Genomic DNA, 92,251 nt, shown 5'->3' with positions numbered 1-92,251 from the left:
CGCGACGGCCACACCGACACCGGCGGCGACCAGTCGGCCCGCCGCACCCGCTGGTTCCGCTGCGCCTGCTGCCCACCGAACGTCATGCGCCTGCTGGCCTCGCTGGAGCACTACCTCGCCTCCACCGACGCCACCGGCCTGCAGATCCACCAGTACGTCACCGGCCGCTACGCGGGCGTCCTGGACGGCGACCCGGTCGCGGTGACCGCCGAGACCGACTACCCCTGGCACGGCACGATCGGCCTGACCGTGGAGCAGTCGCCCCAGGACCGCCCCTGGACGCTCTCCCTGCGCGTTCCGCAGTGGTGCCACGAGTACCGTCTCCGGTGCGGCGACACGGTCTACGACCAGACCGACGCCCCCGTCAGCGACGGCTGGCTGCGCCTTGAGCGCACCTGGGTCCCCGGCGACCAGGTCGTCCTCGAACTCGTCCTCGCACCCCGCCTGACCGAGGCGGACCCGCGCGTGGACGCCGTACGCGGCTGTGTCGCGATCGAACGCGGACCGCTCGTGTACTGCCTGGAGCAGGTCGACCACCCCGGTGGTGGTCTGGACGACATGGTCATCGACACCACAGTGCCGCCGGCCGTGAAGGACCGCCCCGACCTGCTCGGCGGTGTCGTCACCGTCGTGGCCACCGGACACCGCCGGCACATCCCCGACCGGGGCTGGTGGCCGTACACCCCCGCCGAGCCCGACGCCTCCGCCGATGTGGCGTCGGCGGGGGACCCGGTCGAACTGACCGCCATCCCCTACTACGCGTGGGCCAACCGCCAGGACGGCAGCATGCGCGTCTGGCTGCCCACCTCCTGACGACCCGCTCCTCTCCCGCCGCTCCGCCCCGCCCCTCCTCCTCACCCTCTACGCACCACCCCAAAGACAACGAGGTCACCGTGAGAAACACCCGCCGCACCCTGATAGCCGCCCTCGCCGTCATCGGCACCCTGGCCTCCGCCACCGCCTGCGGCGGCGGCTCCAGCTCCTCGGGCTCCTCCTCCGGCGCGTCCGGGAAGACGTACACCTTCTGGGACCCGTACCCCCAGTTCGACGCCTCCTCGGCCTGGGGCAAGCTCGTCAGCAAGTGCGGCACCGACGCCGGTGTCACGATCAAGCGCACCGGTATGGACACCTCGGACCTGGGCAACAAGGCGCTGCTGGCCGCCCAGCAGGGCAACGCGCCCGACGTGATGCTGGTGGACAACCCGGTCGTCTCCACGCTGGTGGAGGCGGGGATCCTCAACAAGACCAGTGACCTCGGTCTGAACACGTCGTCGATCCAGAAGAACATCATCGGGGCCGGCACCATCGACGGCGCCTCCTACGGTGTTCCCATCGGCGCCAACACCCTCGCCCTCTACTACAACAAGAAGGTCCTGTCCGCGGCCAAGGTCGACCCCGCCTCCATCAAGGACTGGGCCTCGCTCACGGCCGCCCTGAAGAAGGTCAAGTCGGCCGGCAAGAAGGGCATCACCTTCTCGGCGATCAACACGGAGGAGGGCAGCTTCCAGTTCCTGCCCTGGTTCTGGGGCGCGGGCGGTGACCTCACCAAGCTCAACTCGTCGAAGGGTGTGGCCGCGCTGTCGCTGTGGAAGCAGTGGGTGGACGCCGGGTACGCACCGAAGGACGTCCTGCAGAACACCCAGACCACCAGCTGGCAGGAGTTCGCCACCGGCGACTACGCGTTCAGCGAGAACGGCACCTGGCAGCTGGGCAACGCGGAGAAGGCCGGCTTCGGTTACGGCGTGATCAGCATCCCGGGACAGAACGGCGGTTCGGCGCCGGTGCCGACCGGCGGCGAGTTCGCCACCGTCCCGGTACAGAAGGACACCGCGCGCTACGACGTCAGCAAGAAGATCGTCACCTGTCTGACCAGCGACGCGAACCTGCTGCCCACCGACACGACCCTCGCGTATGTCGCTCCCACCGCCGCGGTGCAGGCCGAGCAGGTCAAGCAGAACCCGAAGCTCAAGCCGTGGGTGGCCGCGGTGGCCGCGGCGCGCGGTCGTACCAGCGGCGGTCTGGGCACCAAGTACCCGACCATCTCGCAGCCGATGTGGACCGCTGTGCAGGACGCCCTGTCCGGCGGCAAGAGCCCGCAGTCCGCCCTCGACACGGCGCAGACGGCCGCCGCCAAGGGCAACGGCTGACACCGACAGCCGACGCTCGCGGGGCACGTCGCGCTGTAGCAGCCAAGGGGGATCGGGGAAGCGGCGGTCGGGGCACGACCGTGAGGGCACGTGCCCTGGTCCGCCGCCCCACCCCCGGCCCCGTCGCCTGAGCCGCGCCCGCCCCGGGCACCTCCATCCGCACCCAGGAGTTCGCATGACCCTCGCCCGCGTCGACCGCCGCTCTCGGCGGTCCCCGGCAAGTCCCGGGGCGCCCGGCCTCGACGACCGGAAGGGCATTTCGGCGCTCAGGCGCCGCCAGAGCCGCAGAAACCTGCTGACCGCGCTGGCTTTCGTCGCCCCGCTGATCGCCTACCTCGCCGCGTTCTACGTCTATCCGCTCTACCGCAACCTGGACCTGAGCCTGCGCGACTACACCGTCCGGTCCTTCGTCGCGGGCGACGCGCCGTTCTCCGGCCTGGACAACTTCCGCACGGTGCTTGACAACCCGAGCTTCGGTCCGGCGATGCGCCACACCATGGTCTTCACCCTCGTGTCGATCGTGTTCCAGTACGCGGCCGGACTCGCCCTGGCGGTCTTCTTCAACCGGCACTTCCGCCTCGCACCCACCCTGCGCGCGCTGTTCCTCATCCCGTGGCTGCTGCCGCTGATCGTGTCGGCGTCGACCTGGTCGTGGATGCTCAACAGCGAGTCCGGTGTCGTCAACTACGCCCTCCACCTGGTCGGGGTCACGCCGGTCGACTGGCTCACCTCGCCCAACTGGGCGCTCACCTCGGTGATCATCGCGAACATCTGGATCGGCATCCCGTTCAACCTCGTCATCCTCTACAGCGGCCTGCAGAACATCCCCGGCGAGCTGTACGAGGCGGCCTCGCTGGACGGCGCGAGCGCCTGGCAGCAGTTCCGGCGCATCACCTTCCCGCTGCTGCGCCCGGTGTCCGCGATCACGCTGCTGCTCGGGCTGGTCTACACGCTCAAGGTGTTCGACCTGATCTGGATCATGACCAAGGGCGGTCCCGGCGACGCCTCCTCTACCCTGGCGACCTGGTCCTACCAACTCGGCTTCGGCACCCTGCTGCCCAAGTTCGGCCCCGGGGCCGCGGTCGGCAACATCCTCATCCTCATCGCCCTCGTGTTCGGGCTGCTCTACATCCGCGTCCAGAGGAGGCAGGAAGCATGACCGCCGCCCGCGCCGGCATCTGGCGCTCACGCCGCAACACCACCATCGGTGTCCTGCTCACCGCGCTGATGCTGTTCCCGGTGTACTGGATGCTCAACGTGTCCCTCACCCCGCAGCAGGACATGCGCAAGACCCCGCCCGACCTGCTCCCGCTGCACCCCACCTTCGAGGGCTACCGGGCCGTCCTCGACGACCAGATGCCCTACCTCGGCACCAGCCTGCTCATCGGCCTCGGCACGGTCGCCCTCACCCTCCTCCTCGCCGCCCCGGCCGGCTTCGCCCTGGCCAAGCTGCGGCCCCGCGGCACCGGCCTGCTCGGCCTGCTCCTCCTGGTCGCCCAGATGGTCCCCGGCATCGTCATGGCGATGGGCTTCTACGGCATCTTCCTCGACGTCGGCCTGCTCAACTCCTGGTGGGGGCTGATCATCGCGGACTCCACCATCGCCGTGCCCTTCGGCGTCATGATCTTCACCGCGTTCATGTCGGGGATTCCCAGCGAGCTGATCTCTGCGGCCCGCATCGACGGGGCGGGCACCTTCCGCACCTTCTGGTCGATCGTCCTGCCGGTGAGCCGCAACGCCCTCGTCACGGTCTCGCTCTTCAGCTTCCTGTGGGCCTGGTCCGACTTCGTCTTCGCCAACACCCTCGACGGCGGCGGCGACCTGCGCCCGATCACCCTCGGCATCTACAAGTACATCGGCAACAACAACCAGGAATGGAACGCGATCATGGCCACCGCCGTCGTCGCTTCCATCCCCGCGGCCGTCCTGCTGGTCCTCGCCCAGCGCTACGTGGCCGCGGGCGTGACCGCGGGCGCGGTCAAGGACTGACACCCGATGCCCGCCGACCCCGGGCCACCGAACAGGCGGAGCCGAGCCCCACCCCGCGTCGCCGTGAACCCGTCACACGACACGACCGTCCGGACGCGACCGGCCGGGCCACCGGTCCCGCCCCCCACTGCGCTGCGCTTTCACCTTCTCGCCCCTCCTCAGGAGAGCCGCTGATGTCATACCTGAGCCACCGCTCCATTCCCCTCAGCCGTAGCAGAATGCCCGGCGGTCGTGCCACCGCCGCCGTCCTGGCCACCGCGCTGGCCGGCACCGCCGCGCTCCTCGCGGGCACACCCGCCCAGGCCACTCCCACCTCGTCCACGACCCTCGTCGTCAACGCCAACCAGACCCTGCGCTCCGTCACCCACGTCGCGACCGGCAGCCTCTACGGCCTCGCCGGCGACAGCACTCCCGCCGACAGCCTGGTCACTCCGCTGAGTCCCAACACCTTCGTCCAGATGGCCCCCGGCGGCTCCCAGCTCCCCAACGGCGAGCCCGCCCCGGCCGGCGACTCTCTGGTCGTCGCCGCGAAGGCCGCACGTGCGGGCGCCAAAGTGGTCGTACGCATGCCGGACTGGTATCCGAACTTCCCCTACAAGTGGGTGAGTTGGAGCGACTGGCTGTCCGCCGTGGACAAGCAGGTCGCGTCCGTGAAGTCCTCCGGCGCCACCAACATCGCCGCCTACGAGCTGTGGAACGAGCCCGACTGGACCTGGGACACCACCAACGCGGGCGCCTTCGACGCCGGTTGGGCCCGCACGTACAACGAGGTCCGCGCCAAGGACGCCGGCACGCCGATCCAGGGCCCGAGTTACTCGGCGTGGAACCTGAGCTGGATGACCACCTTCCTCACCGACGCCAAGGCCAGCGGCACCGTCCCCGACGTCATCGCCTGGCATGAACTCTCGGGCAGCCAGAACATCGCCGCCGACGTCGCCGCCTACCGGTCGCTGGAGTCGAGCCTCGGCATCAGCCCGCGCCCGATCTCCATCGAGGAGTACGGCACGCCCTCCGAGATGGGCAACTCCGGCGCCCTCATCGGCTACGCCGCCAAGTTCGAGCGGGCCGGCGTCCACGACGCCGAACTCGCCTTCTGGAACCACTACGGCACCCTCGGCGACACCCTCACCGACACCGGCGGCTCGCCCAACGGCTCGTACTGGACGTACAAGTGGTACGGCGAGATGTCCGGGAACATGCTGGTCACCACGCCTCCCGCACAGACCGGCATAGACGGGATCGCCTCCCTCAACGGCTCGGGCAACCAGATCAGGGTCGTCGCGGGCGGCTGCACCGGCTCCTGCGCGGTCAAGGTCAACGGCCTGTCCTCGCTGTCCGCCTTCGGCAGCACGGTCCACGTCAAGCTGGAGTACAGCCCGGGTACCGGGCGTACGACGGCCTCCTCCGGCCCGGTCACCATCTCCGACGCCGACTACGCGGTCTCGGGCGGCTCCATCACCGTGCCGGTGACGATGAACGCCTCCGACGGCTACCACCTGGTGATCACCCCCAGCGGTACCTCCACCTCGCTGGCCGGGCGCTACCAGATCACCAACAAGAACAGCGGCCTGGCCCTGGACACCAGCGGCGCGGGCACCGCGGCGGGCACCGCGGTCGTCCAGTCCACGTCCACCACCGGCACCGACCAGAACTGGACCCTGGTGTCCGCCGGCTCGGGCCTGTACAAGATCGTCAACCAGAAGAGCGGTCTGCTCCTCGGTATCCAGAACGCCGGTACCAGCGACGGCGGCACCGCGCTGATCTGGAGTGACAACGGCACCGCCGACCACCTCTGGCAGCTCATCCCGGCCGCAGGCGGCTACTACAAGATCGCCAACTACAACAGCGGTCTCCTGCTGGGCGTGAACAACATGAGCACCACCTCCGGTGCCCAGGTCCTCCAGTGGTCCGACAACGGCACCGCCGACCACCTCTGGACCCTCACCACAAGGTAATACCGGCCCTCCCCGGAAATGGCCCCGCGCCCGCCGACTGTGGCAGGCGCGGGGCCGACGCTGGGGCGAGTTGTCCTTGAGCGCCGTCCTCCTAGAGGGAGTAGAGCGCCGAGATCTCCGTCGTGGTCAGCGCGCGCTTGTAGAAGTGCACGTCGTCCACTTGGCCGTTGAGCTGGTCCACGGACTTCTGGTTCCACATGGCGCGGCCGATCTCCGTGAGGCCGGGAGCCGTCCAGGGGGTGGTGAAGGACGCCGTACCGGCGAGGGTGCCGTTCACATAGAGCGACATCGTCTGGGCGGTGGCGTCATAGCTCGCGACCACCTGGTACCAGGTGCCGGCGGTCACCGCGGGGCCGGTGATGGTCGTCGCGGCGGACGAGCCGGAGTCGGCGGCGCGGGTCGTGTACGCGAGTTTGCCGCCCGCGAGTTGCAGATAGAACCCGCTCACGTAGTGACCGTCCGCCGACAGCACCGTCTGTGTCGTGCTCGTCGAGGTGAACTTCACCCAGGCGGCGGCCGTGTAACTGGCGCCGGTGTCAACGGCGTTGGCGTTGACGTCGACCTCGGTGTTCCGGGTGCCGTCGAGGCTGACGGCCGAGGCGCCGACCTTTCCGGCCGCCCAGGTCGCGTTGCCGTACAGGATGCCCTGCCGGTCGCCCGAGACCGAGTCGTTGACGCTGGTGCCGCTCGCCTCGTCGAGCGCGTAGTAGGTGCTGGCGTCGGTGCCGAGGGCGAAGGCCCGGTTCTTGGAGATCGCAGAAGGGATGAACTGCACGTCGTCGACAGCCCCGTTGACGAAGTCGACCGCCGCGCTGTTCCACAGGGCGCGGCCGATGGCGGTGTGCCCGGTCGCCTTCCAGCCGGAGGAGAAGGACGCCGATCCCGCCAACAGCCCGTTCACGTAGAGGCTGATGGTGTGGGCGCTCGCGTCGTAGACGCCGACCATGTGGTACCAGGTCCCGGTGGTGGCCGTCGCGCCGGTCACCGACGTGGCGGTGGCACCGGTCGAGTCACTGGAGCGGGCGGTGAACGCCAGCTTCCCGCCCGCGAGTTGGAGGTAGAAGGGGCTGATCTTCGTGCCGTCGATACTGGCGAAGGTCTGGTTCCCGGTGAGCGAGTTGAGCTTCACCCAGGCGGACACCGAATACGACGCGCTCGTGTCGAGCACCGTGTTCGGTACGTCTACGTAGCTGTTCGACGCCCCGGAGAGCGCGACCGCGTACGGGCTGGTCTTGCCCGTAGTCCAGGAGGCGCCGGCCTGGAGGGTGCCGGTGTTCGCGTGGTTGGTGACGTCGGGCGCCCGGGTGCCGGAACCCTGGTAGAAGGCGTAGCGGGCGCCGTACTGCGCGGTCGGCAGGGTCGTGCCCGAGCCGTTGAAGGCGCCGATGCTCGGGGCCGCCGTGGCGGAGACCGTGTTGCCGAAGAAGTCGCTGCCGCCGTTGCCGGAGACCAGCACGCCGGCGCCGATGGCCGGTGAGCCGGTCAGCAGCTTGTACGCGCTCGCGGTGCCGCTGCCGGTCGAGGCCCCGCCGGGTGCCACCAGCAGCGGATCGGCCGTCACCTTCGCGGTGTCGGTCGGCTCGGAGCTGGGATGGTTGCCGTAGAAGAGGTTGTGGGTCCAGGTGCCGCTCGACGAGTAACCGCCCGTGCCCAGCTTGTAGATGAGGTTGTTCGAGAAGACGATGTTGTTCCCGGACGCGGTGCCCGAGGTGATCGGCGCGTTGTTGTCCGCGCTCTGGTAGACGGTGTTGTTGTAGACCTGCGTGGTGCCGGTGGTGGTGAGGCCGGTCAGCTTCGCGAAGACCGCGGTCTGGATGCCGTCGTTCTGGCTGATGTTGTAGCGCACGATCGACGAGGTCGCGCCGAAGGACGGCCGGCAGCAGAACTCCAGCGCGCCGCCCGCGTTGTCGTGCGTGTAGTTGTACTGCACGATCACGCCGGTGTTGTCGTGGTCGATGTCGAAGCCGGTGCCGTCCTCGGCGATCTTCCCGTAGCGGCCCACCTCGTTGTACTGCCAGACCCCGCCCGTGTTCAGCGCCATCCACATCGCGGCGCCGCCGTAGCGGTAGCCGGTGTCGGTGACGGTGTTGTACTGCACGGTCGGCGCGTCGCAGAACACGCAGACGATGCCGTTGCCGCCCACGTCGTTCAGGGTGTTGTTCTGCACGACGACGTTCGACGTCGAGGTGGAGTGCCCGTATCCGTTGTACGAGCCGATGTAGACCCCGCCGGCGTCGACCTTGTTCATGGTGTTGCCCTGGATGAGGATGCCGTCCCAGCCGTTGTTCGCGTACGAGTCGCTGAGGTTGAAGGAGATCCCCGCGTCCTTGCTCGGCTGGAGCATGGTGCCGTCCCAGTAGCCGAGGACGTCGTGCAGGTTCAGGTTGAGGATGCTGATCCCGCTCAGGATGCCGCTGGTGTCGTTCTCCACCAGGACGCCGGCGCGGGCCGCCGCCGTGGTGGTGGTGTTGGTGACTTCGAGGTTCTGCACGGTCCAGTACTGCTGGTTGACGAGGTAGATCGCCGCGTCGACGCCGCCGCCGTTGATGGCCGGCTTCGCGCCGGAGCCGTAGTCGGAGATCACGATCGGGCTGCCGGACGCGCCCGATCCCAGCGGGTGCAGTTGCCCCGTCCAGGAGCCGCCGTCCTGGAAGAGGATCTGGTTGCCCGCCGCGAAGGTGGTCGCGTTGACGTTGGTGAGGGTCTTCCAGGCGGTGGCGGCGGTGCAGCCGTCGTTGGAGTCGCTGCCGGAGGCGGAGGAGACGTAGTAGGTGGTGCAGCCGGCGGCTTGGGCCGATGGAGCGGCGAGGGTCATGGAGGCGGTGACAAGGCAGAACGCCAGGATCGATATGACCAGGCGGAGTGCCGAGCGGGTTCTTCGCACAGCGGTGTCCCTTCTCTGTCGAGCAGCACTGTTCGCAGGAGGCAGACCGGGGCGGCGGTGTGCCGCCCCGGTCGGAGGGGGGTGGGTCAGAGGAGGCCGTCAGTGAGGTCGGTCAGGGGGCGATGTCCCACTGCTGGCAGGTGTTGTCGAGCTGCTGCCACTGGCGGACGGCGACGCCGTTGGCGGTGCCGCAGTTCTTCACGTCGATGGCCATGCCGTTGCCGACGTTGGTGATGGTGTAGTGGCTGCCGACGTGGGTCACGTCCCACTCCTGGCAGAGGTTGCCCAGCGAGGCCCACAGGTCCAGGGCCGTGCCGTTGCTCTGTGCGCAGTTCACGGAGTCGAGGGTGGTGCCGCTGTTGACGTTGGTGATCGTGTAGTGGCCGTTGCCCGCGCTGGTGAACTTCCACTGCTGGCAGGTGTTGCCGAGCGAGGCCCACTGGTCGATCGCGGTGCCGTTCGCCGTACCGCAGTTCACCGCGTCGAGGACCTTGCCGCTGTTGACGTTGGTCAGCCGGTAGGCGGTGCCGGCGACCGGGAACGTGGCGGCCGGAGTGGTGTAGCCGACCGAGGTGACGTTGGCCTGCACGGCGTTGTCGGTCGCGTCGGTCGGATAGCCGGTCGTCATGACGCCCTCGAAGAAGGAGCCGTCGGAGCCGTTGCTGTTGTCACCGCCGGTGCCGAGGACGATGGCACCCTCCTTCTGCATCGGGGTGTAGCCGCCGAGGTTGGGCAGCGCCCCGTTGTAGAAGGTGGTCAGCGAGCCCGACTGCGCGTTACCGCCCTTGAGGGCGTAGGTCGTCGTGCCGTTGTTCTTCAGCATCGCGGTGACGTACTCGCTGGAGATTCCGGTGTTGCCCGAGTAGGAGCCGTTCGCTCCGAAGAACAGGCCGTTCTCCAGGTCGGCCTCGACCCAGGGACCGGAACCGGTTCCGCTGCACGAGAACCAGCACTCGGTGCCGAAGTTGAGCGCGTCCATGTGGCCGTTGCCGGTGTCGTTGCCGGACGTCTCGGCGTTGCCGTAGTCGAAGCAGCAGCGGTTGTTCACGTGATGGCCGGACGCGACCATGTAGGTGCCCTCGGGGGCGCTGCCGGTGGCGATGCCCGTGGTGCTGTTGTCGCGGTAGCCGACACCGGGGGACACGAAGACGCCGTACGCCGCGTGGCCGCCGACCGTGACCGGGAGGGCGTTGGCGATCGCGCCCACGTCCTGGCCTCCGTTGCCGCCCGGGCCCTCGATGGTCAGATCGTTGTGGTTCGAGGACTGGTCGTAGATCTTGGTGATGACGCAGGTCGTTCCCGAACAGAAGGAGTCCTGCGCGGCCGCGTTCGCATACCCCCCGGCGGCGAGCACGCCGATGTCCAACGTGGTGGAGTCCGAGGCGCGCTTCACCTGGTAGAGGGCGCCGTTGTACGTGGCATAGAGCGCCCGGGTCGTGCTGTGCGCCGCGGCGCAGGGCGTCCCCGCGGTGGCGTAGATGTCGCACGGCAGGGACGAGGCGGCCTGGGCCGTGCCGGCGGCGCCGAAGGCCCCGACCAGGATGCCGGCGAGCAGGGCGAGCACCGCGCCCACCCTCAGCGCGAACCCTTTGAGGTGTCTGCCTGTCACTGTGAACCTCTTCCGACTTGCGTTCATCGCCGGCCCGGCAATGGGAGCCCGGGAGGCGGGAGCGGGGGGAGCAGGAGGATTGTTAGCGCTAACAATTCAGGCACTCGGACACGCACTCGTCCGAGGTGCGAGGGGATGGGGATGGGGAGGGGTGGGGTGAGCGGGAGTGAGGGGGTGCGGCGGTCCGAAATCCGCTCTGGTCCGAGCGTTGTCTCCGACGGTCGGCCGGTCCTGCGACACCGAATTTTTACGCCGGGGTGAACGGCGGGTCAACACTGCCGCATGGTCAAAAGTGTGGAAACAAAGGGCACATGAGACACGGCGCGGAGATCCAGGACGAGGATGCGACCGCCTTGACCTCTCTCCATGTGTGCGCTAACAATCGTCCACGACGGGGAGGGGGCGGACCATGGACGGGGATCGTGCGCCGGTGATGGCGGATGTGGCCCGGATCGCGGGCGTCTCGCATCAGACCGTCTCGCGGGTCCTCAACAACCACCCGAACGTACGGCCCGTGACCCGGGACCGTGTGCTCGCCGCCGTCCGCGAACTCGGCTACCGCCCCAACGCCGCCGCCCGCACCCTGGCCACCCGCCGCACCCGCACCCTGGGCGTGGTCAGCTTCAACACCACGCTGTACGGCCCGGCTTGCATGCTCTACGGCATCGAGCAGGCGGCCCGGCAGCACGAGTACTTCGTCACCGTGGCCGCCGTCGGCGCGCTCGACCGGCGTTCGGTACTGGACGCCGTCGACCGGCTCCGGGACCAGGGAGTCGAAGGGATCGTCGTCATCGCGCCGCAGACGGCTGCGATCGGAGCGCTGGCGAACGTACCGTCGGACATTCCCCTGGTCGCGGTCGGTTGCGGCACCCACGTAACGCTCGCCTCGGTCGCCGTGGACAACGAGGCCGGTGCCGAGCTGGCCACCTCCTACCTCCTCGACCTCGGCCACCACACGGTCCACCACCTGGTCGGACCGCGCTCGTGGCTCGACGCACGGGAACGCGAGGCCGGCTGGCGCGGAACGCTGGAGAAGCGGGGCGCTCCCGTGCCGGCACCGCTGTCCGGCGGGGACTGGACGGCCCGCACCGGATACGAACTCGGTCGACGGATCGCGGCCGACCCCGAGGTCACCGCCGTTTTCTGCGCCAACGACCACATGGCCCTCGGCCTGCTCCGGGCCCTGGAGAAGGCCGGGCGCCGGGTGCCCGAGGACATCAGCGTCGTCGGTTTCGACGACATGCCGGAGACCGAGTACTTCGGCCCGTCCCTGACCACCGTCCACCAGGACTTCGACGAACTCGGCCGACGGGCCCTGCGGGCGCTGATCGAGATCGTCGGCGACCCCGACGCGGGCCTCCCGCCGACCGACGAGACACCTCACATCGTCATCCAGCCGAGTCTGGTGGTGCGGACGTCGGCGACCCGTCCCCGCGGGGCGGGAAGACCGTAGGAGGCGAGGCGTGTGGGCGGCTTCCGGGCGCCTCCCCTCCCAGGCCGGCGCGCAATGCATCGATCTGCTCGGCGAGCATCCTGCGGGTGACCGTGGCGTCGTTTCCCTGGTGCGAGCCGTGGAACGTGCCCGGGTGGAGGTGCAGTTCGGTGAGTACACCGGCCTGGGCGAGGCGCTGGGCGTAGACGATGCCCTCGTCGCGGAGCGGGTCGAACTGGCAGACCGTGATGTACGCGGGCGGCAGTCCGGACAGGTCCTCGGCGCGGGCAGGAGCCGCGTAGCAGGAGACGTCGTCGCCGCCGCGAACACCCTCTCCCAGATAGCGGTCCCAACTCAGCTCCGCGTCGGGCAGGTTCCAGCCGGGGGTGTCGGCGTAGGCCCGCATCGACGGGGTGGCGAGGCGGTCGTCCAACTCGGGTGTGCACAGGAACTGGAAGCGGAGAGGCGGACCGCCCCGGTCCCGGGCCAGGAGAGTGACGGCCGCCGCCAGGCCGCCGCCCGCGCTCTCCCCGAACACCCCCAACCTGTTGGAGTCCAGGCCGAGTTCGGCCGCGTTCTTCGCCACCCACACCAGGGCCGCGTAGCAGTCCTCGACCGCGGCCGGATACCGGTGCTCGGGGGCCAGGCGGTACTCCACGGATACGACCACCACACCCGTCTCGGCGGCCAGGCGCCGGGCGTCCGCGTCCGCCGCCGCGACACTGCCGAGGACGAACCCGCCGCCATGGAGGAAGAGCAGACCGGGCAGGTCGCCCTCCGGCTGGGCAGGGCGGTAGACACGCACCGGAATCTGCGAGTCCGACACGAGGACGTCGTCGTACACATCGAGCGCCACGGCGGACTCGTACGGCGGCAGATGCGCGAGCGCCCGGGCCATGTTCGCCCGGGCCTTCCGGTGGTCCGCGAACGAGAACCGCGAGACGATCTCCAGGCGGCCCGCCAACTCGGGGTCTATGGGGTACACGACTCAGCTGCCTTCCACGGTCAGCGGGCAGCGGAAGGTGTGCCGGCCGGGGCCGGTCTCCACGGGCTCGGTGCCCGGCAGTTCAACCGTGGCCGTCGTCGACTCCGGGACCAGGACCTCCACCCGCAGCTCACCGTCCACGATCCGCCATGACGTCTCCGCCCTGCCGTACGGCGTCTCGTGTGCCGCCTTGGCCCAGGTGAGGCCTGCGCCGGGGCGCGGGCGGATCACGAGGCGGCGGTAGCCGGGTTCGGCGGGGGCCAGCCCGGCGACCGTGCGGTGGAGCCAGTCGGCGACCGCGCCGGGGGCGTAGTGGTTGAAGGACGTCATGGGGCTGGGGTTGACGCTGCCGTCGGGGAGCAGGGCGTCCCAGCGCTCCCAGACGGTGGTGGCGCCCATCTCCACCTGGTACAGCCAGGAGGGGCAGGAGCGTTCGAGCAGCAGCCGGTAGGCGGTGTCGAGGTGCCCGGACTCGGCCAGCGCCTCGCACACGAGCGGGGTGCCGAGGAATCCGGTGCCGATGCGATGGCCGCGCTCCGCGACCAGGGCCGCCAACTCCGCACCGGCCACGGCTCGTTCGGTGCCTTCGTCGAGCAGCCGGAACATGAGGGCGAGGGCGTAGGCGGTCTGGGTCTGTTCGGTCAGACGGCCGCCACCCGCGTGGAAGCGGGCGCGGAAGGCCTCGCGTACCGCGTCGGCCAGTGCGTGGTAGCGGGTGGCGTCGTCCTTCTCCTCCAGTACGTCGGCGGTACGGGCCAGCAGGCGCGCGGAGAGGGCGAAGTAGGCGGTGGCGACCAGTTGGGAGGAGGTGGAAGCCCGTGGGGGCATCGCCGGAGGTGCGGTGGGGTCGAGCCAGTCGCCGAACTGGAAGCCCTCGCCCCAGACATGACCGGGCCCGGCGATCGTGTCGACGGCGTCGACCCAGGCACGCATGGACGGGTACTGGGCGCGCAGCACCTCGGTGTCGCCGTAGCGCTCGTACAGCACCCAGGGGACGATCACGGTCGCGTCGCCCCAGCCCGCCATCGGCCGGTTCTCGCCGGGCGGTGGGGAGTTGGGGATGAGCAGGGGCACCTGGGGGCTCATTACGGGCGGGATGCCACGGGCGTCGGCGGCCTGCTCGGCGGCCAGGTCGCGCAGCCAGGAGCGCAGGAAGTCCCGGACGTCGTAGAGGTAGGCGGCGGTGGGCGCGAACACCTGGACGTCGCCGGTCCAGCCGAGACGCTCGTCGCGTTGCGGGCAGTCGGTGGGCACGTCGAGGAAGTTGCCGCGCATGCCCCACACCACGTTCTCGTGCAGCCGGTTCAGCGCGGGGTCGGAACAGCTGAACCAGCCGGTGCGGCGCAGGTCGCTGTGCAGGACGACGGCGGTGACGTCACCCGGCTTCAACTCGCCGGGCCAGCCGTCGAGTTCGGCGTAGCGGAAGCCGTGGAAGGTGAAGCGCGGCTCCCACTCCTCGCCGGTGGAGTCGCCGCGCAGGGTGTAGCGGTCGGTGGCGGCGGCACGGCCGAGGGAGTGGGTGGAGAGCGTGCCGTTCTCCAGGAGTTCGGCGTGGCGCAGGGTGATCGTGTGCCCGGCCGGGCCACGGGTCCGGATGCTCAGCCGCCCGACCAGGTTCTGCCCGAAGTCGAGGAGCAGGCGCCCGGGTTCGGTCGTATCGACTGAGACCGGTTCGACGTACTCGATACGGCGGACCGGTGGGCTGTCCGCCGGGAACAGGACGGACGTGTCGAAGTCGGGGAGCAGGCGCGCCGGTTGCCAGGTGGAGTCGTCGAAGTCCGGTTCGCTCCAGCCGAGTTGCTCCCGGCGGGCGTCGTACTCCTCGCCCTCGTAGAGGCCGGCCGAGGTCACCGGGCCGTCGCTCGTGCGCCAGTCGGGGCCGGTGACGACGGTGTCGGTGGTGCCGTCGGTGTACTCGATGTGCAGTTCGGCGAGGAGGCCGGTGTGCGGGCCGTAGAGGTCGCGGGTGCCGCCGTTGAAACCGAGCAGGCCCCGGTACCAGCCGTCCGCCAGGTGGGCACCCCAGGCGTTGGCGCCCGGGCGGAGCAGGGGAGTCACGTCGTGGACCTGGTAGCGGTGGCGGTGGTGGTAACTGGTCCAGCCGGGGGTCAGGACGAGGTCGCCGACCGTCGTGCCGTTGAGTTCGAGTTCGTAGACGCCGAGCGCGGTGGCCAGGATACGGGCCGACCGCACCTCTCGCCGTACGGTGAAATCGGTCCGGAGAAGGGCCGCGGGTGGTGCCGGGGTGTGGTGCTCCTGGGGTCGGGGGCTGATGACCTGGGCGGTCCAACTGTGCTGTGGCATGGCGGAGTTCGCGGCCCTTCTCGGACGTAACGGGTTCAGTGCGCGGCGGGGACGGGCAGGGCGGCCGCGTCCCGTTCGGGTTCGCGCAGCGGCGGGATGAACAGGGCGATCCCCAGCGCGACCAGGCCGAGCAGGCCACCCAGTCGCAGCGCCGCGGTGTAGCCGCTGTCGCTGTAGAAGGCGGTGCCCTTCATGACCGTGCTGTGGGCGTCGAGGACCGCGAAGAACAGGGCGCCGAAGAGCGCGCTGAACAGGCCCAGCAGCATGATGAGCGTGCCGCTGGCCTGGCCGTGCTCGTCCGGGGTGACGGCGCCGACGACCATGACGGGGGCCGCGGCGACGACCGTGCCGCCGCCCAGGTTGGCGACGCACATCGTCCACATCAACTGCGTCTCGTCGGCGTGGAACGAGCCCATCAGCAGGAAGCCCAGCGCCATCAGGGCGAGCCCGCAGCGGGCGAGGAGCCGGGCGTCGACGCGGCGCATCAGACGGCTGGAGTAGACCCCGATGAGGAAGACGATCACGGAGGCGGGGGCGGTGATCACCGCGTTGTGGTGGACGCTCCAGCCGAGGCCGTCGGAGACGCCGGGGATGTGCGGGTAGAGGGCCAGCAGGATGCTGATCGTCGGTGCGGAGAAGGCGACCGCCTGGCCCCAGGACGCGGACAGTAGGACGGTCGCGACGCTTCTGCGCCGTAGCACCTTCAGATTCAGGATCGGATACGACGCGGAGCGCTCCACGAGGACGAAGGCGATCAGCGCCAGGGCGCCGCCGGTGATCCAGCTCAGCGTCTCGCCGCTGCCCCAGCCCCACTCGCCGCCCCGGCCCAGTACGTAGACGAGGGCGCTCAGGCCGCCACCGAGGGTGAGGCCGCCGAGCCAGTCGAAGCCGGAGTCGAAGGCGTGTCGCGGGGTCTCCGGGACGAGGAGGACGACCAGGACGAAGGCCACGGCGGAGACCGAGGCCAGGAACCACAGTCCGCCGCGGTACCCCCAGCCGTCGACCAGCCAGGCCGCGAGGAACGGCGAGGCCAGGGCGACCAGGCCGCCGGCGCTGGCCAGCAGGCCGGTGGCCGACTTCACCAGCCGGGCCGGGAAGATGTCGCGGATGGCGGGGTAGGCGAGCGCCGGGAACACGCCGTAGCCGGCGCCGAGGGCCCGGCCCACGAGGACCAGCCAGTAGTGGCCCGCCATCGCGGCGACGGAGTCGCCGACCACGGCCAGGCCGGTGACGGCCACCATGATCCGCTTCCTGCCGTACAGGTCGCCCAGCTTGAAGAGGAACGGCGTGAACAGGGTGTAGACGAGCGTGACGACGAGGGTGAACCACACGACCTGGGTGGTGTGGAAGACCTGGGCCACACTCGCGAGCGAGTTGGAGCCGAGGATCACCACCGCGGTCACCAACTGCGTGGGCCAGGTCAGCGCGAGCAGGACGCCGGCCAGGCGCGGGGTCCAGCGTCCGGAGGTCTCCGGGGTGCCGTTGCCGTCGGGCGATGCGTGGGCAGACGACGGTGTCATGCGACCACGTCCTTTCAGGGAGCGAGCCATTGAGCGAGCGGGCTTCCTGCGGAGCTTCGGGCCGGTGAAACGTATAAAACAAGGGATCGGGCGATGCGCCGGGAGCAGGTATTGCTTTCGTTTCCCGCGCCTTGACAAGGTAATGAAACGATTCAGAATGGGGAGGGTGTGCGGTCGCGCTGCCGGAGGTGGAGCGGTCCGGGATGGTAGAACGCTCGTGTGGTGCGGCCTGAGGGAGCAATCGAAGTCGAGCGGCACCGGCGTCTGTTCCGTTTCTTCGGCGCGACACAAGGGGCCGGCCGTTCGCCGGTGTACGAGACCCTCAGCGAAGGTGTCGCGGGTGACGACAGCCTTCTCGCGCTGCTTCTCGAAACACCGGAGGATCAGCGCCGCCCCAGTCTCCTGTTCGCGGCGGTGAACCTGCTTCTCACATCACGCCGGGACTCGGGGCTGGCCGCCTACTACCCGATCCACGGTGGGCGCAGAGCGGTCGACGACCAACTGGTGCCGACGTTTGCCGCCTTCTGCCGCCGGCATCGCGACGAGCTGGCCCTGCTGCTGTCGCGCCGATCCACCCAGACCAACGAGATCCGCCGCTGCGTCGCCCTGCGCCTCGGTGTCGATCACGTCCACCGCCGTTGGCCGGGTCCCGTTCGCCCTGGTCGAAGTGGGCGCCAGTGCGGGGGATCACCCGGCGACTCGGCATCGACCAACATCCGATCGACCCGGACGACCCCGATGCCCGAGCCTGGCTGGAAGCGTTCATCTGGCCCGAGCAGACCGGCGAACTCGCCACTCTGCGGGGCGCGTTCGGCCTCGCGGCCGTTGCGTCGGGTGTGAGTGTGGTGACCGGCGACGCGACCACGGACACCGCCCGGATTCTCGGCGAACTGCCGGGCCGCGAGCCGGTGGTCGTGTTCACCGCTTCGCTGCTCAGCTACCTCACCGCCCCGGCTCGCACCGCCTTCGTCGCCCAACTCGACGAAGCCGCCCGCCGGCGCCCGGTGGCATGGGTCTTCGCAGAGGCCCCCGGCCTGCTGGCGACCACCGCACTCGACATCGCCGCTCTGCGTGGCCCTCTCGCTCGACGCAACTCCCTGTACCTGGTCGGAGCCGGCCTGCGCGACAACGGTCACCGTCATGACCAGTTGCTCGGCCTCGCCGACCCCTATCTACGCTGGATCTCCCTGGCCCGAAGTCCCGCGGACGACTTCCAGTGGGTCCCGGTCGGCTGAAGCGGGGACCACGTGCAGGTGGTCTCGCATCACTGGGGGCGGAAGATCCGGTTCAGGTGGTGGTTCAGGACTGCGGTCGCGGACTCCGGGCTGCGCTGGCCGACGAGGATGCTGGTGCCGAGTCCCGCGGACATGGCAAGCAGGCCGACGGCCTCCGAGTGTGCGTCAACACCGGGTTCGAGCAGTGCCGCTTCCCGTGCCTGTCCGAGGAGTTCGGCGAGGGCGACTTCGGCGGCGTCAGGGTTCGTGATGAAGGGCTGGGCCGCGAGCGCCGGGTCGTTCACGGCCAGCACCGCGTAGGAGGTGTAGAGGTGGTGGAAGGTTCGGCTCTCGTCGTCCGTCGGTAGCGCGGCCATCAGCAGCGCCTCGACCATCGCGCGTGGACCAGGACTCTCCCCGGTGGCCCGGACCCGGGCCGAGACCCGCTCGCCGAATCTCTTCGCCAGCAGGTCGAGCCCGGACAGCAGCAGCTTCTCCTTGGTCTCGAAGTAGTACTGCACCAGTCGCAGTGACACGCCCGCCTCCGCCGCCACCTCGCGCATCCCGACGGCATGCAGTCCGCGTCGGTCGGCGACCCGGACGAGGGCCTCCGTGATCTCGGTGCGCCGAACTGCGTGGTCCACGCGCTTGGGCATCGGCCGGTTCTCCGCTCGTCGTTTTCACAATGCCCCTGCGGGCCTTTTTGATGATACAGATGTACCAACGTCGTGGTACGTTCGTATCACGAAAGTCGATGCGCCGGAGGTGGCCATGCCCGAGACCGCTGCCCGAACCCAGGCCGACGTCGGCCGTTATGCGACTGATGCCTTGCGGGAGCGCTACTTCACGGCCTGCGACGCGGTCTACGCGCTGGGGGCGCCCGTGCTCGCGGAAGTGGACGTGGAAACCTCCTTCGGCACCACGCACGTCTACCGCTACGGCCCCGCGGACGACGATGCCCGACCCCGTACCCCCGTCGTCCTCGTGCACGGGGCGGGTTCGTGCTCCGCCATGTGGTACCCGAACACCCCCGCCCTCAGCGCGGACCGCGCGGTCTACGCGATCGACACCCTGGGCGATCCCGGCCGCAGTGTGCAGCGCGAACCCATTCATCAGCCCGAACACGCGGCGCAGTGGCTGGACGAGACACTCGCCGGGCTCGGACTCGACCGCGTCCACCTCGTCGGTTCCTCCTACGGTGGCTGGCTTGCCCTGAACCAGGCACACCGCAGGCCCGGTCGCCTCGCCTCGGTCACCTTGCTCGACCCCGGGGGCCTGGAGAAGGTGGGGCTGCGCTTCTTCGTCTGGATCTTCGCAAGCCTCTTCGCGACCTTCGCGCCCAAGGCGCTCCGCCCGCGACTGGCGGCCTGGCTCGAACAGCCGGTCCTCGTCGTGCCGGAACTGCGCACAATGATCAGAACGGCGGTTCGCGCCTACCGCATACGCCGCCCGGCTCCGCTTCCGCTGTCCGAGGAGGAGTTGTCCACCATCAGGACGCCGCTCTATCTGGTGCTCGGTAGGCGAAGCCTCCTCGTCCACCCGCAGCGGCAGGTGGAACGCGTACCGCGCGTGGTCCCCGGCGCCCGAGCCGAGATCATCGCCGGCACGGGCCACGGACCGCAGATCGACCACGCGGAGGAGATCAACCGCAGGATGCTGCGCTTCATGGCTTCCGCCGACGGACGACCGGCAACGCCGACGGGCCAGGGAAGGGCCGAGGGGACGGCCCGGCCGGAACCGAGCCGGTAGCGCTTAGCAGACTGCGCTGCGCGGGTCGAGGGGGGGTGGACTTCGCGCCCGGCAGTCATCGCCGCGCGGGCGGAGGCGGTGCCGGGGGAGAGGGCCAGAGGGACGGCGGCGGCCATCCCGAGGAAGAGCCGGCGGGAGGGTCGGGACTCCTGAGGGGGATGTGGATGGCGTATGTCAGCTCACGGGAACGGCGTCGTAGACGGCACGCGCGAGGTGCGTGCTGGCCTGGCCGGTGAGCTTGGTCGTGAGTGACTGGTAGTGGGTGTGGACGTAGACCTGGCGGGCCTGCGCGTCGAGCCCGTCGGGGACCGCGATGGTGCCGTTCGCGGCCAACTCTGTCTCCAACTGGGCGTCGAGGTCGTGCAGGACGTAGGAGAGGTAGTTGGCCTCGGTGTACCGCGCGGGGCCGTAGACGACCTGGTGGGCGGCCACGGCCTTGTCGCGGCGGGTGTTCTCGGCGGTCCAGTCGGCGAGGAAGGCGTCGTAGCCGGGGTCGGCGAGCAGCCCCTCGCGGTGGGCGAGGCCGAGGACGACGGTGGCGTGGGTGACGTCGGCGAGGGCGAGTTCGCGGGCGTAGGCGGCCGGGGTGGTGCCGCCGTGGGGTGTGGTCCAGAAGCCGGGGCCGTCGCTGACGCCGTAGGCCTGCCGGAAGTGGGCGAAGGTCGCGGCCCGTTCCTGCGTGAGGTAGAGGGCGAACTCCCGTACGGGGACGGCCTGGTCGTTGATCTCGGCGACCACGGCGGTGGGCGGCGGGGTGAGCGGGGCCGGTGTCGCGGCCGCCGTATCCCGGTGTCCACCTGTCAGCAGGACGACGGCCGTGATCGCCACGGCGCCGAGGACACCCGCGACGGTGACCGCCCAGCCGGGAATCGCGCGGCGGGGCGCCGTACGGCGCCGGGAAGCCGTGTTGGGGCGGCGGGTCTGGCGCACCGACGTGGTCATCGTTGACCCCCATACGTGAGTGGTGGAAGGGTGCCCGGCCCGCCGAGCCGCATCTCTCCGGGCCGGGCACCCGCTTGTGGCGTCGCCGGCTCAGCCGGCGGCGAGGGCCGAGATCTCCGAGGCGGTGAGCACCCGGTTGTAGAAGTGGACGTCGTCGATCTGGCCGTTGGTGAAGTCGACCGGCCCCTGGTTGTAGGTGCCGGCCCCGATCAGGGTGGCGCCGCCGACCGTCCAGGGGGTGGTGAAGGACGTCGTGCCCTGGAGGGTGCCGTTGACGTACAGCGAGATCGTCTGGGCGCTGCTGTCGAAGACGCCCAGCACGTGGTACCAGGTGCCGGTCGCCGCCGACGCGCTCGCCGTGACGCTGGTGGCCGTCGAGGCGTTGGCGTCGGAGGCACGGGTGACGAAGACGAACTTGCCGCCGGACAACTGGAGATAGAACGGGCTGACCTTGGAGCCGACCAGACTGGCGAAGGTCTGGTTCCCGGAGACGCTGTTCAGCTTGACCCAGGCGCCGACCGAGTAGCTCTGCCCGGTGTCGATCACCGAGGACGGGACGACACCCATCGTCGCGTTACTGCCGTCCAGGCTCAGGGCGTTGCTGCCCACCTTCCCGCTGCCCGCCCAGCCGGCATTGCCCTCGGTGTAGCCGTTGGCGGTGTTGCCGAGGAGGTTGGTGAAGGACTTCCCGCTGCCCTCGTCGAGTTGGTAGTAGCCGGCCGCGCCGGTGCCCAGCGCGTACGCCTCCCGTGCGGTGAGCGCTCGGGGGACCATGCGGACGTCGTCGATCGCGCCGTTGGCGAAGTCGACGTTGGCGCCGTTCCACTTGGCGCGGCCGATCACCGTGTGCCCGGTCGCCTTCCACGGGGAGGCGAAGGTGGTGCTGCCCTGGAGGGTGCCGTTGACATACAGGGCGATGGTGTGGGCGCTGTTGTCGTACACGCCGGTCAGGTGGTACCAGGCGCCGGTCGTCGGGGAGCCGCCGGTGACCTGCTTGTAGCTCGCGCCGGTGGAGTCGGCGCTGCGGACCGTGAACGCGAAGGTGCCGCCCGACAGTTGGAGGTAGAACGGGCTGATGCTGCTGCCGTCGATGCTCGCGTAGGTCTGGCTGCCGCTGACACTGCTGGGCTTCACCCAGGCGGAGACCGAGTAACTGCCGCTGGTGTCCACGGCGGTGGTGGGCACGTCGACCCAAGAAGTGCTGGTGCCGGTCAGGTTGACGGCGCCCGCGCCGAACTTGCCGGTGATCCAGGAGGCTCCGGCCTGGAGCGTGCCGTTGTTGGAGCCGCCGCTGATGTCGGCGGTCGCGGTGCCGGTGGCCTCGTCGAGCGGCCAGTAGGCACCGGCGGTGGCGGTGGGGTCGGCCACGGAAGTGCCGTTGTAGGCGCCGATGTTGGGGGCCGCGGTGGAGGAGACCGCGTTGCCGAAGTAATCCAGGCCACCGTTGCCGGAGACGACCGCGCCCGCGCCGAACGCCGGGGAACCGCTGCGGAGTTTGTAGGCCGCCGCGGTCGAGCGGCCCGCGCTGCCGCCGCCCGGTTTCACGAACAGCGGGTCGGTGGTGATCTTCGCCGAGTCGGACGGCTCCGTCGACGGGTGGTTGCCGTAGAAGAGGTTGTGGTTCCAGGTGGTCCTGGTCGTGGAGTAACCGCCCGTGCCCAGCTTGTAGATGATGTTGTTGGAGAAGGTGACCGTGCTGTTCGGGGTGCCGTCGGTGACCTTGCCGTTGTTGCCCTCGGGCTGGTAGATCGTGTTGTTGTACACGGCGGCGCTGCTGGAGCTGTCCACACCGGACATCAGCGGGAAGACCGCGTTGGAGGCGCCGTCGTTCTGGCTGATGTTGTAGCGGACGACCGAGGTCTTCGCGCCGAAGCCGCTGTAGCAGCACCACTCGGTGAAGCCGAACGGGTTGTCGTGGCTCCAGTTGTACTGGACGACCGTCCCGGTGGTGTGGTTGTCGATGTCGAAGGCCTGGCCGTCGTAGAGCTGGCGGTACTGGCGGGAGACCTCGTTGTACTGCCACAGGCCGTTGGTCGACCACGCCGTCCACAGACCGGCGCCGGAGAAGCGGTAGCCGTTGTCGGTGGCCACGTTGTTCTGCACGACCGGCGAGGCGCAGAACACGCAGACGATGTCGTTGCCGCCCATGTCGGTGAGGGTGTTGCCGTCGATCACGACGTTGGTGGCGTTGATGTCGTGGTTCAGCCCGAGCAGCGAACCGATGTAGATGCCGCCGGCGTCGTCGTGCGTGAGCGTGTTGCCGGTGATCTGGACGTCGTCCCAGCCGCTGGTGGTGTTGTCGTCGGTGACGTTGAACGCGATGCCCGAGGACTTGCTGGGCTGGACCCCGCCGCTGTTGGTCCAATACCCCTTCACGTCATGGATGTTGTTGTTCAGGAGGTGGATGCCCGCGAGGATCCCGCTGGTGTCGTTCTGCAACTGGATGCCGCTGCGGACCGCCGCGCTGGACGCGGTATTGGTGATCTCCAGGTTCTGGATCGTCCAGTACTGCTGGTTGTGCAGATAGACGGTGGCGTCCGCGCCCCCGCCGTCGAGGATGGGGGCGGCGCCGGAACCGTAGCTGGAGATCACGATCTGGCTGCCGCTCGCTCCCGAGCCCTGCGGCTGGAGTTCGCCGGTCCAGGAGCCGCCGTCCTGGAAGAGGATCTGGTTGCCGGCGGCGAAGGTGGTGGCGTTGACGTTGGTGAGGGTCTTCCAGGCGGTGGCGGCGGTGCAGCCGTTGTTCGAGTCGCTGCCGGAGGCGGAGGAGACGTAGTAGGTGGTGCAGCCGGCGGCCTCGGCTCGCGGGGCCGCGAGGGTCATGGAGGCGGTGACGAGGCAGAACGCCAGGATCGATATGACCAGGCGGAGTGCCGAGCGGGTTCTTCGCACAGCGGTGTCCCCTTCTCTGTTGAACAGCACTGTTCGCAGGACGCGGCCCGGGACGGCGGTGCCGCCCCGGCCGAGGGGGTGGGATTGGTTCGGACGGGGCCCGCGGGCCCCGCTCGGGCTCAACTATGGTGCGGGGCAGGCCAGTTGGCGGTCAGCAGGTGGTCGGCCTCGTCGCTGGTGATGGGGAGCAGCGAACCGTGGCGTGCGCCGGCCGGCAGGCGTGCGTCCGGGACCAGGCGCCAACTGCCGCCGGGCGGCCCGTCGGTGGTGAACAGGTGGTAGCCGCGCAGTCCGAACTCGTCGACGAGGAGATAGCTGGTGCCGTCCGCCGAGCGCGTCACGGCCGGGCCTTCGCCCCGCTGGAGGTCGCCCCGGCCCACGTCCACGGCGACCGGGACGTACGCGGGGTCGTCGAAGGAGGTGCCCCGCTCGACGAGGATGTGTGTGCCCGCCTTGGGGTCCTCCGGGACCGGACGGGTGTTCACGGAGAAGCGGTACCAGTCCGGGCCGTCGCGCAGGAAGGCCGCGTCGATCACGTCATGGCCCAGGTCGAGGTAGACCTCGGCCGGTCCGAAGGTGACGAAGTCCTGGGTCGGCGCTGCCATGATCCGCTGGTACGTCCCCGCCGACCGGTCCGCCCCGGCGAAGAGGGCGGAGGCCCAGACCAGCATCCAGCACCCCCGCTCCTCGGACCAGATCGCCTTGGGCGCCCAGGTGTTGCCCGCCTCGGGCGGGGCGACCCGCACCAGGTAGGGCGCGGTCCAGGACACCAGGTCGTGCGAGGTCCATACGAGGATGCCCCGGCTGCCGTGCCGCACCGCCCGGTCCCAGTCCTGGGTGGGCCACACCCGCAGGTCCGTCGCGAGCAGGACGAACACTCCCGTGCGGTGGTCCCGCAGCAGGAAGGGGTCGCGGGCACCGTGCTCGCCGACGTCGGACCTGAGGACCGGCTCGCCCGCGTTGAGCGCGGTCCAGGAGACGGGGGCGGGGCCGTCGCTGACCGCGAAGCGGACCTGTTCACCGTGTTCGTCGTGCTCGTCCAGGAAGTACGCGAGCAGGAACCGGTCGTACGCGGCCGAGTCGTGTGCGGTGCTCACCCCTTCACGCTCCCGGCGACCAGGCCCTCGACGATGTACTTCTGCATGGTCAGGAAGAAGATCACCATCGGGATCAGGACGATGACGGTGATCGTCATGAACGCCGGCCAGTCCGTGGTGAACTGGGCCACCGCCTGGGAGGCCAGCAGCACGAGAGTCGATTTCTCGGGGGTGCTCAGCAGGATGGTGGGGGAGATGTAGTCGTTCCAGACCCACATCGTCTGGAACACCCCCACCGTGATCAATACCGGGCGCACCAGCGGCAGCACGATGGCCCAGTAGATCCGGAAGGCCCCGGCCCCGTCGATCCGCGCCGCCTCCAGGATCTCCAACGGCACCGATCGCATGTAGCCGATGATGATGAAGTAGCAGAAGACCGCGCCGGCCAGGTAGATGACCACCAGACCGTTGAGCGAGTCGACCAACTCGGCGTCCACCAACATCTGGTAGAGCGGGATGATCGTGCTCTGGTACGGCACCAGGAACGCGGCCAGCAGGATCGCGCCGAACACGGTGTGCAGCCGGGACCTGCGGTAGATCATCGCGAACGCCGCCATAGAGCCGACCAGCAGCATCAGCACCACCGACGCGGCGGTGACGTACAGCGTGTTGAAGAAGGCACGCACCACGGGCAGGGTGTCGAAGGCGTGCCGGTAGTTCTGCAGACTCCACGAGTGCGGAAGTCCGAACGGCGAGGCCGCCATCTCGCCCTGCGACTTGAAGGTGTTGACGGCCACGTAATAGAACGGCACCGCCATCAGACAGGACAGCAGGAGCATCACCGCACTGGTGAGGATCGAGGCACCGCGGCGGGTCATGACCCACTCCCTTCCAGGCGCCGGGTCAGCCGGAACTGGACGAGGATGACCAGCCCGACGGCGAGCATGAACACGACCCCGAGCGCCGAGGCCTGGCCGTACTGGGCCTGCGAGATACCGCTGACGACGATCGTCTGGGTGATCGTGTACGTCGCGTATCCGGGCCCGCCTCCGGTCAGCGAGACCGGCAGCGCGAAGACGTTGAGGCCCTGGACCATCAGCAGCATGGTGCTGATGGTGAGCGCGGGCGTCAGCAGCGGCAGCGTGATGTGGAAGAACCGCTGGCGGGGCGAGGCGCCGTCGAGGGTGGCGGCCTCGTAGTAGTCACTGGGAATCGACTGGAGATACGCCAGGTACAGGATCGCGTGCCATCCGGTCGCGGCCCATACGCCGACCACGATGACGGAGACCTTCGCGAGGGTGTTGTCCGCCAGCCACGGCGTCGCACCCAGGTGGAACAGCGAGTGCAGCAGCCGGTTGAGGGCGCCGGACGCCAGTGGGTTCAGGATGAAGTTCCACACCATGCCCAGCACCGCGATGCTCGGGATGGCCGGGAAGAAGAACACCGCGCGGGCCAGGCCCTGGCCGAAGAACTTCCTGTTGAGTACGACGGCCAGCGGTATCGCCAGCACGGTGATGATCACGGTGGTGCTGACCGCGAACAGCAGGGTGAACGAGAGCCCCGACAGCAGAGAGCTGTCGGTGAAGACGCGGTGGTAGTTCTGCCAGCCGACGAACTTGGTGTCGGGTGACATGCCCGAGAAGTCGGTGAAGCTGTAGTACACGGAGCGGGCGAACGGGATGGCGACGAGGATCAGCACCACCAGTGCGATCGGGATCAGGAAGGCCTCTCCGGCCGCCCGCTCCCGCCAGCGGGCCGCGACGGCTCTCGGCGACGGGGGTCGCGTCTGCGTGATCTCGGGTTCTGTCCGCGGGGACGTGTCAATGGTCATGTCATCCTCCTTTCCTGGGTGTTCACGGGTGAGCGGGGTCGCGGCCCGCCCGCCGTAGCGGGCCGCGACCCGGTGGTCGTGTTGAGGTCGGTACGGCTGAGGTCGACCTAATGCGGGGCGGTCTACTTGAGGGTGGCCCACTTGGAGTCCAGTGCCTTGGTGACGTCCGCGGGCTTGGCCTCGCCCAGGACCGTCTGCTGGACCTCGGCGAGCATCGCGGCGTCCAGCGGGCTGGTGTTCGCGCCGGGCCAGGCCTGCCAGGTGCACCAGATCTTTCCGGCGACGACGGCCGGGTACATCTTGGCGAGCGCCGGGTCCAGGGTGGGCTTGTACGTCGACGTGGTGGTGATGGAGCCGGTGGTGTCGTGGTAGATCTTCGAACCCTTGGCCCCGGCAAGGAAGTTGATCCACTTCTCGGCCGCCACCGGGTTCTTGGCCCGCGAGTTGATCGCGTAGGCGGGAGCCGCGGCACCGGCCCAGTAGTCCTGACCGGCCTGCTCACCCGGCACCGGCCAGAAGTCGATCTTCATCTTCTTGGCGCCCTGCCGGACCGGGGCCACGCCCCAGGAACCCGTGGCGATCATCGCGACACGGCCGGAGATGAACTCGCTCTGGACCTGGTCGCCCTTCAGTCCGGCCACGTCCTTGGACACGAGGCCCTTCTGGTAGAGCTGCGCCCACGAGTCCAGCGAGGGCGTCCACGCCTTGCTGAACGTGGTCTTGCCGTCGTAGATCTGGGTGTCCAGGTCACCGCCGGCCTGCTGGTCGGCCTGCCCTATCTTGGCCATCACGGTCGTCGAGATGCCGTCCGACGGTTCGAGCAGCGGGCTGATGCCCTTCGCCTTGAGCTTCGCGCACATCGCGAGGAACTCGGCCCAGGTGGCCGGCGGCTTGGTGACGCCGACCTTGGCCAGCAGATCCAGGTTGACCAGGTAGCCGCCGCCCCAGGAGACCGTCGACACGCCGTAGACCTTGCCCTTGTAGGTCTCGGCGGCCTTGTTGAACGGCGAGACCTCGCTCACCGCCTTGAGGTTGGTCAGGTCCTTCACATAACCGCCGCCGACCTGCTCGGTCTTGTTGCCGAGGATGAACACGTCGGCGGCCTGGTGGGCGAGCAGCCGCTTCTGCAGGGTGTTGATGTAGTCGTCCACCGGGGGCGCGTAGGACATCTTGATCTTGATGCCCGGATTCTCCTTCTGGAACTCGTTGACCAGCGGCTGCATGGTGGCTTCCGCGTCCCAGGTGAAGAACGTCAGCGTGCCCTTGCCGTCCGCGGAGGCGGTGCTCGATCCGCTCCCGCCACCGCATGCCGCCAGCGTGGCGAGCAGACCGCTCAGGGCGACCGCGGTCGCGATTCTCCGACGTCTCATGACTTGCTCCTGTTGTGATGAGGGTTCTTCTCGAGCGGATTTCTCACTGCGTTCGGCACCCGTGTCTTCACCCGTCCTGAAGTGGGATGCACAGGGGTGCGGAGGCCGGAACGACCCTGGTGATCGACCCGTCCGCCTGGTGGTGCAGAAGGTCGAAGGCGAGCTCGCGGTGGAAGCCGTCGCCGCCGGGGATCGCGAAACGGTGGTAGGCGATGACCCACTCGTCCGTGCCGGGGATGTTGAGGACCGAGTGGTGGCCGGTCGCCAGGATGCCGCGGTCGGCGGCCTTCTCCAGCAGCACACCGCGATCGGTCCAGGGGCCGAGCGGTCCGGGGCCGGTGGCGTAGAGGACCCGGTAGTTCTCGTCGCGGGTGTCGTCCACGGACCAGGACAAGTAGTACACGTCACCGCGTCTGTGTACATGCGCGGCTTCACGGAAATCCGTGGGCGTCCAACTGGCGACCCGGGACGCGTCGAAGGACGTCATGTCCTCGTTGAGCGGCACCCCGTGGGCCGTGCCGTTTCCCCAGTAGAGGTAGGCCGTGCCGTCGTCGTCGGTGAACACCGACGGGTCGATCGCCCGGCCCTCGAAACGGTCGGCCTCGATCAACGGCCTGCCCAGGTCGCGGAAGGGACCGAGCGGCGAGTCCGCCACGGCCACGCCGATGCTGTCGGTGCGTGCCGTGAAGTACAGGTAGTAGCGCCCGGCGCGGTGGGCGGCGGCCGGCGCCCAGGCGTGCCGCTGTGCCCAGGTCACGTCACGGCCCAGTTCGAGGACGACTCCGTGGTCCTCCCAGTCGAGCAGGTCGCCCGAGGAGAACGCCCGGAACGCGGTGGCCGCCCACTGGTCACTGCCGTCGGTCGTGGGATAGACGTAGTACCGCCCGTCGAACGCCACGAGTGCGGGGTCCGCGAAATATCCGGGGACGGGGGAGCCGACGGGCATTGCGACGGCGGGTTGATCCGCTGCGAGATCATCCATGTCAGACTGAAATCCTGTCGTTCCGAGGAGGAAGAGAAAAAATTGGTAACGATACAAGACGTCGCCAAAGAGGCCGGCGTCTCGCCGATGACGGTGTCCAACGTCATCAATGACCACCCGAACGTCAGATCCACGACCCGGGCCAAGGTGCTGGAGGCCATAGCCCGGCTCGGCTACACCGTCAACGTGGCCGCCCGCAACCTGCGCCGCGGCCGTACCGGGACGATCGGTCTGGCGGTGCCCGAGGTCGACCGGCCCTACAACGGCCAACTGGCCGCGGAGATCATCAAGGCAGCCGCCGACCAGCAACTGCGGGTGGTCCTCGAGCAGACCGGGGCGTCCCGGGAGAACGAGCTGGACGCGCTCGCGATGTCCAGGAACCGGCTCTACGACGGCCTCATCCTCAGCACCGTCGGCATGGGCCAGGCCGACACCGACCTGTTCCGCCTGGACTACCCGGTCGTCCTGCTCGGTGAGCGCATCTTCGAGGGCCCGGTCGACCATGTCGCCATGCCCAACGTGGACGGCGCCCGGGCCGCCACGGCCCACCTGATCGAGAACGGCTGCCGCAGGGTGGCCATCCTCTACGGCCCGCCCTCCGACGAGATCGACATGTCCAGCCTGCGCTTCACCGGCTACCAGCAGGCACTGGCCGAGGCCGGACTCGACGTCCACCCCGAACTGGTCGTCCATCTCGACGAGTTCACCATGCGCAGCGGGGCGCGGGCCGTCCGCTCCCTGGTCCGCGGCGGGGCCCACTTCGACGGCATCTTCTGTGTGACCGACACCGTCGCGATCGGCGTGCTGCGCGGTCTGGCCGACCTCGACATCGCCGTGCCCGACCAGGTGAAGGTCATCGGGTTCGACGGCATCGACGAAGGCTCGTACACCGTTCCCTCGCTCTCCACCGTCGACCCCGACCACCGGGCCATGGCCCGGGTCGCCGTGGACCGGCTGGTCGCCCGTATCGCGGGGCAGACGCCGGAGGGCGGGGTGAAGGAACACGTGAGTCCTTTCACCGTCGTGGCCCGGGAATCCACGGTGGGCCGGACACCCGGCCACTGAGCCGTGGCCCGTCCCTCGGCGGGCCGATCCCGACGCGACATCGACGCTCACAGGCACCTCCCCACCCATGGACCGGATCTTGTACCGGGGCATTGCCCCGGCGCGGTGTGTATCGTTACAGTCTGGATCGCCGCTGGCAATGCCCCGGAAATAACGAATTTGACGGCACGTGCCGGCCGGAGCCTCACTCCACCCGGATCGGGTCCGCGCCAACTCCCCCAGAGAAGGGGTCACTTATGGGCATCGAAACAGGATCGGCGACCGAGGGCGACAGCAGCCTGACGCCGACGAGCATCGTGGTGGACGCCGGTGCGCCGGGCAGGCCCATCTCGCGCGACCTGTGGGGAATCTTCTTCGAGGACATCAACTACTCGGCGGACGGCGGCCTTTACGGCGAGCTGGTGCAGAACCGGTCCTTCGACTACAGCGCACGCGACCGCCCCGAGTGGCACGCCCTGACCGGTTGGAGCGTGCGCGCCGAGCCCGCCGACTCCGGGGAGGTGACTCTTCGGACCGAGGATCCGGTCGCCCCGCAGTCACCGCACTACGCCGTCCTGCGCACCTCCGTGCCGGCCGGAAGCGTCGCCCTGGTGAACGAGGGATTCGACGGAATCAACGTCGCCGAGGGGGGCTCGTACCGCTTCAGCGTGTACGCGCGCTCGTTCTCCGACGCCCCCGCCGCACTCCGGGTCGAACTGGCCGACGAGGACGGGGAGTTGATCGCTGACCTTGGCTTCCCTTCAGTATCCGGCCAATGGGAGTCCTATGAAGGCGTCCTGACCGTCGACCGGTCCTGCGGCGCCGCACGGCTTGTGCTCACGGTCGACGCCTCCGCAGAGGTCGGCGTCGAGGTTGGTGTCGACTTCGTGTCCCTGTTCCCGACGGACACGTTCGCGGGCGAGCGCAACGGACTGCGCCGCGATCTCGCCGAGGCCATCGCGGAGTTGAAGCCCCGTTTCGTCCGCTTCCCCGGGGGCTGCGTCGCCCACGGCCTCGGCCTGCAGAACATGTACCGCTGGAAAGACACCATCGGTGAACTCCCCTCGCGGCGGCAGAACTTCAACATCTGGGGCTACCACCAGTCCATGGGCATCGGCTACTTCGAGTACTTCCGGTTCTGCGAGCGGATCGGCGCCAAACCGCTGCCGGTCCTCGCCGCCGGGGTGTGCTGCCAGAACACCGAGGGCGGTCCGCAGGCGATTCCCGACGACGAGATGGACGACTACGTCCAAGAGGTGCTCGACCTCGTCGAGTTCGCCAACGGACCGGTCGACTCCCTGTGGGGCGCGCGTCGCGCGGAGCTGGGCCACCCGGAGCCCTTCGGCCTGGAGTACCTGGCCATCGGCAACGAGGACAAGGTGAACGCCGTCTTCCGGAACCGGTTCGAGCGCATCTACCAGGCGGTCCGCGGCAAGCACCCCGAACTCACCCTCATCGGCACCGCCGGCCCGAGCCCCTTCGGCGACGACTACGAACAGGGCTGGAGCTTCGCCCGCGACCTCGCCGTGGACCTCGTGGACGAGCACTCGTACAAATCGCCCAAGTGGTTCTTCGAGAACCTCGACCGCTTCGACGCCTACGACCGCGGCGGTCCCGGCGTCTATCTCGGCGAGTACGGCTCCAAGGGCAACACCATGCTCAACGCCCTTGCGGAGGCTGCCTACATGATGGGCATGGAACGCAACGGCGACATCGTCCGCCTCGCTTCCTACGCCCCGCTGCTGGCAAAGGTCGACCGCACCCAGTGGGTCCCGGACCTCATCTACTTCGACAACGAGCGCGTGCTGCCGTCGCTGAACTACTACGTCCAGCAGATGCACGCCACGGCGGTCGGCGACCACTCCCTGCCGGTCACCGTCACCGGCGGCCCGCAGTTCACCCGCCCACCGCAGCGCGAGGCATCGGTGTCGGTACGGGCCGCCGACGCCGACGTGGCCTTCACCGGGCTGCGCCTCAACGGCTCCGAACCCCTGTCGGCCGCCGTCGACGCCGAGACCACCTCCTTCCGCTTCCCCGTCGGCACGGAGGACGAGGACTACACGATCACCCTCCAGGCCTGCCAGACCCGAGGGGACGAGGGCTTCGCGGTGGCGTTCGGCGACGTCGACGGCCCCGACCACTTCGAGTGGAGCTTCGGCACCTGGAAGAACCGCTTCCTCAGCCTGTACTACCGGGCCGACGGCGACCTCGACGAGGCCGTCGAGCCGATCCCGTTCTCCGTCGAGACGGATCGCCTGTACGACCTGGAGATCCGGGTACTGGGCCGGGGCCGACGCATCACCTGTCTGTTGGACGGCGTCGTCGTGCACGACGTCACCAGTCCCGACCCTATCGAGGAGCGCTTCTCCGCCACGGCGGTCCGCGACAGCGACACCGGCACGGTCCACGTCAAGATCGTCAACGCGACGGATCGGGCTGTCCGGACGTCCCTTGCTATCACCGGCGTGACGGGTGCGACGGGCGCCTCCCGGACCACGCTGACGGCCCCGCCGGGCGCGGGCGCCGCGTTCGAGCCGGCCCCGGCCGTGCCGGTCGGCTCGCGGTGCGATCTGTCGGAGCCGGTCAGCGTCGAACCGTACTCGTTCACGATCCTGTCGCTCCCCGCGTGATGTGTCCGCGTGCCCTGCGGATGCGGGGCACGCGGACATGCCACATCTCTTGTGCCGTATGTCGAATGTGGTCCAGGGTGTCGAACTGGCTCGTTGTATCGATAAAGAGAAGATCTTGCGTGGAGGAAGCCGATGGTGACCGAGCGATGTTCTGGACTGTGGGTATAGTCTCTGGACTTACAGTCTGACTTCGCGAGGTGGGAATGGCGGACGGCAATCCGGCCCTGGACGCCGAACGGGACGCGATCATCGGCGCGTTGAGGCCCGTCGCCGATGGGATCGCGACGACGTTCGGCCCCGTCTGCGAGGTGGTCCTGCACGACTACCGCACCCCGGAGAAGTCGGTGGTCGCCGTCGCCGGAGCCCTGACCGGGCGCTCGGTGGGCGGCGCGATGAGCGAGATCGGGCTGCGGGTGCTGGCGCGCGGGGACGAGGCCGCCGACGAGCTGAACTACCTCACCCGGACCAAGGGCGGGCACCAGCTCAAGTCGTCCACGATGGTGCTGCGGGACTCCACCGGCGCGGTGTTCGGCGCGCTGTGCGTCAACGTCGACGTCACCGCCGTACAGCAGGCGCAGGCCCTGCTGGCCGGGGTCGGCGCGGGGATCGTGGCGGAGACGTCGACCACCACCACCTTCGGCAACGACATCGACTCCGTCGTCGGGGCCATCGTCGACACCCACCAGCTACGGCAGAGCAGGACCTGGGCCCAACTCGACCGCGGGCAGCGGCTGGAGCTGTTCCGCAGCCTCGACGAGCACGGGGTCTTCGCCGTACGCCGGGCCATCGAGCAGGTCGCCGTCCGGCTGGGCATCTCCCGGGCCTCCGCCTACAGCTACCTCGCGCAGACCCGGGCGGCGACGGCCACGCCTGCCGATCCCGGTTCCGCTTCCACTGGAGGAGACGCGTGACGACCAGCACCCCGCCCATCACCCTCGACGACGTCCGCGACGCCGCCGCGCAGATCAAGGGCGCCGCCCACCGCACACCGGTGCTGCGCTCGCGCACCCTGGACCGACTCGTCGGCGCCGAGGTGTTCCTGAAGTGCGAGAACTTCCAGCGGATCGGCGCCTTCAAGTTCCGTGGCGCCTACAACGCGGCCTCCCGGCTGACACCGGAGCAACTGGCCCGGGGCATCGCCGCCTACTCCTCCGGCAACCACGCCCAGGCCGTCGCCCTCGCCGCCCGCGAACTCGGGACCACCGCGGTGATCCTCATGCCCGAGGACGTCCCGGCCTCCAAGCGGGCCGCCACCGAGGGGTACGGCGCCGAGATCGTCACCTACGACCGCTACACCGGCGACCGGGAATCCATCGGTCAGGCCCTCGCGGCCGAGCGCGGGCTCTGCCTCATCCCGCCCTACGAGCATCCGCACGTCATGGCGGGGCAGGGCACGGCGGCACTCGAACTCGTCGAAGAAGTGGGGGAGTTGGACGCCGTGCTGACGCCCGTGGGTGGTGGCGGGCTGATCGCCGGGACGGCCACCGCCGTCAAGGGACTGCACCCGGGCACCCGCGTGATCGGCGTCGAGCCGGAGGCCGGGGACGACACCAAGCGATCCCTGGAGGCGGGCCGGCGCGTGACCATTCCGGTGCCGCGCACCATCGCCGACGGGCAGGCGGCCGAGACGCCCGGCGAGCTGACCTTCTCCGTGAACCGCCGGCTGGTCGACGAGATCGCGCTGGTGAGCGACGAGGAGATCAAGGCCGCGATGCGGTTCGCCTTCGAGCGGCTGAAGATCGTCGTCGAACCGAGCGGCGCCACCCCGCTGGCCGCGCTCCTCGCCGGACGCGCGGGCCGGGTCACCGGCCGGATCGGGATGATCGTCTCGGGCGGCAACATCGACAGCGAGCGTTTCGCGCGGTTGTGCACCGGCGGCGCGTTGTGACGGTGTTCCCTTAGGTGTTCCCCCGAATGGCGCTCCCGGGTGGACAGGAAGACGATGGAGTGGTGGGGCGCGGCCCCCGCCGGAGCGCCGGCGCCGTTCGGGGCCGCCGGGAGACGGAGACCGGCCCCGGCCGTGCTGTGCACGGCCGGAATGGAGGCAGCCGTCATGCTGGAAGTGAAGACGGTCGAGAAGCCGGACGAGCGACGTGACTTCCCGCGCGGCCACCTCGAAGCCGTCCACCTCAGCGGACTCGACTTCGCGGTGGGCACCTTCGAGCCGGGCTGGCGCTGGTCCGAGTCCGTGGGCCCGATCGCGGGCACCAAGAGTTGCGAGATCCACCACAACGGCTATGTGGTCCAGGGGCGGATGCACCTCGTCATGGACGAAGGCGGCGAGGGCGAAGTGGGCCCCGGCGACGTCTTCGTCTGTCCGCCCGGACACGACGCATGGGTCGTCGGCGACGAACAGGTGATCGTGTACGACTTCGCCGGCGCCATGGCCACGGACTACGCGAAGGCCCCGTAGTCCCTCCGGATATACGCGCCCCGCGGCACCGCACCCGCCGGGCGCGTATGTCATGCCCGGTACTCGACGACCCTCTCCTCGGCGTACGCGACGGCCTCCGCGTGCCCGAACAGGCCGGGCAGTCCGCCCGTGTGCACGAACGCGGTCCGCTCGCCCGGCCTGATGTCGCCGTCCCGGACGGCCGCGATCAGTCCGGCCATCGCCCGTCCCGTGTACGTCGGGTCGAGCACGAGCCCGGCGGTGCGCGCGGCGAGGGCGAGGGCTTCGGCGGTCGGTGCGGTGAGTGTGGCGTAGCCGGCGCCGATCTGGTCCCGACGTACCCGCAGTCCGCTTGGTGAATTCAGTCCGGCGAACTCGCTTACGGCCAGGGCCGGTTCGGGCAGCGCGCCGACGTCGACCCCGAGGACCGCCTCCGCTCCGAGCGCGACCACCAGCCCGGCCATCGTGCCGCCCGAACCCAACGCCACGACAGCGGTGCGGAGATCGGGGAGCTGATGGCGCAACTCCTCGCCGCAGCGCGCGTATCCGCGTGCGCCGAGCGCGCTGGAACCGCCGAACGGGATCAGCGCGGGCCTGGCACCAGTGCTCCGCACTTGTTCGCTGACCTCGGTCGCCGCCCGGTCCAGTCCGGCCTGGTCCACCTCGCCCGCCCAGGAGATCCGGGCGCCGAACAGCCCGTCGAGGGCGAGGTTCCCCGAGCGCGACATACCTGGCGATCCGCGCAGCACCAGCACCACGTCCAGACCCAGCCGGGCTCCGGCGGCCGCGGTCAGACGGGCGTGGTTGCTCTGCGGGGCGCCGGTGGTGACCAGGGTGTCCGCGCCCTCGGCGAGCGCCGCGCCCACGGTCCACTCCAGTTTGCGGATCTTGTTGCCGCCACCTCCGAGGCCGGTCAGGTCGTCACGCTTGATCCACAGGTCGTCCGGGCCGAGCCCGATCGCGGTGGCCAGTCGGGGCGCCGGTTCGACGGGAGTGGGGAAGGCGGCCAGTTCCACGTGGGGGTCGCTCATGCCGTACATCATCGCGCGCTGGGGTGATCTGCCCGCTTGCTTGCAGAAACCGATCGGTTTACTGTGGGTCGAGCTGAGAAAACCGATCGGTTTCCAAGCCGCCTTCCATGCGGCTGCCACGGCTGACCCCAGCTCCGGGAGATCTCCATGACCAGCATCGAAGGTTCCGTCGTCCTCGTCACCGGCGGCAGCCGCGGTATCGGCCGCGCACTGGTGACGGCGCTGTACGAGAGGGGCGCCAAGAAGGTGTACGCCACCGCCCGCGACCCGAAGACCGTCACCCACCCGGACGCCGTGCCGCTGGCACTGGAGGTCAGCGACCCCGCGTCCGTCGCGGCTGCGGCCGAACAGGCGCAGGACGTCACCATCCTGATCAACAACGCCGGTGCCTCGGTGAACGCGAACTTCCTGGATTCGCCCGTCGAGGACATCCGCCGCGAGTTCGAGACCAACTTCTACGGCCCCCTGCTGGTGACGCGCGCCTTCGTGCCGATCATCGAGCGCAACGGCGGCGGCCACCTCCTCAACTTCCACTCGGTGCTGTCCTGGGTCGGCATCGCCGGCTCCTACAGCGCCTCCAAGGCCGCCTTCTGGTCGCAGACCAACTCCCTGCGCCTGGACCTGAAGCCGCGCGGCATCGAGGTCACCGGACTGCATGTCGGCTACGTCGACACGGACATGGCCGCGCATGTCGACGGGCCCAAGTCCACGCCCGAGAGCGTGGCGGCGCAGGCCCTCGACGGCATCGAGTCCGGCGCCTTCGAGGTACTGGCCGACGACCTGACCCGGCAGGTCAAGGCCGGACTGTCCGCCGAAGGCGGCGCGCTCTACCCGCAGTTGGCGGCGGTCTAGTCAGACCGGCAGCAACCTCCCGATCAGCGCGCTGAGTTGCTGGGTGTTGCGGCACTCGTGCATCTCGACCAGCTCCGCGTAGTGGGGCGCGGCCGAGTCGCCGGTGCCCCACCGGGAGCGCTGCTCGGGGTTCAACCAGTAGACGCGGCGGGCCCGTTCGGCGATGTGCCGGACGGCCGGGAGATTCGGGTCGCTCATGTTGGTGCGGGCGTCACCGAGGACGAACACGGTCGTGCGCGGGCCGACCGCGTCGCCGTAGCGCTCCGCGAACTCGCCCAGGGCGACGCCGTAGTCGCTGCTGCCGTGCCAGCCGGTGAGGGTGGCCTCGTCGCGAATGCGGGTGCCGAGGCCCTCGGGGTCCGCCGTGCCGTGCACGAGGAGCGGGGTCACCTCGTCGAGCCGGTTGACGAAGGCGAACACGCGCACCTTGCTGAACTGGTCGTGCAGCGCCTGCACCAGCAGCATCGTGAAGTCGGAGAAGCCCGACACCGAGCCCGACACATCGCAGAGCAGCACCAGTTCGGGCCGGACCGGCCGGCGGCGGCGCAACACCGGCCGCATCGGCACCCCGCCCGTGGAGAGCGAACCGCGCAGCGTGCGCCGGAGGTCGATCGTGCCCCGCGAGGCGCGGCGGCGGCGCGCCGCGAGCCGGGTGGCCAGCTTCCGGGCCAGCGGCTGAACGGCCCTGCGCAGCTCGGCCAGTTGGGCCCGTCCGGCGAACAGGAAGTCGACGCGGTCGGCCGTCGGCGCCACCGCCCGCCGGGCGATCTCGTCCCGCCCGCGCCGCTCGGCGACCCGGCGCCGCGCCTCGGCGGCGACCTGCCGCCGGAAGCCCTCGATGCGCTGCCGGATCTCGTCGTCGAGCAGCCGGTCGGTGAACCCGGCGTCCCCGCCCTGCGCCTGGATGCTCGTCCGCACCCGGGCCAGCAGCGTCTGCGGTCGCAGCCACTCCAGGGTCTGGTGCGACGACCAGCCGTCCGACGCGGGGGAGTTGCCGTAGCCGCCGAAACCGTCGACGGCCTCCGCCGCCAACTGCCCCATCAGAGCACGGTCGTTGGCGGTGAGTGCCGCCGCGAGCCGGTCGCGAAGGTCGTCGCGGCTGGTGGGCTCGCCCCGCGGTGCTCCGATGCCGCGCGGGAAGTAGAGGTCGAAGACGGGGTCGAACACCGGGCGCCCGGCCGTCCCGTGCAGCAGCGTCGCGGCCAGTCCCTCGCGGAGCAGCTCGCGGTCCGTGAACCCGAGCGCTTCCATCGCCAGCGCCGCGTCCACGGTCTCGCCGGTCCCTATGCGCAGACCGTGCGCGCGCAGCGCACCGACGAGGCCCGTCAACCGCTCGGCGACATCGGCGGCGGTCACACGGCGTCCAGGTCGAGCTTGGCCGCCGCCCTGAGGATGTCGTCCTGGTGCTTGAGGAGCACGCCGAGGGTGTCCCGTACGAGGGTCTCGTCGAGTGTGTCGGCGCCGAGCGCCAGGAGGGTGCGGGCCCAGTCGATGGTCTCGGCCACCGACGGCACCTTCCGCAGCTCCATCTCCCGCAGCGCCCCGACCACCCGGACCACCGACCCGGCCAGCGCCTCGCCGAGCCCCGGCACCTTCAGCCGTACGATCCGACGCTCCAACTCCTCGTCGGGGAAGCCGATATGGAGGAACAGGCAGCGGCGGCGCAGGGCCTCGGAGAGTTCACGACTCGCGTTCGAGGTGAGGACCACGAAGGGGCGGCGGGTCGCGGTGATGGTGCCCAACTCCGGGACGGTGACCTGGAAGTCGCTCAGCACCTCCAGCAGCAGGCCCTCCACCTCGACGTCCGCCTTGTCGGTCTCGTCGATCAGCAGGACCTTCGGGTCGTCGCCGCGGATCGCCGTGAGCAGCGGGCGGGGGAGCAGGAACTCCTCGCTGAAGATGTCGGTGCGCGTCTCGTCCCAGCTCTCGTCGCGGCCCGCGCTGATCCGCAGCAACTGCTTGGCGTGGTTCCACTCGTACAGTGCCCGGGACTCGTCGACGCCCTCGTAACACTGGAGCCGGACCAGTTCCGCTCCCGCGACCTCGGCGACGGCCTTGGCGAGCTCCGTCTTGCCGACACCGGCCGGGCCCTCGACGAGGAGCGGCTTGCCGAGACGGTCGGCGAGAAAGACGGTCGTGGCGACCGCGGGCGAGGCCAGATAGCCGGTCTCGGCGAGGCGCGCGGCGACTTCGTCGACGGAACGGAACAACGGGGCCTCCGGCGGATCACGGATGGTGCATCGGCAGCGGGCAACATGTCCAAGCGCTTGTTCACCCCTACTGTCACCCTCGACCGGGCCGCCGCGCAAGCGTGTACACCGATCGGTTTCCTCTCGGCCTCCGGCGCGGTAACCTCGCACTATGGCCACCACGACAGACAAGGCGTCCCCCCGAGACCGGCTGCTCGACGCGGCGGCCGAGCTGTTCTACCGCGACGGCGTCTCCATCGGAGTGGAGGCGCTGTGCCGGTCCGCCGGCGTCTCGAAGCGGTCGATGTACCAGCTCTTCGACAGCAAGGACGAGGTCCTGGCCGCGAGCCTTGAGCGGCGCGCCCCCGGGTACGCGGCGCGGCTCACCCCCGGCCCGGACGACGCCGGTACGCCCCGCGAGCGCATCCTCTACGTCTTCGAGCAGGCGGAACAGGCCTCGACCGAGCCCGACTACCAGGGCTGCGCCTTCCTCGCCACGCTGGTGGAGCTGAAGGACCCGGCGCACCCGGCGAGCGTGGTCGCCCGCACCGCCAAGGAGGCGTTGCGGGACGCCTTCCGCGCGCAGGCCGAGCTGGGCGGCGCGCGCGATCCCGAGCTGCTGGCACGACAGTTGATGCTGATCTTCGACGGTGCGAGCGCCCGTGCCGGTGCCAAGGTGGAGACGCTGGACGACGGGCTGACGACGGAGACCGTGCGGGTGCTGCTGGACGCGGCGGGCGTGAAGTAGAAGCAAGCACGCGGCGGGGGCGGCCGCCGTAGCGACCGCCCCGGTCCGACCGGCTCTGCTCACGCGGCCAGGGCCACCGACTCCACCGCAGGCGTGCGCAGCACCCGCCGTGCCGTCAGCAGGCTGGTCCCCAGCGTCACCGTGGCCGCCACCGCGACGACCGCCAGCCAGATCCCGAGCCCCTGGTGCGGCAGTACCGATTCCGTGCGGACCACGGTGAAGGGGACGATCCCGGCGAGCGCGGCCACCGTGCCGGACACCACCCCGGTCACCGTGAGGATCGCCGTCTCGGTGCCCACCGTGCGCAGCACCTGCCCCGGAGTCGCGCCCGCCAGACGCTGCCCGCCGAACTCCCGGGCGCGGTAAGTCGTCTCCGCGTACAGCGAGTTGACCAGCATCACGCAGACGAAGACCACGATGATCCCGACGACCGTGAGGTTGAGCGTCTCCAGGTTCTTCGCGTCCACCGACTTCGCCAGGCCCGAGTCCCGCACGGCGTCGCTCTCCACCGCCTGCATGTACAGGGTCGCCGTGGCCACCGCCGTGAACAGGATCAGCGACATCAGGATCCCGGCGAGCCGATCGGCCCGCTCGCGCAGATTCCGGACGGCCAACCAGCCGCTAGCGCCTGCCAGTTGGAGCCGGTCGAGCAGTCCCTTCAGCAGCCGTGGCGCCAGCAGGGCCAGCCCCACCGACAGCAGGATCGCCCCGTACGCCGGTGCCGCCATCAGCGCCGCGTCCGTCGAGGAGAAGGCGAACGTCGCCGTGATCGATCCAACTCCCGCGACGAGCGCGGCGTAGGCGAGGAACGTCCGCGCCCGGCCCCGCTGCCGCTGCCCGCGCGTCGCCCGCCGTACGGCCAGGAACGCTGCGCCCGCCGCGGCGAGCAGCGTGATGCCGAGGCCCGATTGCAACGCGAAGGGACCGAAGGAGTAGTCGACGGACCGCGCGACCTGACCGCTGTCCTGGAACACCCCGAGCAGCGCCCGTCCCCCCAGCATCGCCGGACCGACGGCGAGCACCGCGCCCACCAGGGCGACGGCCACCGCCTCACCCACGACCATCCGCTTGAGCTGCGCCGGAGTCGCCCCCGAACAGCGCAGGGTCTCCAACTCCCTTGTGCGCTGCCGGACGTTGACCGTGAGGGTGGAGGCGACGGCGAAGAACACCAGCAGGGTGCCGTAGCCGCCGACCACGCTCGCCGACGTCGACAGCGTCTCGGCGCTGACCGAATCGATGCCCGACTGCGCAGCCGTGTCGTGCAGCGAGTTGAACGTCATGATGATCGCCGCGCCCAGGAACGCGGCCAGCAGGGTCGCCAGGAACCGCCCCGGACGCTGCCGGATCGAACGCATCGCCAGTACGAACATCGCTCACACCCCCACCGTCACGTCGTCACCCAGGTGCGCCAGCCGCTCGGCGACCGCGTCGACCGTCGGCGCGTGCATCCGGCCGGCGATCCGGCCGTCCGCGAGGAACAGCACCGAGTCGGCGTACGAGGCCGCGACCGGGTCGTGCGTCACCATCACCACGGTCCGCCAGTGCACCCGCACCGCCTCCCGCAACAGCAGCAGCACATCCCGTGCGCTGCGCGTGTCCAGGGCGCCGGTCGGCTCGTCCGCGAAGATCAGCCGGGGTTCGGCGACCAGCGCGCGGGCGATCGCGACCCGCTGCCGCTGACCGCCGGAGAGCTGGTCGGGCCGGTGGCCGAGCCGGTCGCCGAGACCGACCGACGTCAGGACCTCCCGGACCCGCGCGCGATCGACCCGCCGCCCGGCCAGCTTCAGCGGCAGCACGGTGTTCTGCGCGACGGTGAGCGTGTCGAGAAGGTTGTACTGCTGGAACACGAACCCGATCCGCCGGCGCCGGAACCTGGTCAGCTCCGCCTCGCTGCCGCCCGTCAGCTCCGCGCCGTCGACCATCACGATCCCGGCGTCCGGCCGGTCCAGCCCCGCCGCGCACTGGAGCAGCGTCGACTTCCCGGACTCCGAGGGCCCCATCACCGCGGTGAAGGAACCGCGCTCCAGGCTCAGCGTGACCCCGTCCAGGGCGGTCACCGCGCTGTCGTCATGGCCGTAGGTCCGACTCACCTTGACCAGCCGCAGCGCCTCGGCGGCGGGTCCCTTGTCATGCGTCCGTCGTGCGGTGCGAAACATCGCCATCACCCTCTGTGCGGCACGCCCTGTGCCTCGCCGAAGACGCTACGGAGCGGGCGGGTGGCGCACATTGGGCGCAGAACCCGTATCGAGGGGTGTACTCAGCGACACCCCGGTGGTCGGGCACCCACCGGAACCCCTGACCGACGCCCGTACGGGTCACCAGAACGGGCCGCGCCCCGGCCCACCCGATGCAATGGGGACGTGACCGCGCCCCCGGACGACTGCCTCGCCCGCAACGAGTGGATCTGCGGCGAGTATCTGAGCACCCGCCGCCACATCCTTCTCGACGCGGTCGTCCAGCACCTCCAACTGACCGCGATCTCCGTGCTGATCGGTCTGGCCGTCGCGCTGCCGCTCGCGGTGCTGGCCCGCCGCTGGGGGTGGGCCGCGGGACCGGTGCTCGCGGTCACCACGATCCTCTACACAATCCCGTCACTGGCGATGTTCTCGTTGCTCCTGCCCGTCTAAGGACTGTCGGCCACCCTCGTCGTCGCCGGACTCGTCCTCTACTCGCTCACCCTGCTCGTCCGCAACATCCTCGCGGGCCTGCGCGCCGTACCCGAGGAGACCCGACAGGCCGCACGCGGCATGGGCTACGGCCCGATCCGCCTCCTCCTCACCGTGGAACTGCCCCTCGCGCTGCCCGCCGCGATGGCCGGTCTGCGCATCGCCACCGTCTCGGCGGTCTCGCTGGTGACGGTCGGGGCGATCGTCGGCTTCGGGGGACTCGGCAACCTCATCTACGCGGGCATGAACACCTACTTCAAGGCACAGGTGCTCACCGCGTCCGTGCTCTGTGTGGTGATCGCCATCGCGGCCGACCTGCTCCTGCTGCTCGTGCAACGGCTGATCACCCCATGGACCAGGGCGGTCCGCGGATGAGCACCCTCACCGACGCCTGGCACTGGCTCACCGACTCCGCCCACTGGTCCGGCGACGACGGCATCTGGCACCGGCTCGCGCAGCACCTCGTCCTCACCGTCGTCTGCCTGGTCATCAGTTGCCTGATCGCGCTCCCGGTCGCGCTCGTCCTCGGCCACCTCGGCAAGGGCGGCGCGCTCGCCGTCAACATCTCCAACATCGGCCGCGCGGTGCCCACCTTCGCCGTGCTGGTGCTGCTGCTCCTGACCCCGGTCGGCAAGTGGGGCGAGGGGCCCACGGTCGTCGCCCTCGTCCTGTTCGCCGTACCGCCCCTGCTCACCAACGCCTACGTCGGCATGCGCGAGGTCGACCGCAGCATCGTGCGGGCCGCGCGCGGCATGGGGATGACCGGGCGGCAGATGCTGTTCCGCGTCGAACTGCCGCTCTCCCTCCCGCTGTTGATGAACGGCGTCCGGATCGCCGCCGTCCAGCTCGTCGCGACCGCCACCATCGCCGCGCTCGCGGGCGGCGGCGGACTCGGCCGCATCATCACCGCCGGCTTCAACCTCGCCAACACCGCACAGGTGGTGGCCGGAGCCCTGCTCGTCGCCGTGTTCGCGCTGCTCGTCGAGGGCGTCTTCGAGGCCGCCGAACGGCTCGTGCCCCGGTGGGTGAGGGGAGCGCGATGAGGCGACAACTCGCCGCGGGAGTACTGCTCCTGGCGATCACCGGCTGCTCGACCGGCCCCTCCCTGGAGAACCAGGGCGCCGTCACCGCACCGCCCGGCGACAGCCACCACCTCACCATCGGCTCCGCCGGATTCACCGAGAGCGACCTGCTCGCCCAGATGTACGCACTGCTGCTGAACCACGCCGGATACAAGACGTCCCTGCTCACCGTCGCCAACCGCGAACTCTACGAACCCGCCCTGGAATCAGGGCAGATCGACGTCGTGCCCGAGTACGCGGCCACCTTCGCCGACTGGCTCAACGCCAAAACCAACGGCCCCGACGCACCGGCCGCCGGCTCACCCGACCTCACCGCCACGATGAAGGCGCTGCGCCAACTGGCCACGCCACGCGGGCTGACCGCGCTGGCCCCCGGGAAAGCCGTCGACCAGAACGCCTTCGCGGTCGCCCGGTCGTACGCCCGCGAACACCACCTCAAGACCCTCAGCGACCTCGGCGCCTCGGGACTGAAGGTGCGGCTCGCGGCAGGCGACGAGTGTGTGCAACGGCCTTACTGCGCACCGGGGTTGAAGAAGACCTACGGCATCGGCATCACCGCCGTCGACCCGAAGGGCGTCGGCACCACACAGGCCAAGAGCGCCGTCCAGAACGGCCAGGACCAGATGGTGCTGACCACCACGACCGACGCCACCCTCGACCAGTTCGGGCTGGTCCTCCTAGCCGACGACAAGCATCTCCAGAACGCCGACTACGTCGTCCCGGTCGTCAACCGCTCCCGCGCGGGCAGCACCGGCGTGACCCGGGCACTGGGCCGACTCAACGACGTGCTGACCACGGCCGACCTGGCGTCGATGAACCAGCAGGTCGACAATTGGCGGCGGTTGGCGCAGGACGTGGCGCGGACCTATCTGAAGGACAAGGGCCTCCTGAAGTGAGGTTCGGGGGATTGTCAGTGGTGGCTTGTACCGTGCGGGCATGGGTGTCTATCTGATCGATGTCGGTGGGGAAGAGTGGCTGAGCGAGGACGCTGGGGAAGGGGGGATGGGCGCGATCGCCAAGGGCCTCGACGCGGAGCTGACCCGGCGCGGACTGCCGCCGTACGGGTCGGTCCCGGAGCGGGACTTCGGTTCGGCGTTCGAGGAGAAGCTGAGCCCGTCCATGCGGGGGTTCGACGCACTGTGTCGTGCCCAACTCACTCCTGCGGAGCGGGAGTTGATCGTCGGCTGGACGGTGCTGGTGCCGGTCTCGCTCGATGAGGAGATACGTCTGCCGATCGGCTCCGCGTACACGGACGAGACGGTGATCGCGGGCGCACCCCAGGTCCTGGCCCTTGCCGAACGGCTGGCGGCGGCACTCGAACTGCCCGCCGAGATACCGGAGTCGGCCGGGAACCTCGCCCTCACCTTCTGGTTCCTGGAGGGCGAGGCGGAGGAGCTGGCCGCCGCCCGCCCCGGCCGCTGGAGCGAGGACCTGGACACGACCTTCTACGTGGCCCTGTACCTGCGCGCGGCCCAGCACTCCCTGCGACTCGGCTGCCCCATCACCTTCAGCTGAGCCGCGACTCGGTCCTCAGGCGTCCGCCACCGAGTCGAAGTCGACCTGTCCACGGGACACTCCGAGCGCGTCCGCGTCCACGGACCGTCGTAGTGCCTCGTGCAGTTTCGCCGGGGTCAGCACACCGAGGAAGCGTGCCCCGTCCAGCACGGCGACCCAGCCGGCGTCGTGCTGGAGCATCACTCCGAAGGCCTGCTTCAAGGGGGCACCGACCGGCACCCAGGCGTTCATCCGGTGGGCGAGGCGACCGACCGTGCCGCCCGCCGCGAGTTCGTCGGCCTTGACCCACCCCTGGAGTTCACCCTGCCCGTCAAGGACCACCGCCCACCTGGCGCCCTCGACCCGCAGCCGCTCGGCGGCCCGCTCCGCCGGTTCCTCCAGCCGGACGACCGGCGGCTGCTCCAGGTCGTCGGGCTCGATCTCCGTGACCGACAGCCGCTTCAGACCCCGGTCCGCGCCCACGAACTCGGCGACATACGGCGTGGCCGGCATGCCGAGCACCGCGCCGGGGGTGTCGAACTGCTCGATCCGACCCTGCCCGTACACGGCGATACGGTCGCCGAGCCGTACCGCCTCCTCGATGTCGTGCGTGACCAGCAGCACCGTCTTGCGCACGGCGGCCTGCATCCGCAGGAACTCGTCCTGCAACTGCTCCCGCACCACGGGGTCGACCGCGCCGAACGGCTCGTCCATCAGCAGCACCGGCGGATCGGCGGCCAGCGCCCGGGCCACCCCGACGCGCTGCCGCTGCCCGCCCGAGAGTTGGTCCGGATAGCGCGGCCCGTACGTCTTCGGGTCCAGGCCCACCAGATCCAGCAGCTCGGCGGCCCGGGCCCGCGCCTTCGCCCGCTTCCAGCCGACCAGGGACGGCACGGTCGCCGTGTTGTCGAGGATCGTGCGGTGCGGGAAGAGGCCCACCTGCTGGATGACGTAGCCGATACGGCGACGCAGCCGCACCGGGTCGACACCGGCGATGTCCTCGCCGTTCACGAAGATCCGGCCCGAGGTGGGTTCGATGAGCCGGTTGACCATCATCATGGTGGTCGTCTTGCCGCAGCCGGACGGGCCCACGAGCGTGACGAGTTCGCCCTCGGACACCTCGAAGGACAGCCCGTCCACGGCCGTCGTACCATCCGGATACCGCTTGCCGACCTGCTCGAACCGGATCATGCCCTCACGCTAGTGGCACCGCTCCCGCACCGCCCTTCAACGGCGTCCCACCGGCTGGTGACGTGGACCTGCCGCCCCTGAAATGATGCGAGACCATCGCACCTCAGCGGCACCACTCCACCTCCCGGCGGGCCGAAGGGACAGCGGCATGAACGACGGAGACGACGGAACGGCCCGCGACGGCAAGCTGCGCCGCCGCACGCTGCTCACCACGACGGCCCTGAGCGTCGTACCGGCGGCGATGGCGGGCGGGAACGGCGCCGGGGGAGGCGCCCCGGCCGGCACCACCGTGTCGGACCTGACCGTCGAACACCGCACCGACCCGCTCGGCGTGGACGTGGCACACCCAAGATTCGGCTGGCGCACGGTGTCCGCCGCGCGGGGCCGGCGCCAGACGGCGTACCGCATCCGGATGGCCTCCTCGGCCCAGCACCTGGTGGACGGCCGGCCCGACGTCTGGGACAGCGGTCGCGTCGACTCGGCGGACTCGGTCGCCGTCCGCTACGAGGGAGCCGACCTGCGCGCCTCGACCCGCTACCACTGGACGGTGACGGTCTGGGACGAACACGGCCGCGCCGTGCACGCCACGCCCTCCGCCTGCTTCGAGACCGGCCTGCTCAGCACCGACGGAGTCACCGGGTGGGACGGCGCACGGTGGATCGCCATGACCGGCAAGCGGCCGAACACCGCGGGCGCACCCCTCCTGCGCCACCAGACGGCACTGACGGGCGGCCAGGTCCGCGAGGCCCGCCTGTACATGTCCGCGCTCGGCGTCTACGAGGCCCACATCAACGGCCGCAGGGTCCCAGTGCCCCAAGACGGCGGCACCACCCACGAGTTGCTGACACCCGGCTGGACCAACTACGACACCACCGTCAACTACTTCACCTACGACGTCACGGACCTGCTGACGGACCCCTCACAGGTGACCCTCGCCGCCGTGCTCGGCAACGGCTGGCACAACGGCCGCGTCTCCGAGAACAGCACCTATTACTCAACTGAGGGCAACTCCCTTGCCCTCAAGGCGAAACTCCTCATCCGGTACGCCGACGGCTCCACCCAGACCATCGTCACCACCCCCGACGACGATTGGCGCGCCACCGACACCGGCCCCTACCGCACCGACGACATCTACGACGGCCAGTCCTACGACGCCCGCAAGGAACTCCCCGGCTGGACGGCGAACGGCTTCGACAACTCCGCCTGGACCACCGCCGAGGAACACCAACACCCCTTCCCTGATGCCCAGTTGGTCGCCTACCCCGGTGAGAGCGCCCGCCTGATGCCCGAGTGGGACCGCAAGCCGCAGTCCGTCACCGTCTACACGGGAGTCACGGACCGGGAGAGCAGCGCCAACGGCCGGGGCCGGATCGTCGTCGACCCCGCCCGCACGGTCACCGATCCGGTGCGGGCGGCCACCGTCTCCGTCACCCTGCACCCCGGCGACACCGCCGTCATCGACCTCGGCCAGATCCTCGTCGGCGTGCCCCGCTACACCCTGCGCGGCACGGCGGGCGCCCAAGTCGCCTTCAAACCGGGGGAGATGCTCAACGACGACAGTGCCGGCGCCGACGGACCCGTCGGCTCGGTCTACCGCGCGAACCTGCGCACCGCCGAGGCCACCAGCACGTACATCCTCAAGGGCGACCCGGCCGGCGAGACCCATGAGGACTCGCTGACCTTCTACGGCTTCCGGTACGTCTCCGTCACCACGACCGCGCCCGTGACCCTCGTCGCACTCACGGGCCGGGTGGCCACCTCCGCCCTCCGCGACATCGGCAGCGTCACCACCGACGACAACGACGTCAACCAGTTGATCAGCAACGTCCGTTGGGGCCAGCGCGGCAACTACCTGTGGGTGCCCACCGACTGCCCCCAGCGCGACGAACGTCTCGGCTGGACCGGCGACACCCAACTCTTCTGCGCCACAGGCCTGTTCAACACCGACGCGGTGCCCTTCCTCAGCCACTTCCAGGACACACTGATCGACTCGCAGCACACCTATGGTGCGGACAGGGCCCAGTTCCCTTGGGTCGCCCCGGGCCACCGCTACGGCCAGGCGTTGCCGGCCAGTGGTTGGGCGGACTGCGGGGTGGTCGTGCCGTGGACGGTGTGGCAGATGTCAGGCGACACCGCGATCATCGACCGCAGTTGGACGGCGATGAGCAGGTACCTGGACTGGATCCGGGACCGCACCGGCGACACCTACGCGGGCCAGGGCGCGATCTTCGGTGACTGGCTCGCCTTCCAGATCACCAGCACCCAGCTCATCAGCGACGTCTACTACGGCTACAGCGCCCGCCTGATGGCGGACATGGCCCGAGCCACCGGCCGCACCGAGGAGGCGGCCACCTACGGGCGCCTCTTCACTCACATCAAACGGGCCTTCATCACCAAGTACTTCGCCACCGACGCCCTCACCGGACAGCTCACCGTCCGGTCCGGCCTCGGCGCCCCACCGCCCCACACCCCCGGCAACAGCGCGGGCAAGACCGAGGACGACACCCAGACCGCCCTGCTCTGGATCCTCAAACTCGGTTTCTACGACACGGAGTCGCAGCACCGCCAACTGGTCACCCTGCTCGCCGACAACATCGGCAACAGCCCGGCCCACAAGGCGGCACACCCCGACAGCACCCGTGTCGAGTACGCGGAGAACACCCTCTCCGTGGGCTTCCTCGGCGTGAACGTCATCGCGCCCGTCCTCACCGACGAGGGGCGCGTCGACCTGGCGTACCGGCTCCTCCACCAGAACGCGATGCCGTCCTGGCTGTACTCGGTCGCCAACGGCGCCACCACGGTGTGGGAGCGCTGGAACTCGTACTCCACGGAGGACGGCTTCGGACCCATCGACATGAACTCCTTCAACCACTACTCCTACGGCGCGATCACGGAGTGGATGTACGAGAGCATGGCCGGCATCGCCAGGGACCCCGAACACCCGGGCTTCAAGCACTTCTTCCTCCGCCCGCACGTCGACCCGACCGGGAGGATCACCCGGGTCAGCGGCTCGCACCTCTCGCCCTACGGCGAGATCGTCAGCGAATGGGCCGTGCGGGACGGGAAGTTGATGTACCGGGCGGCCGTCCCCGCGAACAGCACCGCGACCCTGCGCCTCCCCGCCACCGATCCGTCGACCGTGCGCGAGGACGGGACACCGCTGTCCGAGGCGCCGGGCGTCGAGTTCCTCGGCTTTGTCGACGGCACCGCGTCCTTCGAACTCCCCTCGGGACGCTACGAGTTGACGTCCACGCTCGCCTGACCGCCCACGACCACCACCTCCAGGGTGCGCGGCCCGTGCACCCCCTCGACCCGGTCCAGCTCGATGTCACTGGTCGCGGACGGACCGGAGATCCAGGTCAACGGGCGGGCCGGATCGAGGCGTTCGAGTGCCTGTGGCACGGAGGACACAACCTGGTCCGGCACGCGCACGACACAGATGTGGTGGTCGGGGACGAGCGTGATCCGGCGCCGACCTTGATCCGGGCCACCGTCCAGGACGATGGTCCCGGTCTCGGCGGCGGCCACCGCGCAGGCCGTGACCACACTGTCGACCCCGTCCAGTTCGTGCGGGGTGTTCTCCGCCCGGTCCGCGATCTGCTCGACCTCGGCCGCCGCGAGCCAGGACGGCTCCAGGCCCGGCGGTACGACGACCGTCCGCGAACCTCGTCCGGCGAGCAACTCGGCGATCGTGGCGGGCAGTTCGGCCTCCGTGCACCGGTGCACGATCGCCCGGTAGTCGGCCAGGTTCTCCGCGAGCAGGTCCACCGTCTCGGTGACGCTCCGGTTGCCGTGCTCGCGCAGATAGGCGCGGTCGACGGCCTGGTCGTAGGGCGTGTCGTCCCGTGGCACGTCCGCGAGGGCCCGCTCCACACGGCCCAGAATCCGTTCCCTGCTGCTCACTTGGCACCGTCCTTTCCGCCGTGCGTGCGCTGCCACCAGTCGCGGAACGGCTCCGCGGGTACGGGAGGCAGATCGCGGGTGCCGCTCCACGCCCGGCCGGGTCCTGGCAGGGTCCGGGGATGGAAGCGGCGGGTGCGCGAGGCGAGCCGCTGGCCGGTGCGCAGGGCGCCCGGGTGGGCGAAGGTCCAGCGCGCCGCCCGCATGGCAGCCCGCTCGGCGGCATGCCCCTTCGCCGGCCGCAGCACCACCTTGTTGCCCTCGCGGGTCACCGGGCCGCCCTCCACGACCCGTTCCCGCAGATGCACCAGCACCTCGGGGATGTCGATGGCGACCGGGCACACCTCGTAGCAGGCACCGCACAGCGACGAGGCGTACGGCAGCGAGGCATCGATCTCGCTTGCCGTACCCCGGAGTTGGGGGCTGAGGATCGCGCCGATCGGGCCCGGGTAGACCGAGCCGTAGGCGTGGCCGCCGGCCCGCTCGTACACCGGGCAGACGTTCAGACAGGCCGAGCAGCGGATGCAGCGCAGGGCCTGGCGGCCGACCTCGTCGGCGAGGGTGTCGCTGCGGCCGTTGTCGAGCAGGACCAGGTGGAAGGCGCGCGGGCCGTCGCCGTCGGTGGTGCCGGTCCAGGTGGAGGTGTACGGGTTCATCCGCTCGGCGGTCGAGGAGCGGGGGAGGGTCTGCAGGAACACCTCCAGGTCCCGCCAGGTGGGCACGATCTTCTCGATGCCGACCACCGAGATCAGTGTCTCGGGGAGGGTCAGGCACATCCGGCCGTTGCCCTCGGACTCGACGACGACGAGGGTGCCGGTGTCGGCGACCATGAAGTTGGCGCCGGAGATGCCGACCTTGGCGCGCAGGAACTTCTCACGGAGGTGCAGACGGGCCGCCTCGGCGAGTTCGGCGGGCGTGTCGGTCAGCCCGTCCGGGGCCGGGCGGCCCCACTCGCTCATCTCGCGGGCGAAGATCTCCCGGATCTCCCCGCGGTTGCGGTGGATCGCGGGGACCAGGATGTGCGAGGGCCGGTCCTTGCCCAACTGCACGATCAGCTCGGCGAGATCGGTCTCGTAGGCGCGGATGCCCTCCGCCTCCAGGGCCTCGTTGAGCCCGATCTCCTGCGTGGCCATCGACTTGACCTTCACGACCTCCGACTCGCCCGTCTCCTTCACGAGTTCGGTGACGATCCGGTTGGCCTCGTCCGCGTCGGCGGCCCAGTGGACGATGCCGCCGGCCGCCGTCACCGACTCCTCCAACTGGACCAGATAGCGGTCGAGATGGCGCAGCGTGTGGTCCTTGATCTGCTTGCCGGCCTCGCGCAGCGCGGCCCAGTCGGACACCTCCGCCACGGCCTTGGCGCGTTTCGCGCGGATCGTGTGGGTGGCGTGCCGCAGATTGCCGCGCAGGGTCTCGTTGTTGACGGCCTCGTGCGCGGCCACGGGGAAGGCCGGGAACGCGGGCATACCGACGAACGTGCCACTCATGCGCTCGGCACCTCTTCCGCTTCCGCTTCCGTGTCCGTCTCCGTCGCGGCCAGGATCTCCGCGATGTGCACCGGCCGCATCTCCGTGTGGAGCCGGGCCATCGTGCCGCCGATGTGCATCAGACAGGAGTTGTCCGCAGCGCACAGCACCTCGGCACCCGTCGACTCGGCGTTGCGCACCTTGTCGGCACCCATCGCCGCCGAGACGTCGGCGTTCTTCACGGCGAACGTCCCGCCGAAGCCACAGCACTCGTCGGCACCGGGCAGCTCGACCAACTCCAACCCCTTGACGGCCTGGAGCAGTTGGCGCGGCCGGTCGCCGAGACCCAGGCTGCGCAGCCCGTGGCAGGTGGGGTGATAGGTCACCTTGTGCGGGTAGTAGGCGCCGACGTCCGTCACCTTGAGCACGTCGACGAGGAACTCGGTCAGCTCATACGTCTTCGGCACCACCGGCGCCAGAGTGGCCGCGAGGCTGTCACCGCGCCCCTCCGCCCGGGCCCTCTCGCCCATCCGCGGATACAGCTCCCGCACCATCGCCCCGCACGACCCGGACGGCGTGACGATCGCCTCGTACTCCCCGAAGACATCGGAGAAATGCCGGGCCAGTGGCTCGGCCTCATGGCGGTAGCCGGTGTTGTAGTGCGCCTGCCCGCAGCAGGTCTGTGCCATCGGGAAGTCGACCTCGACGCCCAGCCTGGTCAGGAGTTTCACCACGGCGCGCCCGGTGTCCGGATAGAGCGTGTCGTTGACGCAAGTCAGGAACAGGGCGACACGCATCGCGGCTCCTTAGTGGTCGATCATCGGATGGGTGCAGCGTAGTCGGAGGTCACCGTCTGGGGGAGTCCCCGGCTCACCGCGCGGCGAGCCGGGCCTCCGCGGCCCGCCAGCGGGCGGTGTCGCCCCGCGGTTCGTAGCGGGTCGACGGCTGGGTCCGGGCGAGGAGTTCCCGCATGCCGGCCAGATCTGCGACGAGCCCGTGGGCCCGCGCCTGCACCAGCACATTGCCCAGTGCGGCGGCCTCCGTCGGGCCTGCCACCACCGGCAACCCGCAGGCGTCGGCGGTCAGTTGGCACAGCAGCGCGTTGCGGGTACCGCCCCCGACGATGTGCACGACGTCCACCGGATGGTCGGCGAGGGCCTGGGCGTCGTCGATCGCCCGCCGATGGGCGAGCGCGAGCGAGTCGAGAATGCAGCGCGTGATCTCCGCCCGGGACTCGGGCACCGGCTGCCCGGAGTGGCGGCAGGCATCCGCGATCCGCTCCGGCATCCGGCCCGGCGCCAGAAACCCCGCGTCCCCCGCGTCCACGACCGACCGCAGCGCCGGCACCCGCGCCGCCCCGCGCAGCAACTCGCCCAACTCCGGCTCCCCCCAGGCCCGTACACACTCCTGAAGCAGCCACAGCCCCATGATGTTGCGCAGATAGCGGACCGTGCCGTCGAGCCCCAACTCGTTGGTGAAGTTCGCGGCACGACTCGCCTCGGTGAGTACGGGCGCGTCCAGCTCCAGACCGGCCAGGGACCAGGTGCCGGTGCAGATATAGGCGAAGCGCTCCGCCACGGCCGGAACGGCGGCGACAGCGGACGCGGTGTCGTGCGACCCGACCGCCGTCACCGGCACAGGCCCCCGCAGCCCCGTCTCCTCCAGCACCTCGGCCCGCAGCGCCCCCGCCGGATCCCCCGGCCGCCGAAGCGGCGCGAACAGCCCGAGGTCGATGCTGAGCCGGGATGCGATGTCGTACGACCAGTCGCGCGTCCGGGGATCGATGAGCTGGGTGGTCGAGGCGTTCGTCAGCTCGGTGCCCTGCTCGCCCGTGAGCCAGTAGGACAGGAGATCGGGGACGAGCAACAACCGCTCCGCGCAGCCGAGTTGAGCGGAGTCACGGGCCGCCGCGAGCTGGTACAGCGTGTTGAAGGGCGCGTACTGGAGCCCGGTCGCCGCATACAGCTCGGTCGCGGGCACGGTCGCCCACACCTTCTCGGCGACCCCCTCGGTGCGGGCGTCCCGGTAGTGCACGGGATTGCCCAGCAAGGCCCCGTCCGCGTCCAACAGGCCGTAGTCCACGGCCCAACTGTCGATACCGACGGAGTCGACCCGCCCACCGGTGGCCGCGCCCACCGCCCGTAGCCCGTCGAGGACACCCGCGTACAGCGCGAGAATGTCCCACCGCAGCCCCTCGGGGGTGTGGACGGGCCGGTTGGGAAAGCGGTGGGCCTCCGTCAACTCCAGGGAATCGAGCCCGACATGGCCGACCATGACCCGCCCACTGGACGCGCCGAGGTCGACCGCGGCGTACGCCTTCACGTCGGCGCTCATCGAAGGAAGGCGGCCGCAACGCCGGCGTCGACCGGGACGTGCAGCCCGGTGGTGTGCGTCAAGTCCCCACCGGTGAGGGCGAAGACGGCGTTCGCGACATGCTCCGGCAGCACCTCCCGCTTGAGGATGGTGCGCTGGGCGTAGAACTCGCCGAGCTTCTCCTCCTCGATCCCGTACGTCGCCGCCCGCTGCGCACCCCAGCCGCCCGCGAAGATGCCCGAGCCGCGCACGACACCGTCCGGGTTGATCCCGTTGACGCGGATGCCGTGCTCGCCCAACTCGGCGGCCAGCAGCCGTACTTGATGGGCCTGGTCGGCCTTGGTCGCGGAGTAGGCGATGTTGTTGGGTCCCGCGAACACGGCGTTCTTGGACGCGATGTAGAGGATGTCGCCGCCGAGTCCTTGCGCGATCATCGCCCGGGCCGCCTCACGCGAGACGAGGAACGAGCCGCGGGCCATGATGTCGTGCTGGAGATCCCAGTCCTTGGCCGAAGTTTCCAGCAGGGGCTTGGAGATGGAGATCCCCGCGTTGTTGACGACGAGATCGACCCCGCCGAAGGCGAGCAGAGCGGCCTTGAAAGCCTCGGCGATCTGGCCCTCGTCCGTCACGTCGACCGTGACGGCGACGGCCTTGTCGGGCCCGCCCAACTCCTCCGAAACGGCCTGCGCGCTCTCGGAGTTGAGATCCGCGACCACGACGCACGCACCTTCGTCGACCAGCCGTCGGGCAATGGCCTTCCCGATCCCACTCCCCGCACCGGTCACGAGCGCGACCCTGGTGGCGAGCGGCTTGGGCTTCGGCATCCGCCGCAGCTTGGCCTCCTCCAGGGCCCAGTACTCGATGCGGAACTTCTCCGACTCCTCGATCGGCGCGTACGCCGACACGGCCTCCGCGCCGTGCATCACGTTGATGGCGTTGACGTAGAACTCTCCGGCCACCCGCGCGGTCTGCTTGTCCTTGCCGAAGGAGAACATGCCCACACCCGGGATCAGCACGATCGCCGGGTCGGCGCCGCGCATGGCGGGGGAGTCGGGCAGCGCATGCCGCTCGTAGTAGGCGGCGTACTCCTCACGGTAGGCGGCGTGCAGCTCCTTCAGCCGCGCGATCACCTCGTCCAGCGGAGCGGTGGGCGGCAGATCGAGAACGAGCGGCCTTACCTTGGTCCGCAGGAAGTGGTCGGGGCAGGAGGTACCGAGCGCGGCGAGCCGGGGATGCTCGGCCCGCGCGAGGAAATCAAGAACGACCTCGGAGTCGGTGAAGTGCCCCACCTGCGGCCGGTCCTGAGAAGCGACGGCACGGACATACGGCGCGAGAGCGGCGGCCCGCTCCCGTCGCTCGCCGTCGGCCAGCGCACCGTATCCCTCGACGACGGGCCCGAAGGGCTCAGCCTTCCCACGCTCGGCGAGGAACGCCTCGGCGGTACGGATGATGTGCAGCGAGTTGCGCTCACACTCCTCGGAGCTGTCCCCCCAAGCCGTGATCCCATGCCCCCCGAGCACACACCCCACGGCCTGCGGATTGGCCTTCTTGACGGCAGCGATGTCCAGCCCCAACTGGAACCCGGGCCGCCGCCACGGCACCCACACCACCGTGTCACCGAAACACTCGGCGGTCAGCTTCTCCCCGTCGGCGGCACAGGCCAACGCGATCCCCGAGTCGGGATGCAGGTGATCGACATGCGCCGCGTCCACGAGCCCATGCATCGCGGTGTCGATGGAGGGCGCCGCACCCCCCTTCCCATGCAGGCAGTAGTCGAACGCCCCCACCATCTCGTCCTCGCGCTCAACCCCCGGATACACATCGACCAACGCCCGCATCCGATCCAACCGCAACACAGCCAGCCCACCCTCGGTGAGCGTCCCCAGGTCCCCTCCGGACCCCTTCACCCACATCAACTCGACATCACCCCCAGTCACCGGATCGATGTCAATTCCCTTGGCGGACGCATTCCCGCCGGCGTAGTTGGTGTTCCGGGGATCAGCGCCGAGCCGATGTGAGCGAGCGAGGAGAGAGGCGGCTTGGGGGTGCGTTGCCATGAACTTGGGTCCTTACACGAGAGAGGTGAGTTATATCCCCTAGGGGCGCGGGGCTGTATCGATATGCGGCTCCGCCGCGTGGGCGCGGCCAGCAACAACGGACCCGCACCCGCAAACAACCGATCCGGTCACACACTTACGCTCCCCAACCGGCCTGCTGTCCCCCCACCCGCTCAGCAACAATCCGCTCCTGCCACCCACTACCCCGATACGCCCGCACGGGGTCAGCATCAAGCCCCATATCCTCCCGGACCTCCCCCAACAACGGCCGCACATCAGTGTTGTACGCGTCCATCAACACCGCATTGGCCTCCAACACATCCCCCGCCCGCTGCGCCGCCCCCAACGCCACCGAATCCACGAGCAACGCTTTCGCAGTCGCTTCCTGCACATTCATCACCGACCGAATGATCGCCGGAATCTTCGCCTCGATGTTGTGGCACTGGTCGAGCATGAAGGCGACATCGGCGGTGAACCCCCCACCCCGAATCACCTCGTACATGATCCGGAACAACTGGAAGGGATCCGCCGCCCCCACCATCAGATCGTCGTCCGCGTAGAACCGCGAGTTGAAGTCGAACGCGCCGAGCTTCCCCTCCCGCAACAGGGTCGCGACGATGAACTCGATATTGGTGCCGGGCGCGTGGTGTCCCGTGTCGACCACGACCTGTGCCTTCGGCCCGAGCTTGAGGCAGTGCGCGTACGCCGTCCCCCAGTCGGGCACGTCCGTGGCGTAGAAAGCCGGCTCGAAGAACTTGTACTCCAGCAGCATCCGCTGCCCGTCCCCGAGCCGCTCGTACACCGCGGCGAGCGACTCCGCCAGCCGGTCCTGCCGAGCGGAGAGGTCGTCCTGCCCGGGATAGTTCGTACCGTCCGCGAACCACAGCTTCAGGTCGGTGGAGCCTGTGGCGTCCATGATGTCGACGCACTCCAGCAGGTGATCGAGCGCCTTGCGCCGCACCGCCGCCTCGGGGTGGCAGACGCTGCCGAGGCGGTAGTCGTCGTCCTGGAAGGTGTTGGAGTTGATCGCGCCGAGCTTCAGCCCGTGGTCGTCCGCGAACTTGGCCAGCGCCCCGAAGTCGTCGACCCGGTCCCAGGGGATGTGCAGGGCCACCGTGGGAGCCACACCGGTGAACTCGTGGACCTTCGCGGCGTCCTCCAGCTTCTCCTGCGGGGTGCGCGGCACGCCCTGCTGGGCGAACACCTTGAACCGGGTCCCCGAGTTCCCGTACGCCCATGACGGCGTCTCGACTGCCTGGGTCCTGAGAGCGGCCTTCACCGCGGCGAGATCGGTCACTTGAGGGCTCCTGTGACATGCGACGGAACGACATAAGTATGAAACGATTCAGAGAGGGAAGCTATGAGCCTCCCGAAGAGGTGTCAAGCCCTACGGCGAACCCCGCGTTCCGTGACTCCAACGTGACCTTTGGCTATCGAAAGTTTTTCGACCCGGACCCATTGACGTGACAAGCCCGGCGCGCCTAACGTCCCGGCAACCAAGTTGAAACCTTTCACGACGCTGTGAGGGACTCCCCACCGGCGTCGTCGAGGAGCCCCTCATGACCCACCCGTCAGACGCGGGTCCGGCCCCGGTGCTCGCGCTCAAGGGCATCTCCAAGTCCTTCGGCGCGGTACGCGCCCTGCGGGACGTGTCCCTCGAACTGTTCCCCGGTGAGGTGCACGCACTCGCCGGTGAGAACGGCGCGGGCAAGTCCACCCTCATCAAGACCCTCGCCGGTGTGCACCGGCCCGACGCCGGCCAGGTGCTGCTCGACGGCGCGTCCGTCCTCTTCCACGGCCCCGGTGACGCCCGTGACGCGGGTATCGCCGTGATCTACCAGGAACCGACCCTCTTCCCCGACCTGTCGATCGCCGAGAACATCTTCATGGGCCGCCAGCCGCGCCGCGCGCTGGGCCGGATCGACCACAAGGCCACGTACGCGGCGACCGCCGACCTGATGAAGCGGCTCGGCGTCGAGCTGGACCCGGACCGGCCGGCCCGCGGTCTGTCCATCGCCGACCAGCAGATCGTGGAGATCGCCAAGGCGCTCTCCTTCGACGCCCGCGTCCTCATCATGGACGAGCCGACGGCCGCCCTCACCGGCAGCGAGGTGGCCCGCCTCTTCGGCGTCGTCCGCACCCTGCGCGAACAGGGCGCCGCCATCCTGTTCATCTCGCACCGCCTGGAGGAGATCTTCCAGATCTGCCAACAGGTCACGACCCTGCGCGACGGCGCCCTGATCTCCAGCGAACCGCTCGACGGGATGACCGAGGACGATCTCGTACGGCGCATGGTCGGCCGCGATCTCGACGAGCTGTACCCCAAGCAGGACGTCGAAGCCGGCGAAGTCGCCCTGAGTGTCAAGCGGTTGACCCGCGAGGGCGTCTTCACCGATGTGTCCTTCGACGTACGGCGCGGCGAGATCGTCGGTCTCGCCGGGCTCGTCGGCGCCGGCCGTACCGAGGTGGCGCGAGCCGTCTTCGGCATCGACCGGTGGGACGCGGGCGGGGTCGAGGTCGACGGCAGGGCACTGACGAACGGCGCTCCCTCCACCGCGATGGCCGCAGGGCTCGCCCTGGTCCCCGAGGACCGCCGCGCGCAGGGCCTGGTGATGGACATGTCGATCGAGCGCAACATCGGTCTCACCGGCCTGCGTACGACCGTGAAGGCGGGCCTCGTCGACCGCGGCGCCGAGCGCAGCCGTTCCCTCGACTGGGCGGTGAAGCTGCACGTCAAGTACGCGCGGATCGCCGACACCGTCAACACCCTCTCCGGCGGCAACCAGCAGAAGGTCGTCCTCGCCAAGTGGCTGGCCACCGGCCCCAAGGTGCTGATCGTCGACGAGCCGACCCGTGGCATCGATGTCGGTACCAAGGCCGAAGTGCACCGGCTGCTCAGCGAGTTGGCCGCCGACGGGGTCGCGGTCCTGATGATCTCCTCCGATCTGCCCGAGATCCTCGGCATGGCCGACCGCGTGCTGGTCATGCACGAGGGCCGCCTCAGCGCCGAGATCCCCCGTTCCGAAGCCACCGAGGAAACCGTGATGGCCGCAGCCACCGGGAGGGCCGCCGCATGAACAGGGCCTTCATGACGATCGCAGCTTCCGGGAGGGCCGCCGTATGACGGTCACGGCTCCCAATCCCGCGCCCGCCGCCGAGGTGCCCGAGTCGAGCAGCACCCGGCTGGTCGACCGTGTCTTCAAGATGCGCGAACTCGCCATCCTGGTCGTCTTCCTGGTGATGATCGGCATCACCCAGGCGGGCAACAGCGAGTTCCTGTCCGAGCAAGGCATCAAGGACCTGCTCCTGAACGCGACCATCCTGGTCCTCGTCGCCACCGGTCAGTCGCTGGTCGTCATCACCCGCAACGTCGACCTGTCGGTCGGCTCGACCCTCGGCATCACCGCCTTCGCCACCGGGACCTACCTCCAGGGCGGTGGCAACCCGGTCGTCGCGATCCTCCTCGCCGTGCTGCTCGGCATCGGCCTCGGCCTGGTCAACGGACTGCTCGTCAGTCTTGGCCAGGTACCGGCCCTGGTCGTCACGCTCGGCACGCTCTACATCATCCGGGGCGTCGACTCCATCTGGGTCGGCTCACGGCAGATCACCGCCGCCGATCTCCCGGGCGGATTCGTGGACTTCGGCTCCGGCGGACTGTCCGCCGTGCCCTGGCTCGCGCTGATCGCGCTCGCCGTCCTGATCGCCACCGCCTATTACCTCAAACACTTCGGTAGCGGACGGGAGTTGTACGCCCTCGGCTCCAACCCCGAGGCCGCCCGGCTCGCAGGCATCCCCGTCCGCAAGCGGATCCTCGCCGCGTACACCTTCTGCGGCGGACTCGCCGGACTCGCCGGCGCGATGTACCTGGCCCGCTTCGGCAACGTCGACTCCAGCACCGGCACCGGATACGAACTCACCGTCGTCAGCGCGGTGGTTGTCGGCGGAGTGGTCTTCACCGGCGGCTCCGGCAGCGTCTACGGCGCTGCCCTCGGCGCCCTCCTGCTGACCTCCATCAACAGTGTGCTGCCCGCCCTCGGCGTCAGCAGCGTCTGGGTGCTGGCCATCAACGGCATCCTGCTCATCCTCGCCATCGCCGTCGACCGGGTGGTCGCCCTGCGCGTGGCCACCGCACTGAAGAAGAGGAACGCCCGCCATGCCTGAGTCCATGTCGTGGGCGAACCGCGCGATCCGCTGGGACACGGTCGTCGGCGCCCTCCTGATCGTCCTGTTGCTCTTCTCCTTCTCCTCGGTGGACGGCTTCGGCAACGCGCTGAACCTGTCCTTCCTGATCGGCAACACCCTTCCCATCGCGCTGATCGCCCTCCCGATGACCCTCCTGGTCGTCGCCGGCGAGATCGATCTGTCGGTCGCCTCCACGGCCGGCCTGTCGGGCGCCGTGATGGGCAAGCTGTGGAACGACGGCATGGCGATCGAGACGATCATCCCGATCTGCCTGCTGCTGGGCGTGGCCTGCGGACTGGTCAACGGGCTCCTCGTGACCCGGCTCGGCCTGCCGTCCCTCGCCGTCACCATCGGCACCCTCGCCGCGTACCGGGGTATCGCGCAGATCGTGCTCGGCTCCAACGCGGTGACCGACTTCCCCACGCAGTACCTGGACTTCGCGTCCGCACGGCTCGGCACCACGTTCCTGCCGCAGGCCTTCCTGCCCTTCCTCGTCCTGCTGGCCATCGCCGTGGTCGTCCTGCACGCCACCCCCTTCGGGCGGTCGTTGTTCGCGATCGGCGCCAACGAGGAGGCGGCACGGTTCGCCGGCATCCGCGTCAAACGGCAGAAGCTGATCCTGTTCACGGTGACCGGGCTGATGGCCTCCCTCACCGGTGTGTTCTGGGCGCTGCACTACGCCAGCGCCCGCTACGACAACGCGACCGGGCTCGAACTGTCCGTCGTGGCAGCGGTGTTGCTCGGCGGTATCGACTTCGACGGCGGAAAGGGGACGTTGGGAGGCGCGATCGCGGGTGTCTTCCTGCTCGGGGCGCTGCAGAACGTGATGAGTCTGCTCAATGTCTCGGCGCAGTCCCAGATCGTCGTCACCGGTGTGCTGCTGGTCGTCTCCGTGCTCGGGCCGCGGGTCGCACGCCAGATCTTCAATGCCAGGGCGGCAGCGCGCGCCGCCGGATAGGTCGTTCGCCGGCTGTGGCCGGCCGCGCGGTTCCGTCTCCGTCACCTTCGTATCAAAGGACCCCAAGCCATGCGCAAGTCATCCCTCCGCCGTGCCTGCGCGGCCCTCGCCGCCGTGACCTCTTTCGCCGTCGCGGCCACCGCCTGTGGCGGCACCACCAAGAACGGTGTGAAGGACAGCAACACCTCCGCCGCCTCCGCGGGCAAGGCCGACCCGAACGCCGCCCTCAAGAAGGGCCTCACCGTCGGCTTCCTGCCCAAGCAGGTCAACAACCCGTACTTCACCTCGTCCGACAAGGGCGGCGAGAAGGCCCTCACCGAACTGGGCGAGAAGTACAAGGAGGTGGGCCCGACCAGCGCCACCGACACGGCGGGCCAGGTGAGTTACGTCAACACGCTCACCCAGCAGCAGGTCAACGCGATGGCCGTGTCCGCGCAGGACCCGGGCGCCCTGTGCACCGCGCTCAAGCAGGCCATGAGCAACAAGATCAAGGTCGTCACCTACGACTCCGACACCAACCCCGGCTGCCGCAACGCCTTCGTCTCGCAGGCCAGCGCCGAGGACCTCGGCCGCACCGAGGTGCAGTTGCTCGCCCAACAGATCGGCTACAAGGGCGAGATCGCGATCCTGTCGGCCGCGCAGACCGCGACGAACCAGAACACCTGGATCGGGTTCATGAAGGAGGAGTTGAAGGACCCGAAGTACAAGAACATCAAGCTGGTCAAGGTCGCCTACGGCAACGACGACGCCCAGCAGTCCTTCCAGCAGACCCAGGGCCTGCTCCAGCAGTACCCGAACCTGAAGGGGATCATCTCCCCGACCACGGTCGGCATCAAGGCCGCCGCCCAGTACCTCTCCGGCTCCAAGTACAAGGGCAAGGTCAAGCTGACCGGCCTCGGCACCCCCAACGACATGCGCAAGTACGTCAAGAACGGCACCGTCGACGGCTTCGAGCTGTGGGACCCGGCGAAGCTCGGCGAGCTGGCCGCCCGGACCGCCGTGGCCCTGGTGTCGGGGCAGATCACCGGCAAGGAGGGCGAGACCTTCAAGGCCGGCGACATGGGCTCGTTCACCATCGGCAAGGACGGCGTGATCAACCTGGGCAAGCCGACCGTGTTCAATGCCAAGAACATCGACCAGTTCAACTTCTAGTCCCTCAAGTCCTCTACATCTATGGGGTGTTGATGCAGCGCGTGTGCTTCCTGCTGAAGGTCCGGGCGGACCGCCTCGACGAGTACCGCGAGCGGCATGCCGCCGTGTGGCCCGAGATGCTCGACGCACTCTCGGCCACCGGCTGGCACAACTACTCGCTCTTCCTGCGCGAAGACGGCCTGCTGGTCGGCTACTTGGAGACCGAGGACTTCGCCGCCGCCCAGGCCGGCATGGAGGCTACCGACATCAACGCCCGCTGGCAGGCGGAGATGGCGCCGTTCTTCGAGTCCCTGGACGGCGCCCGTCCCGACGAGGCGATGAAGCCCCTCACGGAGGTGTTCCACCTCTCATGACCGCCGCCGGAAGCGGCCTCGCCGCCCCCACACTCACCCTGCTGGACCGCACCCAACTGGACGCCACCGCCGTCTACTTCGTGTCCTACGACGGCCTGGTCAACAACAATTCGTTCCAGAAGAACGGCCTGTTGACCTACAAGGGACACCAGTACGCGGCCTGGTACACCGCAACCCGCAACGCGGTCGTCGCCCGCCGCGCCCTCGGCGCCACCACCTGGTCGAGGATCACCCTCGCCCACACCCTGAAGAGCGACGACTCCCACAACGTCATCTCCATGGGCGTCTCCAGGGTCGACGGCCGCCTGCACCTCAACATGGACTCCCACAGCGACGGCTTCTTCTACGTGAAGTCGATCGCCGGCCTCCTCGACAACCCGGCGTCCACGGCATGGACTTCGGCCGCCTTCGGAGCCGCACAGACGACACTCGACGGCGTCGCCCTCACCACCCAGTTCACCTACCCCCAGTTCATCTCCACCCCCGAAGGCAGACTGCAGCTCAGCTACCGCGTCGGGATCTCCGGCAACGGCCGCAACGCCCTTGCGGAGTACGACGGTTCGGCCTGGACCGCGCTGGGGGAGTGGACCGCCGCGACCGGCACCTACACCAGCACGCACGGCTCCAGCACCGCCCGCAACATGTACCTCCACGGTATCGACTACGACGTGAACGGCCGCCTGCACGCCCTCTTCACCTGGCGCGAGCAGTCCGCCGCCGTGATGTGCGACGCCGGTGGCCTCACCAACCACGACACCGGCTACGTCTACTCCACGGACCGCGGCCGCAGTTGGCGCAACGACGCCGGAACGGCCGTAGGAACAACAGGCAGTTCGGACATTGTGTCCGTCACGGACAGTGGACTGGTCGTGGACTCCCTGAACCCGGACCACTCACTGATGAACCAGGAGAGCCAGACCACCGACTCCACCGGCCTCCCGCACGCGATCATCAGCTATGTCCCCGGCCGTTTCGGCCAGTGCACCACGGACTACGTCACCGACCGCATCGCCCACGGCCGCGCCTTCCACCTCCGCAAGAACTCCGCCGGCACCTGGCAGAAGACCGAGATCCCCATCGCCCTCGCCTCCAGCCAGCGCACCAGACTGGTCCTCGACAGATACGACAACGCCTACGCGGTCCTGCCCTACGGCCGTATCGCGGGCGCCTCGAAGGCCTCCGGGCACACCGACTGGGCGCTCCTGTACGACGCGAGCGATCTGAACGCGTTCGGCGAGGTGGTCGTCGACGAGCTGCGGGTGCGGGCGGACAACGTGCTGTCGATCATGTACCAGGAGAAGTCGAGCGGTACGACCCCCTCGCCACTCCACGTCGTCGACTTCGCCCTGCCCGCGTGACCGGGACGGCCGCCGGAGTCGCCGAAGGTCATGACGGTAATGTGAAGGTCTTCCCGCCGCCCCATGTCACCCTGGAGGTCTCCGCCTGATGGCCCAGCCGGTGGGTATCAAGGACGTCGCCCGTGCCGCCGGAGTCTCCGTCGGCACGGTCTCGAACGTCATCAACCGCCCGGACACCGTCGCCACGGAGACCCGGGCCCGGGTGCTGTCCGCGATCGACCGCCTCGGCTATGTCCGCAGCGAGTCGGCGCGGCAACTGCGCGCGGGCCGCAGCCGGATCATGGGGCTGCTCGTCCTCGACATGGGCAACCCGTTCTTCGTGGACGTGGCCCGCGGCGCCGAGCGGGCCGCGCGCGAGGCCGGGCTCGGGGTCATGGTCTGCAACAGCGCGCAGAGCCCCGGCGAGGAGGCCGAGTACCTCTCGCTCTTCGCCGAACAGCGGGTGCGGGGCGTGCTGTTGAGCCCGGCCGACGCGACCGGACGCAACATCGACTCGTTCCGCCGGCACGGCATCCCCTTTGTGCTCGTCGACCGTGTCGCCGAGGGCACCACCGAGTGCTCGGTCTCCGTCGACGATGTCGCGGGCGGTGCGCTCGCCGTGCGACACCTCATCGACGCCGGGCACCGCTCCATCGCGTACGTCAGCGGTCCGCCCGGCTTCAACCAGGTACGGGACCGCCGTACGGGCGCCAAGAACGCGCTCGCCGAGGCCGGGCTTGACCCCGACGCGCTGCGCGAGCTGCCCACCGACCGGCTCGACGTGGCCGCCGGACGAGACGCCGGAGCCCGCCTGCTCGGTCTCGCCGAGCGGCCCACCGCCGTCTTCTGCGCCAACGACCTCCTCGCCCTCGGCGTGCTCCAGGCGATGTACGCGGCCGGGGTCGGCGTCCCCGACGACCTCGCGATCGTCGGCTACGACGACATCGAGTTCGCCGCTGCCGCCGCCGTACCGCTCACCTCGGTGCGCCAGCCCGCCGTCACCATGGGCGCTCTCGCCGCCGAACTGCTCCTGGAGGAGACCGAGGCGGAGGCGGCGACCGCAGCCCGCCCGCACGAGCACCGGCGGGTCGTGCTCCAGCCGGAACTGGTGGTGCGCCGCTCCAGCCTCGCCGCCCGCTGACTCGCCGGTCAGTACGATTTCATGATCCAGGGGGTCGGATATCGGACGCGCATGTGCTGAACTGTGACGCGGCCCGTCATCCCGTCCGTCCCAGGAGCCCCGTTGTCCGTCAGCTACCGCCAGCCCGGCGTCGTCCTCACCGACCGCCGCTTCACCGTGCCCCTCGACCACGAGGACCCCACGGGCGAGACCATCGAGCTCTACGCCCGTGAGGCCGTCGCGAGCGACAAGGCGGACCAGGAGGACCTGCCGTGGCTGGTCTATCTCCAGGGCGGACCGGGCTTCGGGGCGAATCGTTTCGTCGGACGGCAGGCCTGGCTCGACCGGGCCCTCGACGAGTACCGCGTGCTCCTCCTCGACCAGCGCGGCACCGGCCACTCCACCCCGCTCACCCGCCAGACGCTCCCCCTGCGCGGCGGCCCCGCCGAGCAGGCCGACCACCTCACGCATTTCCGCGCCGACTCGATCGTCCGGGACTGCGAAACCATCCGCCCGTCCCTCACCGGCGGCGCCCCCTGGACCGTCCTCGGTCAGAGCTTCGGCGGCTTCTGCACGGTGAACTACCTGTCCACCGCCCCCGAAGGCCTGCGCGCCGCCCTCGTCACCGGCGGCCTGCCGTCCCTCGACGCCCACGCCGACGACGTCTACCGGGCGGCCTATCCGCGCATCGAGCGCAAGGTCGCCGCCCACTACGCCCGCTACCCGCAGGACGTGGAACGGGCCCGCCGCATCGCCGAACACCTGCTGTGCCACGAGCCGGTCCTCCCGGGCGGCTACCGGCTCACCGCCGAGGCCTTCCAGTCCCTCGGCATCATGCTCGGCGGCAGCGACGGCAGCCACCGCCTCCACTTCCTCCTGGAGAACGCCTTCGTCCGCACCCCACAGGGTCACGAACTCTCCGACGCCTTCCAGGAAGAGGTCCAGAACCTCCTCTCGTACGCCGGCCATCCCCTCTACGCGCTGGTCCACGAGGCGTGCTACGGCCAGGACGCCCGGCCCACCGCCTGGTCGGCGGAGCGGGTGCGCGCCGAGTTCCCGCAGTTCGACGCCGCCAAGACAATCGCGGGCGACGGGCCCCTCCTCTTCACCGGTGAGTCGATCCACCCCTGGATGTTCGACTGCGACCCCGCCCTGCGCCCGCTCCGCGACACCGCCGAACTCCTCGCCGCCCGCACCGACTGGCAGCCGCTCTACGACCCGGCGCGCCTCGCCGCCAACGAGGTGCCGGTCGCCGCGGCCGTCTACCACGACGACATGTACGTCGACGCGACCCACTCCTTGCAGACCGCCCGTTCGATCCGCGGTCTGCGCACCTGGGTCACCGACGAGTTCGAGCACGACGGCGTACGGGTCGGCGGCCCACGCGTCCTGGACCGGCTGATCGCGCTGACGCGCGACGAGGCATGAGGTAGTCCGGGCGAGGCCTCACCGGGTGGCCGACAAGGACATGCCGCATCGAAATTTCCAACATAAGGTTCATTTCGATGAATACCAAGTCTCTCCGCCGGGCCCGCCCGGCCGCCCTGGTCCTCGCCGTCGTCGCGGCGAGCACGGTCGCGCTGGTGTCCTGCGGCGACGACAACAACAGCTCCGGCAGCAGCTCGCAGGCCTCGATCCCGGACACGGCCTCCTTCTCGGGCATGACTCCGTCGGCCCTGAAGTCGGCCGCCTCCTCGGCGATCGCGTCGGCGAGCGCCCGGGCCTCCGCCGCCGCTTCCTCCGCCTCGGCCGCCGCGTCCTCTTTCGAGGCCTCGGTGTCGGCCGAGGTCTCACGCGCGAGCAAGGACGCCCAGAACGAACTCAAGGGCGTCACGGGCGAGGGCAACGCGATGGCGGACGTCACCATGACCGGCAAACCGCGCGCTCAGACCGGCGGACTGCTCGCCGTCGTCGTCACCATCACCAACAAGACCACCAAGAAGGCGTCCTACGCCGTCCAGGTCGAATTCCTCGACTCCTCGGGGAAGGTGGTCGAAAGCCGGTATGTCGGCGCCGAGGATCTCGCACCCGGTGCGAAGGCCCAGCCGGTCGCCATCAGCACGAAGCCGCCGGAGCCGGTGCTGACCCCCAAACTGGCCAAGGCGCAACGCTATTGAGCAACAGGGCGCTCAGCGCTGTGAGTTGAGCGTGTCCACGGCCCCGCCCGCGTCCCCGATCGTCGTGTAGTCCACGGCGACGAAGTTCACCGGCCGACCGCGTTCCCGCTCACAGCGGTGGACGCGGTCGAGCACGTACCGGCGGGCGTTGACCTCGCCCGCGTCCAGGCGGCTGCCGCCGTCGATGGTGATGAAGTGGTTGAGCAGGAACAGGCGTTTGTCGCTGCCACCACGATGCGGTACGCAACTCATCGCGTCCGGCGTGCGGAACGCGAACGGGGTCTCCATGCCGTAGTCGTAGAAATTGCGGTACCAGGGCGCCGGACCGTCGGCCCGCTCGGCGAAGACGACGAGTCGGCGCCCGCTGTCGACCATGTCGCCCAGGGTCGGCCAGGGCCTGGTGGGATCGGGGTCCGGGGTGTGCACCAGGTCGTTCAACCCGGCCTGTGTGAAGGCCTGTTCGGTGTCCTCGCCGCTGATCGCGTCCTGCACGATCAGCGTGACGATCTCGGTCGGATGGGCGCGCATCCAGTCACCGATCTCGCGCAGCGCGGGCACCAGGGCGACGGCACCGGCCCGGCACACCGAGTGGCACAGCCACAGCCCCTCGCGTGGCGGGTTGACCCTGTTCACGGCCGAGGCGATGAACTCCCGTTGTTCCGGGGTGAAGTCGGACTCGGCGAGCCGCGCGGTGATCTCGTCCGGGCGCTCCCAGCGGTAGGTGTCGATCTGCAGGGCGCGCACCCCGTCGTCCAACTGGGCGGTGATTCCCGGGTCTTGGAGCGGGCCGATGAACCGGTCGACGGTCGTCGACATCGCGTTGTGCGAGGTGAGGTAGGCGACCTCGTCGTAGGGCCGGTCGCACAACTTGGCGCTGCCCTCGCAACTGCGGGACGTGGTGGGCGTGATGGCGTACGGCACCAGCAGGACACCGGCGACGGCGACGCCGCCCGTGGCCAGGGCCAGCCATCGCAGCCGGGGCAGTACGGGGACGTGCGGCCGGACCTGGAGGGCCCAGCCCACGCCGGTCAGGACGGCGCCGGCCAGCACCGGGATCAGAGCGGTCGTCAGGGCGGTGGCCGTGATCCGGTCCACGGCCGTGCGCTGCACATCGTCGACCAGCCGGGCCAGGCTCGGCGGCCAGGAACCCGGCGGATCGATCACCCATCCACCGCTGACCAGCCGGAACAGCACGGCGACCAGCCCGGCCAGCACCCCACCGGCCGCGAGCGACCAGCCCAGGGGGAGGAGCCGGCCCGGAGCCGTCGAGCCGCCGTAGACCCACAGCATCGTCAGCGCGACGACGAGGAGGGCCGAGGCGAGGGCCTCGGTGAGGCCGAGTCCGACGGCGGTGTAGGCGCGGGCGCGGTGGAGGGGAGCCAGGTCGTTGCCGGATGCGGCGAGGGTGTCCGTGAGGTTCCAGATGCCGCCGTCGAAGGTCGCCCGCAGTTGAGTGGCGGCCGTCCGGGTCCGGTCCGACACGACGGCGGGGGCGACGGTGGCGAGCGCGGTCGCGACATCGCCGTCCCGCAGCGCGGCCTCGACCGTCGGACGCAGGGCGTCCCGGTCCGCGGCGGGCAGACCGCTCACCAGCGTCGCGGTCGCCTGCTCCGCCTGTGTCTCGGTCAACGGCAGTGTGGGCAGCCTGGTCGGGACGTGCCCCGCGGTCACGGCGCCCAGGGCGGTGGACAGGTCGGCCGAGAAGCGGTCGAAGTCGGGTTCGGTCCGGTTCTGGACCGAGGCGACGAGATCGCCGAAGTAGATCTGCGCCAGGTCGTTGAGATGGGTCAGCACCGGCCGCAGATCGACCGTGAGGACCAGCGAGTCGCGCTCGCCGCCCAGGTAGCCCACCACGGCGTCGATCTGCCGCTGGGTGAGGTCCCGGACCGTCTCCGGCGGCAGCACCAGCTTGAGATTGGAGGTCACCTGGGCCTCCGGAACGGGCAGCCGGGCCAGCAGCCCGCGAGTGACGGCCGCCGTGCGCGGATCGACCAGCACCTGGTTGTAGAGCCGGTCGTAGGCCTTCTGCTCGTCCAGCGCCGAGCGGTAGAAACCTGGAGAGACGACGGTGGAGCGGGCCGTGGCCGCGAGGGTGAGGACGGCCGTGGCGAGGACGGCGAGGGCCATGGCCGCGATACGCGGGAGCCTGCGGGACGCGACGCCGACCGGGTCCATGATTCATCGTCGGCCCGCCCCCTCCGCCCCGCAAACGGACGGCGGGACGCCGAAAACGGCGTGGCCGTGGCGGCGGCGGGCGTGATTGGATCACCCGGGCCTGCGTACGACCACGGATTCCACGACGGGGGACGGCATGGACGAGACGGAACTGCTGGCGGACCGCTTCGAGGAGCACCGCGGCCGGCTGCGCGCGGTGGCCTACCGCATGCTCGGCTCGCTGCCCGAGGCGGAGGACGCCGTCCAGGAGACCTGGCTGAAGCTCAGCCGCACCGACGCGGACGAGATCAGGAACCTCGGCGGCTGGCTCACCACGGTCGTCGGCCGAGTCTGCCTCGACCTCCTGCGCTCCCGCACCAAGCGCCGCGAGGAACCCATCGACGAGACCCTCTCCGAGACCTTCGTCCCCGACCCGCTGATCAGGCCCCTGACGGACCTCGACCCCGAGGCGGAAGTCCTCCAGGCCGACTCGGTGGGCCTCGCCCTCCTCATCGTCCTGGAGACCCTGGAACCCGCCGAACGCCTCACCTTCGTCCTGCACGACATGTTCGCGGTGCCCTTCGACGACATCGCCCCAATCGTGGAACGCACACCGGCCACGACCCGCCAACTCGCCAGCCGGGCCCGCCGCCGGGTCCAGGGCGCGGCCCCGTCCGCCGACCCCGACCTCGGCCGGCAGCGCGAGATCGTCGAGGCCTTCCTCGCCGCCGCCCGCGAGGGCGACTTCGACGCGCTTGTGGCCCTCCTCCACCCGGACGTGGCCCTGCGCGCCGACTCCGGCGCGCTGGTACGCGGCGCGGCCGCCTCCAAGGCGATGCGCGGCGCCCACGCGGTCGCCGAGCAGGCCCTCATGTTCGCCCCGTTCGCCCACTTCGCCCGACTGGCTCTGGTCAACGGCTCGGTGGGGCTCGTCAACGCAGAGGAAGGACAGGTGCTCTCAGTCATGGGCGTCACCGTCGCCGACGGCCGGATCACCGAGATGTACATCCTTTCCGACCCCGACCGGCTGGCCCGCCTCGACGCGAGCGGGTCAGTACGCTGAAGGACATGGAAGACCACATAGCGGACCGGTCCGATCTGCGCGGCGACTGCGAGCGGTGTTTCGGACTGTGCTGTGTGGCGCTGCCCTTCACCCGCGCGACGGACTTCGCGATCGACAAGGCCGCGGGCACGCCGTGCCCCAACCTCCGGACTGATCACCGCTGCGGAATCCACGCGAAGCTCCGGCAGACGGGCTTCAGCGGTTGCACGGTCTACGACTGCTTCGGCGCCGGGCAGCAGGTCTCGCAGGTCACCTTCGGCGGGCAGGACTGGCGTACCGGGTCGAAGGATCAGGCACGCCGGATGTTCGACGTGTTCCCCGTCGTACGCCAACTCCACGAACTGCTCTGGTACTTGACCGAAGCACTCACCCTGCCACCGGCCGAGTCGATCCACGCCGAGGTGCGCGGGGCGCTGTCCAGGACCGAGGCGCTCACGCGCGGCACACCGGAAGAACTCGGCGCGCTCGACGTGGGCGCGTACCGGCAGGAGGTCAACGTGCTGCTGCTGCGGACCAGCGAGCTGATGCGAGCCGGGGCGAAGGGGAAGAAGAAGGACCGTCGTGGCGCCGACCTCATGGGCGCCCGGCTCAAGGGCGCCGATCTGAGGGGGGCCGATCTGCGCGGTGCCTACCTCATCGCGGCCGATCTCACCGGGGCCGACCTGCGCGGCGCGGATCTGATCGGTGCCGATCTGAGGGACGCCGACCTCACGGACGCCGATCTGACCGGCGCCTTCTTCCTCACCCAGCCCCAGGTCGCCGCGGCCCGGGGCAGCGCGGGCACCAGGCTGCCGGGGTCAGTCGTCCGCCCTGTGCACTGGGCAGCGGGCCTCTGAGGGACTGTCGTCCGCGACCACGACCGGTGCGGCCGTCGCGGGTGCCGTGCGACGGTCCAGGTGCAGCCGCAGTCCTTCCGGCATCAGGGTCAGGCGTTCGGTCACGCGGAGCCGGTACGCCGGGTCGGGGCGCAACTCGTAGCGTCGCAGCAGCAGTCCGAGGACCAGCGTCGCCTCGTGCAGGGCGAACTGGCGGCCGATGCAGGCCCGCGCCCCCGTCCCCCACGGTTTGAAGGTGTGCGGGGCGCGGGAGCGTACGGCCTTGGCGTCGAAGCGGTCGGGGTCGAACTCCTCGGCGTCCGCGCCCCACACCTCGGGGTCGCGGTGCAGCATCGGCGTCAGGATCAGCGCCCAGGCGCCGCGCCGCACCGGGTGGACCCCGGCGACCTCGGTGTCCCGGGTGGCCTCACGGGCGTAGGCGGGCGCCGTCGGCCAGAGCCGTAGCGACTCGTCGAGGACCCGGCGGACGTACCGCAGCTTGGCGACCTGGTCGTAGGCCGGGATCTCGGCGTCGCCCCAGACCTGGTCGATCTCGGCGCGGGCGCGGGCCGCGACGTCCGGGTGGCGGGCGAGGTAATGCAGGGCGAAGGACAGAGAACCCGAGGTGGTCTCGTGGCCGGCGACCAGGAAGGTGATGACCTGGCGGCGGACGTTCTCGGCGGAGAGCCGCTCGCCCGTCTCCGGGTGCGTGGTGTCCAGCATCCGGTCGAGCAGGTCGCCGTCGCCGCTCGCCGTACGGCGGGTCCGCACCAGGTCGTCGACCGTGCGGTTGAGGTAGGCGATGTCGGCCTCGTTGCGGCGGGTCGCGGTGCGCAGCAGGAGCGGGGCCAGCGGTGCGGGCACGGAGTTGAGGCGCTGTGCGTAGCTGAGCGTGCCCACCATCGAGGTCACGAAGGGGTGCGGGCGGTCGCGTTCGAATGAGCCGAAGTCGTGGCCGAAGCCGGTGCGCGCGATCGTCTCCAGCGTCAGCTTGGTCATGTCGCCGGGCACGTCCACGGCTCGCCCGGCGGCCAGCTCGCGGTCCCAGTGGTCCGTGAGCCGCTCGGCCACGGACAGCATCATCGGGTGGTAGCCCTCCATGGCCTCGCGGCTGAAGCCGGGAGCGAGGACGTCGTGCGCCAACTGCCAGTTCGGTTCGTGGTTGTACGCCGTGAAGAGCCCGTCCCCGGCGACCGGCCGCAGGTTGGCGACGCCCAGGCCCACATGCTTGGCGAAGCGCGACTCGTCCGCCATGTCGGCGACCAGGTCGGCGCCCCACACGAACATGAACTCCTTGCCGAAGGCCTTCCGCCGGAAGATCGGGCCCAGTTGGCGGGCGTAGCGGAGGGAGTCCTGAAGGGGAGTGCGCCGGTCGGCGCCGATGACGTCACCGAGCAGCGGGACCCGGCGTGGGGGATGCGGGATGAGGTCGAGGCGGGGCCAGCCCTGTTCGGCGTCCCGGAATCCCTTCGGCAGTGCGGTGGGCGTGGCCGTCGTCGTCTCCGCCATGACGCGATCTCCCTTGAGTCAGCGGACCGTTGAAGGCACCGGGCCTGTTGTACGTGGGTTCAATAGTGGGTTTCAGTGTGATCCCGTCGTTGAACCGACGTCAAGTAAAGTGCGGGAATGGCCGCGAACCAGGGTGAGCGCACACGCCGCCGGCTCAGCACCGGGGAGCGCCGGGAGCAACTCCTCACGGTGGGCGCGCGGTTGTTCTCGGAGAACCCCTACGACGATGTGTGGATCGAGCAGGTCGCCGAGATCGCCGGGGTCTCCCGCGGTCTGCTCTACCACTACTTCCCGACGAAGCGGGACTTCTTCGCGGCCGTCGTCGAGCGCGAGAGCGAGCGGATGCTGCGGATGACGGCGGCCGTCCCGGGTGTGCCCGCCCGTGAACAGCTCGCCGTCGGCCTCGACACCTATCTGGAGTACGTGCACACGCACGCGCACGGCTATCGCGCCTTCCATCGCGCCGACGCGGCGGGGGACCAGACCGTACGGCGGGTCTATCAGCGGGCGTTGGCGGCGCAGGAGCGGCAGATCCTCGCCGCGCTGGCCGCGGACCCCGAGTTCGGGCAGGCCGTCGGGGAACGGGCCGATGTGAAGCTCGCGGTGCGCGGCTGGCTGGCCTTCACCACCGCCGTCTGCCTGGAGTGGCTGCGGGGCCCGGAGTTGAGCCGGGAGCAGGTGCGCGATCTGTGCGCGCGGGCCCTGTTGGGCGTCATCTCGCCCTGACCGACCGGTGAAGAGATTGCGTGGCGTGGTTGGCGTGCGCCCCGATCTTCGGTAAGTTAGGCAAGGCTTACCTAAGGAGGTTCAGGGATGGGTGACAGTCAATCGTGGACGGCCGCGCCTGCCGCGGCCGAGCGGGCCCGCTCGGTGCTCGCCGCCGCATGGTCCTGCGCGGTGACCGCGGAGGGCGGTCGCGAGGAGTTCGTCGGCGCGCACAGCGTGGACGACGAGGGCCGGGTGCTCCTCCAGGTGCCCGAGGACAGCGCCCTGCTCGCGGCCGCGATCTGCGCGCCGCGCGGAGAGCCGTCCGCGGTCCTGGAGTTCGCGGACGTCGCGCCCGTCCCCGTGCGCAACCGCATCCGGGCCCGGCTGTGGCTGGCCGGCTGGTTCGTGCCGGAGGAGGGCCAACTGGCCTTCCGGGCGACGCGCGTGGTGCTGCGCCCGCCGTCCGGCGCGGTCGTCGTCGACCTCGACGAGTTCGCCGCCGCCGAACCCGACCCGCTGGCCCTCGCCGAGGCCCAACTGCTGACCCATCTCGCCGACTGCCACTCCGACGCCGTCGAGCGGCTCACCCGCCTCGTCGAGCCGGACAGCCTGCACGGCGCGGTCCGCGTCCAGCCCCTCGCCGTCGACCGGCACGGACTGACCCTGCGCATCGAGCGGGCCCGCGCCCAGGGCGACGTACGACTGCCGTTTCACACGCCCGCCGACACCGTCGACCAGCTCACCGAGCGCATGCATGTGCTGCTCACCCAGGCCAGCGCCGCGTCCTGCCCGCGCCCGCTACAGCGGCAGCGCACAGACGGCGACCGGTGAGGCGAACGGCTCGCCCGCGAGCCCCAGTTCACCGCTCTTGTCATCCACGCTGAACACGCTCACGGTGCCCGACTTCTGGTTCGCCGCGAACAGCAGCGCCCCGTCCGGCGAGAACGCGATCTGCCGCGGGAAGTCACCGCTCACCGGCACAGTCCCGAGCAGCTTGAGCCGGGCGCCGTCGGCCTCGACGGCGTGCCGCGCCAGGGTGTTGTCGCCCCGGTTGGCGAGAAAGGCGTACGCGCCGTCCGACGTCACCAGGATCTGTGCCGGGTAGTTGGTGGTGTTGCCGGTGCTGCCCGACGACTGCGGGGCGCCGATCGACAGGGCGCCCGTGGCCGGGTCGTAGGCGCAGACCGCGATGGTGTCGTCGACCTCGTTGGCCAGATAGGCGTACCGGCCGCCGGGGTGGAACGTGAGGTGGCGCGGGCCCGCGCCCGCCCGGGTGTGCGCCTGGGAGACCTCGGTGAGTGTGCCCTTCGTGGTGTCCAGGCGGTAGGTGTAGACCGTGTCCGTGCCCAGGTCGACGGCGAGGACATGGCCGCCGTCGGGACTGGTGACGAACTGGTGCGCGTGCGGGCCGTCCTGGCCCGGACCCGGCTGCGGAGTCGAGTGCTTCACCAGAGCGGTGTGCTCGCCGAGCGCGCCCGAGGCGTCGATCGGATGCACGGCCACGCTGCCGGACGTGTAGTTGGCGCTGAGCAGCCAGCGTCCGGTCGGGTGCACGGACAGATGGCAGGGGCCCGCACCACCGGTGCTCCGCGCGCCGAGCACCTTGCGGTCCGCGAGGCGTACGGCGGTCACCGCGCCGGCCGTCTGCTCGTCGACCGCGTACAGCGTGCGGCCGTCGGGGTGCACGGCGAGATACGACGGGTCGGCGACGCCGGTGAGCGTGCCGGCGCCGGTGATCCTGCCGGTCGACGCGTCGTAGGTGGCCAGACCGATGCCGGTGCCGCCGCCGTCGACCGAGGTGTACGTGCCGAGGTAGAGGGGGCGGGGGCCTGCGGCCTTCCCGCTGCGGCGCGCGGCCGGTGCCTGGGCGGTCGTAGGAGCGGATTCGGGGTCCGCCGGTGGTGACGCCGGTGCCGGGACCGCGACCACTGCCGCGGTTCCCGCCAGGGCGCCGAGGAAGCGGCGCCTGCCCCAGCCTCCGCGTGACGCCTGCGCATCACTGCTCATACCCACACCCTCAGGTCGTCGCTCGCCTCTGTCCTCACAACCACCTTGGCGTGGACGACCGGTCGAGCGCAAGAAGGGCAACGTCCGTTGCGGAGGGTGCAATGGAGGGGTGGATGGCGGGGCGATCTACCAGTCGCCGTCCTCCACCGGCTTGCCCTGCGCGTCCTTGAGGGGCTGCACCTGGTCGGGCGTGGGCTGCTGCCAGGGTTCGTGGTCGTCGCCCAGCCAGTCGCCCACCGGCTTCACCGCACCCAGGGTGTCGGTGGGGGCGAGATCCTCGGCGTCGTGGTCGTAGTAGTCGAACCAGGGGAGCCCCGCCCGGGTGTACGCGGCGCGGTCCACCGGCGACGGCGGCGGCTCCTCGCCGGTGATCCGGCGCCACTCCGGGGGCGTCACCAGGTGCACGAACACCCGCCCGGCGGGTTCCTCGGCCCAGGCATCCAGCGGCCGGTCGTCCTCGTAGACCTCCTGGCGCATCGAACCGCCGATACCGAGCCCCATGGCAACGGCGGACCGGGACGGGGCCGCCGGAGCGCCCGGTGCCGGAGCGGCCATCGGCATGGCAGGCATGCCGTAGCCCCCGGGCGCCATGGTGGTCGCGCGCGTTCGCTTCGAGCGGTGGCGCTCCTTCTCGCGCCATCTGGCCAACTCCCGCTCGGTGAGCGGGAAGGACTGGAGCTGCACCCCTCCCCACACCTCCTCGCCGGTGACCTGGCCCTCGATCGTGGCTCCCAGGCCCAGCGGGACCGCCACGAACTGACGGACCGTCCCCCGGCCGGAGTTGATGCCGTCGAGCCACGGCTGGCGGGGCAGCACCAGGTAGTTCTGCGGGTGCCGGGACAGCCGGTCGCTCCACGGCTTGCCCGAGACCGCGCACACCTTGCCCACCCCGACCTGGAGCGCCGCCGGCTTGCGCGTGCCCGCGAAGCTCAGCCACATCGCCTCGCGCAGGTACACCGGCAGCATCACGCCACCGCGCGCCCGCCACTGCTCGGGCACCGTGTCAGGGAAGTCCGCGACCCGCCGGACCGGGAACTCACCCAGCCCCGGCGGCAACGCGTGCGTACCCGTCTCCGGCAACCGCAGGGTGCGGACGAACCGCACCGCCACCCCACCGGGCAACCGCAAGGTGTTCCCGTCGATCCGCACGCTGCTGTCCTTCATACGCCCGCGCCCTCCGTCGCCCCACTGCATCACCTAGAACGACCGGCGCCCGTGCCCCGGTTCCTGCGCAGCCGCTCCGGCACGCCCACGCGCTCACGCACCCAGGTCAGCCGGGGCATGCGGGCGCGCTGCTCACTGGTGCACCGGTCGAGCTCCTCCAGCAGCCGGCGGGAGCGGTGCTCGGTGTCCAGCTCGTCCAGGATGCGGTTGACCTCGGTCAGTACGGCACCCAGCAACTGCCACTGGGCGGCATCGCGCTGCACCTCCTCCAGCAGCAGTTGCGCCAGCTTGTCGCGGGTCGCGGCGGCGGTGTGCAGCTCGGCGGTGAGCCGCGACTCCGCGGACTCGGCGCTCACGCTCACATCGGTGGTCACCAGCACCGCGAAACTGACCACGGCGTCACCGATCTCCGACAGCAACTGCTCCACGGCGGCGCCCGTGGACGGCGCGAACAGCGGCTCGGGGTCGCGCTGTTTCGCCAGGTCGGTGAAGGTGCGCGCGAGGACACGCAGCACCACCGTGCAGATCTCCAGCGTGTCCAGACCGGTCCGCAGCACGACCCGGTGCAGCAGCCCCTCCCGGACCCGCGGGTTGAGGCGCAGGCTGTCCTCGGCCTGTCTCAGGGCCGCGTCCACCTCGACGATGTCGTGGTCCAGCCGGCGTGCCTCGTGCAGCCGCGCGGTGGCGTGGTCGACCGGGGTGCGGCCCGCCGCCTCCTCGCCCATACGCCGCATCAGCCGCCGCAGCCGACGGGACAGCCCCTCGATCGACTCACCGGCCTCGTCCACCCACACCGGGGGAGCCAGCAGCAGATTGCAGCCGAGCCCCACGACCGCGCCGATCAGCGTCTCCACCACCCGCGCCCAGGCCGTGTCCCCGACCGTCGTCACGCCGAGGACCAGCATCGCGCTGATCGCCACCTCGGGCACATACTCCTCGACCCGCACCACCCGACCGACCGCCAGCGCGGCCACGATCAGCAGCGCCAGGCTCCACCAGGTCAGACCGACCAGCAGACTGAACGCGATGGCGACGAGCACGCCCGCGACCACCGCGCCGATCCGGCGGATGCCGTTGGTCAGGGTGGCGTACAGGGTCACCTGGACGACGAGCAGCGCGGTCAGGGGAGCGGTCAGTGGCGCGGGCTCCGGGCTCAGCCGCAGCGCGACGACGTACGCGACCGTCGCCGCGGTCGCCGATCGCAGCGTCTGGACGACCACCGGGTCCCGGTGCCGTCCCACGAACCGCACCAGTGGCACCGTCCACTCACGGACATCTCGCATCCTTGGCCTATTCCCTCTCGCCGGATGCCCTGAACGTACCCATTGAGGACCGTAACTGTCCGCAAGGCTTCCTAGATTGTCATCATCGGTCATCGCGCCACGGCACGAAGGGGAGGGGAAGGTTCATGACGAACATCCAGGGCATCGAGGTGCTGACCCGCTCGCACGACTACCTGCGCGAGGTGGTCGCCGCCGTGCCCGGGAGCGCCTGGGCCGCGCCCACGCCGTGCAGCGAGTGGACCGTACGCCAGGTCCTCAACCACGCCCGCATCGACCAGCAGGCCTACGGCCTGGTCCTCACCGGCGACCGCCCCGACTCCGACCCCTTCCACCCCGCCGACGCCCTGGACGGAGACCCGGCCGCCGAACTCGACAAGGCGCTCCGCGCGGTGGCCGACGGCTACACCCGCCTGCCCGCCGACACCGACCAGGTCCCGACCCCGCTGGGCCCGATGCCCCTCCCGCTCGCCGCGGCCACGGCCGCCATGGACGCGGCCGTACACGCCTGGGACATCGCCGTGGCGACCGACCAGAACCGGCCACTGAACGCGGACCTCGCCGAGGCCATCTGGCCGGCCGCGGACCGTCTGGTCGACCAACTCCGCGACGCGTACCGGGTGTTCGCTCCCGCGCGCGAGGTGAAGGACGGGTACGACAGGGGCGAGGCTCTCCTCGCGTTCCTGGGGCGCGACCCGCACTGGATGCCTGCCGGGTCCTGAGGAGAACCCCACCCCGCGTTCACCGCGTAACGGCCGCCCGGCTCCGCGACCGATAACCCGCGATCTTCGCGAGGTTCCCGCAGCGGTCCATCGAGCACCAACGGCGGCGGCGGGCCTGGGAGTCGTCCAGGAAGAGGAGAGAGCACTCCGGGTTCTCGCACTCCTTGACCCGCTCCAGCAGCGGACTGTCGACCAGCAGGACGCCGTCGCGGGCCACCGTCGCCAGCGCAGCGCGTGCCGGGTGTGCCGACTTCCAGCGTTGGGCGCCCAGTTGGGGCGCCAGGTCCGGACGGGCGGCGGCTTCGTTGACCCGCTCGACATCGGCCGCCGCCGGTTCCCGGCCGGCCATCGCGTCCCGTACGACGCGGTAGAGCGCCTCGCGCAGGGTGCGCGCGTCCGTCAGCTCCCGGGCCGTGACCCGCACCGGGTCGGTGCCCGCCGACAGCTCGGCCTCGGTGATCCAGGCGGCCAGGGCGGCCGGGTCGGGGAGCCGCTCGACGGGTGTGCCGTGCCGTTTGCCGAGGGTCGCCACGAAGTTCAGGCACGGGCGTCCGCCGATGAACGGAAAGACGGGCGGGAGGGTCATGGCAGCGAGCTTACCTCCCGTACACCGGTTCATGTGGTGTACGGGAGGGTGGGCGACGGCCCTTGACACCGGTTCATCGGGTGTCGCATGGTGACACCAGTTCAACAGGTGTCGGTCGGATGGGCCGGCCAGGACAGGGAGCGGGTGCGCTATGCGCGCGGTACGGATCGACGAGTTCGGTGGGCCCGAGGTGCTGGTACCGGTCGAGGTGCCCGACCCGGTCGCGGGCCCCGGGCAGGTGCTGGTGCGGGTCGCCGCAGCGGGGGTGAACCGCGCGGACGCCCTGGTCAGGTCCGGGAACTATCACCGGGCCGGACGCCCGCCGCTGATCCCCGGAGTGGAAGGGGCCGGTACCGTCGCCGCGTTGGGGGAGGGCGTCACCGGATTCACCCTCGGACAGCGGGTCGTGGCCCTCGACGGTGTGAACTCACCCGGTTTCTACGCCGAGTTGGCGGCCGTACCCGCCACCCAGGTCGTCGCCCTGCCCGACGGGGTGGACCTGACGCACGCGGCAGCCCTGCCCGTCGCCTGGCTGTCGGCCTGGTACTGCCTGCGCCACCTCGCCCGCGTCACGAAGGACGACACCGTCCTCGTGAAGGCCGCCGCGAGCGGCGTCGGCAGCGCGGCCGTGCAGATCGCGGCCGAGGCCGGTGCCCGTGTCATCGCCCTCGCCGGATCACCCGAAAAGGCCGCCTGGGCAGGGGAGTTCGGCGCCCAGGCCACCCTCGACACCTCGGCGCACCCGGACGACGCCGAGGTCGACGAGGTGCTGCGGCTCACCGGCGGACGCGGCGCGGACATCGTCCTCGACACCGTCGGCGGCCGGGCCTTCGGGCGCAGCCTGCGCGAGATCGGACACGGTGGCCGGGTCGTCGCCCTCGCCAATGTCGCCCTGGAGCCCAGCACCGTCGACACGCGCGACTTCTACCCGAAGAACGCGTCGGTCCTCGGCTTCCAGCTCACCAACCTCCAGATCCACGGCGGCTACGACCCCCGCCCGGACCTGCGTGAGCTCGCCGTGCGGGTGGCCGTCGGCACCTACCGCGTTCCGATCGAGACCGTCGTGCCCCTCGCCGAGGCGCGCGCCGCCCACGAGCGGCTGGAGCGCCGGGACAACCGGGGCAAGATCGTGATCGCGGTGCCGGGGGACTGATGGCAGACGTCAGACGTACAGCTTGTCGATGAAGGCGGTCAGATTGCCGACCGTCCGGTCGATCTGCTCCTCCACGGTCAGACTCTCCTCGATGCGGATGCCCGACTCGGGGATCCTCCTGCCGCGCACATAGAGGGAACAGGCGAGGTCGGTGCACATGTACAGGCCGACCGAGTTGCCCTCGCGTCCCGCCGGACCGGCCTTGCGCGCGGTCATCAGGGAGACACCGCCGCCCGGGTGGGTCGTCACGCACAGCGAACACATGCTGCGGTGCAGAAAGCCGCGTTGCGCGGACGGGAACCGCAGCGTGACCCCGACCAGCCCGGCCGCCCGCTCGGTGACCAGATAGCAGCGGTCGGGCGCCCCGGGATCCCGCCAGCCCAGGAAGTCCAGGTCGTCCCAGGGGCGGGTGTCGAGATCGCGGGGTACGGCCAGCCGCTTGGCCTCGCCCTTCGAGCAGTTGACAAACGAGTTGCGGATGTCGTGCTCGGTGAGTGATCTCATGGGAGGGGCTCCTGGGTGTCGGTTCCGAAACCTAGAGGGTCTAGGTTTCGGCCCAGGGTAATGAGGCGGCTGGTGGAGGCGCCAATGGATTTCGGGGGCGTCGGACTGAGACAGGCGCGGGCGTTGCGACATGTGGCGGAGCGCTCGGCGGGCCCGGCCGTCGATCCGGATCTGCGCATCACGCTCAACTTCCACCCCGACCGTACGGCGGCCGGCCGCCCGATCCTCGAAGCGCTGGCCCAGGATGGCACGTACCACTCGCAGTTCGTCACCGGCACCAGCAACGGCGGCCTGACCGCCCACCCCGGCGGTGACCGTTGGCGCTGGGAGAGCCGGATCTTCGCGGGTGCCTACGACGGGGCGCCCGCACCCGAGCGACCGGTGTACGGCGGACTGAACTTCCGACGCCAACTGGTCGGCGCGGCACCGAGGTTCGGCTCCTCGCACCTGCGGCTGACCGGCGCGGCCCTCGCCCGCGCCACCTTCTGCTACCCCGACAGCGCGGCCGAACCGACCGACTTCGGCGTCGCCGCCGGCATGTCCCTGATCGCCCTAGCCGAGGCCGACGAACAGGACGCTCTCAACGACTACATCGAGACACAGGTGCACGGCGGAGTCGACCTCGCCCGGGACATCGAGGCCCTCGTCCTGGACGCGAGCTACCGCGACACCCCCGTCGAGACCGCCGCCCGCCGACTGCCCTGCCCGGTCGAATGGCACCCCGGCTACCGACTCACCGTGCCGGAACTGCACCGGCACGCGGACTACCGGGGCCAGGAGTACGCCGACCTCGGCGCCCACATCGCCGAGAAGGGCGTGATCGACCCCCGAATCATCGGCGACGCGTCCCGCACCGGACGCTACGAACTCCAGCACCTGAAGATGGTCTGGCACACCCTGGCCCGCTTCGGGGCACCGGAGGGGGCGGGGACGGCACGGCAGCCCTGGGGTGCGGCCGTCGGCGGCCAGACGCCAGTGGCGAGTACGCCCAATGGGTAGGCGTGGGTGGCTAGTTCGGTGCGGTTCGTCGCGTTCTCAGTGGCCCTGTGGATGCTGTGGTGGTGAGTGGCGGCCGTCGGGTGGTGTCCGTTGGCCGCGGTGGCGTCGCGTCAGCTCTGCCGCGCGACCGTCGGTGGCCAGACATCCGTGGTGAGCACGCCCAACGGGTAGGCGCGGGTGGCCAGTTCGGTGCGGTTCGTCGCGTTCCAGCGGGTCGATGGATGCCGTGGTGGTGTGTGGCGGCCGCCGGGTGGTGTCGGTTGGGTGCCGTTCGTCGTGTTCCAGTGGGTCGATCGACGTCGTAGTGGTGTGTCATGGCGTCGGGTAGTGACCCTTGGCCGTGAGGACGGCACGTCAGCCTTCCCGCGCGGCCGTCGGCGGCCAGACGCCTGTGGAGAGCACGCCCAACGCATAGGCCCGGGCGACCAGTTCCGTGCGGTTCGCCGTGTTCCAGCGGGCCGACAGGCGCCGTAGGTGGTAGGTCACGCCGTCGGTGGTGAGGCCGGTTTCGCGGGCCGTGTGGGCGGTGGTGGCGCCGGCGGCGAGGAGGGCCAGGATGCGGGCCTCGATCGGGGTGACCTGGGTGGGGGTGTCCTCGCGGGGCTCGCCCTCACCCTGCACGCGCAGCATCACCAGCAGTGCCGGGGTGTCCTCCACGGTGTCGCTGACCGGGTCGGCCGTCAGCTCCCCGTGGCGCTCGGCGCCGTCCGGGGCCCGCCACCGTACCGACACCTGGTAGCGCGAGCGGTGCCGCAGCCGTAGCGCCTGGGCGATCCGCTCCACCTGGTCGGACTCCTGCGGCCGGAACAGGTCGAGCACGTCACGGCCGCGCAGCCGCCCCGGTGTCGTACCGCACTCGGCCGCCATCGCGGGATTCGCCACCTGCACCGAGCCGTACACATCGCACACCGCGACCGGCACCGATACCCGGTCGAAGAGCATCAGGGCGCGATTGCGCCACACCACGCTCTCCCTGCGGTCCCAGTCCACCCGCACTACACAACCATGCGAGGTGATCAATGCGAAACGGCCGGTCGGGGGCGTTCAGTGGCAGGTCCCGCTGCCGCTGTAGCAGGGTGAGTAGCGGACGGTCGGGGTGGACGTGGGGGAGGGATGGGCGCGGTCGTAGTCCTGCTGCGCGCCCCCTAGCAGCGTGGTCAGGAGCAGGGCGAGCAGAAGGTGCGACACCAGCGTCCACGGTGCGCGGGACAGTGCCGCGAGCACCGCCAGGGCGAGCACGGCGTAGACGCACATCTGCGTCCAGGAGATGCTCGCGAGCGTCGCCGTGTCCATCTCGTCCTGGTTCCCCTGCGCGGCCCAGTTCTCCAGGCCGTAGTCGAACATCTTCGCCGCGTAGACGGCGGCTTCGAGGATGAACAGGAGGATGGCAGTGGCGATATCCGGACCGAGCGGTGTCCGGCCGGACCACGGCCATGTGAGCCGGGACGGACTCTCGGGCGGTACCTGCGTCATGACCACCACCCTGCCGGGCGGGTCGCGGGCGCACATGAGTACGCGCACTCAGATCGACCGCCGGGCCGGGACGGCCGGTTAGCGGGACCGGGCCGTCGGCGCAAGACTCCATCCGTGCTTTCCGCTACACGATCATGTAGTCCCATGGCACGGTCCGCCGGTGCGCGGCGAGCACGCTGGATCGCGGTACTTCCGTACAGCGAAAGGCAGTTGTCGCACCATGCCCCCCACCGACACCCTCTCCACGGACACCCTCCCCGGCGTCCCCGTCGTCGACATCACCGCGACCGGACCCGGTCGCACCCCGATGCAGCAGATCATGGAGCTGATGCGTCGTCACGGTCCCGTGCTCGTACGGCGGTTGCACGGGCGGGACACGCTGTTCGTCAGCGATCTCGACCTGGTGGCCGACCTTGCCGACGAGCGGCGGTTCGCCAAGCACATCGGGCCCGCCCTGGAGAACGTGCGGGCCTTCACCGCCGACGGACTGTTCACGGCGTACAACGACGAGCCCAACTGGGCCAAGCGCACGACATTCTGATGCCCGCCTTCGCGCTCGGCTCGATGCGCACCTACCACCCCGTGATGCTGAAGGTCGCCCACCGGCTCATCACAGCCTGGGACCGCGCGGCCCGTGCCGGGCAACCCGTCGACGTGCCCGACGACATGACCCGGATGACCCTCGACACCATCGGACTCGCGGGATTCGACTACGACTTCGGGTCGTTCGAGCGCGACGAGCCGCACCCCTTCGTCGAGTCCATGGTCCGCTGCCTGGAGTGGAGCATGACCAGGCTGGCGCGCGTCCCGGACGAGGACCACTCGGCGGCCGACGCCGCGTTCCGGGCCGACGCCGACTACCTCGCCCAGGTCGTCGACGACGTCATCGCCGCCCGCACCGGCACCGACCAGAACGACGCCGAGGACCTTCTCGGACTCATGCTCGGCGCCGAGCACCCCGCCGACGGCACGAAGCTCGACACCGCCAACATCCGCAACCAGGTGATCACCTTCCTGATCGCGGGTCACGAGACGACCTCCGGCGCGATGTCGTTCGCGCTGTACTACCTGGCCAAGCATCCGGCCGTGCTCCAGTTGGTGCAGCGCGAGGTGGACGCGCTGTGGGGCGGCACGGCGGACCCGGAGCCGACATACGACGAGATCGGCCGACTCACCTACACCCGCCAGGTGCTCAACGAGGCGCTACGCCTGTGGCCCACCGCCGCCGCGTTCAGCCGGCACGCGCTGGAGGACACCCTGCTCGGCGGACGCATCCCGCTCCGTGCCGGCCAAGCCGTCACCGTGATCGCCCCGATGCTGCACCGGCAGCCCGGCTGGGGCGACAACCCGGAGCTGTTCGACCCCTCGCGGTTCACGCCCGAGGCGGAGGCGGCCCGGTCCGTGCACGCCTTCAAGCCGTTCGGCACCGGTGAACGCGCCTGCATCGGACGGCAGTTCGCGCTGCACGAGGCGACCATGCTGCTCGCGATGCTCGTCCACCGCTACCGGCTCCACGACCACGCGGACTACCGACTCGGCGTGAAGGAAACCCTCACCCTCAAGCCCGACGCCTTCACGCTGACGCTCACGGAGCGCACCTCCGCCGACCGCGTGCACCCGCCGCTGCCCGGTGTCGTCGAAGCCCCCGCGACTCCTACGGCGGAGGCCATCCTCCCCGCCCGCGTCCGCCCCGGCACCGGCGCCCTCTTCCTGCACGGCAGCAACTACGGCACCTGCCGCGCGTTCGCCGCCCAACTCGCCGACGAGGCCGCCGTGTTGGGCTGCTCCGTCGAGGTCGCGCCGCTCGACGCGTACGCCGAAGGACTGCCCACCGACCGCCCCGTCGTCATCGCCGCCGCCTCCTACAACGGCCGCCCCACCGACGACGCCACCGCCTTCGTCGCCCGGCTGGAGGAGACCCACGACCTCACCGGCGTGACCTACGCCGTCCTCGGCGTCGGCGACCGCAACTGGGCCGCCACCTACCAGCACATGCCGACCCGCATCGACGCCCGCCTCGCCGAACTCGGCGCCACCCGCCTGACCGACCGGACCGCCGCCGACGCCTCCGGCGATCTCACCGGCGCGGTACGGGAGTTCACGGCCCGGCTGTGCACGGCCCTCCTGGAGACCTACGGCGATCCCGACGCCACGGACGCCGCACCCGTCGAGCCGGCCGCCGCCTACGAGGTCCGTACTCTCACCGGCGGTCACCTGGACGCCCTCGCCGAACGGCACGGCCTGGTGCCCATGACCGTCACCGAGTCCCGCGATCTCACCGCGCCCGGCCACCCGCGCCGCAAGCGCTTCGTCCGCGTCGCCCTCCCGGACGGCACCCCCTACCGGACCGCCGACCACCTCACCGTCCTGCCCGCCAACGCCCCGGTCCTCGTGGAACGTGCCGCCGCCGCACTCGGCGTCGACCTCGACACCGTCCTCGACATCCGCCCTGCCCGCCCGCGCCGCGACGGCCTCGCGGTCGACCGGCCCGTGACCGTACGCCAACTGCTCACGTACCACACCGAGTTGCAGGACCGACCGACCCCCGGCCAACTGCTCGCGCTCGCCGCCGCCAACCCCTGCCCGCCCGAGCGCACCGCCCTGGCCGCGCTCACGGACGACCCGCGCACCTTCGTCGAGATCGTGGAGGACCACCCGGCCCTGCGCGGCGCCCTGGACTGGCCCACCCTCCTCGACCTCCTCACCCCGCTGCGCCCCCGCCACTACTCGATCTCGTCCTCGCCCGCCGTCGACCCCGGCCAAGTGGACCTGATGGTCTCCCTGTTGGAGGCACCGGCCCGCTCGGGCAAGGGCGTCTACCGGGGAACCGGCTCCGGCCACCTCGCCACCGTCGCACCCGGCGACACGATCCTCGCCCGCGTCCAGCCGTGCCGCGAGGCCTTCCGGATCGACGACTCCACCCCGGTCGTGATGATCGCGGCGGGCACCGGCCTCGCCCCCTTCCGCGGCACCATCGCCGACCGTACGACCGCGCTCGCCTCCAGCGCCCAACTCGCCCCGGCGCTCTGCTACTTCGGCTGCGACGCACCCGACGCCGACTACCTCCACGCCGACGAACTCCGCGCCGCCGAAAGCGTCGGAGCCGTCTCGCTCCGACCGGCCTTCAGCGCGGCCCCGGACGGTGACGTCCGCTTCGTCCAGCACCGGATCGCCGCGGAGGCCGACGAGGTGTGGGCCCTGCTGGCCGCGGGCGCCCGCGTATACGTCTGCGGAGACGGTTCACGGATGGCACCGGGCGTGCGCGACGCGTTCCGTACCCTGTACCGGGACCGCAAGCCCGGCGTCGACGACACGGCCGCCGAGCGGTGGCTCAACACGCTGACGGCGGACGGCCGTTACGTCGAGGACGTGTACGCCGCCGGCTGACCGGGACGGGAGAGGTGGGCGCACGGTGACGGACTCCACGGAGCGAGCCCGACAGCTACTCGGTGCGGCGGGCATCCCGCCCGGCGACCTCGCCCACCTCCGCCCCCTGGGCGGCGGCACCTACAACACCGTCGAGGAACTCACCCTCACCGACGGTGGCCGCTACGTCCTCAAGACCGCCCCCACCGCCCCCGGCCTGTCTCACGAGCGCCAACTGCTCATCTCCGAGGCGGACTTCTACCGCGCCGCCGCCAAGGCCGGGGTGCCGGCACCGCGCGTGGTGGCCCTCGACGGCGACACCCTCCTGATGACGCGCTGCCCGGGCGCACCCTGGGACGACTCCCTCACGGACACCGAAGTGACCGCCCTGCGCACCGAGTTGGGCCGCCAGGTCGCCTGTCTGCACGAGATCACCGGCCCCGGCTTCGGCTACCCCTCCGGCGCACTCGGCCCCCTCGCCCCCGACTGGCGGACCGCGTTCACCACGCTCTACGACGCCGCCCTCGACGATGCCCGCCGCTACCGCGCCTGGCTGCCGCTCCCCGCCGACGACATCGCCCGCACGGCCCGCTCCGCCCACGACGCCCTCGACGAGGTCACCGTCCCGAGCGCCGTCCACTTCGACCTGTGGCAGGGCAACATCCTGGTCGACCGCACCTCCGGAACGCCCCGCATCGGCGGCCTCATCGACGGCGAGCGCATGTTCTGGGGCGACCCCCTCGCCGACTTCGTGTCCCTGGCCCTGCTCGGTGACATCAGGACGGACGAGCCGTTCCTCGCGGGCTACCGGGAGGCGGGCGGTCGGGCCGAGTTCGACCGGCCGGCCCGGCTCCGCTACGCCCTCTACCGCAGCTACCTCTACCTGATCATGCTCGCCGAAGCGGTCCCCAGGGGGTTCGGCGAGGAGGAGAACCGCTGGCGGCGGGAGAAGGTCGGCCCCGAGCTGCTCGCCGCCCTGGGGGAGATCGACGAGACGGCCGCCACCCCGTAGTGTGCATTTCGCCGCCCCTTAGTTCAGGCCGTGAATTAAGAGGGCGGGGAAAGTCGCGCCCGGCGGGACCGCAGGAGTATCTTGCAGGTCGGGCAGGGTTCGGAGGGAGCCACATGGCGGGGCGGAACGGGCGCACGGTACGCGACCTCAGGCGGGCCAACCGCACGGCCGTACTGCAACGGCTGTACTTCGACGGACCTCTCAGCCGCTTCGAACTTGGTCCGGCGACCGGACTCAGCTCCGGCTCGGTGAGCAATGTCGTCGCGGACCTCGTCGCGGACGGTCTGGTCGAGGAGGCCGGCAGCGTCGACTCCGACGGCGGCCGCCCCCGCACGCTGCTCCAAGTCGCCCCGCACAGCGGCCACATGATCGGCGTCGACGTCGGCGAGACCCGGGTCCGGGTCGAGCTGTTCGACCTCACCCTCACCGAACTCGCGCGTGCCGAACGCCCGTTGGAGCAGCAGCGCTACGAGGTCGAGGTCATCGTCGGCCACATCCGCGACGGCATCGCCGAAGTCCTCGCCGCCGCCGAGATCGCATCCGAGCGGCTCCTCGGCGTCGGCATCGGCGTCCCCGGCATAGTCGAGCACACCCAGGACCACGGCGCCGTCGTGCACGGCCAGACCATCGGCTGGGACGCGGTCCCGCTGGAGGAACTGCTCCGCTCGACCTCCCAACTCCCCGACACCGTCCCGTACTTCATCGACAACGGCGCCAAGACCCTCGGCCAGGCCGAGATGTGGTTCGGCGGCGGTCGCGGCGCGCGCAACGCGATCGTCGTCCTCTTCGGCTCCGGCGTCGGCGCCTGTCTCGTCACCCCCGAGGTGGAGCACGGCCGGGCCGTCGAGTGGGGGCATCTGACCGTACGGGTCAGGGGGCGCCGCTGCCGCTGCGGAGCGCTCGGCTGCCTGGAGGCGTACGCGGGCGCCGAGTCGCTGCTCGACCGCTGGCGCGAGCAGGGCGGACGCCCGCCCGAAGGCACCGACGAGGAGACCGCGATGACCGCGCTGTTGGTCGCCGCCTACCCGCCGGAGGGCACCGACGCCGACCCCGTCGCGCTCGCCGTCCTGGAGGAGACCGCCGAATACCTCGGCGCCGGCCTGTCCGACCTGATCAACCTCTTCCAGCCCGAGCGCATCCTCATCGGCGGCTGGGCCGGACTCCAGCTCGGCACCCGCTTCCTGCCCGCCGTACGCCACCACGCCACCGCGTACGCGCTGCGCCACCCCGCCGGACGCGTCAGCATCGACCTCGGACTCCTCGGCCCCGACGCGGTCACCGTCGGCGCCGCCATCCTCCCGCTCGCCGACTTCTTCGCCCGCGGCGGCCGCCGTGCCGAGCCCATCCCCGAGGGCCCACCACCCGCCTGGCGCACGGCACTTGAGGACCGGGCACCGCACTGAGGGATGGCCCAGGGGGAGTTCGAGAGATCATCACCCCATGAACGAGATCATCCTGATGTCCGACGCCCGCGTAGCCGCCGTCCCCGTCGAGGAGTGCGGGGAACCCCTGGTCGACGTGAGCGGCGTACTACTGGTCGACGACCGCAAAAACAAGGAGTCCGACAGCGGCGCCGAACTCCACCTGCGTCAGGGCGTGTTGGACCGCCTACGGCGACGAGCTGCGCGCCGCGTACCCGGACTGGTCCGCCGACCGGATCCGCTCCGCCGCCAGCCGCTATGTTTCCCCGCCCGAGATCGCCCCGCACACCGCCGGCGCCGCCGTCGACCTGACCCTCGCCGACGCCGGTGGCCGCGAACTCGACCTGGGCACACCGATGAACGCCAACCCGGAGCAGAGCGACGGCGCCTGCTACACCGACGCCGGCAACATCACCGCCGAGGCCGGGGCCCACCGCACCGTGCTGGGCAAGGCGCTCGGTGCGGCGGGCCTGGTCAACTACCCGACGGAGTGGTGGCATTGGTCGTACGGGGACCGCTACTGGGCGCTGACGACCGGCGCGCCCGCCGCCCTGTACGGACCGAAGGACCTGGACCCGTCGTGAAGCTGTACCCGGGACTAACTGGCGAAAGCGTCCACGCCGGTCAGTTCGGCGGACAGCGTCCACAGACGTGCCGCCTGCTCCGGGTCGGTCGCCCAGGACTTGACGCCGGCGCGCTGGTCGCCGTCGACCGCGGGCTCGGCGATGTCGCAGTCCTCAAGGTAGACGCCGCCCATACCGGCCAGTTGGGGCGAGGTCGCCGCCCACACCTCCGTGGCCGCGCCCTGCTCCGGGGTCTTGAAGCCCTCGGGGTTCAGCACGTTGCCCTGCTCGTCGATCCAGCCGCGCTCGACCATCTCCTCCTTGGGGATGTGGCGTTGCAGCGGGGTCAGGATGCCGCCCGGGTGGAGCGAGAAGGCCCGGACGCCACGGTCGGCGGCGAGTGCGTCGAGGTGGACGGCGAACAGGACGTTCGCCGTCTTCGCCTGACCGTACGCCTCCCACTTGTCGTAGCCGTGGCTCCACTGGACGTCGTCCCAGCGCATCCCGGAGAAATGGTGGGCGCGCGAGGAGACCGAGACCACGCGGGCGCCGCCCGGCTCGATGGCCGGCCACAGGCGGTTGACGAGGGCGAAGTGGCCGAGGTGGTTGGTGGCGAACTGCGCCTCCCAGCCGGGCCCGACCCGGGTCTCCGGGCAGGCCATGATCCCGGCGTTGTCAATCATGAAGTCGACGGTGCGGCCGGAGGCGAGGAACCGCTCGGCGAAGCCGCGCACGCTCTCCAGGTCGGCGAGGTCCAGTTCGTCGACCTCGACGCCGGGCAGTCCGGCCACGGCCTCCCGGGCGGCGTCGGGGCGGCGGGCGGGGACGACCACCTGGGCGCCCGCCTTGGTGAGCGCGCGGGTGGCCTCCAGGCCGAGGCCCGAGTAGCCGCCGGTGAGGATCGCGAGCTTTCCGCCGAGGTCGAGGCCCGTCAGGACGTCGTCGGCGGTGGACTTGTCGTCGAATCCCGAACCGATCTTGTGCTGTGCAGTGGTCATGGGAGAGACGCTACGAATTGAAGTGCGCTCGAAGTCAAGGCGGAGCCGTGAAAGGGGAAGCCCCGACCGCGACGGGGGAATCACGGCCGGGGCGGCCAAAAGGTGGGCACGGAAGGCGGTCGCCTCGCGGCGAAAGGCTCCACAGGGCTTCAGCCGAACGATCGTCCCTGTGGGCGGAGGTTGAGGCCCGGGGACACTGTCCCTCCGCACCCACGGTCTGTTCAACGGCAAACTACCGACGAGTGTTCCTGAGCGGGGCGCGGTGAGTGGTGATGTGCGTCACTTGCCATTGGTCCAGTCCAGTAGCTCGTCCGCGGACCAGGTCGTCAGCACCCGTTCGGCGGGCACCCCGCACTCCTCGGCCCGCGCACAGCCATTGAGCTGCCAGTCGAGCTGGCCGGGCGCGTGCGCGTCGGTGTCGATCGAGAACAGCACGCCCGCGTCCACGGCCTTGCGCAGCAGCCGCCTCGGCGGATCGAGCCGTTCCGGACGGCTGTTGATCTCCACGGCCGTGCCCGACTCGGCACACGCGGCGAACACCTCGTCCGCGTCGAACTCCGACTCCGGCCGCGCCCGGCCCCCGTCCCGACCGATGAGCAGCCGCCCGGTGCAGTGCCCGAGGATGTCCGCGTGCGGATTCCGTACGGCGGCCACCATGCGCCGGGTCATGGCGCGGGCCTCCATACGCAGCTTGGAGTGCACGGAGACCACCACCACGTCGAGCCGCTCCAGCAGCTCGGGTTCCTGGTCCAGCGAGCCGTCGTCGAGGATGTCGCACTCGATGCCGGTCAGCAGCCGGAACGGCGCCCAGGTCTCGTTCAGCGAGGCCACCACGTCCAACTGCTCGCGCAGCCGCTCCGCGGACAGCCCGCGGGCCACGGTCAGCCGGGGCGAGTGGTCGGTCAGCACCGCCCAGTCGTGGCCGAGCCGGGCCGCCGTACGGCCCATCTCCTCGATCGGGCTGCCGCCGTCCGACCAGTCGGAGTGGAGGTGGCAGTCGCCGCGCAGCAGGGCCCGCAGTTTCTCGCCGCCGGGGCCGGACGGGGCAGGGGCCTCGGCCTCCAGCTGCTCCAGATAGGCGGGGACCTGTCCGTCCAGGGCCTCGCGGGCCACCTGCGCGGTCTTCGGGCCGATGCCCTTGAGGGACTCCAGCGTCCCGGCCGCCGCGCGTTCGGCGAGCTCGCCCTCGGGCAGTTCCGCAAGGACCCTGGCGGCCGTACGGAAGGCGCGTACGCGGTACGTCGGGGCCAGGGACCGTTCCAGCAGGAAGGCGATCCGGTCCAGTGCCTGCACGGGATCCATCGCCGCCTCCTACCGCGGGCGGTCCCCGGCCGGGCACCGTGGACCACTCGCGTCCGCCCATTGCGTTCTAGGCTCTATTGCATGACGGAAATCGCCAGCCCGCACATCTCCGCCCCGCGGATCACGGTGCTCAAGGTGCAGCCGGGCACCCCGCCGTTCCGCATCGTGCAGATCGACGGGGAGATGGTCTGCGAGGCCGAGGGCATCACCGACGTCCTCCAGGTCGCGGCCGTGTGCGGCATCACGGTCCGCGACCTGGACGACCCGGACAACGAGACCTGGACCGATGCCGCCCCGGTGGACAACAGCGCGGTCCCGCTGCCCTTCAACAACGGC

72 protein-coding genes and 6 pseudogenes are annotated in these 92,251 nt (G+C 70.3%); 42 read left to right on the top strand and 36 right to left on the bottom strand.

From position 1 onward, the window contains the following. The 5 genes and pseudogenes from ABZT04_RS35475 to ABZT04_RS35455 all read left to right on the top strand — a co-directional run. Positions 1–813: pseudogene (locus ABZT04_RS35475) on the top strand (glycoside hydrolase family 127 protein); the annotation flags it as partial. Between the two features lie 80 nt (positions 814–893). Continuing rightward, entirely contained in the window at positions 894–2,147 is a 1,254-nt protein-coding gene (locus tag ABZT04_RS35470; protein WP_356061715.1) for an extracellular solute-binding protein, read from the top strand. A 175-nt stretch (positions 2,148–2,322) separates the two neighbouring features. Next, the gene (locus ABZT04_RS35465; protein ID WP_356061712.1) at positions 2,323–3,306 is read left to right on the top strand and encodes a sugar ABC transporter permease; all 984 of its coding nucleotides are present in this window, start codon (positions 2,323–2,325) and stop codon (positions 3,304–3,306) included. Further along, entirely contained in the window at positions 3,303–4,136 is an 834-nt protein-coding gene (locus ABZT04_RS35460) for a carbohydrate ABC transporter permease (protein WP_356061709.1), read from the top strand. Before ABZT04_RS35465 ends, ABZT04_RS35460 begins: the two co-directional genes overlap by 4 nt. 173 nt (positions 4,137–4,309) lie before the next feature. Beyond that, entirely contained in the window at positions 4,310–6,091 is a 1,782-nt protein-coding gene (locus ABZT04_RS35455; protein ID WP_356061706.1) for an RICIN domain-containing protein, read from the top strand. 91 nt (positions 6,092–6,182) lie between these two features. Here ABZT04_RS35455 and ABZT04_RS35450 read toward each other — a convergent pair whose 3' ends face one another. Both ABZT04_RS35450 and ABZT04_RS35445 read right to left on the bottom strand, forming a co-directional pair. Continuing rightward, positions 6,183–8,975, bottom strand: a complete 2,793-nt coding sequence (locus ABZT04_RS35450) for a LamG-like jellyroll fold domain-containing protein (protein WP_356061704.1) — start codon at positions 8,973–8,975, stop codon at positions 6,183–6,185. Between the two features lie 112 nt (positions 8,976–9,087). Beyond that, positions 9,088–10,584, bottom strand: a complete 1,497-nt coding sequence (locus ABZT04_RS35445; protein WP_356061701.1) for an arabinofuranosidase catalytic domain-containing protein — start codon at positions 10,582–10,584, stop codon at positions 9,088–9,090. A gap of 409 nt (positions 10,585–10,993) precedes the next feature. Between ABZT04_RS35445 and ABZT04_RS35440 the strand changes: the two genes are divergently transcribed. Beyond that, positions 10,994–12,037, top strand: coding sequence for a substrate-binding domain-containing protein (locus tag ABZT04_RS35440; protein ID WP_356061698.1), 1,044 nt, complete (start codon positions 10,994–10,996; stop codon positions 12,035–12,037). Here ABZT04_RS35440 and ABZT04_RS35435 read toward each other — a convergent pair. Genes ABZT04_RS35435 through ABZT04_RS35425 form a run of 3 tightly spaced genes read right to left on the bottom strand, consistent with a single transcriptional unit; the run spans position 11,973 to position 16,825 of the window. Beyond that, positions 11,973–13,001, bottom strand: coding sequence for an alpha/beta hydrolase (locus tag ABZT04_RS35435; RefSeq protein WP_356061695.1), 1,029 nt, complete (start codon positions 12,999–13,001; stop codon positions 11,973–11,975). The genes ABZT04_RS35440 and ABZT04_RS35435 overlap by 65 nt on opposite strands. Before the next feature lie 3 nt (positions 13,002–13,004). Beyond that, positions 13,005–15,305, bottom strand: a complete 2,301-nt coding sequence (locus tag ABZT04_RS35430; RefSeq protein ID WP_356061692.1) for a glycoside hydrolase family 78 protein — start codon at positions 15,303–15,305, stop codon at positions 13,005–13,007. 35 nt (positions 15,306–15,340) lie between these two features. Further along, complete coding sequence (locus ABZT04_RS35425) at positions 15,341–16,825, bottom strand: MFS transporter (RefSeq protein WP_356061689.1); 1,485 nt, start codon at positions 16,823–16,825, stop codon at positions 15,341–15,343. A gap of 219 nt (positions 16,826–17,044) precedes the next feature. Between ABZT04_RS35425 and ABZT04_RS35420 the strand changes: the two are divergent. Together ABZT04_RS35420 and ABZT04_RS35415 are read left to right on the top strand one after the other, a co-directional pair. After that, a pseudogene (locus ABZT04_RS35420) lies at positions 17,045–17,422 on the top strand (DUF2332 family protein); the annotation flags it as partial. 41 nt (positions 17,423–17,463) lie between these two features. Continuing rightward, the gene (locus tag ABZT04_RS35415) at positions 17,464–18,060 is read left to right on the top strand and encodes a DUF2332 family protein (RefSeq protein WP_356061686.1); all 597 of its coding nucleotides are present in this window, start codon (positions 17,464–17,466) and stop codon (positions 18,058–18,060) included. A gap of 29 nt (positions 18,061–18,089) precedes the next feature. On the opposite strand, the gene ABZT04_RS35410 is transcribed toward ABZT04_RS35415, so the two are convergent. Beyond that, the gene (locus ABZT04_RS35410; RefSeq protein ID WP_356061683.1) at positions 18,090–18,695 is read right to left on the bottom strand and encodes a TetR/AcrR family transcriptional regulator; all 606 of its coding nucleotides are present in this window, start codon (positions 18,693–18,695) and stop codon (positions 18,090–18,092) included. Between the two features lie 115 nt (positions 18,696–18,810). Here ABZT04_RS35410 and ABZT04_RS35405 point away from each other — a divergent pair, with 115 nt between their 5' ends. Further along, positions 18,811–19,788: an alpha/beta fold hydrolase gene (locus ABZT04_RS35405; RefSeq protein ID WP_356061680.1), complete on the top strand. Its 978-nt coding sequence runs from the start codon at positions 18,811–18,813 to the stop codon at positions 19,786–19,788. Between the two features lie 174 nt (positions 19,789–19,962). Here ABZT04_RS35405 and ABZT04_RS35400 read toward each other — a convergent pair whose 3' ends face one another. The 7 genes from ABZT04_RS35400 to ABZT04_RS35370 all read right to left on the bottom strand — a co-directional run bounded on the left by ABZT04_RS35400 (position 19,963) and on the right by ABZT04_RS35370 (position 28,842). Next, positions 19,963–20,730: a hypothetical protein gene (locus ABZT04_RS35400; protein ID WP_356061677.1), complete on the bottom strand. Its 768-nt coding sequence runs from the start codon at positions 20,728–20,730 to the stop codon at positions 19,963–19,965. Between the two features lie 90 nt (positions 20,731–20,820). Further along, positions 20,821–23,622: a LamG-like jellyroll fold domain-containing protein gene (locus ABZT04_RS35395; RefSeq protein ID WP_356061674.1), complete on the bottom strand. Its 2,802-nt coding sequence runs from the start codon at positions 23,620–23,622 to the stop codon at positions 20,821–20,823. Between the two features lie 119 nt (positions 23,623–23,741). Then, positions 23,742–24,719 carry a glycoside hydrolase family 43 protein gene (locus tag ABZT04_RS35390; protein ID WP_356061671.1) on the bottom strand — a complete coding sequence of 326 codons (978 nt, stop codon included), beginning with the start codon at positions 24,717–24,719 and terminating at the stop codon, positions 23,742–23,744. Beyond that, complete coding sequence (locus ABZT04_RS35385; protein WP_356061669.1) at positions 24,716–25,537, bottom strand: carbohydrate ABC transporter permease; 822 nt, start codon at positions 25,535–25,537, stop codon at positions 24,716–24,718. Before ABZT04_RS35385 ends, ABZT04_RS35390 begins: the two co-directional genes overlap by 4 nt. Continuing rightward, complete coding sequence (locus ABZT04_RS35380; RefSeq protein ID WP_356061666.1) at positions 25,534–26,490, bottom strand: sugar ABC transporter permease; 957 nt, start codon at positions 26,488–26,490, stop codon at positions 25,534–25,536. The genes ABZT04_RS35385 and ABZT04_RS35380 overlap by 4 nt, the downstream gene beginning before the upstream one ends. Positions 26,491–26,612: 122 nt before the next feature. Beyond that, entirely contained in the window at positions 26,613–27,860 is a 1,248-nt protein-coding gene (locus ABZT04_RS35375) for an extracellular solute-binding protein (RefSeq protein ID WP_356061663.1), read from the bottom strand. Between the two features lie 67 nt (positions 27,861–27,927). Beyond that, the gene (locus ABZT04_RS35370; RefSeq protein WP_356061660.1) at positions 27,928–28,842 is read right to left on the bottom strand and encodes a family 43 glycosylhydrolase; all 915 of its coding nucleotides are present in this window, start codon (positions 28,840–28,842) and stop codon (positions 27,928–27,930) included. A gap of 42 nt (positions 28,843–28,884) precedes the next feature. Between ABZT04_RS35370 and ABZT04_RS35365 the strand changes: the two genes are divergently transcribed. The 5 genes from ABZT04_RS35365 to ABZT04_RS35345 all read left to right on the top strand — a co-directional run bounded on the left by ABZT04_RS35365 (position 28,885) and on the right by ABZT04_RS35345 (position 34,929). Next, positions 28,885–29,907: a LacI family DNA-binding transcriptional regulator gene (locus ABZT04_RS35365; RefSeq protein WP_356061657.1), complete on the top strand. Its 1,023-nt coding sequence runs from the start codon at positions 28,885–28,887 to the stop codon at positions 29,905–29,907. A 236-nt stretch (positions 29,908–30,143) separates the two neighbouring features. Then, complete coding sequence (locus ABZT04_RS35360; protein ID WP_356061655.1) at positions 30,144–32,516, top strand: alpha-L-arabinofuranosidase C-terminal domain-containing protein; 2,373 nt, start codon at positions 30,144–30,146, stop codon at positions 32,514–32,516. Positions 32,517–32,719: 203 nt separating this feature from the next. Continuing rightward, complete coding sequence (locus ABZT04_RS35355) at positions 32,720–33,427, top strand: helix-turn-helix transcriptional regulator (RefSeq protein ID WP_356061652.1); 708 nt, start codon at positions 32,720–32,722, stop codon at positions 33,425–33,427. Continuing rightward, positions 33,424–34,404 carry a threo-3-hydroxy-L-aspartate ammonia-lyase gene (locus tag ABZT04_RS35350; protein WP_356061649.1) on the top strand — a complete coding sequence of 327 codons (981 nt, stop codon included), beginning with the start codon at positions 33,424–33,426 and terminating at the stop codon, positions 34,402–34,404. Before ABZT04_RS35355 ends, ABZT04_RS35350 begins: the two co-directional genes overlap by 4 nt. Positions 34,405–34,569: 165 nt before the next feature. After that, positions 34,570–34,929, top strand: a complete 360-nt coding sequence (locus ABZT04_RS35345; protein WP_355910871.1) for a cupin domain-containing protein — start codon at positions 34,570–34,572, stop codon at positions 34,927–34,929. A gap of 50 nt (positions 34,930–34,979) precedes the next feature. On the opposite strand, the gene ABZT04_RS35340 is transcribed toward ABZT04_RS35345, so the two are convergent. Beyond that, positions 34,980–35,939, bottom strand: a complete 960-nt coding sequence (locus tag ABZT04_RS35340) for a D-cysteine desulfhydrase family protein (RefSeq protein ID WP_356061646.1) — start codon at positions 35,937–35,939, stop codon at positions 34,980–34,982. 147 nt (positions 35,940–36,086) lie between these two features. On the opposite strand from ABZT04_RS35340, the gene ABZT04_RS35335 reads away from it, so the two are divergent. Next, positions 36,087–36,791 carry an SDR family oxidoreductase gene (locus ABZT04_RS35335; RefSeq protein ID WP_356061642.1) on the top strand — a complete coding sequence of 235 codons (705 nt, stop codon included), beginning with the start codon at positions 36,087–36,089 and terminating at the stop codon, positions 36,789–36,791. Here ABZT04_RS35335 and ABZT04_RS35330 read toward each other — a convergent pair whose 3' ends face one another. Together ABZT04_RS35330 and ABZT04_RS35325 are read right to left on the bottom strand one after the other, a co-directional pair. Then, positions 36,792–38,147: a VWA domain-containing protein gene (locus ABZT04_RS35330; RefSeq protein ID WP_356061639.1), complete on the bottom strand. Its 1,356-nt coding sequence runs from the start codon at positions 38,145–38,147 to the stop codon at positions 36,792–36,794. Then, positions 38,144–39,001, bottom strand: coding sequence for a MoxR family ATPase (locus ABZT04_RS35325; protein WP_356061636.1), 858 nt, complete (start codon positions 38,999–39,001; stop codon positions 38,144–38,146). Before ABZT04_RS35325 ends, ABZT04_RS35330 begins: the two co-directional genes overlap by 4 nt. A gap of 151 nt (positions 39,002–39,152) precedes the next feature. Here ABZT04_RS35325 and ABZT04_RS35320 point away from each other — a divergent pair, with 151 nt between their 5' ends. Further along, complete coding sequence (locus ABZT04_RS35320; protein ID WP_356061633.1) at positions 39,153–39,728, top strand: TetR/AcrR family transcriptional regulator; 576 nt, start codon at positions 39,153–39,155, stop codon at positions 39,726–39,728. 59 nt (positions 39,729–39,787) lie between these two features. Here ABZT04_RS35320 and ABZT04_RS35315 read toward each other — a convergent pair whose 3' ends face one another. Both ABZT04_RS35315 and ABZT04_RS35310 read right to left on the bottom strand, forming a co-directional pair. After that, positions 39,788–41,098 carry an FtsX-like permease family protein gene (locus ABZT04_RS35315; protein ID WP_356061630.1) on the bottom strand — a complete coding sequence of 437 codons (1,311 nt, stop codon included), beginning with the start codon at positions 41,096–41,098 and terminating at the stop codon, positions 39,788–39,790. A 3-nt stretch (positions 41,099–41,101) separates the two neighbouring features. Then, on the bottom strand, positions 41,102–41,884 hold the full coding sequence (locus ABZT04_RS35310; protein WP_356061627.1) for an ABC transporter ATP-binding protein: 783 nt from the start codon (positions 41,882–41,884) through the stop codon (positions 41,102–41,104). Between the two features lie 204 nt (positions 41,885–42,088). Here ABZT04_RS35310 and ABZT04_RS35305 point away from each other — a divergent pair. The 4 genes and pseudogenes from ABZT04_RS35305 to ABZT04_RS35290 all read left to right on the top strand — a co-directional run bounded on the left by ABZT04_RS35305 (position 42,089) and on the right by ABZT04_RS35290 (position 44,991). Further along, a pseudogene (locus ABZT04_RS35305) lies at positions 42,089–42,769 on the top strand (ABC transporter permease). Next, positions 42,766–43,437, top strand: coding sequence for an ABC transporter permease (locus ABZT04_RS35300; protein ID WP_356061623.1), 672 nt, complete (start codon positions 42,766–42,768; stop codon positions 43,435–43,437). Before ABZT04_RS35305 ends, ABZT04_RS35300 begins: the two are co-directional and overlap by 4 nt. Beyond that, positions 43,434–44,372, top strand: coding sequence for an ABC transporter substrate-binding protein (locus ABZT04_RS35295; protein WP_356061620.1), 939 nt, complete (start codon positions 43,434–43,436; stop codon positions 44,370–44,372). Before ABZT04_RS35300 ends, ABZT04_RS35295 begins: the two co-directional genes overlap by 4 nt. A 40-nt stretch (positions 44,373–44,412) precedes the next feature. Beyond that, entirely contained in the window at positions 44,413–44,991 is a 579-nt protein-coding gene (locus ABZT04_RS35290) for a hypothetical protein (RefSeq protein ID WP_356061617.1), read from the top strand. 15 nt (positions 44,992–45,006) lie between these two features. On the opposite strand, the gene ABZT04_RS35285 is transcribed toward ABZT04_RS35290, so the two are convergent. Continuing rightward, complete coding sequence (locus tag ABZT04_RS35285) at positions 45,007–46,161, bottom strand: betaine/proline/choline family ABC transporter ATP-binding protein (protein WP_356061614.1); 1,155 nt, start codon at positions 46,159–46,161, stop codon at positions 45,007–45,009. A 148-nt stretch (positions 46,162–46,309) separates the two neighbouring features. Between ABZT04_RS35285 and ABZT04_RS35280 the strand changes: the two genes are divergently transcribed. Further along, complete coding sequence (locus tag ABZT04_RS35280) at positions 46,310–49,423, top strand: family 78 glycoside hydrolase catalytic domain (protein WP_356061611.1); 3,114 nt, start codon at positions 46,310–46,312, stop codon at positions 49,421–49,423. Here ABZT04_RS35280 and ABZT04_RS35275 read toward each other — a convergent pair. The 6 genes from ABZT04_RS35275 to rhaI form a co-directional block, all read right to left on the bottom strand. Next, positions 49,396–50,064 (bottom strand): LUD domain-containing protein, encoded by a 669-nt coding sequence (locus ABZT04_RS35275; RefSeq protein WP_356061608.1) that lies wholly within the window; start codon positions 50,062–50,064, stop codon positions 49,396–49,398. The genes ABZT04_RS35280 and ABZT04_RS35275 overlap by 28 nt on opposite strands. Beyond that, positions 50,061–51,548, bottom strand: coding sequence for a LutB/LldF family L-lactate oxidation iron-sulfur protein (locus ABZT04_RS35270; RefSeq protein ID WP_356061604.1), 1,488 nt, complete (start codon positions 51,546–51,548; stop codon positions 50,061–50,063). The genes ABZT04_RS35275 and ABZT04_RS35270 overlap by 4 nt, the downstream gene beginning before the upstream one ends. Beyond that, the gene (locus ABZT04_RS35265) at positions 51,545–52,324 is read right to left on the bottom strand and encodes a (Fe-S)-binding protein (RefSeq protein WP_356061601.1); all 780 of its coding nucleotides are present in this window, start codon (positions 52,322–52,324) and stop codon (positions 51,545–51,547) included. Before ABZT04_RS35265 ends, ABZT04_RS35270 begins: the two co-directional genes overlap by 4 nt. Positions 52,325–52,397: 73 nt before the next feature. Further along, positions 52,398–53,861, bottom strand: coding sequence for a rhamnulokinase family protein (locus tag ABZT04_RS35260; RefSeq protein ID WP_356061599.1), 1,464 nt, complete (start codon positions 53,859–53,861; stop codon positions 52,398–52,400). Continuing rightward, positions 53,858–55,897 carry a bifunctional aldolase/short-chain dehydrogenase gene (locus tag ABZT04_RS35255; protein ID WP_356061596.1) on the bottom strand — a complete coding sequence of 680 codons (2,040 nt, stop codon included), beginning with the start codon at positions 55,895–55,897 and terminating at the stop codon, positions 53,858–53,860. Before ABZT04_RS35255 ends, ABZT04_RS35260 begins: the two co-directional genes overlap by 4 nt. A 136-nt stretch (positions 55,898–56,033) precedes the next feature. Next, the gene (gene rhaI / locus ABZT04_RS35250) at positions 56,034–57,194 is read right to left on the bottom strand and encodes an L-rhamnose isomerase (RefSeq protein ID WP_356061593.1); all 1,161 of its coding nucleotides are present in this window, start codon (positions 57,192–57,194) and stop codon (positions 56,034–56,036) included. A gap of 262 nt (positions 57,195–57,456) precedes the next feature. Between rhaI and ABZT04_RS35245 the strand changes: the two genes are divergently transcribed. From ABZT04_RS35245 to ABZT04_RS35205, 9 genes are all read left to right on the top strand, one after another. Further along, complete coding sequence (locus ABZT04_RS35245) at positions 57,457–58,974, top strand: sugar ABC transporter ATP-binding protein (protein WP_356061590.1); 1,518 nt, start codon at positions 57,457–57,459, stop codon at positions 58,972–58,974. A gap of 43 nt (positions 58,975–59,017) precedes the next feature. After that, on the top strand, positions 59,018–60,058 hold the full coding sequence (locus tag ABZT04_RS35240) for an ABC transporter permease (RefSeq protein WP_356061587.1): 1,041 nt from the start codon (positions 59,018–59,020) through the stop codon (positions 60,056–60,058). Further along, positions 60,051–61,037, top strand: a complete 987-nt coding sequence (locus ABZT04_RS35235; RefSeq protein WP_356061585.1) for an ABC transporter permease — start codon at positions 60,051–60,053, stop codon at positions 61,035–61,037. The genes ABZT04_RS35240 and ABZT04_RS35235 overlap by 8 nt, the downstream gene beginning before the upstream one ends. Before the next feature lie 69 nt (positions 61,038–61,106). Continuing rightward, positions 61,107–62,189: a rhamnose ABC transporter substrate-binding protein gene (rhaS, locus tag ABZT04_RS35230; protein ID WP_356061582.1), complete on the top strand. Its 1,083-nt coding sequence runs from the start codon at positions 61,107–61,109 to the stop codon at positions 62,187–62,189. A 32-nt stretch (positions 62,190–62,221) separates the two neighbouring features. Beyond that, positions 62,222–62,542, top strand: coding sequence for an L-rhamnose mutarotase (locus ABZT04_RS35225; protein ID WP_355911338.1), 321 nt, complete (start codon positions 62,222–62,224; stop codon positions 62,540–62,542). After that, entirely contained in the window at positions 62,539–63,900 is a 1,362-nt protein-coding gene (locus tag ABZT04_RS35220) for a BNR repeat-containing protein (protein ID WP_356061579.1), read from the top strand. The genes ABZT04_RS35225 and ABZT04_RS35220 overlap by 4 nt, the downstream gene beginning before the upstream one ends. Positions 63,901–63,988: 88 nt before the next feature. Continuing rightward, positions 63,989–65,020: a LacI family DNA-binding transcriptional regulator gene (locus tag ABZT04_RS35215; protein WP_356061576.1), complete on the top strand. Its 1,032-nt coding sequence runs from the start codon at positions 63,989–63,991 to the stop codon at positions 65,018–65,020. Positions 65,021–65,122: 102 nt separating this feature from the next. Beyond that, positions 65,123–66,427 (top strand): alpha/beta fold hydrolase, encoded by a 1,305-nt coding sequence (locus ABZT04_RS35210; RefSeq protein ID WP_356061573.1) that lies wholly within the window; start codon positions 65,123–65,125, stop codon positions 66,425–66,427. Positions 66,428–66,504: 77 nt separating this feature from the next. Beyond that, positions 66,505–67,116, top strand: coding sequence for an FxLYD domain-containing protein (locus tag ABZT04_RS35205; RefSeq protein WP_356061570.1), 612 nt, complete (start codon positions 66,505–66,507; stop codon positions 67,114–67,116). Between the two features lie 12 nt (positions 67,117–67,128). On the opposite strand, the gene ABZT04_RS35200 is transcribed toward ABZT04_RS35205, so the two are convergent. Next, complete coding sequence (locus tag ABZT04_RS35200; protein WP_356061567.1) at positions 67,129–69,291, bottom strand: PI-PLC domain-containing protein; 2,163 nt, start codon at positions 69,289–69,291, stop codon at positions 67,129–67,131. 136 nt (positions 69,292–69,427) lie between these two features. Here ABZT04_RS35200 and sigJ point away from each other — a divergent pair, with 136 nt between their 5' ends. Both sigJ and ABZT04_RS35190 read left to right on the top strand, forming a co-directional pair. Then, positions 69,428–70,333 carry an RNA polymerase sigma factor SigJ gene (gene sigJ / locus ABZT04_RS35195; protein WP_356061564.1) on the top strand — a complete coding sequence of 302 codons (906 nt, stop codon included), beginning with the start codon at positions 69,428–69,430 and terminating at the stop codon, positions 70,331–70,333. A 5-nt stretch (positions 70,334–70,338) separates the two neighbouring features. Next, complete coding sequence (locus ABZT04_RS35190) at positions 70,339–71,169, top strand: pentapeptide repeat-containing protein (protein WP_356061561.1); 831 nt, start codon at positions 70,339–70,341, stop codon at positions 71,167–71,169. Here the strand turns inward: ABZT04_RS35190 and ABZT04_RS35185 are convergent. Further along, positions 71,131–72,657: a cytochrome P450 gene (locus ABZT04_RS35185; RefSeq protein WP_356061558.1), complete on the bottom strand. Its 1,527-nt coding sequence runs from the start codon at positions 72,655–72,657 to the stop codon at positions 71,131–71,133. The two genes, ABZT04_RS35190 and ABZT04_RS35185, sit on opposite strands and share 39 nt — an antisense overlap. A 117-nt stretch (positions 72,658–72,774) precedes the next feature. Between ABZT04_RS35185 and ABZT04_RS35180 the strand changes: the two genes are divergently transcribed. Together ABZT04_RS35180 and ABZT04_RS35175 are read left to right on the top strand one after the other, a co-directional pair. Then, positions 72,775–73,383, top strand: coding sequence for a TetR/AcrR family transcriptional regulator (locus ABZT04_RS35180; RefSeq protein ID WP_356061555.1), 609 nt, complete (start codon positions 72,775–72,777; stop codon positions 73,381–73,383). 87 nt (positions 73,384–73,470) lie between these two features. Next, positions 73,471–74,196 carry a DUF2470 domain-containing protein gene (locus ABZT04_RS35175; RefSeq protein WP_356061552.1) on the top strand — a complete coding sequence of 242 codons (726 nt, stop codon included), beginning with the start codon at positions 73,471–73,473 and terminating at the stop codon, positions 74,194–74,196. Here ABZT04_RS35175 and ABZT04_RS35170 read toward each other — a convergent pair. The 3 genes from ABZT04_RS35170 to ABZT04_RS35160 form a co-directional block, all read right to left on the bottom strand. Then, complete coding sequence (locus tag ABZT04_RS35170; RefSeq protein ID WP_356061549.1) at positions 74,164–75,372, bottom strand: lactonase family protein; 1,209 nt, start codon at positions 75,370–75,372, stop codon at positions 74,164–74,166. The genes ABZT04_RS35175 and ABZT04_RS35170 overlap by 33 nt on opposite strands. Positions 75,373–75,498: 126 nt before the next feature. After that, positions 75,499–76,536 carry a hypothetical protein gene (locus ABZT04_RS35165; RefSeq protein WP_356061546.1) on the bottom strand — a complete coding sequence of 346 codons (1,038 nt, stop codon included), beginning with the start codon at positions 76,534–76,536 and terminating at the stop codon, positions 75,499–75,501. 29 nt (positions 76,537–76,565) lie between these two features. Beyond that, positions 76,566–77,819, bottom strand: a complete 1,254-nt coding sequence (locus ABZT04_RS35160; protein WP_356061543.1) for an FUSC family protein — start codon at positions 77,817–77,819, stop codon at positions 76,566–76,568. A 125-nt stretch (positions 77,820–77,944) separates the two neighbouring features. On the opposite strand from ABZT04_RS35160, the gene ABZT04_RS35155 reads away from it, so the two are divergent. Next, on the top strand, positions 77,945–78,538 hold the full coding sequence (locus ABZT04_RS35155; RefSeq protein ID WP_356061540.1) for a TIGR03086 family metal-binding protein: 594 nt from the start codon (positions 77,945–77,947) through the stop codon (positions 78,536–78,538). 19 nt (positions 78,539–78,557) lie between these two features. On the opposite strand, the gene ABZT04_RS35150 is transcribed toward ABZT04_RS35155, so the two are convergent. Then, positions 78,558–79,124: a CGNR zinc finger domain-containing protein gene (locus tag ABZT04_RS35150; RefSeq protein ID WP_356061537.1), complete on the bottom strand. Its 567-nt coding sequence runs from the start codon at positions 79,122–79,124 to the stop codon at positions 78,558–78,560. 151 nt (positions 79,125–79,275) lie between these two features. Between ABZT04_RS35150 and ABZT04_RS35145 the strand changes: the two genes are divergently transcribed. After that, on the top strand, positions 79,276–80,277 hold the full coding sequence (locus ABZT04_RS35145; protein ID WP_356061534.1) for a zinc-binding dehydrogenase: 1,002 nt from the start codon (positions 79,276–79,278) through the stop codon (positions 80,275–80,277). Positions 80,278–80,286: 9 nt separating this feature from the next. On the opposite strand, the gene ABZT04_RS35140 is transcribed toward ABZT04_RS35145, so the two are convergent. Then, a complete protein-coding gene (locus ABZT04_RS35140) occupies positions 80,287–80,781 on the bottom strand; it encodes an FBP domain-containing protein (protein ID WP_356061531.1) in 495 nt (164 codons plus the stop codon). An 84-nt stretch (positions 80,782–80,865) separates the two neighbouring features. Here ABZT04_RS35140 and ABZT04_RS35135 point away from each other — a divergent pair, with 84 nt between their 5' ends. Beyond that, a complete protein-coding gene (locus ABZT04_RS35135) occupies positions 80,866–81,780 on the top strand; it encodes a DUF3626 domain-containing protein (RefSeq protein ID WP_356061528.1) in 915 nt (304 codons plus the stop codon). Between the two features lie 354 nt (positions 81,781–82,134). Here the strand turns inward: ABZT04_RS35135 and ABZT04_RS35130 are convergent, their stop codons facing one another. Together ABZT04_RS35130 and ABZT04_RS35125 are read right to left on the bottom strand one after the other, a co-directional pair. Beyond that, on the bottom strand, positions 82,135–82,770 hold the full coding sequence (locus tag ABZT04_RS35130) for a PAS domain S-box protein (RefSeq protein ID WP_356061718.1): 636 nt from the start codon (positions 82,768–82,770) through the stop codon (positions 82,135–82,137). A gap of 54 nt (positions 82,771–82,824) precedes the next feature. After that, positions 82,825–83,253, bottom strand: coding sequence for a DUF6234 family protein (locus ABZT04_RS35125; RefSeq protein ID WP_356061525.1), 429 nt, complete (start codon positions 83,251–83,253; stop codon positions 82,825–82,827). 220 nt (positions 83,254–83,473) lie between these two features. Here ABZT04_RS35125 and ABZT04_RS35120 point away from each other — a divergent pair. From ABZT04_RS35120 to ABZT04_RS35105, 4 genes and pseudogenes are all read left to right on the top strand, one after another. Then, a pseudogene (locus ABZT04_RS35120) lies at positions 83,474–86,640 on the top strand (cytochrome P450). A 25-nt stretch (positions 86,641–86,665) separates the two neighbouring features. Next, complete coding sequence (locus ABZT04_RS35115; RefSeq protein WP_356061522.1) at positions 86,666–87,631, top strand: aminoglycoside phosphotransferase family protein; 966 nt, start codon at positions 86,666–86,668, stop codon at positions 87,629–87,631. A 113-nt stretch (positions 87,632–87,744) separates the two neighbouring features. Next, complete coding sequence (locus ABZT04_RS35110) at positions 87,745–89,034, top strand: ROK family transcriptional regulator (protein WP_356061518.1); 1,290 nt, start codon at positions 87,745–87,747, stop codon at positions 89,032–89,034. A 37-nt stretch (positions 89,035–89,071) separates the two neighbouring features. Then, a pseudogene (locus ABZT04_RS35105) lies at positions 89,072–89,636 on the top strand (M15 family metallopeptidase). A 14-nt stretch (positions 89,637–89,650) separates the two neighbouring features. Here ABZT04_RS35105 and ABZT04_RS35100 read toward each other — a convergent pair. Both ABZT04_RS35100 and ABZT04_RS35095 read right to left on the bottom strand, forming a co-directional pair. After that, positions 89,651–90,613: an SDR family NAD(P)-dependent oxidoreductase gene (locus tag ABZT04_RS35100; protein ID WP_356061515.1), complete on the bottom strand. Its 963-nt coding sequence runs from the start codon at positions 90,611–90,613 to the stop codon at positions 89,651–89,653. A gap of 279 nt (positions 90,614–90,892) precedes the next feature. Beyond that, entirely contained in the window at positions 90,893–91,915 is a 1,023-nt protein-coding gene (locus ABZT04_RS35095; protein WP_356061512.1) for a PHP domain-containing protein, read from the bottom strand. Between the two features lie 81 nt (positions 91,916–91,996). Here ABZT04_RS35095 and ABZT04_RS35090 point away from each other — a divergent pair. Continuing rightward, positions 91,997–92,185, top strand: a pseudogene (locus ABZT04_RS35090) (hypothetical protein); the annotation flags it as partial. Positions 92,186–92,251 lie beyond the last annotated feature (66 nt).

The organism is Streptomyces sp. NPDC005492 (assembly GCF_040605995.1).
GTDB lineage: Bacteria > Actinomycetota > Actinomycetes > Streptomycetales > Streptomycetaceae > Streptomyces.
This window is presented reverse-complemented; position numbering and strand designations above follow the sequence as displayed.

Bases quoted from the DNA above. Each gene is read 5' to 3' on its own strand.
- ABZT04_RS35465 (WP_356061712.1), top strand. From the start codon at position 2,323: ATGACCCTCGCCCGCGTCGACCGCCGCTCTCGGCGGTCCCCGGCAAGT.
- ABZT04_RS35460 (WP_356061709.1), top strand. From the start codon at position 3,303: ATGACCGCCGCCCGCGCCGGCATCTGGCGCTCACGCCGCAACACCACC.
- ABZT04_RS35455 (WP_356061706.1), top strand. From the start codon at position 4,310: ATGTCATACCTGAGCCACCGCTCCATTCCCCTCAGCCGTAGCAGAATG.
- ABZT04_RS35440 (WP_356061698.1), top strand. From the start codon at position 10,994: ATGGACGGGGATCGTGCGCCGGTGATGGCGGATGTGGCCCGGATCGCG.
- ABZT04_RS35430 (WP_356061692.1), bottom strand. From the start codon at position 15,305: ATGCCACAGCACAGTTGGACCGCCCAGGTCATCAGCCCCCGACCCCAG.
- ABZT04_RS35425 (WP_356061689.1), bottom strand. From the start codon at position 16,825: ATGACACCGTCGTCTGCCCACGCATCGCCCGACGGCAACGGCACCCCG.
- ABZT04_RS35410 (WP_356061683.1), bottom strand. From the start codon at position 18,695: ATGCCCAAGCGCGTGGACCACGCAGTTCGGCGCACCGAGATCACGGAG.
- ABZT04_RS35405 (WP_356061680.1), top strand. From the start codon at position 18,811: ATGCCCGAGACCGCTGCCCGAACCCAGGCCGACGTCGGCCGTTATGCG.
- ABZT04_RS35400 (WP_356061677.1), bottom strand. From the start codon at position 20,730: ATGACCACGTCGGTGCGCCAGACCCGCCGCCCCAACACGGCTTCCCGG.
- ABZT04_RS35385 (WP_356061669.1), bottom strand. From the start codon at position 25,537: ATGACCCGCCGCGGTGCCTCGATCCTCACCAGTGCGGTGATGCTCCTG.
- ABZT04_RS35380 (WP_356061666.1), bottom strand. From the start codon at position 26,490: ATGACCATTGACACGTCCCCGCGGACAGAACCCGAGATCACGCAGACG.
- ABZT04_RS35375 (WP_356061663.1), bottom strand. From the start codon at position 27,860: ATGAGACGTCGGAGAATCGCGACCGCGGTCGCCCTGAGCGGTCTGCTC.
- ABZT04_RS35370 (WP_356061660.1), bottom strand. From the start codon at position 28,842: ATGGATGATCTCGCAGCGGATCAACCCGCCGTCGCAATGCCCGTCGGC.
- ABZT04_RS35360 (WP_356061655.1), top strand. From the start codon at position 30,144: ATGGGCATCGAAACAGGATCGGCGACCGAGGGCGACAGCAGCCTGACG.
- ABZT04_RS35355 (WP_356061652.1), top strand. From the start codon at position 32,720: ATGGCGGACGGCAATCCGGCCCTGGACGCCGAACGGGACGCGATCATC.
- ABZT04_RS35345 (WP_355910871.1), top strand. From the start codon at position 34,570: ATGCTGGAAGTGAAGACGGTCGAGAAGCCGGACGAGCGACGTGACTTC.
- ABZT04_RS35340 (WP_356061646.1), bottom strand. From the start codon at position 35,939: ATGAGCGACCCCCACGTGGAACTGGCCGCCTTCCCCACTCCCGTCGAA.
- ABZT04_RS35335 (WP_356061642.1), top strand. From the start codon at position 36,087: ATGACCAGCATCGAAGGTTCCGTCGTCCTCGTCACCGGCGGCAGCCGC.
- ABZT04_RS35320 (WP_356061633.1), top strand. From the start codon at position 39,153: ATGGCCACCACGACAGACAAGGCGTCCCCCCGAGACCGGCTGCTCGAC.
- ABZT04_RS35315 (WP_356061630.1), bottom strand. From the start codon at position 41,098: ATGTTCGTACTGGCGATGCGTTCGATCCGGCAGCGTCCGGGGCGGTTC.
- ABZT04_RS35310 (WP_356061627.1), bottom strand. From the start codon at position 41,884: ATGTTTCGCACCGCACGACGGACGCATGACAAGGGACCCGCCGCCGAG.
- ABZT04_RS35300 (WP_356061623.1), top strand. From the start codon at position 42,766: ATGAGCACCCTCACCGACGCCTGGCACTGGCTCACCGACTCCGCCCAC.
- ABZT04_RS35295 (WP_356061620.1), top strand. From the start codon at position 43,434: ATGAGGCGACAACTCGCCGCGGGAGTACTGCTCCTGGCGATCACCGGC.
- ABZT04_RS35290 (WP_356061617.1), top strand. From the start codon at position 44,413: ATGGGTGTCTATCTGATCGATGTCGGTGGGGAAGAGTGGCTGAGCGAG.
- ABZT04_RS35285 (WP_356061614.1), bottom strand. From the start codon at position 46,161: ATGATCCGGTTCGAGCAGGTCGGCAAGCGGTATCCGGATGGTACGACG.
- ABZT04_RS35280 (WP_356061611.1), top strand. From the start codon at position 46,310: ATGAACGACGGAGACGACGGAACGGCCCGCGACGGCAAGCTGCGCCGC.
- ABZT04_RS35270 (WP_356061604.1), bottom strand. From the start codon at position 51,548: ATGAGTGGCACGTTCGTCGGTATGCCCGCGTTCCCGGCCTTCCCCGTG.
- ABZT04_RS35265 (WP_356061601.1), bottom strand. From the start codon at position 52,324: ATGCGTGTCGCCCTGTTCCTGACTTGCGTCAACGACACGCTCTATCCG.
- ABZT04_RS35260 (WP_356061599.1), bottom strand. From the start codon at position 53,861: ATGAGCGCCGACGTGAAGGCGTACGCCGCGGTCGACCTCGGCGCGTCC.
- ABZT04_RS35255 (WP_356061596.1), bottom strand. From the start codon at position 55,897: ATGGCAACGCACCCCCAAGCCGCCTCTCTCCTCGCTCGCTCACATCGG.
- ABZT04_RS35245 (WP_356061590.1), top strand. From the start codon at position 57,457: ATGACCCACCCGTCAGACGCGGGTCCGGCCCCGGTGCTCGCGCTCAAG.
- ABZT04_RS35240 (WP_356061587.1), top strand. From the start codon at position 59,018: ATGACGGTCACGGCTCCCAATCCCGCGCCCGCCGCCGAGGTGCCCGAG.
- ABZT04_RS35235 (WP_356061585.1), top strand. From the start codon at position 60,051: ATGCCTGAGTCCATGTCGTGGGCGAACCGCGCGATCCGCTGGGACACG.
- rhaS (WP_356061582.1), top strand. From the start codon at position 61,107: ATGCGCAAGTCATCCCTCCGCCGTGCCTGCGCGGCCCTCGCCGCCGTG.
- ABZT04_RS35225 (WP_355911338.1), top strand. From the start codon at position 62,222: ATGCAGCGCGTGTGCTTCCTGCTGAAGGTCCGGGCGGACCGCCTCGAC.
- ABZT04_RS35220 (WP_356061579.1), top strand. From the start codon at position 62,539: ATGACCGCCGCCGGAAGCGGCCTCGCCGCCCCCACACTCACCCTGCTG.
- ABZT04_RS35215 (WP_356061576.1), top strand. From the start codon at position 63,989: ATGGCCCAGCCGGTGGGTATCAAGGACGTCGCCCGTGCCGCCGGAGTC.
- ABZT04_RS35205 (WP_356061570.1), top strand. From the start codon at position 66,505: ATGAATACCAAGTCTCTCCGCCGGGCCCGCCCGGCCGCCCTGGTCCTC.
- ABZT04_RS35200 (WP_356061567.1), bottom strand. From the start codon at position 69,291: ATGGACCCGGTCGGCGTCGCGTCCCGCAGGCTCCCGCGTATCGCGGCC.
- sigJ (WP_356061564.1), top strand. From the start codon at position 69,428: ATGGACGAGACGGAACTGCTGGCGGACCGCTTCGAGGAGCACCGCGGC.
- ABZT04_RS35190 (WP_356061561.1), top strand. From the start codon at position 70,339: ATGGAAGACCACATAGCGGACCGGTCCGATCTGCGCGGCGACTGCGAG.
- ABZT04_RS35185 (WP_356061558.1), bottom strand. From the start codon at position 72,657: ATGGCGGAGACGACGACGGCCACGCCCACCGCACTGCCGAAGGGATTC.
- ABZT04_RS35180 (WP_356061555.1), top strand. From the start codon at position 72,775: ATGGCCGCGAACCAGGGTGAGCGCACACGCCGCCGGCTCAGCACCGGG.
- ABZT04_RS35175 (WP_356061552.1), top strand. From the start codon at position 73,471: ATGGGTGACAGTCAATCGTGGACGGCCGCGCCTGCCGCGGCCGAGCGG.
- ABZT04_RS35170 (WP_356061549.1), bottom strand. From the start codon at position 75,372: ATGAGCAGTGATGCGCAGGCGTCACGCGGAGGCTGGGGCAGGCGCCGC.
- ABZT04_RS35165 (WP_356061546.1), bottom strand. From the start codon at position 76,536: ATGAAGGACAGCAGCGTGCGGATCGACGGGAACACCTTGCGGTTGCCC.
- ABZT04_RS35160 (WP_356061543.1), bottom strand. From the start codon at position 77,819: ATGCGAGATGTCCGTGAGTGGACGGTGCCACTGGTGCGGTTCGTGGGA.
- ABZT04_RS35155 (WP_356061540.1), top strand. From the start codon at position 77,945: ATGACGAACATCCAGGGCATCGAGGTGCTGACCCGCTCGCACGACTAC.
- ABZT04_RS35150 (WP_356061537.1), bottom strand. From the start codon at position 79,124: ATGACCCTCCCGCCCGTCTTTCCGTTCATCGGCGGACGCCCGTGCCTG.
- ABZT04_RS35145 (WP_356061534.1), top strand. From the start codon at position 79,276: ATGCGCGCGGTACGGATCGACGAGTTCGGTGGGCCCGAGGTGCTGGTA.
- ABZT04_RS35140 (WP_356061531.1), bottom strand. From the start codon at position 80,781: ATGAGATCACTCACCGAGCACGACATCCGCAACTCGTTTGTCAACTGC.
- ABZT04_RS35135 (WP_356061528.1), top strand. From the start codon at position 80,866: ATGGATTTCGGGGGCGTCGGACTGAGACAGGCGCGGGCGTTGCGACAT.
- ABZT04_RS35125 (WP_356061525.1), bottom strand. From the start codon at position 83,253: ATGACGCAGGTACCGCCCGAGAGTCCGTCCCGGCTCACATGGCCGTGG.
- ABZT04_RS35110 (WP_356061518.1), top strand. From the start codon at position 87,745: ATGGCGGGGCGGAACGGGCGCACGGTACGCGACCTCAGGCGGGCCAAC.
- ABZT04_RS35100 (WP_356061515.1), bottom strand. From the start codon at position 90,613: ATGACCACTGCACAGCACAAGATCGGTTCGGGATTCGACGACAAGTCC.
- ABZT04_RS35095 (WP_356061512.1), bottom strand. From the start codon at position 91,915: ATGGATCCCGTGCAGGCACTGGACCGGATCGCCTTCCTGCTGGAACGG.